Genomic DNA, 100962 nt, shown 5'->3' on the forward strand with positions numbered 1-100962 from the left:
ACGGGCATTAGCGTGGGACACGAGAGCCTCCGGGCGGTGCGGGACGTAGACACTCCTCACCTCACCCGGAGGCTCTCCTCGTCGTCAACGTCTACCTGTCACCAACGTCCAGGCCGAGTACATCTAGAGGCGAAGACCAGACGATCGCCATCCGGTCGCACCACGGACGACGCGGTGCGCAACGTCAGTTCTGGACACCCCAATTGCCAACACGAGGGTTACGAGCTCTGCGTCGCGGAACCACCGAGGTCGGCGACCTTCGTCATCACGGCCGAACGACCTCCCGCTGGCACGAGGCGCCTCACCTCATCCGCGTGCTCGGCCTGCGCCCCAGCCCAACGCTCCACGACCTCAGCGCTGTCCCACCGACGGATGATGACGAAGTGAGTCGGGTCCTGTTCGTCTTGCAGGACCATCCCCTCGCCGGCACCACCGAGTGCCGTGGCCACCCGGGCGAACCGCTGGAACGCCTCCACGAAGGCAGTCGGTTCGACGTCTCCGATCGACCATTCGCTGAAGGTCCAGCTGTCAGCCATCGTGCCCTCCTCGCCGAGTACAGTGCCCTGTCGTCAGGGCTTCTTCACGGTAGTCCTTCGAGGGGTCACGGCGGGTCCGTTCGTGCCCAAGGCGAGCAGGGGGTCGCTCGTGTGGCGGCCGCCCTTACCGGCCCCGGAGTCGACGACCGGGGGCCGTCAGCCAGGCAGCGAGCGCGGCTGGTGGCGCTCGAATCCGACTCGAGTCTCGACTCTGGGAGGACCTTGCCCCGTCAGGTGCTTGGGCCGTCAGCTCGTTCGACGCTCGTAGGGCTCGGGGTCGAAGGTCCCGAACCTCTCGCGGAACTCCGTGGCCCGACCGGGCCAGAGCAGGCTCTGACGACCGGTGCGAGGGTCGAGGTACCAGTTCGAGCAGCCGGAGGTCCACGCCTTGCCGACGCTGCGGGCCGCCATCTCCTGTGCGTAGCCGTCCTCTGCCGACGCGGACACCTCGAGGGCCGTGCCCGCCGGGATGTGGCGCAGCGCTCCCAGGACGTAGTCGATCTGGGTCTCGATCATCACCACGGCGGAGTTGTGGCTGAGGCTCGCGTTGGGCCCGTCGAGGATGAACATGTTCGGGAAGCCTCGGACCGTCGAGGAGGCGTACGCCTGCATCCCGTCCTTCCAGTGCTGCTCGAGCGTGTGGCCCTCGCGGCCGCGGACGATCCCTGCATAGGGCTGGCGGGTGGTGTGGAAGCCGGTGGCCAGGATCACCGCGTCGACCTCGTGACTCCTGTGCTCGGTGAGGACCGCATCCGGTCCGAAACCCGTCAAGGGACCCGTCACCGTGACGTGCGGCAGCGACACGGCACGGTAGTAGTCGTCGGAGAAGAGCACCCGCTTGCAGCCGAACTCGTGGTCCGGGGTGAGCCGTGCTCGCAGGTGGGTGTCCTCGACCTCGGCGGCGAGGTGCCCCAGGGCCCGGGACCTCGCCTCGGCGCGGGCGACGGGGTCGCCGACACGGGCGTCGTAGAGGCGCTCGGCCTCCGCGAACAGCTGAGCCCGCAGCGCGGCCAGCTCCTCCGGGTGCTCGGCGAAGCGGGCGCGCTCTCGCGCCCCGTACGCCACGTCCCCGCGAGGCAGGACGTACGGCGCGCTCCGTTGCAGGACGACGACCGACCGTGCGCGCTCGGCCACCTCGGGCAGCAGCTGGACCGCCGAGGCCCCGGTGCCGACGACGGCGACCCGTGCGCCGTCGAGATCGACCGAGTGGTCCCACGCCGACGAGTGGAAGGCCGGACCGTCGAACCTCCCGGGCACATCCGGCAGCCGCGGCGCCGTGAGGCGCCCGGCAGCCAGCACGAGGACGTCGGCGACGACGGGACCACGGGACGTCGTCAGGTGCCACCCGCTCTCGGACCAGACGGCCGACTCGACGTCCGTGCCGAGTCGGAGGTGCTCGCGGACCGGCTCGGCCGCGCGCTGGAGGTAGTCGCGGATCTCCCTCCCGGGTGCGAAGCGGCTGGAGAACGCAGGGTTCGGCAGGAAGGAGAAGCAGTAGAGGTGCGCCGGCACGTCGCAGGCGATGCCGGGATACGTGTTGTCCCGCCACGTGCCCCCGACGGAGGACGCCCGCTCGAGGACGACGAAGGAGTCCTCGCCCTGCGCCTGGAGCCGCAGCGCCGTGCCCAGCCCGGCGAAGCCGGCTCCGACCACGGCGACGCGCACCCTCATCCGTGCACCCTCATCCGTGCACCCTCATCCGCGCACTCACCGCGCGTCCTCACCGGGCCGACGTGCCGGCATACGTGGTCGTGCGCAGTCTGAGGGTGCGGCCCAGGGTGCGCGCGAGCCGACGGGCCGCCTCGACCGGCAGCTCACGCCCGAACTCGATGCCCGCCTCGGGAAGGACCCGACCGTCGAGCAGCGTGCCGCCGAGGTCGTCCGCGCCCGAGCGGAGGGCGGCCGCGGCGCCCTCGACGCCCAGGCGGGTCCACGGCGCCTGGTGGTGGTTGATACTGCCGTGCAGCACGAGGCGCGCGACCGCGTGGACGGCGCGGGCGTCGTCGAGGTCGGCCGTCGTGCCGGGCAGCGGCATCGGGACGAACTCGGTGAAGCCGCCGGTCTCGTCCTGGAGCGATCGCAGCCGCCGCAGGTGGGCCACGCGCTGGGGGAGCGTCTCGCCGTGGCCGTAGAACATCACCGACGTCGACCGCAGGCCCAGGGAGTGGGCCGTCCTGATCGACGTCAGCCACTGCGCCACCGGGAGGTCGGCGGGGAACGTCCGCGCCCGGTACTCCTCGTCGAGCAGCTTGACCCCGGTGCCGGGCACGGTGTCCACGCCCGACTCGGCGAGGGCACGGAGGTGGTCCTCGAGAGAGCGACCGGTGCGACGGGCACCATCGACCACGTCGGCCGGCCGGAACGCGTGCAGGTGGATGTCCGGAGCACCGCGCTTCACCGCCAAGGCGATTCGCTCGTAGACGTCGTCCGGGGCGTCGGCCGGAGCCGTGCCCTGGATGCAGATCTCGGTCGCGCCGAGATCCCAGGCGTCGGCGGCGACGTGCTCGACGAGGTCGGGGTCGACGCACACGTCCGAGCCGAGGTTGCGGTTGACGACGAGGCTCACCGTGGCGCCGACGGCCGAGCGCCGCAGGTCGTCGGCCAGCGCCGCGAGACGGTCGAGCTCGTCGCCCCGAGCCCCGAGGAGCGCGCTGTAGTCGGCGTCGGAGAGTCCCGTCGGGTCGGCGGCTGCCCGGCTCACCAGGTCCGTGGCGCCGCTGCGCGGGCTCGGCCCGGCAGGCATGGCGGGCCCGGCAGGCACGCCAGGCCCGGTGCGAGGTCGTCGCGGCCCCGTCGTGGCGCTCGCTGCGAGGACGGCCTCATGCAGCCCCGCGTCGATCCACCGGTCGCGGTCGTCGACGTAGGGCTGGTGGACGGTCAGCCGCTGCCGCAGCGTGAATCCCGCGTCGCGAGTGAGCCGGTCGAGGTCGTCGAGCCGCGGCCAGGGCCGTTCCGGGTTGACGTGGTCAGCGGTCAGGGGGCTCACCCCGCCCCAGTCGTCGACGCCGGCGGCGACGAGTGCGACCAGCTTAGCCGGGTCGCTGAGGTTCGGTGGCGCCTGGATGCGCATGTCGGCTCCGAGGACGACCCGCGCCGTCGCCACCGCCGCGAGGTACTCGTCCGTGCCGGCGTCGTCGACGTCCTGCATGGCCGTGGCCGGCTTGGCGCGGAAGTTCTGGATGATCACCTCCTGCAGGTGCCCGTGTCGCTCGTGCACGTCGCGCAGCGCGATCAGCGACTCGGCGCGGTCCTGCACGGACTCGCCGATGCCGACCAGCAGGCCGGTGGTGAAGGGCACGCGAGCCAGCCCGGCGTCCTCGAGCACGGCCAGGCGCACCTCGGGGTCCTTGTCGGGGGAGCCGAAGTGTGCTCCGCCCGGCTGCTCGAAGATCTCGCGCGACGTCGTCTCGAGCATCATCCCCATCGACGGCGCGGTGGGCCGCAGCGCCTGGAGCTCGGCGAGGCTCATCACCCCGGGGTTGAGGTGGGGGAGCAGCCCCGTCTCAGCTGTGATCCGGCGGGCGAGGTGCCCGACGTAGGCGAGCGTGGAGTCGAAGCCGTGCTCCTGCAGCCACTCACGCGCGACGTCCCACCGCTCCTCGGGGCGGTCGCCCAGCGTGAGCAGCGCCTCCTTGCAGCCGAGCGCGGCACCTTGGTGCGCGACCGCGAGGACCTGATCCTCGGAGAGGTAGGGGGACAGCCCCTTACGGGTCAGCTTGGCCGGGGTGTCGACGAAGGTGCAGTAGTGGCAGCGGTCCCGGCAGAGCGTCGTGACCGGGATGAAGACCTTGGGGGAGTAGGTGATGACCCGGTCGCGGCCTGCGCGGCGGAGGCCCTCGTCGCGCAGGTCGGCAGCGCGGGCCATGAGGCCGGTGAGGTCCTCGCCGCGGGCGGACAGCATCGCAACCAGCTCGGTGACCTCTTGGCGCACGGCATCTCCCATCACACTTCTTCACGGAACCGTGACGGTCGGTGTCTGCGGTACGCGGGTCTCCCATTCCACACCATCGTCCCGGGAGTCGTTCACGACCCTGCGGTTCGGGAGCAGGGAGGCCGCGTATGCCGTGTCGCCCGGTCGAGCGCGCCGCCTCCCGGGAGCCCCCGTGCTTGACTGCGTGCGTGCCAGTGCTCGAGGACGTGCAGGCGACCTATCGCCACTTCGCCGTGTACGCCGCGGGCAACTCTCCCTGCTTCGAGCAGTGGGCGCTCGGGGTCGCCGACGACCTCGCGGTCCTGCGGTGGCTGGCGCGGCTCCCGGAGCCGAAACGCCAGCCGAACCTCGTCTTCGCCGCGGCGCGCTGGCACGGCCTCACCGCCCCGGCGCCCTACGCGGAGCTCCGCGCGGCGCTCCTCGGGGACACCGGCCGGATCAGGCGCACGATCCTCGAGCGCGCCACCCAGACGAACGAGGTCGGCAGGCTGGCGACCCTGGTGCCGGCCTTCGCGAGCCTCCCGGGTGACGGCCCGCTGGGGCTGCTCGAGGTGGGGGCGAGCGCAGGGCTCTGCCTCTACCCCGACCGGTGGTCCTACGCGTGGGGCACCGACGACGGGACCCGGACGGCCGGGTCGGAGGCCCGGACCCTTTACGCCGACGTCTCGGGTCCGGCTCCGCTTCCGGACGACGTGCCACTCGTCGCCTGGCGCGGCGGCATCGACCTCAACCCGCTCGACGCCGCCGACCCCGAGACCCGCCGTTGGCTGCTGACCCTCGTCTGGCCCGAGCACGAGGACCGGCGGGCGCGGCTCGAGGAGGCGCTGGGCATCGCGCGCCGCGAACGGCCCGACCTCCGCCGCGGCGACCTGCTGCACGAGCTGCCCGACCTCGCCGCAGAGGCCCTGGCCGAGCTGCCCGGGGACGGCAGGCTCCTCGTCTTCCACTCCGCCGTGATCACCTACCTCGACGTGCCGGGCCGTGAGCGGTTCGCCGCCCTGATGCAGGACCTGCTCACGGACCCGCGAGTGCACTGGGTCAGCAACGAGCGACCCCGCACGCTCCCGGCGGTCACGGGCAGTGGTCCCCCGCCACCGCCGGGGCGCTACGTCCTCGGCGTCGACGGGCGCGCCGTCGGCCACACGCACCAGCACGGGCGGGGTCTGCACTGGTGGGCTCCGTCGTCCGTCGGCTGAGCCCGTCTCGCCGCACCGCCCGACCGCTCACTGACCGTCGCCAGCTCCCCGTCGGCCTCAAGGACTCGTGGTGGCGACCCGCGGAAACGTCTCGGGGAGAGGGGAACTCGACTCGTGCGGTCAGCGTCGAGGCGACCTGCCCTCGACCCGACGCGCAGAGATGCGGCGCTGGGATACCCACCCGAGGGCCGCGAGGACCAGCCACAGCAGCACGTCCACCACCGCGAGGTAGGTCTCGTCCGGTGCCCTGAGCCACGCGAGCCCCTCGACCGACCGTCCGAGGCCGCAGAGGACGAGCCCCGCGCCGCCGAGAGCGGTGAGGACGAGGAGGACCTTGACGCTCCACCGGGCCGCCAGCCAGCCGCCGAGCACGCCGACCGCGGCGACGAAGACGAGCCCGACCACAACGTTCCCGCCACCCGGCTCGAGCATCGCGTAGGCGCGTGCGCCGACGACCGCGCCTGCGAGGGCGCCCACGAAGAACGAGGCCGTCTTGAAGACCAGCCGGACGAGGACCCAGGCCGCGACGGCGCCGGCGGCGGCCACGAGCAGGGTGGTCCCGGTGGAGGCACCGACGGTGTCGACGAGCAGCCAGACGAGACCGAAGGCCGACACGAGGACGGCGGCGTTCAGGGAGGCGATGCCGGCGAAGCAGAGGACGGCGCCGACCGCGGCGACGACCCATCCACTCATGACGCGCCCCCGTCGGGTGTGTCCATCTGACGCAGGCCGCCCCGGCCCGGGCACGCGGGAAGTGACCGCAGGTGGGGGAGGCTCGGCGCGCTCATGCTGGGATCGCACCACGGGAGGCGGGGCAGTGACGTCATCCGTCGGGGGTGAAGCGAGCGGGCACGACGTGCTGGCCCGGAGCGGCGCCTCACCCGTGGCATACGCCCCCGAGGGTCGCGACCGCGCAGCCCCGCAGTCGATCCCTTCGGCGCTCGACCGCAGCACGGGCTCCCGGTTCGCATCACGCGAGTGCCCGCGGGACGGGCACCTGGCTGCGACGATGGCGGTATGCCGAAGCCGACGCCGAGGGACGCGACGGGACGCTCGTCAGGTGACCGGGCCCAGACCTACCGGGTGCTCGGCGAGAGCGCCTGGCGCTGGGTCCTCGAGCACGTCGAGTGGGACGACGACGGGCCCTGGATCCCGGACTCCGCCGATCTCACGGGAGGCCCTGCGGTGCGACCGCAGTTCCCGCAGGGCCTGCACAGCGGGGTCTCCGGCCTCGTCCACGCCCTCGCCGAGATCAGGCTCACGCGCGCGTGGACCGACGCGGAGGTGCGTCTCGTCGACGGCGTCGTCTCGCGCCTGCGCGCCGAGACCCCGACCGCGACGGACGCCTCCTACTTCGACGGGCTCTCGAGCACGGTCGGGACGCTCGTCGCCGCCGGCGCCGGGGGTGGGGCCGGCCGGGACCACGAGGCTCCCGCCACGCACCTCGCCGCCGTGGACACGGCCCTGCACCGGCTGCTCGAGCTGCACACTACGGACGGCTGGCCCACCGAGGCCGCGGGCCCTCCGCGCCACACGCCCGACGCGCGCGTGCACGACGCGACGCTGGGCACCGCCGGCGTCCTGCTCGCCGCGGTCTGGGCCTCGCGTCACGGCGCCGCGGCCGGGCCCGAGCTCGCGAACCGCTGCGTCGACGTGCTCGTCGCCGAGGCCGAGCCGGCGGCCGACGGCCTGAACTGGCCGATGGTCGCGGACCGCCACCGGCTGCGCCCGCGACACGACATGCCGAACTGGTCCCACGGGTTGGCGGGCATCGCGACAGCGCTGGCCGTCGCCGGTGACGCCCTGGACCGTCCGGACGTCGTCGAGACCGCCAGGAGAGGGGCGGAGCACCTCGTGGGCCTCCGGGTCCCGGGCCACCCCGGGCTGGCCCTGCCTCACCTCGTGCCCCCGGCTCCTGAGCTCGGGCTCGAGCCCATTGCCTACGGATGGTGCCACGGCCCGGCCGGGACCTCGCTGCTGTTCCTCGCCCTCGACTCGGCGGGCGTGACGGAGGTCGCGGGGGAGCACCCCCTCACCTGGCACCGGCGGTCCCTGGACGCCCTGCACGCCTCCGGCATACCCGAGCGGCTGCGGCCGGGCTTCTGGGACAACGACGGCCGCTGCTGCGGCTCGGCGGGAGTCGGCGACGCGCTCCTCGACGCGTGGACGAGCCTCGGGGAGCCGGCGGACCTCGAGCTCGCCGTCCGCCTGGGTGACGCGTGCGTCGACCACGCCGTCGTCGAGGGCGATCGCGCCTACTGGCGGTTCGTCGAGCACCGCGACGACGAACCGCTGCTGCCGCCCGGCCTCGGGTGGATGCAGGGGGCGGCGGGCATCGCTGCCTACCTCTTCCGGCTGGCGCGCGTGGTCGACAGCGGCGGTCGTGGCGTGTCCGGGGACAGCGGCCGGCCTGCGGCGGTCGGGCGGATGGACACCTGGTGGGCGTCACAGCCGCGTCAGGGGCAGGGTCCCGCGAGGGGCTGAGTCGTCTGGGTCACCCCGGCAGCCGTGAGCGCCGAGGCTCCCCGCGTCACAGCGGCCGCAGGACTCCGGGCGCCCTGAGTCCGTGTGACATCGGTGGGAGATCGGCCCAGTGGGGTGGGATGAGGAACCGGTCGCGCGGTTGGTGCTCGTAGTAGCCGGCCACCTGCGGCAAGGGGGTCTTGCGGATCTGCCACGAGCGGCCCTGGTCGAGGCTGACGACGAGCTGGTCCTGGTCCAGGGCGACGCCCTGGTAGTACGCGACCTCGCAGCTCGGGCCGCCCTCCGCCATGGTGGTGGAGAGCGGGGCGTCGGGCAGGTCGGCCGTCGCGAACGAGCCGTCGCGTTGCTGGATGACCAGTCGGGTCCTGACGCCGATCCCGGAGAGACCCCACAGGCCACAGCCCGGGCTCGTCGGGAGGGCCCACCGCGTGTCGGGCACGTCGGGGGTCGCGAGTCTCGCCAGCGTGCGCGCTCGCGTGTCGAGGGTGCACACGCCGACCTGGTCGGCGCACTCGATGCCGGGGAGTCCGAAGGGACCGGTGACGGGTCGGTCGAGCACGGTGAGCGCGGTCGGTCGGCTCATCGTCGCCGACAGGAGGTAGGGCCCGGGGTCCTGGTGCGCCCAGTACCAGAGGCCGGGTCCGACCTCACGGAGCAGACCGCCCCCGGCGCGGGACGGCTGATCGAGTGCGTCGGTGACCGCCGCGACCGCCACGAGCCGGTGGCCCGCGCCGTCGACGACGGCGATCGCCTCGCGGCCGAGGCAGTCGTGGTGCGGTCCGGGGTTCGGGCAGCGCTTCCACACCGTCAGCAGGGTCCGGGGATCGGTGCGGGAGGCGAGCTGCTTGACGACGAAGGCGTCCGGCCGGCCGACGATCTCGTCGGCGGTCCAGTCCGGCACGAGCAGCCGCGGTGCCGGACGAGCCGGTACCTCCCGGTGGCGCAGCTGGCTCACACCGGCGATCGCCAGGGTGAGGGCCAGGACGGCGGCGACCGCGGCCGCGACGGCAACGGCGGCGCGGCGCCGGTGGGCGAGGCGCCGGCTGGCCAGCATGGCGTCGAAGGGGGGCTGGTCGACCGACCGCTCGGTGTCTCGGGCGAAGCTGCGCAGGTCAGTCACGGTCAGCCTCCTCTCGCTCGCTGAGGTAGGCGGCCATCTGGGCCCGGGCCCGGGCGAGTCGGGCCTTGACGGTGCCTTCCGGGACGGACAGCTCGTGCGCGATCTGCGCGACGCTCAGGTCGGCGATGTAGTAGAGCACTGCGGTGAGGCGTACCTGCTCAGCGAGCCGGCCGAGGGCGCGTACGACCTCGACGTGGTCCTCGGGCGCCTGCGCCCCGAGGTCGAGGCCCAGACCCGCCCGCAGCTTCGGCAGGACACGAGCCGTGACCCTCGCCCGGCGCCAGCGGTGGCGCACCAGGTTCAGTGCCACCGCCCGCAGCCAGGCCTCCTTGTTGGAGGCCTCGGTGAAGGCGGCGCGATGCGTCCACGCGGTCAGGAACGACTCCTGCACGACGTCCTCCGCCTCGGCCCGGTTGCCGCACAGGGCCACCATCTGGGTCACGAGGCGTCGGTAGGACACGTCGTACACCACGCGCAGCGTGTCGCCGTCGTCGTCCATGTGCTGCCACCTGCCGAATCCACGATGGGGTCCCACTTGAACGATCCTCCAGCGGCGGCTCCGGTTGCCCTGGTTGGCCGATCAGGACCACTGAGACCGTCAGAGCGGACGCAGGGGACCGGGGTGCTCGAGCGGGCCGGTCATCGCGGGCAGGTCCGCCCACCTCGGAGACAGGAGGAACCTGAGGTGTGGGCGCTCCTCGACGAGACCGGTGTCGTGGGGCACCGGTGACCGTCGGCTCTGCCAGGTCCGGCCCTGGTCGAGGCTGACGACGAGCTGGTCCCTCACCGACGTGGTGGGGATGCCCTCGTAGTACGCCACCTCACAATGTCGGCCGCCCTCGGCCATGGTCGTCGCGTCACGGTCCTCGGGCAGGTCGGCGCCGGCGAAGGAGCCGTCTCGTTGCTGGATCACGAGTCGCAGGTTGCCGCCCACCCCTGCCAGGCCCCAGAGCCCGCAGCCCGCCGCGGTCGGAGTCGCCCAGCGGGTGTCGGGGATCTGGGGAACGGCGAGCCGCTCGAGGGTCCGTGCACGAAGGTTGAGGGTGCACAGCCCCACCCGGTCCGCACACTCGATGCTCGGCACGCCGAAGGTGTGGGTGTAACGGTGGTCGAGGACGGTCAGGTCCGCAGCCTGGTGCATGGTCGGCGAGAGGAGGTACGGCCCCGGTGCCACGTGGGCCCAGTACCAGAGCCCGTCGCCGACCTCGCGGAGCAACCCGTCGTCGCCCAGCGAGGGCTGCTGCCGGGACCCGGTCACCGCGCCGAGCGTGACGAGCCGGTGCTCGGAGGCGTCCACCACGGCGATGGCTTCGCGGCCGAAGCAGTCGTGGTCGGCCCGAGGCTCGGTGCAGCGCTTCCACACCGTCAAGGTCGTGCTCGGTTGGGTGCGGGACTGGAGCTGGGTGACGACGAAGGCCTCGGGGTGTCCGACGATCTGGTCGGCCGTCCAACCGGGGACGAGGATCGGCGACTGCGCCCCGGGCGGGAGCTGTCGTGGAGCCAGCCGAGCCAGGCCGGTGACGGCAAGGGCCACTGCCAGGGCTGCGGTGAGAGCGAGGGCCGCAGCGGCGGCCGAGTGACGCCGGCGGGCACGGCGCCGTCGCGAGACCACCTCCTCGAAAGGCAGCAGTACGACCGTCCTGTCGGTCTTTCGGGCGAATTCGACCAAGCCGCAAGGGCTGTCGTCCTCCCGGTCGAAGAGGTCTCGTGCCAGCTGCGCACGGCCTCGAGCCAGGCGTGACCGGGTCGTCCCCTCGGAGATGCCCAGCTCTGTTGAGATCTGCCCCGTGCTGAGGCCCGCGACGTAGTGCAGGACGACGGCGACGCGAACGGGCAGACTCAGCTGGCTCAACGCATATACGACCGTGACCTGGTCGTCGGCTGTCTCGGCGCCGAGGTCGATGTCGGGTTCGGGCCTCGACCGCGTCGCTCCCAGGACCGGGAGCAGCGCCCTGGGTGAGCGCCGGACCCGGCCGAGGGCGACGCTCCGCAGCCACGCGTCCTTGCCGGGTGCCTCGAGGAAGTCGGTGCGATGGGTCCGCGCCTCGAGGAAGGCATCCTGCGCCGCGTCCTCTGCCTCGGAACGGTTGCCGCAGAGTGCCACGAGCTGGGTCACCAGACGTGCGTAGGACCGCTCGTAGACCGACCGGACCACGTCGTCTCCGCGCATCTGGCCCACCTCCCCGGATCTCTGACGCGGCTCCTGAAAGAGCCTGCAGACACACGATCCCCGGGGCCCTGTCTCGGTTGCATCCCGTCAGGCAAAAGGCGCCTCAGGACCGGTTTCGTCCCGAGTTGTAGACGTCGAGGCCGAAGCGGTTGAGGCCGGGGGTCTGGGCGTAGCCGAGGTGGGGCAGCCGGAAGATGTCCTCGATGGAGGCCAGCAGCGAGTAGTGGTTGTAGCTGGTGGTGCTCCACGTGTTCGGCTTGGTGTAGCGCGAGAGGACGAGCGCGCCGATGCGGCCGCCGCCGGGGCCGGTGATGCCGGGCAGGGCGGCGTTGGGGCCGGGGCCCTCGTTGCAGCAGGCGGTGGCGTCGCTGTGGGGTCCGTCGGACTCGTCGGAGGTGATGACGAGCATCCCGTCGGCCTTGTACGCCGGGGAGGCCAGGATCTTGGGCACCCAGACCTTCATCCACTCGTCGACGCTGGTCAGTCCGCCGGGCTGGCCGTCGACGCAGGGGGAGTCGTGGCCGTCGTGGCACAGGTTCGGCGTGATGTAGCTGAGGTTGGGAGTAGTGGTGGCCGAGGCGAGGTCCGCGGTGAGCGCGTCGAGGCCCACGACGTGCTGGGCGCAGCTGGGCGAGTCGGTGATGGAGGAGAAGTACATGAAGGGGTTGTGCCGCACGGCGTACTGGTGGCCGACGGTGGCCTTCTGCGTCGGGTCCACGGTGTCGAGCGCCGGGTGCTCGCAGGGCGTGGCCATGTCCTCCATGTAGCCCTTCCACGTCAGCTTCTGGGCGTTCAGCTGGCCGGTGAGGTTGGGCACCGAGGTCGGGAAGACGCAGCCGGTGCCGACGGCCTGTGCGGGGCTGGCGTTGCCGGTGCCGGTGAACGGGGAGTAGCTCTGGCAGTCGGACTGCATCTGGGTGTTGGGGCCCTGGCCGGAGATCTGGGCGACGTAGTTGGGTTGGGAGTTGTGGGCGGTGCCGTAGTAGGTGTCGAGCAGCACGCCTTGGGAGCGGAGGGTCTGGGAGAGGTAGGGGGCGGCCGAGCCGGGTCCCCAGGTCTTGTCGTAGCCCTTGTTCTCGATGTTGATGACGAAGACGTGCTTGATCGGGGGCACGTATGCCGTGGTGCTCGGCGACGCGTCGCTCGCCGAGGAAGCGCTCGGCGTGGAGTCGCTGGACGTGGTGTCGCTCGACGCGGATCCTCGCAGCCCGAAGCCGACCAGGACGAGTGCCGCGGCGCCCAGCGCCAGCAGCGACCTGCGGGTTCGGCGCGCGGTGGGAACGGTGCGTGTCATGAAGGCTCCCTCCGTCGGCCCCGGCCGTGGTCCTCGGCTGGTTCCATTCTGACTCCTCGGGGCACGCTGCGGCCGCTGGTGCGCCGAACCCCGGCCCGGAGCAGGTGCAGCAGTCGATGGTCGCCACGAGTTGCCTTGCGCGGCAACGGTGCTCGCTGCGGTCAGCCCGCTCCCAGCGCGCGCACAGTGCGTTCGACGGCGGGGCGGACGTCGAGGTCCGGGTCGACGGTGAGCCGGTGCAGGAGCAGCCCGTCAGCCAGGGCCATGAGGGCTCGGGCCGCGGGGACCGGGTCGGCGATGCCCACGGCGTCGAGCAGGTGCTCGGTCCACTCCTCGAACACGCGGCGCTGGCGCCGCAGCGGCTCGCCGAGATCTCGGTCGTGCGCCAGTTCGAGGAAGAGCGCGTACCGCGCGCGGGTTCGTGTGGCCCACGGCCCACTCTGCAGCTCGATCATGGCGCACAGACCGTCGACCAGCCCGTCGGGGCCGATGACGGCGGGCCAAGTGCCGGGAGCGAAGTCGGCGCGTTCGCGCTCGGCGACCCAGTCGACGAGGCCGCCGAGCAGTGCGCGTCTGGTGCGGAACCAGTTCGAGGTCGAGCCCGGCGGGAGGCCGGCCCGCGCGTCGACCCGCGCGTGGCTCAGGGCGCGCACGCCCTCTGCGCCGAGCAGCTCGACGGCCGCCTCGAGAGCACGTTCGCGCGTGGCCGCCGCCATGGACACTCCTTCGTCGAACGCTCTACTATGAACATAGTAGCCATCGTTCGCAGGGGGCCGTCATGACCGCGTCCGAGCCGCAGGACCTCCGTCCCGTCGACGTCTCAGCCTGGTGGCCCCAGCTGCCCCCGGCCCCCGGCTTCGACCACCTCGTCGTCGAGACACATGGGGTGCGCACCCATGTGGCGACCAACGGTGACGGTGACCCGGTGGTCCTGCTCCACGGCTTCCCCGAGCACTGGTGGCAGTGGCACGCCGTCGGCCCGGTCATCGCGGCAGCCGGGCACCGGGTCATCTGTCCCGACCTGCGTGGCGCCGGCTGGACCGTGGCCGAGGACCCGGGAGTGGAGCGCGAGACGCGACTGCGCGACCTGGTCGCCGTGCTCGACGCCCTCGGCGTCGACGAGGCTCACGTCGTCGCCCACGACATGGGCGTCGTCACCGCGATGCAGCTGACCTACGACCACCCCGAGCGGGTCCGGACGGCGGTGCAGCTCTCCGTGCCCCCGGGCTTCATGGCCTTCAGCCCCAGGCTGCTCCGGGGCTTCGAGCACCTGCCGGCGTTCCTGTGGCACCGTCCCGGGGCCTCACTGCGAGGGATCTTCTCCGAGAGGTACTGCGCGGTGCCGATGGCGCAGACGACCGTCGACGCCCATCTCGCGCCCCTGGCCCGGACCGACATCGATGCCTCGGTGCGTCCGCTCTATCGCCGGATGGTCCTGCCCGAGGGCCTCCGGATGATGAGCGGGGTCTACCGCCGGCGCCGGCTCACGGTCCCGACCCTCGTGGTGCTCGGTCGACGCGACCACCCGTGGACCGAGGACCTGATGGGGCGGATCTGTCCGGCTCCCGAGCGGTACGCCGACAGCCTCGAGTTCGCCTACGTCGACGACGCCGCGCACTTCGTCACCGACGACGCCCCGGACGCCGTGGCGCAGCTCGCGCTCGACTGGATCGAGCGGGCTGCCTGACGTCGGTCAGGACGGAGCCGGCGTCAGGCCGTCACTCGGCTGCGTCCTGGTGCCACGTCTCGAGGTGGACGGCCTCGGCGACGTGGCGCAGGGAGGCGAGGGTCTCGGGCGTCACGTGGTCGTCGGTGTCGGTCACGACGTAGCCGAGCTCACCGCGGGTGGCGAGCGACTGGCCGATGACGTTGGCGCCCGCCTCGGCGAGGGTGCGGTTGATCGAGGCCAGCACCCCCGGGACGTTGCGGTGCAGCAGGGCGATCCGGAAGGAGCCCTCGCGGGGCGCCGGGGCGACGTCGGGCAGGTTCACCGACAGGGCGGTGGCACCGTCGAGGATGTACGCGGACAGCTTGCTGGACACGAAGGTGCCGATCTCCTCCTGGGCCTCCTCCGTCGAGCCGCCGACGTGGGGGGTGAGGATGACGTTGTCGAGGCCGCGCAGGGGCGACTCGAAGAGGTCGCCCTGGGCCTTGGGCTCGACCGGGAAGACGTCGATGGCGGCGCCGGACAGGTGTCCGCTGAGGATGTGCTCGCGCAGGGCCAGGTCGTCGACGACCATGCCGCGCGAGGCGTTGATGAAGACCGCGCCGGGCTTCATCCTGGCGAACTGCTCGCCCCCGAAGAGGCCCGCGTTGCCCGGCCGCCCGTCGACGTGGAGGCTGACGACGTCGGACTCCTCGAGCAGCTCCTCGAGCGAGCCCATGCGCTGGGCGTTGCCGTGGGCGAGGCGGTCGGCGGTGTCGAAGAAGGCGACCCTCATGCCGATGGCCTCGGCCATGTTGGACAGCTGGGTGCCGATGTTGCCGTAGCCGACGATGCCCAGCGTGCGGCCGCGGGTCTCGTAGGCGCCCTTGGCGGACTTGTCCCAGACGCCGTCGTGCATGCGCTGGGTCTTCTCGGGCAGCCGTCGGGCCAGGGCGAGGATCTCGCCGATGACGAGCTCGACGACGCTGCGGGTGTTCGAGAACGGGGCGTTGAAGACGCCGATGCCGAGCTCGGTGGCACGGGTCAGGTCGACCTGGTTGGTGCCGATGCAGAAGCACCCGATGGCGCGCAGGTCGGGGCAGGCGTCGAGCACGGCGCGGGTGACCTTGGTGTTGGACCGGATCCCGACGACGGTGACGCCCTTCAGGGCCTCGATCAGCTCCGCCTCACCCAGGGAGCCCGACCGCGCCTCGACCTCTAAGCCGTGGCGGCGGAACGTCTCCTGCGCAACGGCGTGGACGTTCTCCAGCAGCAGCACCTTCACGCGTGTCTTCTCCTCGTCGTCGAGACTGTCGGTCGACCCGCCGGGGTGGCGGGCTGGTGGTCTTCTCGCCCTTCAGGCTGCCTCATCCGGCCACGGCAGCGTGCGGGTGGGCGCTCTGTGAGACGCCGGTGGCCTCGGAAGCGCCCCCGTGCAGGGTCTGCGCCAGGAGGTGGCCTGTGTGCTCGAGGTGTGCACGCATCGCGCGCTCCGCCTCCTCGCCGCGGCGGGCGAGGACGGCGGCGACGATGGGCTCGTGCTCGTCGCGGATCTCCGGGAGGGTGCGCCCGGCCGTCGTCGTGGGGGGTCCGAGCAGGGCGGTCGTGGCGCGCAGCCGCTCGATGATGGCGGCCGCGCGGTGGTTGCCGCCGGCCCGCACCAGCCGGTCGTGCAGCTGCTGGTCGGCGAGCCAGAAGCGCTCCTCGTCACCGACGGCGGCGCCGAGGTCCGCGAAGGCCGCGCGGATGGCCACGTGCTCGTCGTCTGTGGCGTGCTCGGCGGCGCGACGGGCGGCAGCCGGCTCGAGCGCGAGGCGGATGTCGAAGATCTCCTCGATGTCGCGGGCCTGGGGCAGCACGACCCGGAAGCCGCGGTTGCGGTCGATCTGGACGAGCCCGGCCTCGGCGAGGCGGAGCAGGGCCTCGCGCACCGGGCTGCGCGAGACCGCGAGCAGCTCCGCGAGCTGGTAGACCGAGTAGGTCTCGCCCGGGAGCAGCTCACCGGCGGTGACGCCTGCACGGACCGCGCCCACGACCGCGTCGGCGAGCGAGGGTGCGCCGTGGGGGAGCGACAGCCGGACCATGAGTAACATGTTACCCATGGTCGAGGTCGTCTCCGAGGTGGTGCCCGCGCTCGAGCGCGCCGGGCTCGAGGTCCGTGCCGATGCCGGCACCCGCGCCATGTACTCCTCCGACGCCTCGCTCTACCGCATCCCCCCGCTCGCGGTGGTCCGCCCGCGCGACGCCGACGAGGTCGCCGCGACCCTCGCCGTCGCCCGTGAGGCGGGAGTCCCGGTGACGTCCCGCGGCGCCGGCACCTCCGTGGCCGGCAACGCCGTCGGCCGTGGCGTCGTGCTCGACTTCTCCCGCCACATGGGCCGGGTGCTGTCGGTCGACCCCGAGTCGCGCACGGCCGTCGTCGAGCCCGGCACCGTCCACGCGGTGCTGCAGCGGGCCGCCGCGCCACACGGCATACGGTTCGGTCCCGACCCGTCGACCCACCCGCGCTGCACGATCGGCGGGATGATCGGCAACAACGCGTGCGGCTCGCGGTCGCTCGCCTACGGCCGCACCTCCGACAACGTCGCGGGCCTCGAGCTGCTCACGGCGGCCGGCCAGGTGCTCAGCACCGGCTACGACGAGGGGGGTATGCCGTGTGCCGGGGGCGCCGACGACGTGGTCTCGGGCGTCCGTGCCGTCATGGGCCGCCACCTGTCGACGGCGCGCACCGAGTTCGACCGCTTCGGCCGCCAGGTCTCGGGCTACGCCGCGCACCACCTGCTGCCGGAGCGCTTCGACCTCACCCAGGCGCTCGTGGGGTCGGAGGGCACCCTCGGGGTCATCACCCGCGCCACGGTGAAGCTCGTCGTCGACGCCTCCGTGCGCGTCGTCGTCGTCCTCGGGTTCGAGGACATCGTCGCTGCCGGCCGGGCCGCCCCGGCCGTCGTCGTCCACGGGCCGACCTCGTGCGAGGGTCTGGACTCGCGGCTCATCGACGTGCTGCGCGCACGTCGTGGACCCGACGCTATCCCGTCCCTTCCGCGCGGGCGCGCTTGGCTCTTCGTCGAGTTCGCCGGCGAGGACCTCGGCGAGGTCACGGACCGCGCCGAGCGCCTCGCCGCCGAGGGGCTCGCGGACGACGCCGTCGTCGTCCGGGACCCCGTGGTGCAGGCGCGCCTCTGGCGGATCCGCGAGGACGGCGCCGGGCTCGCGGGACGGGCGCCGTCGGGCAAGCCGGCGTGGCCCGGCTGGGAGGACGCGGCCGTGCCGCCCGACCGCCTGGGGGAGTACCTCGCGGCGTTCGACGAGCTCGTCGGCTCCTACGGGATGACCTCCGCGCCGTTCGGCCACTTCGGCGACGGCTGCATGCACGTCCGCCTCGACCTGCCCCTGGACCGGCCCGACGGCACGAGGGTCATGCGCGACTTCCTCACCGAGTCTGCCCGTCTGGTCGGCGGATTCGGTGGATCCCTCTCCGGTGAGCACGGCGACGGTCGGGCCCGGTCCGAGCTGTTGCCCCACATGTACTCCGCCGACGCGCTCGCCCTCTTCGGCGGGATCAAGCACGCCTTCGACCCCGACAACCTGCTCAACCCCGGGGTGCTCGTCGACCCCGACCCGTTCGACGCGGACGTGCGCCCGGCTGCGCGCTTCCCCGTGCTCGAGCTGGCCATGGCCTATCCCCACGACGACGGCAACCTCGCGCAGGCCGTGCACCGCTGCACCGGTGTCGGGAAGTGCCGGGCCGACAACTCGGCGGCGGGCGGGGTCATGTGCCCCTCCTACCTCGCCACCCGCGAGGAGAAGGACTCGACCCGAGGACGTGCCCGGGTGCTCCAGGACGTCGTACGCGGCGACCTCCCGTGGTCGCACCCGTCGGTCCACGACGCCATGGACCTGTGCCTGTCGTGCAAGGGGTGCGCGTCCGACTGCCCGACCGGCATCGACATGGCGACCTACAAGTCCGAGGTGCTCCACCAGACCTACCGCGGCAGGATCCGGCCCCGCTCGCACTACTCCCTCGGGAAGCTCCCGCTGTGGGCGCGGCTCGGCGGCCGCGTGCCCGGCGTGGCGAACCGGATGCTGACGCTGCCGGTCGTCGGCCCGGCTGCCCTCTGGCTCGCCGGGGTCGACCGGCGCCGCTCGATCCCCGCGTTCGCGCGTCGTCCCTTCCGTCGCACGTTCACGCCGGCCAGCTCTGACCTGAAACCCGTTGTCCTCTTTGCCGACTCGTTCACCGACGCCTTCTCGCCGGAGGTCGCCGAGTCGATGGTGCGCGTCCTGCGCGACGCGGGCTACGAGCCCCGTCTGCCGAGCGGCTCGGTCTGCTGCGGTCTCACCTGGATCACGACGGGACAGCTGGACTCCGCGAGGAGCATCCTGCGGCGCACCGTGGCCGCCCTCGCCACCGACGCCCGCGCAGGTGTGCCCATCGTGGGGATCGAGCCGTCCTGCACGGCGGTGCTGCGCTCGGACGTCCACGAGCTCCTGCCCGGCGACGAGGACGCTGCCCTCGTCGCCTCGCGCGTGCGCACCCTGGCGGAGCTGCTGTCCGAGACCCCCGGCTGGTCCGGCCCCGACCTGACAGGCACCACCGTCATCGCCCAGCCGCACTGCCACCACCACGCCGTGCTCGGCTGGAAGGCCGACGCCGACCTGCTCGCCGCTACGGGCGCGACGGTGCAGACCCTGGCCGGCTGCTGCGGGCTCGCCGGCAACTTCGGCGTCGAGATCGGCCACTACGACGTCTCGCTCGCCGTGGCGGGTCAGAACCTGCTGCCCGCCCTCGACGCCGACACCGAGGCGGTCGTGCTCGCCGACGGCTTCTCCTGTCGCACCCAGGTCGCGGACCTCCGCGACCGGCCGAGCCTGCACCTCGCGCAGCTGCTCGACGGGTCGCGCCGAGGCCGGTGACGGAGGCCGGAACTGTCGCGACTCCGCTGGGGCGGGGATGATGGAGGGGTGGTCCAACCTCTCGTCGGTGCCCTCGTCGTGGTGCTGGGCGTCGTGGCGCTCAGCCTGTGGGTCCTGGACGACGCCCGCACCCGGCTGGCGCAGCGCCGCCCCGTCGTGGTGACCCTGGGCCGCCTGACGGTGGACCGTCCGGAGGTGTGGGCGGCGCTCTGCCTGCTCGTCGTGGTGCTGTTCCTGCCGCTCTACCTCGTGGCGCGAGGGGTCGACCAGGGGTGACGCGCACCTCGCGGGGGCACCTCCGCGGCGCTGGCGGACCGCCGGCCGGCGGCTGGCATCGACGCAGCCTGGAACTGCTCGACCGCGACGAGTTGAGTTGGGGCACAACGACCTTCAGGTCTGGGCCGGACGAGTCGGACCGGCGCGCTTGACCTCTTGCATGATCATGTCGGCGGTGCTACAAAAAATCTGTAGCGCATGCCGTGGGTCGCAGACGGCGACCTACGGCCACCGTGGAGCATCACAGACACGATGGAGGTGAAGACGATGCTGATGCGCACCGACCCCTTCCGTGAGTCCTTCCGAGACCTTGACCGCATGGCCCAGCTGGCCTTCGGATCGGCCGGAACCTTGGCCCGCCCGTCCGTCATGCCGATGGACGCCTGGCGCGACGGGGACACCTTCCACGTCGAGCTGGACCTGCCCGGCGTCGACCCGTCGTCGATCGACCTCGACGTCGAACGCAACATCGTCACCGTCAAGGCAGAGCGGGCACCGCGCGCGAGCGACGCCGACCTCATCGCCGCGGAGCGGCCTCGCGGGGTCTTCAGCCGGCAGCTCGTGCTCGGCGACAGCCTCGACACCGACCGCATCCAGGCAGGCTACGACGCGGGCGTCCTCTCGCTCTCGATCCCCGTGGCGGAGAAGGCGAAGCCGCGCAAGATCGAGATCTCGCACCACGACGAACGACAGGCCATCACGAGCTGAGCGGGAGCGGTCATGGCCACTCCGACCCGTGTCGCCGAGCCCCTGCTGGCCGACGACGTCGACGCCCGTTTCGTCGAGATCGTCTGCGGCGACGACGATCTGCTCGCCGCAGAGTTCGAGGCGATCATCGCCGCCTCCTGGCCGCCGCCGGCGACCCCGCCCCCTGGAGGAGCCGAGGGGGACCCGGCCGACGGACGCCCTGCAGCGCGCGGGCAGCCCGCTCCTCGGGCGAGGTGGGTCCCGTCGAGCTCTCCACGACGGGAGCGCTCACCGCCCGAGCCGACCCGAACGCGACCGTGACGGCCACCAGGGGGTGAGGTCCAGGACAGCACGTATCACGCAACACGCACAGCGGTCCCCGGCTGGCACGAGCCCACCCGGGGACCGCTGGTGTCTGCGCCGGTCGGCGCGACCGGTCAGGAGACCACGGCGTCGATCGCCTTCTTCATCGCGCTCGGCTGCTCGGGACGACGGGGGGCGCGCTTGCGCGCCTCGAGCAGCTCCGCGCCGAGCTCCTGCAGCCGCTTGCGTCCGAGCCCGTCACGGACCTTGGGGAACCAGTCCTGCTCCTCCTCCTCCATGTGGTGCTCGACGTTCTCGATGAGCACCGTCGTCTTGGCGTCGAAACGCTCGTCCGTGGCGTCCATCGCGGCGAGCTCCATGCAGAGGAGGTCGGCGACGTGGTGCTCCTCGTACGACTCGAGCACGTCGTCCTCGAGGTCGGGCAGCAGCTCGCGGACGCGGGGGTACATCACCTCGTTCTCGACGTAGGTGTGCACGGTGAGCAGCTCGAGGATCGTGTCGACGATCGCCTGCTTCTGGACGGGCGTCCGATCCTTCGTGCGGAAGGCCCGGAACTGCTTGCGGACCTCCTGGTGGTCCTCCTTGAGCAGGACGATGGCATCGGTGGACATGGGGCTCCTTCACGAGTGGTGGGTCGGCGCCGGGACGCCACGGTTTCGGGCGTGCGGGCACCTGGTGCTCTCGTCGTACCCACGTCGCGCGAGGTCGAACGGGCGGCCACCCACCGTGTGTCGTATGCCGTGTGCCGAGCTGCGTCCGCGGCGCTTCGAGGGTGGGGGCACCGGATTGACCGAGCTGGACAGCGGGTACGGCGACCTCATCGACGAGAGGACATCGTGACGACGACGGATGCCGTGGTCATCGGCAGCGGGCCCAACGGCCTCGTGGCCGCCAACCTGCTCGTGGACGCCGGCTGGTCGGTCGTCGTGCTCGAGGAGCAGGAGACCCCGGGCGGGGCCGTGCGCAGCGACGACTCGGTGGCGCCGGGCTTCGTCCACGACACCTTCAGCTCCTTCTACCCGCTCGCCGCCGCCTCGGCGACCATCCGGGGCCTCCGGCTCGAGGAGCACGGCCTCGAGTGGGTCCAGGCGCCGTCGGTGCTCGGCCACTCCTTCCCGGACGGCCGGTGGGGTGTGCTCCACCGCGACCGGGCTGCGACGGCCGCGGGCCTCGACGAGCAGGCGCCCGGTGACGGGGACAGCTGGCTCGCCCTCTGCGCGACGTGGGACCGCGTCGGCGAGGACCTCGTGCGCTGCCTGCTGAGCCCCTTCCCCCCGCTCCGCGGCGGAGCCGGGTTCGGGCGGCAGGTGCTGCGACCCGGCGGTCTCGAGCTGGTGCGGGAGCTGCTGATGCCGGCGCGGAGCCTGACCGAGAAGCTGTTCCGCGGCGAGGCGGCCCGGATGCTCGTGGCCGGCAACTCGGCCCACGCCGACATCGGGCTCGAGGCGCCCGGGTCGGCGGCCATGGGTCTGCTGCTCGCTCTCCTCGGCCAGACCGTCGGCTTCCCCGTCCCGCGCGGGGGTGCCGGCGAGCTCACGGCGGCACTGGTCCGCCGCCTCCGCTCCCGAGGGGGCGAGCTGTGCCTGGGGGAGCGCGCCGAGAGCGTACGCGTCCATGACGGTCGCGCGGTCGCGGTGCGCACCGCGTCTCGTGAGCTCTCCGCCTCGCGCGCCGTGCTCGCCGACGTGTCGGCGCCCGCGCTGTACGGCGGCCTCGTGCCGTGGGACGAGCTGCCTGCTCGGCTGCGTCGTCGGATGGGTCGCTTCGAGTGGGACCCCTCGACGGTCAAGGTGGACTGGGCGCTCGACGGCCCGGTCCCGTGGGAGGGGGCCCCGTCGCCGGCGCCCGGCACGGTGCACGTCGCCGACTCGCTCGACGCGCTCAGCCTCTACGGGGGTCAGGTGGCGGCCGGCCTCGTCCCGGAGCAACCCTTCCTGCTCGTCGGCCAGATGGGCGTCTCAGACCCCACCCGCGTGCCCCGCGGCCACGAGGCCCTGTGGGCCTACACCCATGTGCCGCAACGAGTTCGGGGTGACGCCGGCGCGGGTCGACCCGGACTCCCCGAGGTGCGGGGAACATGGGACGCCGCGGACCTCGAGGCGATGGCCGAGCGCATCGAGCAGCGCCTCGAGAGCCGCGCCCCAGGCTTCCGGGACCGCATCACCGCTCGCCGGGTGCTCGGTCCGCGCGAGCTCGAGTCCCGGAACGGCAACCTCGTCGGCGGCGCCATCAACGGCGGCACCGCGGGACTCCACCAGCAGCTCGTGTTCCGCCCCGTCGCAGGGTCGGGACGACCGGAGACCCCGGTCAGAGGGCTCTACCTCGCGTCGGCGTCCGCGCACCCCGGCGGCGGGGTCCACGGCGCCTGCGGCGCCAACGCGGCGCGGGCTGCCCTGTGGCACCACAGGACCCAACTCCCCTGGAGGACTCGATGAGCACCACGACCCGGACGATCCATGCCACGCCCGAAGCCGTCTTCGACGTGCTCGCCGACGGCTGGAGCTACAGCCAGTGGGTGGTCGGCGCCTCGCGCGTCCGCGACGTCACCGAGGGCTGGCCGGCGGAGGGCACCCACATCCACCACTCCGTCGGTGCGTGGCCGCTGCTCATCGACGACGCGACGACCGTGCGGTCCTGCGACCGCCCCCACCAGCTCGAGCTCACGGTGCGCGCCTGGCCCTCGGGAGAGGGCATCGTGCGCCTCACGTGCCGCCCCAACGGGACCGGCACCGACGTCACGATGGAGGAGGACGCCACCAGGGGACCCGCCACGTTGGTCCCCAAGGCGGCCCGCGACGTCGTCCTCGACCGGCGCAACCGCGAGTCGCTGCGGCGGCTCGCGATCCTCGCCGAGCGTCCCTCGACGGGTGCAGAGCCTCTGGTTCCCTGACGCGTCCGGGACCGCGGCAGGATGACGGCCGCTGCGCCGAAGGCCGTCACTCCGGGCGTGCCCGGTGGACCGAGGTGCGCGTGAGGACCTCCAGCCGGAAGTCCGCCTCGACGTGGGTTGCCACGACCGGCAGCCCGGACTCCTCGCGCCAGATCTCGTGCACGCGCGCCCCGTCCAGGGGCCACCCCCGCACCGGGTGGCGCCAGTGGCACAGCACGACCACCCCGTCGTCGGACAGCGACGCCTCGGCCCGGGCGACCAGTCGCCGCAGGCGTTCCGGGCTGAGGAAGTAGCCCACCTCCGAGACGACGACGAGGTCGAAGTCTCCGTCCGGCCACTCCTCGGGGACGCTCGCCCGCAGGACGCACACCCCGTCGAGCGAGGCCCGTGCGGCCGCCGTCGCCGCCGCGCTCTCGTCGACGACCACGAGCTCGTCGCATCGCCCGGCCAGGTCGGCTGCGAGCGCTCCGACGGAGCCGCCGACCTCGAGGCCGCGGCCGTAGCGAGGGTGCGGGAGCGCAGCCAGCGTCACGAGGCGCTTGCGCTGCTCGTACCAGCTCGAACGCACGTGCCACGGGTCGGCGTCGGAGTCGTGCAGGCGTTCGAGGCTGTCGTCGCGGACCGGCTCGAGCCCGAGGAGGAAGGCCTCGTCGAGGGCGTCGACGTGCTCCGGCATCCCGTCGCGCAGCACTGCGGAGCCCCCTGCCTCGTCGGAGAGAGACGCAGGCTGTGTGCGGTTGCCCGGGACGGCCGCCCGCTTTGACTCGCGGACGTCCTCCGGCAGCGGCAGGACGTGCAGATGGGGCCAGGGCGCCGTCTCCGGATCGCAACGGTTCCAGAGCCGGACGGGGTACTCCCACAGCGTCGCGTCCGTGCGCCGAGCGGCCACGGCGGCCGCCCGACCGGCGGCGTCGTGGTCGGCGACACCGTCGTCGCGCCACGGGGCCACGAGCAGGGTGTGTCGTCCTTCCTCGCCCACGAGGTCCACGACGGCGGTCACGACGGCCTCCTCGTGGTCGGCGACGGACCCGTCCGCCAGACCCAGCTGCTGGAGGGTGCCTGCCGCCGCGAGGGCGTGGAGGGCGCGCCCCGACTTCTCGGCGCGTCCCGAGCGCTCCTCCTCCGGGTCGACGGTCGGGGAGCCGGGGCGCGACCCGTCCGTGAGCAGCACGACGACCACCTCGAGGCCCGCCCTCGCCGCCACGGCCATGAGGCCCCCAGCCGCCGGCGTCGCCTCGTCGGGGTGGGCGGCGACGACGACGAGTCTCGTGGCTCCGCCGGGCAGCGCGAGCCGACCGGCGCGCAGCCCCTCGCGCGGGTCGCTCCACCGATCCGCGGGAGCGCCGGAGGCGGAGGGCGTGGAGGCCGCGCCCGGTGTCACCACGGCGCCCCCGACGGATGGCCCTCGAGCAGGTGCCGGCCGAGCGCCGCCTCGTCCCGCTCCGCGTGCTCCTGCCGGAGGTAGAGCTGGAGGTCCGCCACCCGGCCGGCATGGTCGTCCTCGAGCGCGAGCGGCGCCGGACCCGTCGCGTGACCCACGTGCTCGAGCACCGTCTCGGCCGCACGGGCCACGACGTGACGGACGCGAAGGGCCAGAGCGGCGCCGGCGTCGCCGGTCGCGCGTCCCCGGTCGACCTGCGTCGCGGCCTCGGAGAGCGTCGCCCGGGCCGCCCAGAGCGAGGCGTCGACGGCGCCGATGTGCATCTGCGCGAGCTGGTCCGGTGCCCGGCCGGTGCGCAGGAGCCGGCGCGCGACCCCCACCGCCCCGCCGTACCAGACCGCCGCCACCCCCATGCCGCCCCAGGCGAAGCCGGGCCGCTCGAGATACCAGCCGGGAGGCCCGACCGGCACGGCCTCGGAGTGCTCGAAGGCCACCGGCCCGCTGGGCACGTCGGCCAGACCACGGGCGTGCCAGGCCGACGGCTGGACCGTCACGCCGTTCGACGGACCCAGCGGGACGGCATACAAACGTCGCGTCGTCTCGCTGTCCCAGGCGGTGACGAGCGCGTGCGAGAGGCTCCCCGCGAGGGAGCACCAGGGCTTCGTGCCGGAAAGCCGGACACCGCCGTGCTCGCCAGCACCGGTGGCGACGAGCCGTACGCCCGGTCCCTCCGCGGCGAACACGCCCCAGGTCGCGTCGTCGCCCGTCACGGGCACCGGGTGCCCCGCCGAACGCGCCTCGGAGAGGATCGCGAGGGCGTCCAGGTGCGGCTCCACGGTGCGGGCCGCGGTGAGGCTGACGGCGGCGACGGACGCCAGCGTCTGCCAGAGCGAGCGGGTTGCGCCGCCACCGGGTAGGGGGAAGGCGTCGGGGTGCCGGCGCACGAGGGCGAGCGCCGCGGTCGGTTCCGCGCCGTCGGTGAGACCGGTCAGGGTCTCGAGGACGGACTCGACCGGGCTGGTCCCGATGGGGTCGTGGGCGAGGAGCACGGCACCCGTCACGGGATCGGCTCCCCAGCCGCAGGGGCGGATCCGGCGACGGGCAAGATCATGCGCGACACATACCCAGGACCGAGCACGACCCCGCCCGGTCTGGGAAACTGGTCTGCAACGGCGCTCCCAGCACAGTTTCAGCGTCCTTTCAGACGCGTCTGTCAGACATGGGGGTCAGACGATCGTTGCTGGAGGGACTGGACGTGTGTGGAATTGCCGGATACTTCGGGCTCGAGTCGGACCACGGTCTGCTCGAGCGGATGGGCACCGCCCAGAGACACCGAGGTCCCGATGACCAGGGGACGTTCGTCGACGGTCCTGTCGGCCTCGCCCACCAGCGCCTGTCCATCATCGACCGCGAGGGCGGGCACCAGCCCATGGCCACCGCGGACGGTCGCTACGTCCTCGCCTACAACGGTGAGGTCTACAACTATCGTGCGCTGCGCACCGAGCTCGAGGCGCTGTCGCACACCTTCATGACGCACAGCGACACCGAGGTCGTCCTGCACGCGTTCGCCGAGTGGGGCGCCGATTCCTTCGACCGCCTCAACGGGATGTTCGCGATCGCCGTCTGGGACCGCGACGAGCAGACGCTGACGCTCGCCCGCGACCAGTTCGGGATCAAGCCGGTCCACCTGGCCCGCGTGTCGGACACCGACGGCGGGGGCGAGGCGTGGCTGTTCTCGAGCGAGATCAAGGCCATCCTCGCGACCGGTCGGCACCAGGCCGCCCCCAACGACCGCGTCATCTACCGCTACCTGCGCCACCGCGTGCACGACGACGGCGTCGAGACCTTCTTCGACGGCATCGAGCGCCTGCTCCCGGGCGAGATGGCCACCATCAGCTCGCGGGGCCTCGAGCGCCGCCAGTACAGCACGCTCCAGCAGGACCTCGCGGCCGCCACCCCGCCGCCGACCGGCGCGGGGCCCGAGACCGTGGCCGCCTTCCGTGAGGGCCTGGCCGAGTCGATCGCGCTGCGACTGCGCTCTGACGTGCCCGTCGGCACCTCGCTGTCGGGTGGCCTCGACAGCTCGGCGATCGCCGTGGGCATCGACCGCATGCTCACCGCGCACGACGCGTCGGCCGAGGCCGTCGGGCACCAGCAGCAGACGTTCTCGGCGGTCTTCACGGGCTACCGCAACGACGAGGAGCGCTGGGTCGACGACGCCGTCGCCGCCTGCCACGGCGCCGTCGAGTCGCACCGGATCCGGCCGACGTCCGCGGAAATGCTCGACGACCTCGCCGACTTCGTGCGCACGCAGGAGGAGCCGACCGTCTCGACCGGCCCCTACGCCCAGTACCGCGTCATGCAGGAGGCCAGCAAGCACGTCACGGTCATGCTCGACGGCCAGGGCGCCGACGAGATGCTCGCCGGCTACGTGCCCCAGACCGTCTCGCACCTGCGCAGCCTCATGGCCCGCGACCGCAAGGCCGGCATCAAGGAGGTCCTGGCCTCCCGTGACGTCCTCAGCACCGTGGTGCGGGCGCGACTGCGCACCCGCCTGCAGGGCGGCGGCTCCTTCGGGGAGCTGCTGAGCCGCGACTTCAAGGCGGCCCACGCCGACGACTCCTACGTCGTGGCAGGCGGCGCCAACCTGCGCCAGCGCCTCGTGCACGACCTCTTCGTGGCGTCCCTGCCCTCGTTGCTGCGCTACGAGGACCGCAACTCGATGCGGTTCTCCGTCGAGGGGCGCGTGCCGTTCCTCGACCCGAACCTCGTGCGTGCCGTCTTCGCCATGCCCGACGACGCGGTCATCAAGGACGGCTGGAACAAGGCCGTGCTGCGCGACGCGGAGGAGGGCATCCTGCCCGCCTCGATCGTGCGTCGCCGCAACAAGATCGGCTTCACGAGCCCGCAGAACGACTGGTTCCGCGAGCAGCGCGAGTACTTCTACCAGGTGTTCCTGTCGGAGTCGTTCGCGAGCCGTCCGTACTTCAACCGGACCGAGGTGCTCAACGCCTTCGAGCTGTGGCTGAGCAACGGGGGGTCGCTGGACTCGATGGCCTTCTGGCGCATCCTCAACGTCGAGCTCTGGATGCGCGAGTTCATCGACCCGAAGCCGGCCGCTGAGTCCGCCGAGTCCGCCGAGTCCGTCACGTCGATCGAGGAGCCGGCGTCCGTCGAGTCCGAGGAGTCGGCCGAGCCGCTCGTCGGGTCGATGACCAACGCCGGCAAGTCGCTCGACCTCGTGCTGCCCGACGGCTCGACAGTCCGACGCCACCCCGTGCGCACGCCGCTCGTCACCACCTCGGACGACCTGACGAAGCTCGTGGTCGACCACGTGGGCCCCCGGCTCGACGTGCTAGGTGACGGACGCGCCGTCTCGGGCTCCTCCTTCGACCGCTGGTACGTCTTCATCTCCGAGAAGGTCGTCGCGACCACGCAACGCCGCTCGTTCTACGTGTGGGACATCCCGGTGAGCCGGTCGGCCCGTCTGCTGAGCCGTCACGTCACGCGCACTCCCGCCGGCATCGGGCTGGGCTCGCCCTTCACGATGCAGCTCGCCATCGACGAGGTCGGCCTGCCGCGGGTGCTCGTCGCTGCGGCGGCAGGCGGCGTCGGTCGCCTCGTCGGCCGGCGTGGCGTCTTCTACACCGTCGCCGGCAGCGACGTCCGAGCCATCGACGGGCCCACCGAGTACTCCGTGGCCCCGGCGAACATGTCGGCCAAGCTCGGGCCGAAGGACCCCTCCACCGTGGCGGCGACGCTCTCGACGGCGATCCGTGCGGCCGTGCCGCCCGCCCTGGCCGCGACGTTCGCCGGCACCGTCGTCGTCGACGCCAACGACCTCGGCTGCAACGTCCTCGGCACCGACGCCACGACCCCGGTCGGGCGCCTCGAGCAGATGTTCGGCGACAACCCGCTCGGCCAGGGATCGCAGCAGACGCCCCTCGCCGTGGTCCTCGACAGCGTCCGGCCACAGCCGGACCCGCAGGACGCCGCCGGCTCCCACGCACGACCCACGACAGGACTGTCCGCATGACCCCATCCCGTCCGGAGGGCCACGTGCCCGACGGTGGCGACGTCGACCCGTCCGGGTCGACCGCCGGCCCCGACCGGGTCCCGTCGGGCACGACCCGTCGCGCCGTCCTCGCTGCGGCCGCCGGTGCCATCGGCTCGATCGGTGTCGCCGCGTGCTCCGCGGCAGGTGACGGGGGCGCCGGAGAGGCGTCCGCGGCACGAAGCTCCGCCGGCGCCACCTCGGCAGCAGGGACCGGCCCGACCGGCTCAGCCACGGCGACCGCCGGAGGCACCAGCAGCACCAGCGCTGCTCCGGCCAAGGGACGTGACGCCGTCCTCGCCGCCGCCGGACCCGACATCAGCTCGGGGCCGCGCGACGTCCCGGCCGTCGCCCTGACCTTCCACGGGGCCGGGGTGCCCGCGCGCACCACCGCCGTCCTCGAGATCGCGCGGGCCCACGACGCGCACCTCACCGTCTTCGCCGTCGGCCAGTGGCTGCAGGCGAACCCGGGTCTGGGCAAGGCGATCCTCGCCGCCGGTCACGACCTGGGCAACCACACCTGGAGCCACCAGCCCATGCGCCACCTCTCCGCATCCGAGGCCGACGCCGAGGTGGGCAAGGGAGCAGCCCAGGTCGCCGCCGTGCGCGGGACCGCCGGGCTCCTCTTCCGCCCCTCCGGCACGCCGACGAGCACGCCGGTCATCCGCGCCGCCGCCCGCACCGCCGGATACCTGCGGTGCATCTCCTACGACGTCGACCCGCAGGACTACCTCGACCCCGGCGCTGCGGCCGTGGAGTCGCGCACGCTCGCCGCGGTCCGCGCCGGCAGCATCGTCAGCCTCCACCTCGGTCACGAGGGCACGGTGGCCGCGCTGCCCGGCATACTCGCCGGCCTGCGGTCCCGCGGGCTGCGCGCGGTCACGGTGACGGAGCTGCTCGCATGATCGGCTCGACCCGGACACCGTCGCGCCCGCGTGCCGCCGCGGCGCTGACGGCCCTCGTCGTCCTCGGGGTGACCTCGGTCGTCTCGGGCTGCTCGGTGGCACAGACGTCCGCGACCGACACCCCTGCCGCCACCGCCGCCGCGACGGCCCGCTCCGGCGTCGCCGCCGGGTCCAGCCCGAGCACCACCGCCGGCGCGACGCCCTCCGCGTCGCCCACGCCGCCGGGGCCCTACGCCCTCACCGGCGCAGGTGACCTGTCGGCCGAGGCGCGCCAGGCGCGACCCCTCGTCTACGTGCCGAACCAGCAGTCAGGCACCGTCCAGATCATCGACCCGAGGACGTATGCCGTCATCTCCACGCGAGCCGTTCCGCGCTCGCCCGAGCACGTGGTCCCGTCGCCCGACCTACGCCGCCTGTGGGTCAACAGCGACGCGGGCAACGCCCTGACGCCGATCGACCCGAGGACCGGCAAGGTCGGCAAGCCCGTCCCGGTGCTCGACCCCTACAACCTCTACTTCACGCCCGACGGCAAGAACGCGCTCGTCATGGCGGAGAGGTTGCGCCGGATCGACGTGCGCGACGCCCACACGATGGCCCTGAAGCGGTCGTTGCCCGTGCCCTGCAAGGGGATCAACCACGCCGACTTCACCGCTGACCTCACCAAGCTGCTCGTCAGCTGCGAGTTCAGCGGCCAGCTCGCCGAGATCGACGCCTCGGCGACCAAGGTCATCCGCATGATCGACCTCAACAAGGTCAAGACCCCGGGCGCCACCGACCCGGCGATGGCGCGCTCGATGGGGGGCCCGGCAGCGACGCTGGCTGCGGGTGCGAGCTCGATGCCGCAGGACGTCCGGCTCTCGCCCGACGGCCGGTCCTTCCTCGCGGCCGACATGCTGCGCAACGGCGTGTGGGTCATCGACGCCACGACCTTCACGATCACCCGCTTCGTGCCCACCGGGCGTGGCGCCCACGGGATCTACCCCTCCCGCGACGCCCGCCGCATCTTCGTCAGCAACCGGGACGAGGGCAGCGTCAGCGTGCTCGACGCCGACACCCTGCGCCGACTGGCCAAGTGGGCGATCCCCGGCGGCTCACCGGACATGGGTGGTGTGACCGCCAATGGTCGCGAGCTGTGGTTCTCCGGACGCTACGACTCCGTTGTCTACGTCATCGACACCGTCACCGGCCGGGTGACCCACACGATCCCGGTACGACCGGGACCGCACGGGCTGCTCGTCTGGCCCCAGCCCGGCCGCTTCTCGCTGGGCCACACGGGCAACATGCGCTGACCGACCCCGCAGCACACGTCGGCGACGGAGGGACCGGGACGTCGTCCCGGTCCCTCCGTCGTCCCGGTCCCTCCGTCGTCCCGGTCCCTCCGTCGTGCCTGGGGTGTCGCCGTCGACCCCTCGACCGGGCGTCAGCCCCCGCCGATGCGGCCGGCGATGATGCTCGTGATGACGACGGACGTGATGGTCACCGTGGAGAAGCCGGCGACGATCATCTTCGGCAGGATCTCGTGCTCGATGGTGGCGACCTCCTCAGGGGTCTCCCCGGCGCCCTTGGCGGCCTCCTGCGACAGGATCATCGTGCCGGGGAAGCCGTAGAGCGAGGTGAGCCCGATGGCCACCGACATGGGGACGCTGTAGCCGAGCAGCTTGCCGACGAGGGCGGAGAAGCCGGCGATCCCGACCACGCCGAAGACGAACGCGATGAGCAGGGGGCCGGCGAGGGCACCCACGTCCGAGGGCTTGACGGTGGCGAGCGGTCCGAAGACGAGGATCATGATGGCGATCATCATGAGGCCGAAGGCATCGATGCCCGAGAGGACCGACGGCTTGAGGATTCGCGTCGTTCGCAGGGTGATGCCCAGGATGAGGGCGACGACGAAGGTGTTGAGGATCCCGTCGGTCAGGTTGTTGACGCCGAGGCTGACGAGGACGACGACGCCGACGACGAAGAGCGTCCCGGCCGTCGTGCGCAGGGGAGCGGGCAGCCGTGACTGCTGCGCCTCGTTCTGGCCCGTCTCGTCGCCGCTGACCTCCACGGGTGTCAGCGTCCCGGCCCGGTACTCCGCCTTGAGCCGAGCGGCCTCCTTGCGCAGGATCACCGAGGTGAGCGGGAAGCCGATGAGGCCCTGGAGCGCGGCGATGAGCACCGGGAAGACGGCGATGCTCGTCAGGCCGACGCCGAGGGCGGCCTCCTGGACGATGAGCACCGAGATCGTGCCCCCGCTCAGGGCGCCGGTGCCGGCGATGACGAAGTCGAGGGCCTGCGCGTAGCCGTCGGCCGCCGAGCCGGAGATGCGCGGTCCGAAGATGAATCCCGCAAGCAGCAGGGCCAGCCCGATGCCGATCACCGTGACGATGCCGACGAGCAGCGTCTTCCACTGCTTCTTGAAGTCGTCGAGGCTGATCATCGTGCCGAGGTGCACGATGACGAAGCCGACGACCACCCCGGCGAGGGCGAGCAGGCTCGAGCTGGCGAGCAGGTCCTCGGGGAAGATCCCGGTGAGGAAGCCGACGAGGAAGATGATCGAGGCGACGAATAGCGACGACAGCAGCGACTGGGTCCTCTTGGCGACGAGGTCGCTGACGGTCCAGACGAGCATGACGATGACGAACGCGTGCACCGGGTTCACGGCGGCCTCAGCTTCCTCGTGGTGTCGGTGGGTCGTGGGGTGGGGGAGTGGGTCGGGTGGGTCGTGGGTGGTGCTCCGAGCGTGCCGGAGCCGGCGGCGCGCGGATTCCCCCTCGGTGGGTGATCCGCACCGTTTCCGGCGCTCAGCCCTGCTGCCAGGCGGGGTCGCAGGACAGCTCGACGTTGATCCACGCGGTGACGGCGGTGCTGCGCAGCCGTTCGGCGAGGGCTTGCCGCAGCCGGTCGATGTCGGCGACGTCCCACTGGCCGGGTGACACGACGTGGTCGACCTCGACGTAGAGGCGTCCGCCGGTCTTCAACATCCGGATCACCGGGTCGGGCAGGTCCATGGCCGCGCACACCTCGGTGACCGCCTTTCTCGCCGGCTCCTCGATGTGTGGGGGAGGCGTCATCTCGAGCAGCTCGCGCAGCATCGTCCGGACGAACCCGACGGGCGCCGGGAGCACCAGGAGCGACACGACGATGACGAGGACGGGGTCCACGAGGGCCGATGCCGTGTCCTTGACGTCTCCGGCGGGCAGCGCTGTCACGAGGAGGAACCCGCACAGGATCGCGGCCGACAGGAGGCTTGCGATCCGCCAGCCGACGACCTCGGCGGCGACGAGCTCGCTCGCTCCGGCCCGCCGCCGGAGCCAGAGCCAGGTCAGCAGGCACAGGGCCGTCGCCACGACCGCGTAGAGCGTCGCCGAGCCCGTCGAGACGTCGTCCCCTCCGACCGCGATGACAAGCACCGCGTCCGTGACGGCGTATGCCGTGAAGCCGAGCCTCGCGACGCCCTGCAGCCCGATCGTGAGGGGGAGCACCGACTGCCGACCGTAGGGGAAGCGGTCGCTCTCACCGCGCTCTGCGGCCTGCGCGGCGCGCAGGGCGAACACGCTCATGACGAGGCCGATCCCCGCAGAGACGCCGTCGAAGAGGATGACGCGCGTGCCCGAGAGCAGGCCCCACACGATGGCGAGGACCCCCGAGACGGCTCCGGCCGCGATCGAGACGCGCAGCGCCCGGTCGGGGTCGGTACCGCCTGCCCGGTCCGATCGGGTCCCGCGCGTCGAGCGCGTTCACCGTGGCGGCCCTCGCGTGCCTGGCGACTCTCGCACGTCCGCTCACCGGGCCATCGGCCCGGCGCACGGACGTGGCTCACGCCCGACGGGAACGGCGCTCCGGTGAGCTCGTGGCGGCCGAACGGATCCCCATCTGCGAGAAGAGGAGTGCCGACGCGGCGACGACCGCGAGGAGCACGAGCCCGACGCCGTACTGGGGGAGCAGCTTCTCGTAGGTGGCGCCGAGCACGAGGGGCGGGAAGTAGCCACCGAGGCCGCCCGCGGCGCCGACGAGTCCGGTGACGCTGCCCACCCGCTCCGCCGGCGCCGCCTTGGCCACCCAGGCGAAGACGCCGCCGGTGCCGAGGCCGAGGAAGAAGGCGATCGCCACGAACGACAGGCCTGCCGGCAGCTCGAGCGGGGGTCGCAGCGCGAGGACGACGGCCATGACGGTGGTGCCGGCCAACGAGATGCCGAGCACGGTGCGTGGGCCGATGCGGTCGCTGAGGATGCCGCCGATCGGACGGGCCAGCACGGCGGCGATGGCGAAGCCGGCCGTGCGGGTGCCGGCCGCCGTGAGGTCGAAGGAGTAGACGTCCTTGAGGTAGGTCGGCAGGTAGGTGGAGAAGGCGACGAAGCCCCCGAAGGCCACGGCATACAGGAACGACATCTGCCAGGTGATCGGCAGCTTCAGGGCGGCGGCCAGCTTGGGCATGACCGGGTCGGTGTTGGGCCGCCATACCGGCGAGTTGCGCATCCACGTCCAGCAGATCGCCGCGGTCGCGGCGAGAGCGACTGCGAGGATGACGTGCGTCGTCGTGTAGCCGAACCACGTGACGAAGCGCGGCGTGAAGAAGGCCGACAGCGCGGTCCCGCCCATGCCGGCACCGAAGACGCCGGTGGCGAACCCGCGCCGGTCGGCGCGGAACCACGCGTTGACGAAGGGGATCCCGATGGCGAAGGTCGTGCCGGCGATCCCGAGGAAGAAGCCGAAGAGGAGCATGAGCGGGAACGAGTGGGCGTTGCCGGCCACGGCGACGAGCAGCACGAACGGGATGCTGGCGACGGTGAGGACGGGGAACATGACGCGCCCGCCGAACCGGTCGGTCAGAGCCCCGACGGGGATGCGGCCAACGGAGCCGACGAGCACCGGGGTGGCGACGAGCAGGGCCTTCTGGCTGCTGCTGAGGCCCATCTGGCCCGTGTAGCGCACGCCGAGCGGTCCGATGATGTTCCAGGCCCAGAACGTGATGGTGAAGGCGAACAGTGCGAGGGCGAGGTTGCGGTTCTGACCGGACAGGTCCGGTGCGGCGTCCGCGGGAGGTGTCGACGGCGTGGCCGCGGTCTGGCTCATGGTGGCTCCTGGGTGAGGGGGATCGCTCAGCGGCGACGGTCGCGGTCCGTGGTGCCGACCCCGCTCCAGCCGGGACGGCTGGCCCGGTTGCCGGAGGTCTGCCGGTCTCGGGACCGGTAGACGATGTAGGGACGGAAGAGGTAGTGCAGCGGTGCGGTGAAGGCGTGCACGAGCCGCGTGAACGGCCACAGCGCGAAGAGGAGCATGCCGACGATCGCGTGCACGTGGAACTGGATCGGGGCGGCCGCCATGGAGGCGACGTCGGGCCGCAGGAGGAAGACCGACCGGAACCACGGCGACACGGTCTCGCGGTAGTTGTGCGCCTCGCTGCCCGCGCCGACGCTGACGAGGGTGGTCCAGAGCCCGAGCACGATGGCGGCGACCAGCAGGACGTACATCAGCTTGTCGTTCCTCGTCGTCGCCATGAAGACGGGGCCGGTCGTGCGGCGGCGGTAGACGAGGATGAGGATGCCGGCCAGCGTGCACACCCCGGCGATCCCGCCGAAGAGCAGGGCGTTGAAGTGGTACAGCCCCTCGCTCACGCCCACCGCGTCGGTCCACGACTCGGGGATGACGAGCCCACCGACGTGCCCGAAGAAGACGAGCAGGATGCCGAAGTGGAAGAGGGGCGAGCCGATGCGCAGCAGCCGCGACTCGTAGAGCTGCGACGAGCGGGTCGTCCAGCCGAACTTGTCGTAGCGGTAGCGCCACACCGTGCCGCCCACGAGGCTGGCGACGCAGAGGTAGGGCAGGACGCCCCAGAGGAAGGTGCTCACGGCCGGCCTCCCGACGTCGCCGCCGACGGGACGGGCTGCAGCGGCAGCAGCCTGGGGTCGTAGGGCTCGAGCCCGACCGTCTCGGTCGGATGGGGCCCGGTCAGCCCGACCATCTCCATGACTGCAGCGCGGTCGTGCGGGGACTCCCCGGGCAGCGTCGCGCACACGGCGACGACGGCACCGGCATACGCACTCTGCTTCTCCTGCAAGGCGATCCGGAGCAGCTCGAGGCTGGCGCGATACTCCTGGAGGAGGGCGCACCCCGCGTCGGCATCCACCCGGGCCGCGAACTCGAGCACCATGGGGAGGTAGTCGGGCAGCTCGCCGTGGGTGTCGACGACGGCTCCACTGCTGCGGTATGCCGTCTTGAACCGACCCAGCACCTCCCCGCGTCGGCGGGTGTCCCCGTCGGTCCAGTACGACAGGTAGAGCGCGTGCTTGCGACTGAGGTCGAAGGTGTCGACGTAGGTGCGCTGCAGGCTCTCGAGGTCGTCGCCCCCGAGGTGCGTCAGCATGGGGAGCAGGTCCTGCGCGCCTGCCGAGTCGCCCTGCTCGTCGAGGGCCGCGCGGAAGGCAGGAAGGCGTGTCAGCAGCTCCGCGCTGGGGTAGTCGAGGCACGCGGCTGCGACGAGGTGCACGACCCGGTGGTCCTCGGGCGTGGGACGGCGACGGCGCAGCCCGATCACGAGGTCCCCCCACGGTTCTCGTCGGGGAAGAGCCCGGGCGGTGCTCCCCGCCCGTCCCAGTTGAGCAGGTTGACCCGCCCGCTCAGCTCACCGGGCGCCGTGGCCGTGACCGCCGAGTCGGTCGTCTGTCGCTGCTTGAGCGCGTTGAACGTCTCGACGGCCACGGGTGTGGGTCGTCCGCTTGCCTCACCGAACGGTCCGGACTCGTACATGCCCGGCCCCTCGTCGAAGTCGAGCGAGCAGCCGATCTCCTCGAGCTCGTGGGCGCGCTCGACGTGGGCAGTGGGGATGACGTAGCGCTCGTCGTACTTGGCGATCGCCATGAGGCGGTACATCTCGTAGAGCGTCTCCTCGTCGAGGCCGACCGCGGCCGGGATCGAGGGGTCCCCGTCGCGCCCGAGCGAGACGTCACGCATGTAGGCGCGCATTGCGGCGAGCTTGCGGAGCACTTCCGTGACGATGTCGGTGCGCCCGGCGGTGAAGAGCTCGGCGAGGTAGTCGACGGGGATGCGCAGGGACTCGATCGCGCCGAAGAGCACGCCTTGGTCCTCGGCGTCATGTCCCTGTGCCGCAAGCAGATCCACGACCGGAGACAGCGGCGGGACGTACCAGACCATCGGCATGGTGCGGTACTCCGGGTGCAGGGGCAGGGCGACGCGGTACTTCTTGGCGAGCGCGTAGACCGGTGACCTCCGCGCGGCGTCCATCCAGTCGTCGGGTATGCCGTCGCGCCGGGCCGCCGCGATGACCTCGGGGTCGCTCGGGTCGAGCAGGAGGTCGAGCTGCGCCTCGTACAGGTCAGACTCGTCGGGGGTCGCTGCCGCAGCCGTCACCCGGTCGACGTCGTAGAGGAAGAGCCCGAGGTAGCGCAGCCGCCCGACGCACGTCTCGGAGCAGACGGTCGGCAGGCCGACCTCGACGCGCGGGTAGCAGAAGGTGCACTTCTCGGCCTTGCCGCTCTTGTGGTTGAAGTAGATCTTCTTGTACGGGCAGCCGGTGATGCACTGGCGCCAGCCGCGGCACCGGTCCTGGTCGACGAGGACGATGCCGTCCTCCTCGCGCTTGTAGATCGCGCCGGACGGGCACGACGCCATGCACGAGGGGTTTAGGCAGTGCTCGCAGATGCGGGGGAGGTAGAACATGAACGTCCGCTCGAGCTCGAAGCGGACCTTCTCCTCGGACTCGCGGCGCACCGACTCGTTGAGCTTGGCGACGATCGGGTCGAGCTGGCCCATCTCGCTCGCGCCGCCGAGGTTGTCGTCCCAGTTGGCCGACCACGTGATCTTCGTGTTCTCGCCGGTGATGAGCGACTTGGGCCGCGCGACCGGGAAGTCGTCGCCGAGCGGTGCCTCGACGAGCGTCTGGTAGTCGTACGTCCACGGCTCGTAGTAGTCGGCGAGCTTCGGCTGCACCGGGCTGGCGAAGATGCCGAGCAGCTTCTGCACGCGGCCGCCGGCCTTGAGCTTCAGGCTTCCCCGGTGCGTCAGCGTCCAGCCGCCCTTCCACGTCTCCTGGTCCTCGTAGCGGCGCGGGTAGCCCTGTCCCGGGCGGGTCTCGACGTTGTTGAACCAGACGTACTCGGTCCCGGCGCGGTTGGTCCACGCCTGCTTGCACGTGACCGAGCACGTGTGGCACCCGATGCACTTGTCGAGGTTCATCACCATGCCCATCTGGGCCATGACACGCATCAGTACGTCACCTCCTGCGAGCGCTTGCGCACCGTCGAGACCATGTCGCGCTGGTTCCCGGTCGGGCCGAGGTAGTTGAAGGTGTAGGACAGCTGGGCGTAGCCGCCGATGAGGTGGGTCGGCTTGACGAGCAGACGCGTCACGGAGTTGTGGATGCCGCCGCGGCGACCGGTGGCCTCGGACTTCGGGACGTCGATGGTGCGCTCCTGGGCGTGGTGGACGTAGACGACGCCCTCCGGCATCCGGTGGCTGACGATGGCGCGTCCGACGAGCACGCCGTTGTCGTTGACGCACTCGACCCAGTCGTTGTCGGCGACGTCGATGGAGCCGGCGTCCTGGGGACTCATCCAGACGGTGGGGCCGCCACGCGAGAGCGAGAGCATCAGCAGGTTGTCCTGGTACTCCGAGTGGATCGACCACTTCGAGTGCGGCGTCAGGTAGCGCACCGTCACCTGCTTGCCGCCGTCGGCACCGAGCCTCGGTTCGCCGAAGAGCCGGTGCATGTCGAGGGGTGGCCGGTAGATCGGCAGGGCCTCGCCGACGTCCTGCATCCAGTCGTGGTCGAGGTAGAAGTGCATGCGACCGGTCAGGGTGTGGAACGGCTTCAGGCGTTCGATGTTGACGGTGAAGGGGGCGTAGCGCCGGCCCCCGGTCTCGGAGCCCGACCACTCCGGCGAGGTGATGACCGGCACCGGCTGGACCTGCGTGTCCGCGAAGGTGATCCGCTTCTCCTCGGAGCCCTCGGCGAGGTCGACGAGCCTCTTGCCGACCCGCTCCTCGAGGGTGCGGAAGCCCTGCACCGCGAGGTGGCCGTTCGTCGTGCCGGAGAAGGTGAGGATCGCCTCGGCGAGCTTGGCGTCGGTGTCGATCGCGGGTCGACCGTCACCGGCGCCGCCGAGCATGACGCCGTTCTTGGCGCCGAGGCGGGCCACCTCCTCGACGACCCGGTAGGTGACGTTCTTGACGGTGAAGCCGAGGGTGTCCGCCAGCGGGCCCACGGTCGCGAGCTTCTCGGCGATCGCGGTGTAGTCCCGCTCGACGACCTGGAAGACGGGCATCGTCCTCCCCGGAGTTCCGGGCTGCCCGGTCGTGCGCCAGTCGATCGCTCGGCCGCCCGGCTGCGCGGTCTCGCCGGTGGTGTCGTGCATGAGCGGCACGCTGACGAGGTCCTTGCGCACGCCCAGATGGGTGCGGGCGAGGTCCGAGAGCTTCTCGGCGAGCAGGTGGAACAGCTCGAAGTCGCTCTTGGCCTCCCACGGCGGGTCGATGGCCGGGGTGAAGGCGTGCACGAACGGGTGCATGTCGGTCGAGCTGAGGTCGTGCTTCTCGTACCACGTCGCCGCCGGCAGCACGATGTCCGACAGCAGCGTCGTCGACGTCATGCGGAAGTCGGCCGACAGGAGCAGGTCGAGCTTGCCCTCGGGTGCCGCGTCGTGCCACTTCACCTCGGACGGCCTCGGCGCGTTGGGGTTCTCGCTGCCCATGACGTTGTGGTGGGTGCCGAGCAGGTTGCGCAGGAAGTACTCGTTGCCCTTGGCCGAGGAGCCCATGAGGTTGCTGCGCCAGAGCACCAGGGTGCGCGGCCAGTTCTCCGGGGCGTCGACGTCCTCGATGGCCGAGGTCAGGGACCCGTCGTGCAGGGCACCGGCCACGTATGCCGCGGGGTTGGGGGCGGCGCCCGCCTCGACGGCGGCCTCGGCGTCCTCGGCCACCTGCAGCGGGTTGGTGCCGAACTGGGGGTAGAACGGCATCCACCCCATCCGGGCGGACTGCGCGATGGTGTCGGCGGTGTGCTTGCCGGCCAGATGTCCTCTGGCGAGAGGCGAGTTCAGCGAGTCAGCGGAGTAGCCGTCGTTGCGCCACTGGTCGGTGTGCATGTACCAGTACGACGTGCCGGTCATGGTCCGTGGCGGCCTGCCCCAGTCGAGAGCGTTGGCGAGCGAGATCCAGCCGGTGATGGGCCGGCACTTCTCCTGGCCGACGTAGTGCGCCCAGCCACCGCCGTTGCGGCCCATGCAGCCGGTGAGCACGAGAAGCGAGAGGATGGCCCGGTAGGTGGCATCGCCGTGGAACCACTGGCAGATGCCGGCGCCCATGATGATCATCGAGCGGCCTTGTGACTGCTCGGAGTTCGTCGCGAACTCGCGGGCGATGCGGATGCACTGCTCGGCGGGGACGCCGGTGATCTCCGCCTGCCACGCGGGCGTGTAGGGCTCGGACACGTCGTCGTAGCCGGTGGGCCAGCTGCCGGGCAGGCCCGGGCGCTCGACGCCGTACTGGGCGAGCATCAGGTCGTAGACGGTCGTCACGAGGTGACCGCCGACCCGACGGGCCGGCACGCCACGACGCAGCACCGACCCGGTGCCGTCCGGTTCGACGAAGGCCGGGAGCAGCACCTCGACCGCCTCTGCGGCGTCGCCGGCCATGGTGAGCGCTGGTGTGACGCCGTCGAGGTCGAGGTTCCACCGGCCCTTGCCGGAGTCGGCGTAGCGGAAGCCCATCGAGCCGTTGGGGACGACCGGCTGACCCGTCGTCGCGTCGAGCAGCACTGTCTTCCAAGCGTCCTCGTCGGCAGAGGCGTTGCTGTCAGCGGCGAGGTCGGCAGCGGTGAGGAACTTGCCGGGCACCAAGGCGCGGGAGCTCGCGTCACCCGGCGTGGCGGCATACTCACCCTCGGCGGCCTCGAGGCGGATGAGGAAGGGAAGGTCGCTGTAGGTGCGCACGTAGCCGGTGAAGAAGTCGACCTCGCGGTCGACGAAGAACTCCTTGAGCAGCACGTGGCCCATCGCCATCGCGAGCGCCGCGTCGGTGCCGGCCTGCGCAGGCATCCACTCGTCGGCGAACTTCGTGTTGTCGGCGTAGTCGGGGCTGACCGTGACGACCTTCGTGCCGCGGTAGCGCACCTCGGCCATCCAGTGCGCGTCGGGCGTGCGCGTCACGGGGACGTTGGAGCCCCACATCATGAGGTAGGTCGCATCCCACCAGTCACCCGACTCGGGGACGTCGGTCTGGTCGCCGAAGACCTGCGGGCTCGCGACGGGCAGGTCGGCGTACCAGTCGTAGAAGCTCGTCATGACGCCGCCGATGAGCTGGATGAAGCGGGTGCCGACGCAGTGCGACACCATCGACATGGCGGGGATCGGGGAGAAGCCGGCGACGCGGTCGGGGCCGTACTCCTTGATCGTGTGCACGTGGGCGGCGGCGGCGATCTCGACGGCCTCACCCCACGACGCGCGCACGAGCCCGCCCTTGCCGCGGGCGCTCTGGTAGCGCCGGCGCTTCTCCGGGTCGGTCGTGATCTCGTGCCAGGCGGCGACGGGGTCGCCGAGACGCGCCTTGGCCTCGCGGTACATCTCGAGGAGGACACCGCGGACGTAGGGGTAGCGCACGCGCGTGGGGGAGTAGGTGTACCAGGAGAAGGCAGCCCCGCGGGGGCAGCCGCGCGGCTCGTACTCAGGCCGGTCGGGGCCCACCGAGGGGTAGTCGGTCTGCTGCGTCTCCCACGTGATGATCCCGTCCTTGACGTAGACCTTCCACGAGCAGGAGCCGGTGCAGTTGACGCCGTGGGTCGAGCGGACGACCTTGTCGTGGCTCCAGCGGTCCCGGTAGAAGACGTCGCCGGCGCGTCCTCCCTCGCGGAACACCGCGCGGCCGTCGTCGGACTCCTCCCACCGCGTGAAGAACCGTCCAGTCCTGAGCAGTGCGGCGGATGCCGGGCCGTCGACACCGCCGCCGGCCTGCGCCTGGCTGGAACGGGAGGCGGCGCTCACGGGCGCTCCCACGGTCGGACGGTGGGGTGGGACAGGGAGCGCACGGATCCTCCAAATCGGCGACGGAGATCGTCCAAACGATCGGTTGCACGGCGCCCGAGGAAGGGCACAGCTCCGTCGTCCGCTCCTCGAACTGGGCCCACGCTACTGGCGCGAGGGCGTTTCGGCGCGGCAAACGCACCGCCAGAACGCCGAATTCGGACCCGGTTTCTCTTGTTTCTTCAATCGTCGCTATCCTCCAAATCAACGAAATGGAGAGTGCGTGCCTGAGAACGACAGTGACGTCATGGCGTCACCGACCCGCCGAGCCGTCCTCGAGCTGCTGCGGCAGGCCGACCCGGACCCGGGAGTCGGCGCGAGCGACGTCGCGGCGGCTCTGGGCCTGCACGTCACGACGGCCCGTTTCCACCTCGAGCGCATGGTGGCCGCCGGTGTGGTCACCACGTCGCAGCGTCGAGGGTCCGTCGGGCGCCCGCGCAAGGTCTACCTGGCGGACCCCGACCCCGCATCGCTCGCGACGCCCGAGGCCCTGCAGGCGTTCACGACCCTGCTGACGGGTGCCTGGTCCGCCGCTGCCGACGGGGTGCCGATCGACCCCGAGCAGGCGGGGCGCCGGTGGGTCGAGGAGCGCAGCGACGCGGTCACGCCTCCGTCTGCCGGCAGTCCCGGGGCCTGGCTCGGCAAGGTGGGCATGGCGGTCGACCTGCTCGAGGAGTGGGGCTACCAGCCCGAGCTGCGCACGGCCGCCGGTGGGCGAACGGTCGAGCTGACGCTGAGCGCCTGCCCCTTCCTGTCGATGGCCAGGGCCCACCCCGACGTCGTGTGCGGCATCCACCGAGGACTGATCCGCGGCACCATGGCTGCCGTGGGGGAGGCAGGCGCGACCGTCGACCTCGAGCCCTTCGTCACCGAACGTTCCTGCGTGGCCCGGCTGACCACGTCGGCGACCTTCCGCCGGACCGCACGCCCCTGACGACTGCTCGCGCCGAGTCCACGTCCGGGTGGGGATGCGCCCCCGCCGCTGGGTATGTCCTCGCCGTGAACGAGCCATCCGCGGACCCGGGTCCGTGTGCCGACCAGCTCCCGAGCGACCGGCCGGCTCCGAACGGCCCGAGTCGTGGCCTCGACCTCGCGGTCGCGCTGGACCTCGTCATGCTCGAGCGTGGGCTGAGTGCCGAGCAGGCCTACGAGCTGATCCGGCTGGGGGCCGAGCGGTCCGGTCGTGACCTGCACGCCGTGGCCACCGACGTCATCGACCTGGGGACCTCGCGCCTGCCACGCTGATCCCGAGCGGGCCCGGGCCGGTTCCGTCGCCGGAGACCGGGGTTTGCCGTGCTGGCGAGTATGCCGGGGAGGGCCCCGCGCCAGGGCGCTGGTGACGGGAGCCCGCCGGGTGCCGGGTCGGAGGGACCGAGGTCTACGGCGTGGACGGTGTCTCGTCGTTGGCGACGGCCTCGACCCAGTCCACCCCCGCGTCGGAGAGGCCCAGACGGCCCGAGTCGTCGAGGTCCGCCCACCACGCATCCCGGTCGACCGGGGAGGCGACGCCGAGGATGTCCTCGGTCACGGCGTCCGGCAGCGGTTCGCCGTTGTGGGCGACGAGCCACTCGCGGGTCTCGGGCGCCACCGCCCACCACCACGTCTCGATCGACATGCCACCACTGTCGCAGCGTGGCCCGACGCCCGTCGAGCGCTCAGGCCACGGGTTCCGCCACCGGGGTCCTGCCCTCGAGCAGCCGCCGCACGGCGAGGCGACTGACGAGCAGGGTGATGATGAGCAGCGTCACCGACACGAAGCCGCCGAGGCTGACGGCATCGCCGAAGACGAGGTCGACGGCCTTGAGCACGACGAACTTGCTGCCGACGAGGACGGCCCAGAGCAGCAGGCCCGCTCCCACCTTGCCCCCGGCGGTCCCGGCCGCCGTGAACCGCGCCCTCGCCCGCTTCTTGACCACCACCACGACCTCGAGGACCGCCTTGAGCAGGACGGCCGTCAGCAGCGACAGGGTGAAGGTCTCGCTGATCACGGCGGGGAGGTACTCGACGAAGAGCCCCAGCACCACGACGTAGACGAAGACGTCCACGACGTCGGCCGCGCGCGAGGCGGGCCCGGACGGCCCGGAGGGGCCGGAGGGGCCGGGTGGCCCGGATGTCTCTGTCGGCCCGACCAGCTCGGCCGGCCGGGCCGGCCCGGTCGGTGGCGACGCGTCCTCGGCAGGCACGAGGCCCACTGTAGGGCGCGCGCGTCGCCGTGACCGTGACATCGCCGAGGCCGGCCTCGTTGGGTCAGGACAATCCGGACACGCCTCGACGGCGAACCACGGACGCACCACCACGAGCGCGACCCGCCCCACCCCCGGCATCCCGGCCGCTCGTGCCCCGTTCCGAGAAGGGACCACTGTCAATGACGACAGCCTCCGGCAAGTCGCACGTCTCCCGCCCCACCCGAGTCCCCGGCTCCCCACCTCAGGGAGTGAGCCGAAGGAGGTTCATCGGTTTCGTCGTGGCCGGTGCCACGCTCACGGTCGCCGCAGAGGTCGGGGGAGCGGCCCCCGCGTCGGCCGCCGTCCCCAGCACTCCGCAGGTGGCCGAGCTCTACGACCTCGGTGACCTCCAGACCCACTCGGCCCTGCCGACGTCCCAGCTGATCACCATCACGGTCGACGACCACGGCCTGGCCCACTTCGCGATCCCCCGCATGGAGGTCGGCCAGGGCATCACGACGGCTGCGGCCATGATCATCGCCGACGAGCTGTCGATGCGTGTCGAGGACGTGCGCGTCACCCTGGCGCCCGCGCGGCCCGAGCTCGTCTTCAACCAGCTCACCGGTGGGTCCAACACGATGGAGTCGATGTTCACGCCGATCCGCGTGGCGGCCGCCGTGGCGCGGGGCGCCCTGCTGCAGGCAGCCGCGACGGCGCTCGGTGCGACCGTGGCCTCGCTCGTGGCCAAGGGTGGCGTCGTGACCGCTCCGGACGGCAGCAGCCGCACGTATGCCGAGCTGTCGGGTCCCGCTGCGAGCTCGACGACGACGGCCGTCGACGTCGAGCTGGCCCCCACCAGCTCGTTCGAGGTCGTCGGCAGGCCGCGCAACCGGGTCGACGCCCTCGAGGCGGTCACGGGCCGCAAGCGCTTCACCATGGACCTCCAGGTGCCCGACGCCCTGCCGACGATGGTGTGCCGCCCGCCGACGCTCAACGGCTCACCCCGCAGCGTCGACAACCTCGCTGCGGTCCGGGCGCTGCCCGGTGTGACGGACGTGGCGGTCGTCGACACCGGCGTCGCGGTGCGGGCCGAGACGTTCGGCCAGTGCATCGACGCCGTCCGGGCGCTCCGGGTGACGTGGGCCGGCGGCCCCGTCGAGGGCGAGTCCGACGACTCCGTGCTGAGCCGGCTCAAGGCCGCCGAGCTGCCCATGGCCGTCCCGAAGGTGCCGCTGCTGACGCAGACCGTCGACATGCGGTTCGAGTTCATGTTCCGCAGCAGCGCGGCGCTGGAGCCCAACTGTGCCATCGCCGACGTGCGCGACGACCGGGCCACTGTGTGGGCCGGTCTCAAGGCGCCGATCGTCGCCCAGCGCAACATCGCCAAGGCCCTCGGCCTGCCGGTCGCAGCGGTCACCGTCAACGTCGTGACCGGCGGAGGGTCCTTCGGGCACAAGCTCTTCGGGGACGCCGCGATCGAGGCCGCCAAGATCTCCCGGGCGATGGGCAAGCCCGTCAAGCTGATGTGGCACCGTGCGGACGAGCCCCGCCAGGGGCGGACGCATCCCATGGCGACCTCGCGCATCCGCGCCACCCTCCTGGCCGGCGAGGTGCTCACCTTCGAGCAGCGGCACACGAGCATCAGGACCGACTTCTCGCACGGCCTCGGGGAGCGCTTCACCGCCATGGCGGCAGAGCTGCCAGCGGGCCTGGGCAACCTCGGGCTCGCCGAGTCGATCTTCACCCTGACCCAGGAGCTGCCCTACGACTTCGGGGTCGTGACGCAGCTGCTCGACGAGGTCGACATGGGCTTCAACACCGGGAGCATGCGCAACATCTACTCGCCCGACGTGGCGTGCGCCAACGAGCTGTTCATCGACCAGATCGCCAAGAGGCTGGGCAAGGACCCCGTCGCGTTCCGGCTGGCCTTCCTGCGCAACGAACGCGTCAAGGCCTGCCTGCGCAAGGTCGCCGAGGTCGGGCAGTGGGGGCGGTCGATGCCCTCCGGCACCGCCCAGGGAATCGCGATCCACTCGGAGTACAAGGGTGCGACGGCGGTGCTCGTCGAGATCGACTGCCGGCCCGACACGGTGAACCGACAGGTTCGCGACGCGGTCACCGGGCCGCGCGTCACCAAGGCGGTCATCGCCATCGACGCCGGGCTCGTCGTCAACCCCCGCGGCCTCGAGGCCCAGATGATGGGGGGCGTCTCCGACGGCATCGCGCTCGCCCTCACGAGCAGCAACCACCTCGTCGACGGCCACTTCCTCGAGGCGAGCTGGGACAACTACTTCTACACGCGACAGTGGAACGTCCCGCCGACCTTCGAGTGCGTCGTCATGCCGTCGGACGCGCAGCTTCCGGGGGGTGCGGGCGAGGCAGGGGTCGCGGCCACCGTCGCGGCCACGGCCTGCGCCTACGCGCGGGCGACGGGCACCGTCCCCACGCGTTTCCCGATCAACCACGGGACGGTCTCGTTCACACCGAAGACCTTCGTCCCGCCCGTGCCGCCGTCGCCCACCGACGGCCTGGCCCACACCTACTGAGGAGCTCCCATGGCACAGCACACCTTCCGGGTGAACGGCGAGGCCGTCACCGTCGACGTCGCCGACGACGTCAGGCTCCTCTGGGTCCTGCGTGACGTCCTCGGCATCACGGGTCCGAAGTACGGCTGCGGGATCAACGTCTGCAAGGCCTGCACGTCCCACATCAACGGCAAGGCCTTCAACCCGTGCTCGGTCCAGGTCCAGGACGTCGGACCCGACGACGAGATCACGACCATCGAGGGCCTGCCCGACACGGTCGGTGCCGACCTGCACCCCATGCAGGAGGCCTGGCTGGAGCGCGACGTCGCCCAGTGCGGCTACTGCCAGCCGGGGCAGATCATGGCTGCGGTCGCACTGGTGCGCAAGGTGCGGGCCGAGGGTCGTCAGATCACCGACGACGACCTGGACGGCATACGCAACGTCTGTCGGTGCGGCACGTACAACCGGATCAGGGAGGCCGTGCGCGACGGAGCCGCGCGGATGTAGTCCTCTTGCGGGCCGCCGACCGCCCCGGTCGGCGGCCCGCGGCACGGTGACGGGTGCTCGGCACCCGCTCCACTTGTCGTCCCTTGCACCTTTCTTGAGACTTTCTTGCAGAAATCGGGCATTGCGGATGAATCGAGCGAATGGGGCTGGTAGACCTGTCCTCGGGACACCGGCCACAGGGACGAGGCCGGTGCTGCGACCAGGGAGAGACCTCGATGAGCACAACCACGCCGGGCGACGACGAGACCACGGCGACCGTCATGACGGCCACCGAGCGAGCCGCCATGCTCGACCGGCTCGTGCAGGCCTGCACGACGAGCGTGGTCGCTCCGGTCGGCGCCTCGCGGAACCGCGCAGGGCACTCCACGCGTTCACTCGTCATGTGGCGTTGCCCCTGACGGTCCGACCGTCAGGGTGAGCCGCACCACGAGCACCCCGCCGACCGCGGCGCCCCGCCCAGATGATCTGAGGGCACGGCCACCCGAACGCGGTCGGCGGGGCCTCTGTTGGGGCTCGGTTGGGGCTTGCCGCCGGCTCAGAGCTGGCGGCTGCTGAGCACCGACGACCGGTCGATCTTGAGGATGCCGCCGTCCCGGACGAGCGTGTAGGACGTCCGCTCCTCGAAGCGGCGCCCGTCGGCGAACGCGTAGCGCAGCGTCGCGACGACCGATCCGGGAGCCGAGCCCGTGGCCTGGCGCACCTGGACGGAGTCGACCGACGTCCAGAACTTCTCGTACGTCGACCGGCTGCCTGCGGTGGTCGAGCGGTAGCGGTCGGTCAGGCGGGCCCACCCTGCGTCGGTGTTGCCGGGCAGCAGCGCGTAGTAGTCGCGTACGGCCGAGGCCAGCTCGGCAGCCGTGGCTCCGGCCGGCGGCGCGGCCGTCGTCGCCGGCGTGGTCGAGGGCGTCCTGGAGGGCGTCGACGGGGTCGGCTTCGGCGTGGTCGCCGAGGGCGACGGGGCCGCGGTCGTCGACGGGCCGGCCTTCGGGGTGGTCGCCCGGGGCGCGGTGCTCGACGTCGCGGGCGGGGGTGCCGCCTGCTGGCTCGGGGCGTCGCCGGACTGGAGCGCCCAGGCGAGCAGCCCGGCGCCGACGAGCACGACGAGTCCGGCCAGCAGCACGAGCCCGCGCCGTCGCCGCCGGCCTGCGTCGTCGCCGACGACGGGGGTGCCGTGCGGGGGTGTGGTGTCCACCGGGTCGGGGTATGCCGGACGGCCCGACCCGCTGTCGTGCGCGGTCGCGTGGGTGGCGGCGTCCGGAGGCTCCGGCGCGACAGGCGGGTCGGCCGGCAGGTCGGAGGGCAGGTCCGAGGGCAGGGCCGCGAGCCCCGCGAGCGCTGCGGCTGCGAGGGGAGTCGTCGCCGGCGTCAGGTCGGTCGACGACGAGGACGACGCCGTCCCGGCGGCAGCGGTCGGCAGCACGCGGGTGCGATCGGGTCTCGGCTCGTCGGGCTCTCGGGCGGCCGCTCCGGGCGCGCGCCCCGAGGCGATCTCGGAGAGCCGCGCCGACACCTCGCGCATGGTCGGACGGTCCTCGGGTGAGGCGGCGAGCATCGCGAGGAGCACGTCGGCCAGGGGACCGTCCGACGGCGGCGTGATCGAGCCGGACGCGACGCGGTGCAGCAGTGCCATGGCGTTGTCGCCGGTGCCGAACGGGGGCGTGCCCTCGACGGCCGTGTAGAGCGTGGCGCCGAGGGAGAAGACGTCGGAGGCGGCGCTCGACGACGTGCCGCGGGCGACCTCGGGCGCGAGGTAGGCCGGCGTGCCGGTCACCATCCCCGTCGAGGTGAGCGAGGCGTCTCCCAGGGCGTGCGAGATGCCGAAGTCGGTGATGCGGGCCGTTCCGTCGTCGGCGACGAGGACGTTGCCCGGCTTGACGTCCCGGTGCACGATGTCCGCCCGGTGCGCGGCCGCGAGCGCCGAGGCGAGCTCGGCGCCGACGCGCGCGACCTCACGCGCCGGGAGCGGGCCGCGCTCGGTCAGCACGGCCTGCAGGCTCCGGGACGGGAGGTACTGCATGACGAGGCACGGCGCACCCTCGTGGTCGACGACGTCGAAGACGGGGACGGCGTTGGGGTGGTGCAGGCGGGCGGTGATGCGGGCCTCGCGCATGGCGCGGTCGTGGGCGACCCGGGCCTCGGCGTCCGGCAGGCCGACGGGGGAGTGCAGCTGCTTGACCGCGACCGCGCGGTTGAGCCGCTCGTCCCAGGCGAGCCACACGTGTCCCATGCCGCCGGCGCCGATCCGGTTCATCAGCCGGTAGCGCGCGGCGATGAGGACCGGCTGCTCGTCCACCATCCTCGTCTCCCTCCGGAGCGTGCTCGGGACCCCTGGGCAGAAGGCCACTGCCCGGGTGGGTCGTACCCAGACCAGCGCCCCATGCTGCCACTGCCGTCGTGGGCCGACGGACCCGCCCCCGTCCGGTGCGCCGGTCCGAGCCACTGGGTACGCGTGGGGCATGGCACCAGCAGACAACCCCTCGCGCGGCCCGGTCCGGCACCCCCTCGAGACACAGGATGACGCAGGCAGCGAGCCCATCGACACCCGAGGTGACACCCGAGGTGACACCCGAGGTGACACCCGCGGAGATACCTCCGGCCCCCGGTCCGGCGGCTCCGAGCCCGACAGCCCCACCGACCTGCCCCGCGCCTCTCTCGTCGCCGTGCTGAAGCGCGCCCGCGTCGAGTTCAAGCGGGACAACCTCACCGACCTCGCGGCCTCGCTCACCTACTACGGCCTGCTCTCCATCGCCCCGGCCCTCGTCGTGCTGGTCGCGGCGCTCGGCCTGCTCGGCCGTGACGCGACCTCGCAGGTGGTGAGCCAGGTCCAGGCGATCGCGCCCGGCTCGAGCGCGGACTTCGTGCGGACCCTCATCGCCCAGGCGCAGGCCAACCGGACCGGCGCCGGCCTGGGCGCGGTGTTCGGTCTGCTCGTGGCGCTGTGGTCGGCCTCCGGCTACGTGTCGGCCTTCATGCGCGCCTCCAACGTCATCTACGACATCCCCGAGGGTCGACCGATCTGGAAGACCGTGCCGATCCGGGTCGGGGTCACCCTCTTCGCGGTCGTCGTCATGATCGTCAGCGCCGTCATCGTCGTGGTGAGCGGTCCGGTCGCCCAGCAGGTGGGTGGCCTCGTCGGAGCCGGCGACACGGCCCTGCTCGTCTGGGGCGTGCTCAAGTGGCCCGTCCTGCTCGTGCTCGTGTCGGTGCTCTTCGCGGTGCTCTTCTGGGCCAGCCCCAACGCCAAGCAGGGCGGCGTCAAGTGGGTCAGCCCCGGAGGCATCATCGCCGTGGTGATCTGGCTCGTCGTCTCGGGCCTCTTCGCCGTCTACGTCGCCTTCTTCTCGTCGTACAACAAGACCTACGGCTCGCTGGCCGGGGTGGTCGTGTTCCTCGTCTGGCTGTGGCTGACCAACATCGCGATCCTGCTCGGCGCCGAGATCAACGCCGAGCTCGACCGCAGTCGGGCCATCGCCCAGGGCGTGCCCGAGGATCTCGAGCCCTTCGCGGAGCCCCGTGACACGCGGGCCATGGACGACATCGACAAGCGCGCCGTCGCCGAAGCCTCCGAGCGCAGGTCGCTCTGAGCGCCCCGGCCCTAGGGTGGGCACGTGGGAGACGCAGCACGCGCCCTGCTCGTCGGGTCGGCATCGTGCGGGGGCGACGGCTCATGAGCCAGTGGCAGGACGACACGAGGCAGCGCGTGCACGCCCTGGGCCGGGCGCTGCACCGCGCCGGCCCGGAGCGTGACGCGCTCCTCCTGCTGGTCAAGGCCGCCATCGCCACGGTGCTGGCCTGGCAGTTCGCGGTCCGGGTGCTGCACAGCCCGGTGCCCTTCTACGCCCCGATGGCGGCCCTGCTCGTCGTCGACCGCACCATGCTGCGCAGCCTCTCGGCGAGCGCCCAGCGCATCGCCGCCGTGGTCCTCGGGCTCAGCGTCGCCTGGGTCGTCGCCACCGTCTTCGGCGTCTACTGGTGGACGATGTTCGGGGTCATCCTCGTCGCCCTCGTCATCGGTCGGTGGTCGCGGCTCGGCGACCACGGCATCCAGGTCCCGGCCATGGTGCTGCTCTCGCTCATCACCGCCAAGGGGACCAACGAGGAGTTCACCTACCTCACGATCGTCGAGACGATCGCGGGCGGCGTCATCGGGGTGGCCACCAACGCGATCGTCTTCGCGCCGCTGCACCTGACGAAGCCGCGCCAGCGGGTCTCGGCCCTGGCCCGCCAGGTCCGCGAGCTGCTCGACGAGATGGCCGAGGGCCTGCGCGGCGACCTGGACGTCGAGGCGGCCAACCGGTGGTACCGCCGTGGCAGCGAGATCGCCGACCGCGCCCCGTTCGTGCTCGAGGACATCCGCACCGGCCGCGAGAGCATGAGGTTCAACCTGCGCGACAACCTGAGACCTGCCGACGTGGACTGGGAGGGCTACGAGCACACGGTGACGACCCTGCGCCGGACGCTCTGGCAGGTCACCGGGATCGCGCGCACGCTCGTCGACGCCGCCGACGACAGCCGTCACCAGCCGATGCCGTCGGAGTCCTTCCTGAACGAGTACGCCGACGCCCTGTCGGGCCTGGCGCGGGCCGTCTCGCAGTTCGGCCGTCACGACGACCGCGCCACGGCCGCCTTCGACAGCGGCGTCTCCCAGGCGTACGACGTCCTGACGAAGCTGAGGGAGGAGGTGCGCACGACCCCGCTGGAGGACCCGGACGAGTGGCCGGTCTACGGCTCGCTCATCAGCGACTCGCAGCGGGCGCTGGCCGAGCTCGAGGCCGCCCGGGAGGCGGCCGTCGTGCCGACCGACACCGCAGCGCTGCGCCTGCCTCCTGCCGAGTCGCCGGTCTGGGCCCGCCTGCGTCGGCAAGGCCGCGACCGTGGCGAGGATCACGGCGATCGCCGAGACGGCCCCGGGGACACCGCGTAACGCTCGCCCCGGCGGCCTCGTTCCCAGTGCACGCGTCCGAGAGGCGCGTGCCCAGCGCGGTCGTCCCGTGTCTGGTGAGAGCGGGTCAGGGACCTCACCACGCCGCCGTCCGCCGACGAGAGGAGTCCTCCCGTGCCGGAACCGACGCGCTTCCCGGGTCCCTCCGTCACCCCGCCGGGGGAGCCGTTCCGGTGCTGGACCTGGCCCGCGGCCCAGCACCGCTCGACGCCCGGGGCGCTCGGGGTCGGCCGGCGGCGCCGGCGCCTGCTGCGCGCCGCCGTGTGCCCGAGGCAGGTCGGCGGCCGTGAGCACGACAGCCCGCCCCCCGCTTGACTTCGAGTGTGCTCCAAGGCTGACCATGGGTGGGTGACTGTCACTGCACCGGTCGAGGGAATGACCATCGCCGAGGCCGCCGAGCGGACCGGCCTGACCCCGCACACCCTGCGCTACTACGAGCGCGACGGACTCATGCTGCGCGGGGTCGGCCGGACGAGCTCGGGCCATCGGGTCTACACCGACACCGACCTGACGTGGGTCACGATGCTGACGCGCCTGCGCGCGACCGGGATGTCGATCCGCGAGGTCAAGGCGTATGCCGCGCTGTGTCGGCAGGGCGACGGCAACGAGACCGAGCGCCTCGCCCTGCTGCAGACCCACCGTGCCCGGGTGCTCGCGCAGGTGGCCGAGGTCCACGACCACCTCGCGGCCATCGACGTCAAGATCGACATGTACGCCTCCCGCCTCGCCCGGGTCGAGGCCTGAGGGCGGGTCCGACCGTCCGGGGGCGCGGGCCTGCCTACCGGCGCAGGGCGTCCCGCACGTTGACGACGAGCACGACGACGGCGACGACGACCAGGGTCCAGTAGGTGACGACCTGCCAGTGGCCTGCGAACTCGCCCGCGAGCACCAGGGCGCCGATGACGACGACGACGCGGACGGCATACCCGAGGAAGAAGCCGCGGGTGAAGGCCTCGACGCCGAGGACCAGCGCGAGGAGGACGACGATCCCGAGCGGCCGGTCGGTGACCTCGGGCTTGAAGAGGCCCGCCACGAGGTAGATGACGATCGGCGTGCTGACGACCGCCCACGCCGCGAGCAGGCGGTCACGCGAGCGTTCGCTGGGCGTGATGGGAGTCCGGCGGTGGGACAGGTGGGCGTGCGGCGAGGGTGTGGGGAGCCCCTCGACGAGGGCGCGTTCCATCCGGGCTCGCTCGTCACGCAGGCGCACGGCGTCCAGCCGCATCGTCGTGAGCTCCTGCTCGTCCGGAGCCAGCCGCCGGACGTCCGGGCTGTCCGGTCCCAGTCCGGCTGCCCGGGTCGTCAGCGAGTGGGCCCGGGACTCCGAGTCCGCTTCGAGCTCGGCCAGCCTGCGGTCGATCTCCCCGATGCGCTCGGCCACGAGCGCCGCCTCGGCCGCGGCGCTGGGGGCGACCTTGGCCAGCGAGGCCCAGCCCACAGGGTCGCCCCACGAGTGCCGCACGGTCGCGTTGCGCTCGTAGCGAGGACCTGCCGGACCGCGTTCGCCGCCGAGCCGGTCCTTGGTGTCGTGGCCCCATAGCCCGCGGTAGTCCCGGACCCAGGGCGTCTCGTCGTCGATGACGACGGGGTGCCAGCCGAGCTCGCCGGACGGTCCGACCGAGATGCCGTCGCCACGGGCGTAGTCGATGTACGGGATGCCGAGCCCACTGCCCTGGGCGGCGCGGGCCCACGGGGCGAAGAGCTTGGCGACGCGCCGCGCCGCAGGGATGATGCCGCCCCACGACGGCGGGGCGACGGTGATGAGGTAGTCACCGGGAAGGTAGGCGCCCGAATGGGATCCGGCGCCCGCGTGGACGACAGGATGTCGGCCGTCGACGGTCGTGAAGTCGGGGTCGTCCCAGCGCCGGCGCAGGTCGTCGCCGGTCTCGTCATGGGCGCTGAAGACGACCCAGCGGGGCGGAGGCAGACCGTCGTCCGCGACGGTGCCCGTGCCGTCGAGGAAGATCGTGACCTGCTCCCAGTCGGCCTCGTGCTCGTTGACACCCGAGAAGCCGGAGCGCCAGTTGTTGAACGAGTAGAAGAACCAGTACTGGCACACGACCCACCCGTCGCTGCGGACGACGCGCCCGTAGTAGGTGGGGCGTTCGGGGCACAGGTGCTCCTGCTGCACGGCATACGCCGATGCCGCACTCCCGCCGGGCACCGAGCCCCGGAGCAGCAGGGAGAGCCGGCTCAGGGTGTCGATGCTCCGGCCCAGCAGGCCCACCTGCGCGAGGCGACTGCCCGCCCGGAAGGCGGGTCGCGCGGCGGGGCGTACCCGCCGGAGGCGATCGAGCCACGACCTCGGCTCCGTGATCCCCGACAGCGAGAGGCCCGGCCCGTCGTGCGCCGCCCCGAAGCCGGCGAGGCGGTCGAGGTCGAGTGTTCCGGGCGCCGCGACCACCGACGTCGTGCCGGCCTCGTCACGGACCAGGCTCGCGTGGGCGACGTAGCCGTCGACGGCGACGGGCAGGAAGTACTCGCCCCGGGTGAGCCGGACGACCGGTTCGTGGGCACGCAGCAGGCCGAGATCGTCGATCTGCGGCTGCGGGTCCACGTCGCCACCCCCGTTCGGTCCTGCGGCGAGTCTGTCACCCGGTCGTGCCGGACGCAGTGGCTTGGGGGCAGGCGTGGGCTGTGTCTCGCCCGTCGGTCGAGCCGGAGCGTGGTTAGGTGGGTCCATGCGCGTGACTCACCTCGGCCATGCCTGCCTCCTCGTCGAGGCCGCTGACCGCCGCATCCTCATCGACCCGGGCAGCTTCTCGTCGGGGTTCGACGAGCTGACCGGTCTCGACGCGGTCCTCGTGACCCACAACCATGCCGACCACTTCGACCCCGAGCGGGTCAGCGCCCTGCTGCGCGCCAACCCCGCAGCCACGGTCCACACCGACCCGCTCACGGCCGAGAAGCTCCGCGAAAAGGGGCTGGCCGCGGTGCCGTCGCGCCAGGGCGAGGACTTCGCCGTGGGTGATGTCGTCGTGACGCCGGTGGGCGAGCTGCACGCCTTCAACCACCCGGCGATGCCGCGCATCCCCAACGTCGGTGTGGTGCTGCGCGCCGACGGCGAGCCGTCCCTCTTCCACCCCGGCGACGCCTACGACGGCGAGCCCGGCCAGGTCGACGTCCTCGCCCACCCGCTCAGCGCACCGTGGGCGGCGAGCCGTGACTCCATCGCCTTCGTCGGCCGCATCGCGCCGCGCAGCTTCATCCCGATCCACGACGCGCTGCTGAGCGAGGTCGGGCACCGGATGTACTCCGGCCACATCGAGCAGTTCTCCGGCGTCGAGGGCCTGCGCTACGTCCCGCTGCGCGACGCCGAGTCGGCGACGTTCTGACGCTCGAGCTCGGGGGAGTGTGATGAGCGACATCGCGGATCTGCCTGCGCCGCAACAGGGTCCGAAGGACGGCCCGGCCATCGCCCTGCGCGGTCTGGGTAAGCGCTTCGGAGACGTCATCGCCGTCAAGGGCATCGACCTCGACGTCCCGCGGGGCTCGTTCTTCGGGCTCGTCGGGCCCAACGGTGCGGGCAAGACGACGACCCTGTCGATGGTCACGGGTCTGCTGCGTCCCGACGCGGGCCAGGTGTTCGTCCTGGGGCGCGACGTCTGGGCGGACCCCCTGGCCACCAAACGGCTCGTCGGCGTGCTGCCCGACGGGCTTAAGCTCTTCGACCGGCTCACCGGCCTGCAGCTGATCACGTATGCCGGCCTGCTCCGCGGGCTGTCCCGCGACCTCGCGTCCGAGCGGGCTGCCGAGCTCGTGACCGCCCTCGGCCTGACGGAGGCCCAGGGCAAGCTCGTCGTCGACTACTCGGCGGGCATGACGAAGAAGGTGACGCTCGCGTCCGCGCTCGTCCACGGCCCTCGCGTGCTCGTGCTCGACGAGCCCTTCGAGGCGGTCGACCCGATCTCGGCCGCCACCATCCGACGCATCCTCGCCGGCTTCGTCGAGTCCGGGGGCACGGTCGTGCTCTCGAGCCACGTCATGGACCTCGTCGAGCGCATCTGCTCGCACGTCGCCGTCATCTCCGACGGCCTGGTCCTCGCCGCCGGAGAGCTCGACGCGGTCAGGGCGGGACTGTCGCTCGAGGAGCGGTTCGTCGACCTGGTGGGCGGGTCGACCGAGGTGGTGGGTCTGTCGTGGTTGCGCACCTCGTCCGACTGAAGCTCACCCTCCTCCGGAACATCTTCCGGCGCAGCCGCGCCCAGGCGGTCGGTGCGGTCGTCGGCATCGTCTACTTCGCCGTGCTCGTCGCGGGTCTCGCGGTCATCCTCGCGGCGTTCCGGGGGTCCCTCGACGCCGCGCGCGTCGTCATCCCCCTCGCTGGCGCCGCCGGAATCGTCCTGTGGTCAGTGGTGCCGCTCTTCTCGTTCGGCTCCGACCCGACGCTCGACCCGGGGCGGTTCGCCACCTTCGCGGTCCCGCACCGCCAGCTGGCCCTTGGTCTGGTGGCGGCCGCCCTCGTTGGCCTGCCCGCCATCGCCTCGATGGTCCTCTGTGCCGGTGTCGTCGTCGCGTGGTCGCACACCCCGGCGTCGACGCTCGTGGCCCTCGTCGCGACGTCGATCGGCCTGCTGACAGCGATCACGACGAGCCGTTGGGTCTCCGCCGCGATGACCAACGCGATCTCGAGCCGGCGCGGTCGTGACGTCATCGCGGTGGTCGGTCTGCTGCTGATCGTCGTCATCGGGCCGGCCGTGTCCGTCGTGGCCAACCTCGGCAGCGACGTCAGAGGGCTCGCCACGCGTGCGGCGCAGGTCGTCGCGTGGTCGCCGCTCGGGTGGGCCTGGGCCGCGCCCGGTGACGTGGCGGCCGGGGAGGCCGCGACCGGGCTGGTGCGGCTCACGCTGGCCGCAGCACTGCTCGTCGTCGTCTTCGCCCTCTGGTCGCGCGTGCTGCGCGGCGAGGTCGACAACCCGCGCGCGGTGTCGCGCACCGACTCCGGGGCCTCGATGGGAGACGACCTGGGACTGCTGGCCCGCCTGCCCGGCACGCCCTCAGGGGCCGTGGCCGCGCGGGTCCTGACGTACTGGCGACGCGACCCGCGCTTCCAGATCAGCATGGTGATGACGCCGCTCGTCCCGCTCGCGCTGCTCATCCCCTTCTACACCGGGCACGTCGTCTGGACGCCCCTGCTCATGGGCCCGCTCGTCTCGTTCCTGCTGGGCTGGAGCGAGCACAACGCGGTCTCCTACGAGTCCGACGCCCTGTGGCTGCACATCGTCTCGGGCACGTCGGGTCGCGACGACCGGCGTGGTCGCCTCGTGCCGGCCGTCCTGCTCGCGTGCGTCCTCGTGCCGGCGCACCTCCTGGTCGGCGTCGCCGTCGCGGACCGCTGGGACCTGCTGCCCGCCGCCCTCGGCCTGTCCGTCAGCCTGCTCGGGGCCGGGTATGCCGTGTCGAGCGTCATGAGCATCGTGCTGCCCTATCCCGTGCCGGAGTCGGGCGAGAGCCCCTTCAACGCGCCTCCCGGCGCGGCCGGCATCACGATGGCGGCCCAGTCGCTGGCGAGCATCGCCACCGTGGCGCTGGCCTCGCCGACGCTGCTGCTCGCGTGGCTCGCCTGGCAGGGGTCGACGTGGGCTGTCTGGACGGCGGCGACCGCCGGGGTGGCCCTCGGGGTGGCCGTCGCCGTCACGGGCGTGCGTGCGGGTGCGCGTCTGTTCGACCGGCGCGCACCCGAGCTGCTCTCGACCCTGCAACGTGTCTGAGCAGCCTCCGATCCGCGTCCCGGTCGCGCTCGAGCGCACCTGAGCCGTTCGGGGGCATCCAGGGACCGGGGGACGAAGATCTCATTCCGCTGCGGCCGTGGGAGTCGCCCCCTACTCTTACGTTGTGTAGTAGATCTGCACCGGGCAGGAGGACTCACAGCTTCGCTCTCCCGGAGGCCAGAGATGATCACCCAGTTCCTCGCCGCGTCACAGCCGGCGCCTGCAGGTCCAGTCGTCCAGTGGGGGTGGCTGACGATCACGGTCGCCAACCTCCTCGTCATCCTCGCGATGATCGTCGTCTTCGTGCTGGCACTCGTGCTGCCGTTCCCCTCCTCGCGTGAGGACGAGGATCGATGAGCCGGGCCCCGGTCACCGTGCGCTCGAGCTCGACGGAGCAGTCCGCGCCCCGGGAGAGCAACACCTGGACCGCGGCCCTGACCCGGTGGGTCGAGGGGCTCGTGCCCAAGGGGCAGTGGCTGCCGGACCGGCAGCCCGCCTACGTCGCCTCCTGGATCTACGTCTTCGGGGTCGCCTGTCTCGCGAGCCTCGTCGTCATCATCGTCTCGGGGCTCGTGCTGACCCTGGGCGGCGTGACGTGGTGGCACTCGAGCTCGCTCGGGCACTTCGTCAACTCCGTCCACCTCTGGAGCGTCGAGCTCTTCTTCGCCACGATGGTGATCCACCTCTGGGGCAAGTTCTTCATGGCCTCCTGGCGTGGCAATCGCGGACTCACCTGGGCGACAGGCGCGCTCGCCTTCTTCGGATCGCTCGGGACGGCGTTCACCGGCTACCTCATCCAGACCAACTTCGACTCGCAGTGGATCTCGACCCAGGCCAAGGACGGTCTCAACGCCGCTGGGGTCGGGGCGTACTTCAACGTCATGAACCTCGGCCAGATGGTGCTGTGGCACGTCTCGCTGCTGCCACTGGTCGTCGGCGGCATCGTCGTCGTGCACATCGTCCTCGTGCGACGTCGGGGTGTCGCGCCGCCCATCGGCGCGGTTGACCCCGCTGGCGAGGCCGCCGTCGACACCCCTGTCGACGCCGCTTCCGAGACCCCTGTCGTGACCCCCGTCGAGACCGCTGCCGACCTCGTCGGCGGTACGGCTCGGCCGGTGGGTCCCGCCGCGCCCGTGCGTCAGGGGTCGGAGTCATGAGCACGAGGACCGGAGGGTGGGGCCCGACGCCCGACGCGCATGCCTTCCCGACCCGGCGCTACGACCTCGTCAAGGAGTTCGTCATCGCGCTCGCGGTGGTCACCGTGCTCAGCGTCGTCGCCGCCCTCGTGTTCTCCTCGCCGGACGACCCGGCGGTCTCGTTGCAGCAGTGGGCCCGTCAGTCTCCGGCCGATGTCGTGGCCACCGCGGCCGGCGAGCTGGCCGGGACCACGACGAGCGCGGGCTACGGCGCGCCCTACAACACCGCGGGCACGGGCCAGACCCTCGGCCCGCTCAACCTCCAGACCCTGCCCGGCGTGACCCAGCCGGTCGACTCGGCCAAGGACCTCGTCCTCGACCCCGTGCGAACCCTCACCTCCGACCCGGCCGCGACGGCTGCGGTGCGGGCGTGGGAGTCGGCTTCCGCCGACCGGCAGCAGGCTTGGTCAAACGCCTACGTCGACGCCCTCGGGAAGGCTCCGGACGGCGACCCGGCAAAGGTCGCGAGCGGCGACTACGGGCCGGTCCCGGCCATCGCGGCGGCCGAGCTGCACCTGGCCGACAGTGGAGCTCTCGAGGGGCTGCTCACCTCACGCACGAGCTTCTTCGGGGTCGACAGCACCAAGGCGCTGCTGCTCCTGGCCGACGGGACCCACCTCGAGGACCTGGCGCGGGCCCAGAACCTCGGCGGCAACCAGTGGGGCATCATGAACGAGACGGGCAACTACCCCGGCCAGCCGTGGCTGTGGCTCTACTCGCTGTGGTACCAGGTGCCGCCCTTCGCGACGTCCGACAATGCGGACATCCAGGTCTGGGCGCTCATGATCGTGCTCAGCATCGGCTTCATCTGCATCCCGTGGATCCCGGGCCTGCGCACGTTGCCGCGGCACCTGGGTGTGCACCGGCTCGTCTGGCGCAACCGTCGCTGAACCCTGAGATGCCTTGGGGCGCCAACCGTCCCGGAGCCGGCCGATGCACTCACCGAGCGCATCGGCCGACTCGTGCCGACTCATGCCGCCCGGAGACGGCTCGAGTTGGATCAGGCCAGGTCGACGGCCAGGTGCGCGGCGCCGATGATGCCCGCCTGGTTGCGCAGCTGTGCCGGGACGATCGGGCAGCGCAGCTTGAGCTTGGGCAGGAAGTCGTCGCTGTCCTTGGAGATGCCGCCGCCGACGATGATGAGGTCGGGGGAGAAGAGCTTCTCGATGGTGTCGTAGTAGGTCTGGAGCCGCTCGACGTACTCGTCCCAGGACAGGCCCTCGGCGTCCTTGACCGACGAGGCGGCGCGGTCCTCCGCGTCGTAGCCGTCGATCTCGAGGTGGCCGAGCTCTGAGTTCGGCACGAGCCGGCCGTCGTGGATGATGGCGCTGCCGATCCCGGTGCCCAGCGTCGTCAGGATCACCAGGCCCTGCACGCCCTTGGCGGCGCCGTAGTACATCTCGGCGAGGCCGGCGGCGTCGGCGTCGTTGAGCACCGTCACCGCGCGGCCGGTGTGCTCCTTGATGAGGGCCTCGGCGTCGGTGTCGATCCACGAGGGGTCGATGTTGGCCGCCGACAGGACGGTGCCCCGGATGACGACGGCCGGCACGGTGACACCGATGGGGGAGTCTCCGGTCACGTCGGCGAAGTGGTCGACGATCTGGTCGACGACCTCGGCGACGGCGTCGGGAGTGGCCGGCTTGGGCGTCAGGATCTTGAGCCGCTTGCCGGCGAGCTCTCCTGCCTTGAGGTCGACCGGGGCACCCTTGATGCCGCTGCCGCCGATGTCGATGCCGAGGGGCTTGCCGTGCTTGGCCATGGTCCGTGCTTCCTTGTCGAGGACGTGGTCGTGGTCGGTCGTGGAGCGGTCGAGCTCGCTCGAGGTGGGTCGAGCGGGTGGTGCAGGTGCTGCCGGGGTGCTGCCGGGGTGCCCGTTGCGACGTCGCGCGTCGACGGCTCAGGCGGTCGTGCCCGGATCGCCCTCCGGGAGGGTGAGGATCTCGTTGCCGTCGTCGGTGATGACGATGGTGTGCTCGAACTGGGCCGAGCGCTTGCGGTCGCGGGTGACGACGGTCCAGCGGTCGTCCCACATGTCCCACTCGTGGGTGCCGAGGTTGAGCATCGGCTCGATGGTGAAGGTCATGCCCGGCTCGATGACCGTCTCGTAGTGGGGCGCCGCGTCGTAGTGCGGGACGATGAGGCCCGAGTGGAACTCGAGCCCGATGCCGTGCCCGGTGAAGTCGCGCACGACGCCGTAGCCGAAGCGCTTCGCGTAGCTCTCGATGACGCGGCCGATGACGTTGATCTCGCGGCCCGGCCGGGCGGCCCGGATGCCGCGCATCATGGCCTCGTGGGTGCGCTCGACGAGCAGGCGTGACTCCTCGTCGACGTCGCCGACGAGGTAGGTCGCGTCGGTGTCGCCGTGCACGCCGTGGATGTAGGCCGTGACGTCGATGTTGACGATGTCGCCGTCCTCGAGGGGACGCGCGTCCGGGATGCCGTGGCAGATGACCTCGTTGACGCTCGTGCACACCGACTTCGGGAACCCCTTGTAGCCGAGCGGGGAGGGGTAGGCCCCGTGGTCGAGCATGTACTCGTGGGCGACGGCGTCGAGCGCGTCGGTGGTCACGCCGGGCGCGATGGCCCTGGAGGCCTCGACCATGGCCGTCGCGGCGATCCGCGAGGCGATCCGCATCTTCTCGATGGTCTCGGCGTCCTTGATCCGCACGTCGCCGTCCTCGCGCGGGTTGGACACGTCGACGTAGTGCGGCCGTTCGATCGAGGCGGGCACCGGTCGGCGCGGACTGAGGGGGTGTGCGGACACCCGCGGCTGGAGCAACGGCATACGGTGGAGTCTAGGTCGTCGGTCCGTGCCGTCCACGCGTGGCGTTCACGACGCGGACCCGCCCGGGCCGGCGGTGAAGTGGCAAGAGTCCGAGAAGAGAAGGAGTGCGCACGTGAGCTTCTGGTACAACGTCGACACGGGTCAGGTCGAGACCGATGACAACCGCAGCCGCGGCGAGCAGGTGCTCGGCCCGTACGCCACCGAGGCGGAGGCGCGGGCGGCGCTCGACACCGCCCACAAGAAGACCGAGCAGTGGGACTCGCAGGACCGCGACTGGAACGAGCGCGGGGCCGCGGGCGCGGGCGACGACGACGCCTGAGCAGGCCTTCCCAGCACCTGCCTGAGCCCGTCCGGTCACGACCGGACGGGCTCACGCACGTGCGCTCGGGCTGGCCCGTGGCTCAGGAGTCGAAGGAGTGCTCCGCGTCCGGGAACGCGCCCGACTCGACGTCGGCGGCATACTCCCGGGCGGCCTCGAGCAGGGTCCCGCGCAGGTCGGCGTACTTCTTGACGAACCGGGGCGCCTTGCCGGAGCGCAGCCCGGCGAAGTCGCTCCACACGAGCACCTGCGCGTCGGTCCCGTTGCCGGCGCCGATGCCGATCGTCGGGATGCTCAGCACCTCGGTGACGCGGGCGGCCACCGGTGCGGGGACCATCTCGAGCACGACGGCGAAGGCCCCGGCGTCCTGGAGGGCGCGTGCCTCGTCGACGAGCGAGTCGGCCGCGTCCCCGCGACCCTGCACCCGGTAGCCACCGAGCTGGTGCTCGCTCTGCGGGGTGAAGCCGACGTGCGCCATGACGGGGATGCCGGCATCGGTCAGGGCCTTGACGAGGGGGACCATCGCGGTGCCGCCCTCGAGCTTGACCCCGTGGGCCAGCCCCTCCTTCATCAGGCGCACGGCGCTCGCGAAGCCCTGCTCGACGGAGGCGCCGTAGGACCCGAACGGCAGGTCGGCCACGACGAGGGCGCGGCGTGCGGCCGAGGAGACGGCGCGGACGAGGGGGATCATCTCTTCGAGCGTGACGGGGACCGTGGTCTCGTAGCCGTAGACGTTGTTGCCGGCGGAGTCGCCGACGAGCAGGACCGGGATGCCCGCCTCGTCGAAGATCTGGGCGGCATACATGTCGTATGCCGTGAGCATCGCCCACTTGCGACCCTCGGCCTTCATGGCGTGCAGGTGGGGGATGCGCACCTTGCGGGGGGACGGGGCACCGGCCGCCGCCGAGGTGGGCGCCTGACCGCGACTGCCGGCACCGTAGGGACTCTGCTCCTCAGGGGCGTCTGTGCTCATCGGGGGAGCATATCGGTGGCGTCGTCGCCCGTCGGGGGCCTGCGCCGCGCGGCTCGGGGGGACGGTTGGGGCGGGTGTGACCCGTATCCGATGAGCCGGGGAAAGCCAAGACCGGAGCATCACTCCTTTACGAAGATTTTACGTTCTTTGCGCCGAACTGCCTTGATGCACAAGTTTTTTCGAATTCCCTGTGACCGGGCGCCACATTGTCTGTGATCTGTGTTCTTATACCGCGAGGTGCCCGATTTGAGGCGCCTTGTATCCAGGAGGACAGATCGTGAACAAGCGCCATTGGAGTGCTGTCTCGGGATTGGCCGTGGGGGCGCTCGTCGTCACCGGGTTCGCCGCGCCGATGCAGGCTCAGGCCACCCCGCTTGCGAAGGCCCCGGTGAGCGGAGACCCCGCCGCCGCGCAGGCCTCCCGCCCGGACAACCTGCCCAACCCCCTTGCCGAGGCGCAGGCCGCCGAGCGCAAGGACGCCGTCGCCAAGCTCCTCAAGGGCGAGGCCACGACCACGACCATCAACGGCAACCGCGTCATCGAGGTCAAGGGCAAGGGCAAGGACCAGAACGGCAAGCCGAAGAAGTCCAAGTACGTCAACTACCCGGTGAACCGTGAGGAGGACATCTTCACGATCCTCACCGACTTCGGCGACAAGACGTATGGCGGACAGTCGACGGCTCCCGGCCCGGTGCACAACCAGATCGCCGAGCCCGACCGCAACTGGGACGGCAACAGCACCGACGACAACTCGACGTACTGGCTCAAGGACTTCAACCGCCAGCACTACATGGACATGATGTTCGGCGACGGTGAGTCGTTCAAGGACTTCTACCAGAAGCAGTCCAACGGCCGCTTCCTCGCCAAGGGTGACGTCTCCGACTGGGTCAAGGTCCCCTACAACGAGGCGCGCTACGGCTCCAACACGGTCCCGCAGTCCAACGGCTACTGGGCCTACATCAACGACACCGCCCAGGCCTGGTACGCCGACCAGAAGGCCCAGGGCAAGACGACGGAGCAGATCCGCGCCTACCTCCAGCAGTTCGACAAGGTCGACCGCTACGACTCGCAGGGCGACGGCGTCTACAACCGCCCCGACGGCTACATCGACCACTTCCAGGCGATCCACGCCGGCGAGGGCGAGGAGGCCGGTGGCGGTACCCAGGGCACCGACGCCATCTGGTCGCACCGCTGGTACGTCAACTCCACCGGCGCCGGCAAGGTCGGCCCGGAGGGCAACAAGCTCGGCGGCATCCAGATCGGTGACACCGGCATCTGGATCGGCGACTACACGACCGAGCCCGAGAACGGCGGCCTCGGCGTCTTCGCGCACGAGTTCGGCCACGACCTCGGCCTGCCCGACCTCTACGACACCGCCGGTGGCGACAACGGCACCGCGTTCTGGACGCTGATGAGCGGTGGCTCGTGGCTCAACCACGGCACCGACTCCATCGGCACGACGCCCGGCTACATGGGCCCGTGGGAGAAGCTCCAGCTCGGCTGGCTCGACCACAAGACCGTCCAGTTCGGCGAGAACACCTCGGTGAAGCTGAGCCAGGCCGACCTCGCCACGAAGAGTGGCTCGGTCCAGGCCCTCGTCGTCCCGCTCCCGGAGCGCACCGTCACCGCCGACCGCAACAAGCCCCACTCGGGCAAGGCGGAGTGGTGGAGCGGCTTCGGTGACAACCTCAGCTCGACCCTGTCGCGCCCGGTCGACCTGACCGGCGCCAAGACCTCGGCGTCGATCAGCGCCTTCGTGCAGGGCAACCTGGAGAAGGACTACGACTACATGTACGGCGAGGTGTCGACCGACAACGGCGCCACGTGGACCCAGGTCGGCACGCCGGTCAACGGCGTCTTCGCCTGGACCCAGAAGTCGTGGGACCTCTCGGCCTACAAGGGCCAGAACATCCAGTTCCGCTTCCGGGTCGCCACCGACGGCGGCGTCTCCAGCGAGGCGTTCGTCGACGACGTCGCCGTCACCACCGACGGTGTGACCGGTCCGGTCGACGACGTCGAGTCCGGTGCCGGGGCGTGGGTCGCCAAGGGTGGCTTCGCCATCATCGACGGCACCACCTCCAAGAAGGTCCAGGACTTCTACTTCGCCGAGAACCGCACCTACAGCGGCTACGACAAGACGCTGAAGACCGGCCCGTACAACTTCGGCTGGGGCAACAGCAAGCCCGACTGGGTGGAGCGCTTCCCCTACCAGAACGGCATGCTCGTCTGGTTCGCCAACGGTGAGTACGGCGACAACAACACCTCCGCCCACCCCGGCGGCGGCGAGGTCCTGCCGGTCGACGCCCGCCCGGCGCCGATCATGCTCAACAACGCCAACGGCACGCAGACGATGATGGGCAACCGTCGTCAGCCGTTCGACGCGACCTTCGGCCAGGAGAGCACCGACGCGGTGTCCTTCCACCGCAACGGCGTCGAGACCAAGGTCCCGTCGCAGCCGGCGATGCCGACGTTCGACGACTCGAACCCGGACCGCTACTGGTCGGCGAAGAACCCGTGGGGCTCCACCAAGGTGGCCGGCTCGGGCACGACCATGACCGTCACGCACACCCGTGACGGCGGCAACGAGCTCCAGGTCATGGTCAAGTTCGAGTGACCCGCTGACACGGTGCGACCGTGACACCGGCATGACCTCCGGGTCGTGACCGCGAGGGCCCCCGGGACACGTCCCGGGGGCCCTCCGCGTCGCCCCTCCGCGGTTCGCCGGCAGACGCACCCGAAGGGCGCGCTCAGGCGGCCCACGAGGGCGCGCGACACGGCATACGACAGGGCTCTCGTCCCGAAGGTCGTGTGTCGCAACATCCGTGTAACACCCATGCGGCAGGATCGACACATGAACCGTCAGGAAGAGTTCGTGCTTCGCACGATCGAAGAGCGCGACATCCGCTTCGTCCGTCTGTGGTTCACGGACGTCCTCGGCACCCTGAAGTCGGTGGCGGTCGCCCCCGCCGAGCTCGAGGGAGCCTTCGCCGAGGGCATCGGCTTCGACGGTTCGGCCATCGAGGGCTTCGCGCGCGTCTACGAGGCCGACATGCTGGCCAAGCCCGACCCCTCGACCTTCCAGATCCTGCCGTGGCGCGGCGACCCGCCCGGCACGGCACGAATGTTCTGCGACCTGCAGCTGCCCGACGGCACCCCGAGCTTCGCCGACCCCCGCCACGTCCTGCAGCGGGCGCTCGGCAAGGCGGCCGACCTCGGCTTCACCTTCTACACCCACCCCGAGATCGAGTTCTTCCTCCTCGAGCAGGGCCGTGACGCGAGCGGCCGCCCGATCCCCGTCGACGACGCCGGCTACTTCGACCACGTGCCGCACGGCACCGGGCACGACTTCCGCCGCGCCGCGATCACGATGCTCGAGAACATGGGCATCTCCGTCGAGTTCAGCCACCACGAGGGCGCGCCCGGCCAGAACGAGATCGACCTGCGCTACGCCGACGCCCTCAGCACGGCCGACAACATCCAGACCTTCCGCACGGTCGTCAAGGAGGTCGCGCTGTCCCAGGGCATCTACGCGACCTTCATGCCCAAGCCGTTCTCCGAGCACCCGGGCTCGGGCATGCACACCCACCTCTCGCTCTTCGAGGGCGACTCGAACGCGTTCTTCGAGGCGGGGGCGCCCTACCAGCTGAGCAAGGTCGGCCGTCAGTTCATCGCCGGGCTGCTGCGCCACGGGGCCGAGATCGCGGCCGTCACCAACCAGTGGGTCAACTCCTACAAGCGGCTCTGGGGCGGCGGGGAGGCGCCGGCGCACCTCACCTGGGGGCACAACAACCGCTCGGCCCTGGTCCGTGTGCCCATGCACAAGCCCAACAAGGGCCAGTCGACCCGCGTCGAGGTGCGCTCGCTCGACGCGGCCTGCAACCCCTACCTCGCCTTCGCGGTCCTGCTCGGTGCGGGCCTCAAGGGCATCGAGGAGGGGTACGAGCTGCCCCCGGAGACCGAGGACGACGTCTGGAGCCTCACCGACTCCGAGCGTCGCGCCATGGGCATCAAGCCGCTGCCCTCCTCCCTCGGGCGGGCGCTCGAGGTGATGGAGGAGAGCGAGCTCGTCGCCGACATCCTCGGCGAGCACGTCTTCGACTTCTTCCTGCGCAACAAGCGGCAGGAGTGGCTCGACTACCGTCACGAGGTCACCCGCTTCGAGCTCGAGCGCTACCTGCCCCGGCTCTGACGGAGCACGACCCTCACCCACCTCTGGCGATTCGACGTCCATGTCATCACGAACCAGCACGACCGAGGGCGCCCTGGCCCGGCTCGGCTTCGCCGACCCCGACCGCGCGGTCGGCCTCGTGGACGACCGCGCGCTGCTGCCGATCCGGGCCGCCGTCGACGGTGGACAGCTCGACGACCTCGCGGCGGTCATGGGTGACACCGCCGACCCGGACCAGTGCCTGCTCGGACTGGTGCGCGTCATGGAGGCTCTCGGACGCCTGGACGACGAGCCCGGCTGGGGGACCTCGGCCCTGTCGGCCGAGCTCGCGGCACCCGGGCCCGGTCGTGAGCGGGTCCTCGGCGTCCTGGGCGCCTCGACCGCCCTCGTCGACGAGCTGGTGCGCCACCCGGAGCACTGGGTCGACGCCGCCCGCGCGGAGCGCCGCCCGGGGGAGCAGGTGCGCGCCGACCTCGTCGAGGCCGTGACCGTCCGGCCGGACGGCCTCTCGGCCCACGACGCCCTGCGCATCGCCTACCGCCGGGGACTGCTCCGCATCGCCGCGCTCGACGTCACCGCGGCCGACCCGCTCGGCGAGATGCCGGCTGTCGGGGAGGCCCTCGCCGAGCTCGCCGAGGCGGCCCTCGAGGCGGCGCTCGTCATCGCCCGCGAGGAGCACGGCGACGGCCACGAGGCCTGTCGTCTGGCCATCATCGGGATGGGCAAGACGGGGGGCGGGGAGCTCAACTACGTCAGCGACGTCGACGTCATCTTCGTCGCCGAGCCGGCCGAGGGCGTCGACGAGGAGACGGCACTGCGCGTCGGCACCGCCCTGGCCACGGCGACGATGCGGGCCTGCTCGGCCCCGACGCCCGAGGGCAGCCTCTGGCCGGTCGACGCGGCGCTGCGCCCCGAGGGCAAGCACGGGCCCCTGGTGCGCACCATCAGCAGCCACAAGGCGTACTACGAGCGCTGGGCCAAGACGTGGGAGTTCCAGGCGCTGCTCAAGGCGTGGGTCTCCGCGGGGGACAAGGAGATCGGGCTGCGCTACAAGGCAGAGATCTCGCCGATGGTGTGGGAGGCCGCCGGACGCGACAACTTCGTCGAGGACGTCCAGGCCATGCGCCGCCGGGTCGAGCAGCACGTGCCGGCCAACGAGGCGGCCCGACAGCTCAAGCTCGGTCCGGGCGGCCTGCGCGACGTCGAGTTCAGCGTGCAGCTGCTCCAGCTCGTGCACGGTCGCACCGACCCCAGCCTCCGCTCGGCGACGACGCTCGAGGCGCTCTCGGCCCTCGCCCGCGGCGGCTACGTCGGACGCGAGGACGCCGCGGTCCTCGACCGCGCCTACCGTCACCTGCGCTGCCTCGAGCACCGCATCCAGCTGCACCGGCTGCGGCGGACCCACCTCATGCCGGTGACGGAGCCCGACCTCCGTCGCCTCGGCCGCGCCATGGGTCACCGCACCCACCCCGAACGCGCCGTCGTCGCCGACCGCCAGGCCGCGGCGCGCGAGGTGCGCCGCCTGCACGAGCGGCTCTTCTACCGTCCGCTGCTCGCGGCGGCCGCGAAGCTCAGCCCCACCGAGGCGCGCCTCAGCCCCGAGGCGGCACGGCAGCGCCTGGCGGCCCTCGGCTTCCGGGACCCGGCGGGCGCGCTGCGCCACATCGAGGCCCTGACGACCGGGGTCAGCCGGCGGGCCGCCATCCAGCGCACCTTGCTGCCGGTGATGCTCGGGTGGTTCGCCGACGAGGCCGACCCCGACGCAGGGCTGCTGTCGTTCCGGCGCGTGTCCGACGAGCTCGGCACGACGCACTGGTACCTCAAGATGCTCCGGGACGAGGGCCGCGCCGCCGACCGCCTCGCGCACTGCCTGGCGCGGAGCCGGTATGCCGCCGACCTGCTCGTGCGGTCGCCGGAGAGCGTGTCGATCCTGGGTGACGACAACGGGCTGACCCCTCGCACCCGCGAGGCCATCACCGCCACCATGCAGGCGGCTGCCGGGCGCCGCGACTCGGCCACCGACGCCGTGGCGGCGGTCCGCGCCATCCGGCGCCACGAGCTGCTCCGCATCGTCATGAGCGACCTCGTGGGGGTCATCGACCTCGCCGAGGTGGGCGCGGCCCTGACCGACCTCACCGGCGCCACGATCCAGGTCGCCCTCGAGGCGGCCACGCTGGAGGTCGAGCGGCGCGAGGGGGCGCCCGTCGGCGGCGACATCCTCGTCGTCGCCATGGGCAGCCTCGGCGGTCGCGAGCTCGGCTACGCCTCGGACGCCGACGTCATGTTCGTCCACCAGCCGCACCCCGGGTCCTCGGACCAGGAGGTGCAGGCACGGGCGACGCTCGTCGTGCAGGAGCTGCGCAAGCTCCTGTCGGGCTCTGGCCCCGACCCGGGGCTGGGCCTCGACGCCGACCTGCGCCCGGAGGGCAAGGCGGGCCCGCTCGTGCGCAGCGTCGACTCGTTCCGCACCTACTACGAGCGCTGGGCCCTCACGTGGGAGTTCCAGGCGCTGCTGCGCGCCACGCCCATCGCCGGGCCGCCGGCGCTGGCCGAGGCCTTCCTCGCCCTCATCGACCCGCTTCGGTGGCCCGAGGGCGGCATCACCGAGAGCCAGGTGCGCGACATCCGCACCCTCAAGGCGCGGGTGGAGAGCGAGCGGCTGCCACGGGGCGCCGACCCGCGGACGCACCTGAAGCTCGGGCGCGGGGGCCTCACCGACGTCGAGTGGGTCGTGCAGCTGCACCAGCTGCGCCACGCCCACGCGCGGCCCGCTCTTCGCGTGACCGGGACGATGGCCGGGCTCGCCGCGCTCGGCGTGGAGGGCCTCGTCTCCGTCGAGGACGCCGCTGCGCTCCGGGAGGCCTGGCAGCTCGGCGCGCTCATGCGCAACGCCGGCGTGCTCTGGCGCGGTCGCCCCATCGACAGCGTGCCGTCGGACCTTCGCGACCTCGACGGCGTCGGTCGCATCATGGGTCGCTCGGCCGGTGAGGGCGCCGCGCTGGCCGAGCTCTGGCGTCGCGTGGCGAGGCGCTCGCGGCACGCCACTGATTTCAACTTTTACGACTCCCCACCTCGGGGTAGCGTCGTCCCGTGACTCGGAGCGAGGGCCAGGGGGGCAGTGTGCCGACGTACGGCGCCGTCCTCCGGGTGCCCCGCTACCTGCCGATCTTCCTCGCCAACGCGCTGTCGATGTGGGGCGACTACATCGCGCGCGTGACGATCGCGGCCGTGGTCTACGAGCGCACGAGGTCTCCGCTCGCGACGGCGACGACGCTCGCGGTCAGCCTCGTGCCCACCTTCTTCGGGCGCAGCCTCGTCGGCCCCGTCGTCGACCGGTTCCCCTACAAGTGGGTGCTCATCTGGTCCCACCTCGTGCGCGCCTCCTGCGTGCTGGGGCTGATGTGGCTCGTGTTCACCGGTTCCAACCTCTGGCTGATGTTCCTCGTCCTCTTCGCGCTCGAGCTCGTCGGTGGTGCGTCGACCGCGTCCAACATGGTGCTGCTCACCGACCTCTTCGAGGACCGACACCTCTACGCCCGCGCCGTCGGTCTCGGCGCGATGTCCGAGCAGTTCAACCAGGCCATCGGTCTCGCGGTCGGTGGTGGCATCATCGCCCTCGTCGGCCCGGAGACGGGTCTGCTGCTCGACCTGCTGACCTTCGTCGCGGCCGCGCTCGTCATCCTCTTCGTCGTGCCGCTGCGCCCCGTGCGCGGCGACCGTGGCCGTGGCCTGCGTGGCTTCGTCAACGACCTCTCGACCGCAGCCGGTGACCTGGCCCGTCACCCGGTCCTCGCCCGGCTCGTGACGCTGAGTGCCGTGGCCAGCCTCGGCATCGCGGCCCCGGAGGCGCTGGCCATCCCGATCGCGGGTCGCAACGGCTGGGGCGGCATGCTCATGGCGGCCCCCATCGTCGGGGCGATCGCCGGCATCCTTGTCATCGGGCGACGGGACGTGCACCAGCAGAACCAGTCCATCGTCCCGCTGGCTCTGCTCATGCCGGTGCCGTTGCTGCTGACCTTCCTGCAGCCGCCGATCTGGGTCGTCGCCGCCCTCTTCTTCCTCTCGGGCACGTTGCAGGCGTTCATGGTGCCGCTGCAGGCCACTTTCGCGCTCGTCACCGAACCGGCCCTGCGCGGTCGCATCTTCAGCCTGGCGGGCAGCGTGTCGATCGCGGCTGCCGGCCTCTCGTTCCTGGCCGCCGGATGGGTCGGCCAGCACACGAGTGCTGCGGCCGGGGTCTCGATCTGCGCGGCCGTCTGCCTGGCCCTGATCGCGGTCGTCGCGGCCACCTGGCCCCACCGTCGGGTGCGGACGGCCGTCGACCACGCGTACGCCGCGACGTCGTCCCGGGCCGCCTGACACCTCCGGGCCCGCACGACCTCAGCTCGATGGCGGTCGCGCGTCTTCGGTCCGCCGCAAGCCGTTGCCGCGCGGTCGGCGTCAGGCCTCCGGCTCAGCGGTGCATGCCGTTGGCGTTGAGCAGGGCCCGCCACGTCGCAGCGTCCGCGATGCCGCTGGCCGCCACCGCGTGCTTGGCCTGCCACGTCTTGAGCCGGCTCGTCGTCACCGAGGCGAAGGTGCCGGTGGCGGGGGAGACGCCGACGGCCTTCTGGAGGCTCGTCACCGCGGGACCGGACATGCCGGGGCGAAGGACCATGCCCGAGCGGGGCACGAGCTCCTTCAGCAGTGCGCTGGCCCCGGTCGGGGCCTTGACGGTCGCGTAGCGCGGGCAGGGCGTGGCGTTGGGTGCGGCGTTGCCAGTCGACCAGTTGAGGTCGGCCGGGCGACAGGGCCCCAAGTCGACCGGGGCGACCGCCTTGGTCCAGAAGGAGGTCCGACCGTTGGCGCCCTCCCACGACAGGCTGAGGTGGATGTGGTTGCGGTGGCAGGCCGTGTCGTAGGCGGAGGACGGCGTCGTGGCGCACGTGCTGTAGGGACGCCAGCCCTCGCCGGAGCGGTACGAGCTCCACATCTTGTTGTTCCAGATGATGTACATGACGCCGAGCCGCCGGGCGTTCGCGTAGGGGTTGCCTGCCTTGTCGGTGCTCAGCAGCCAGGTGATCAGGGCGTTCGCCTGGGCACGCTGCGTCGCGTTGCGCACGTTGAAGAACGTGTCGACGGCCCGTCCGTCGAAGTGCTCCGAGGACGGCGTGGTCGCCGAGGTGCAGCTGCGGGAGAGACCGTAGGTGTTGGCATACGTCGCCTGGACGAGCTTGGCGAGCTTGAGCGAGCCGGTGCGGGTTCGCAGGTCGCACCCCGTGGGCGGCACGTAGGGCGAGAGGCCCTCGATGGCGGCCGGCAGGCCGGACGGCGTGGCCGGGACCGGGACGCCGCCGGCGGTGGCGCTCGGCGCGGCAGCCGGCAGGAGTACCAGGGCGGCGAGGACGGACAGCACGAGGCCGACGCGCCCGAGACCCCGGAGGCCTGTACGGCCGCTGGAGCCTCCGGGAGGGGGAGTCGCTGAGGTGGGCTTCATCGGAACGTCCAGACACGGTCGTGAGGCGAGGTCACCGGCCGGGGCGCCAGGCGACGCGTCGATTCAAACCTTTTGTCCGTTTCTGCGCAGGCGTTTGGCGAAACTGGCGTCCTGCGGTCGGCGTGTCGTGCTGGACGTATGCCGTCAGACCGCTCGTGCGCGCCTGCGCCGACCTCGGAGATCGAGGGCGCTGGCGAAGAGCGCGACGGCGACGAGCACCGCCGCGACCCGCAGTGCTGCCGAGGCCTGGAGTCCCTGGCCGGAGGTGGCCCCGGAGTAGAAGACGGCTCCCACGAGTGCGATGCCGGCCGCCGTGCCGATGCGCTGGCCAGTCTGGAGCAGGCCGCCCGCCGTGCCGGCGCGTTCGACGGGGACCCGGTCGACCGTCAGGGTGATGTTGGGGGAGATGACGAGGCCGCTGCCGACGCCGGCGACGAGCAGGGGACCGGCGAGCCACCAGCCGAGGGAGGAGCCGTTGACGCTGCCCAGGACGACGTCGACGGCGATGATGCCGACCAGGACGATGCTGAGCCCGACGGTCACGAGCGACCGCTGGAACCGGCTGACCAGGCGCCCTCCGATCGCCGACGTCACGGCCGAGCCTGCCGCGAACGGGGTCACCGCGAGACCGGCGAGCAACGGCGTGTAGCCGAGCTGCAGCTGGAAGAAGATCGTCAGCACGAAGAAGATGCCGGTGAAGCCGGCGAAGTAGATCGTGCCCACCGCCGCCCCGGACGCGTAGCCCGGCACCGCGAAGAGCGCGAGGTCCACGAGCGGGCTGCGGCCGCGGCGGGTGTAGGCGCGCTCCCAGGCGAGGAACCCGGCGAGGAAGGCCACCCCGACGACGGCCACCCACCGCGGGACGCTCGCGCCGCCGCGCCCGCTCTCGACGACGGGCAGCAGGATGCCGAGCACGCCGGCACCGAGCAGCACCACGCCGACGGGGTCGCCGTCGATCCGCCGGGTGCGGTCGCGCGCCGGGGGATCGGGCAGCCAACGCATCGCCAGGACGACGGCTGCCACGGCGATCGGGAGGTTGACGAAGAAGATCCACCGCCAGCCGGTCTGCTCGCCGAGACCGTCGAGGATGACGCCTCCGACGACGGGCCCCACGGCTGTCGAGATCCCGATCGTGGCGCCGAGCAGGCCGAACGCCCGGCCGCGCTCGGCGCCCCGGAAGAGCTGCTGGATCAGGCCGGAGACCTGGGGGTTGAGGATGCCGCCCGCGGCTCCCTGCACGAGCCGAGCCACGACGAGCAGGGCGCTTCCCGGCGCGAGGCCGCAGGCGAGGCTGGCGAGCCCGAAGAGGATGACACCGACGACGAAGACGGTGCGGCGACCGAGGACGTCGCCGATGCGGCCGGAGGGCACGAGGGTCAGGCCGAAGGCGAGGGCGTAGCCGGACACGACCCACTGCAGGTCGCTCGGGGTGGCCTCGACTCCCTTCTGGATGGACGGCAGCGCGACGTTGACGATGCTGACGTCGAGCAGGGTCATGAAGCCTGCGACGAGGCAGACCCACAACGCCTTCCAGCGGCGGGGGTCATCGCCCTCCTGCGCCTCCGCGTCGGAGTCGGCAGAAGAGCCTTCGAGGGCGCGGCCCGTCATGCCACCGCCCTCACCGCTGTCGTCGCCGTGGTTCAGGCCCGGCTTCTCGACGGGGGCCTCGTCCGTGCGGACGCCCTCCTCGCTCACGATCCGAGGATCCCGGTCGTCGCGTCGTCGCGCCGGCCACCGAAGAAGTGGTCGAGCACGCCCACGAAGGGGGCCGCCTCCGCGGCGTCGCTCGCTGCGAGCTCGAAGAGCGTCATCGACGAGCGCAGCTTGGCTGCGTCCACGGCGCCGAGCACCTCGACGGGGTCCGTCGTCGCCAGTCCCGTCAGGGCGTCCGCGCACTCGCGCAGGCGAGGCCCGAGCACCGGGTGGCTCAGGTAGGCGCGTGCCTCGGGAAGGCCCGACACGGCATACGCCCTCGCCGTCTCACTGCGTCCGAGGCCAGCCACCTGGGGGAACACGAACCACATCCAGTGGCTACGCTTGGACCCGGCCCGAAGCTCGGCCAGCGCGGACGCGTACGTGCCACCGGCGTCCTGCGCGCGGACGAAGCGCTCGAGGTCGGGGGAGTTCTCGGTCATGACACTGTCGTACCCGACCCGGGAGAGGGCCCGACGCAAGGGTGGACAAGGCAGCGGTTGCGTCGCCCTCGGGGTACGGTCGCGTCGCGTTCGAGGCGGCGGAAAAGCCCCGGCACGGTCCGTTCCCGGTGGCACCATGACGCTCATGGGGAGCTCACCACCCGCGGGGCCGCCACCCGGAGGGCTGGCGGTCGCGTCGCGCGTCGTTCGGCGGCGCCGGCGCCTTCAGGTCGCGCTCGCAGCGGTGGTGACCGCGGCCGGCGTCTGCTTGCCGCTCCTGACGAGCCTGGACGGCCCTCCTCGCGAGTGGGGCTTCGTCGTCCTGCTGGGCCACACCCTGCTGGCTGCCCTGGTCGTGCTCGTCGTCGGGATGCTGCTCCTCGCGCTCGGCCGCATCCGTCCCACGGCAGCCGCGCTCGGCCAGGGGGCGGTACTGGGCACGCTGCTCGGGGGTCTGCTCTGGGCCGTCCTCGTGATCGTGCTGCCGGGCCCACCGCCGGAGCCGCTCCCGCACACGCCCACGCAACCCTCACTGCCGACGTCCCAGGGGTCGCCGCGGGCCGTCGCCGCGCCGCCCACCGGCTCCGGTCAGGGCTGAGCGCTCGTCGACGTCCTCAGGAAGGCCGGCCGTGCGTCGCGCCACCGGCGGCCGAGCGCGGGCACGTGCGGGCATTTGCGGGTGGGCGCACACGGGGGCACGCACACGGGGGCACGCACGCGGGGGCCCGCACGACAGCACGACGCCCACGCCAGCGGGATCCCGTGGCGTGGGCGTCGTGTCGCTGCGGTCAGGGCCGGTGTCGGCCCGGACGGTCAGATGTCGAAGTACATCTCGAACTCGTGCGGGTGCGGGCGGAAGCGGATCGGGTCCACCTCGTTCTTGCGCTTGTACTCGATCCAGGCCTCGATGAGGTCCTGCGTGAACACGTCGCCCTCGAGGAGGTAGTCGTGGTCGGCCTCGAGCGCGTTGAGCACCTCGGGCAGCGAGCCCGGGACCTGCTCGATCGCGGCGTGCTCCTCGGGCGGCAGCTCGTAGAGGTCCTTGTCGACCGGCTCCGGGGGCTCGATGCGGTTCTTGATGCCGTCGAGGCCGGCCATGAGCTGCGCCGCGAAGCACAGGTACGGGTTGGCCGACGGGTCGGGCACGCGGAACTCGATGCGCTTGGCCTTGGCCGACGTGCCCGTGATCGGGATGCGGACGCAGGCCGAGCGGTTGCGGGCGGAGTAGACGAGGTTGACCGGGGCCTCGTAGCCCGGGACCAGGCGGTGGTAGGAGTTCACCGTCGGGTTCGTGAAGGCCAGCAGCGACGGGGCGTGCTTGAGCAGGCCACCGATGTACCAGCGGGCGAGGTCCGACAGGCCGCCGTAGCCGCGCTCGTCGTAGAAGAGCGGCTCGCCGTCCTTCCAGAGGGACTGGTGCGTGTGCATGCCCGAGCCGTTGTCGCCGAAGAGCGGCTTCGGCATGAAGGTCGCGGTGTGGCCCTGCTTCCACGCGGAGTTCTTGACGACGTACTTGAACTTCATCAGGTCGTCGCCGGAGTGGAGCAGCGTGTTGAAGCGGTAGTTGATCTCCATCTGGCCCGCGGTGCCGACCTCGTGGTGGCTGCGCTCGACGTTGAGACCGACCTCCTTGAGCTCGAGGCAGATCTTGTCGCGGAAGTCCGCGAAGTGGTCGACGGGGGAGACGGGGAAGTAGCCACCCTTGTAGCGGGTCTTGTAGCCCTTGTTGCCACCCTCCTCCTCGCGGCCGGTGTTCCAGGCTGCCTCGACGGAGTCGATGAAGTAGTAGCCGGCGTTCTGCTTCGTCTCGAAGCGCACGTCGTCGAAGATGTAGAACTCGGCCTCGGCGCCGAAGTAGGCGGTGTCGGCGATCCCGGTGGACTTGAGGTACTCCTCGGCCTTGCTCGCGATGTTGCGCGGGTCGCGGCTGTAGCGCTCGTCCGTGAAGGGGTCGAGGATCGAGAAGTTCATGACCAGCGTCTTCTCGACGCGGTACGGGTCGATGAACGCGGTGGCGGGGTCGGGCACGAGCTTCATGTCGGACTCGTGGATGGCCTGGAAGCCGCGGATCGAGGACCCGTCGAACATCTGACCAACGGTGAAGAAGTCCTCGTCGACCGACTCAGCCGGCACGTTGAAGTGCTGCATGACACCGGGCAGATCGCAGAACCGAATGTCGACGAACTTGACGTCCTCGTCCTTGATGAACGCGAGGACCTCGTCAGCTGAGCTGAACATCCAACCTCCTGATGTGGGGCGAGGTCGCCCGGACCTGGGCTCGTGGGAGCGTCAGGGACCACGGGGCGGCCTCGTGCTGTCGGTGTCGACCCTACCGAGTGCCGATTTCTCTGCCATGACCCTCATGTTTCGCGGGTGTTACGGATGGACAGGCCCGGGCAAAGCGCAGGACCGCGGTCTCGTTACGCTGGTCCCGTGGTGGACCGCAAGGATTTCGGGTCATGGCTCCAGGGCCCCCGTGAGCGCACGAGCGCCGACGAGCAGTACCGGGGCCGCGACCTCGGCCTGCCCCCGCGCGGCCCGGGGTCGGTGGCCGGCTTCGGCATCCGTCTCGTCGGGGTGCTCATCGACTGGGGGATCGCCTCGGTCATCGCGCGTGGCCTCTTCGGCGTGCCGCTGCCGTTCGCGCAGCCGCCGGCATCGGGCGGCCAGGGGTTCGTGGTGCTCGCCGTGTTCGGGGTCATGCACCTTCTGCTCGTCGGCACGGTCGGCTACACCATCGGTCACCGGATCGTCGGTCTCCAGGTGCGCTCGCTCGGGGGGACCGGCCGGGTCATGCCGGTGCAGGCCCTGGCCCGCACAGTGCTGCTCTGCATGTTCATCCCCGCGGTCGTGTGGGACCGCGACGGCCGTGGCCTGCACGACAAGGCTCCCGGAACCGTCATCGTCCGCACCCGCTGAGCCTGCGCCGACCACGCGCGCACGCCGTGCCGACGACGCTGCACGCGAAGACTGCCTGCGTATGCCGGAAGGCCGGCTCCCACGGGGAGCCGGCCTTCCGGCATACGTCATGGTGGCGCCGCTCACGCGGCCCGGGATCACTTGCCGCGCAAGGCCTTCCGGTCCATGCGGGCCCGCATCGGGTCGACGCCGGGCGGCAGGGGAGCGCGCAGGCCACCGAGCGCCTTGAGGCGCTTGTTGACCAGGGCCATCTCGTCCTTGGTGATCTGCGGCTTGAGGCGCTGCACCTTGCTCGCGAGCTTCGGCAGGCGGATCTCGTTCTCGCCCGACCCGACGCGCATCGTCGTCACCGGCACGCCGGGGGCGACACGCTCGACGCGCTTCTTCTCGGCGGCGAGCAGCTTCTGGACGCGGGCCGTGGGGCCCTCGCCGACGAGGACGACGCCGGGCCGGCCCAGCGCGCGGTAGACCATCGCGGCGGAGTTGATGTCGCCGGGGCGGGCGACGTCGGCGGCGACCGGCTCGCGGTCGGTGTACCAGCCGCGCCGGATCGAGGTGAGGGCCGCACCGGCGGCGCCGGCCTGGCCCTCGATCTGGCTGTAGGCGGCACGCTCGGCACGCCGGCTCATGATGATCGTGGCAGCGAGGATGCCGAAGAGGACACCGAAGATGCCGAAGATCCACGGCAGCTTGACGATGAAGCCGACGACGAGGAGCACCCCGAAGACGACGAGGAACGACAGCAGCATGTACCAGCCGATGACCGGGTCAGCCTGCTTGGAGACCCGGTAGACGTCACGGATCTGGGACAGCCGTCCCTGCTTCTTCTCCTGGGGCGCGCTGCTCGCGTCGCCGTACTTGTTGCGTGCCATGGTGCTCAGGATACGGCGCTCTGGGAGCGGGCCACCAACGACGCCGCCTCCTGGCGGGCGGGGGACTCGGCGGCCTCGGCGAGGTGCGACAGGTGCGCCGGGATCTCGCGGCCCCACTTGCGCATGGCGGTCGCCCAGAGGCGTCCGGCGCGGTAGGAGGAGCGGACGAGGGGACCGGCCATCACGCCCTTGAAGCCCATCGCGTCGGCGACCTCGGACCAGTGCACGAACTCCTCGGGCTTGACCCACCTGTCGATCGGGTGGTGCAGCTTGGAGGGGCGGAGGTACTGGGTGATCGTCAGGATGTCGCAGCCGGCGTCGTGGAGGTCGCGGATGGCCTCCTCGATCTCGGTGTCGGTCTCGCCCATGCCGAGGATGAGGTTGCTCTTGGTGACGAGCTGGGCCTCCCGGGCCATGGTCAGGACCTTGAGCGACTTCTCGTAGGTGAAGGCGGGACGGATGCGCTTGAAGATGCGCGGCACCGTCTCGAGGTTGTGCGCGAAGACCTCGGGCCGAGCGTCGAAGACCTGTCCGACGAGCTCGGGCTTGGCGCCGAAGTCGGGCGGCAGGATCTCGACGCCGGTGTTGGGGTTGAGCAGATGGATCTGGCGGATGGTCTCGGCGTAGAGCCCTGCGGCGCCGTCGGGCTGGTCGTCGCGGGCGACGCCGGTGACGGTCGAGTAGCGCAGGCCCATCCGAGCGACCGACTCGGCGACGCGGCGTGGCTCGTCGAGGTCGAGGGAGGTCGGGCGGCCCGTGGCGATGTCGCAGAAGTCGCAGCGGCGGGTGCAGACGTCACCCCCGATGAGGAAGGTCGCCTCCTTGTCCTCCCAGCACTCGAAGATGTTGGGGCACGCCGCCTCCTGGCACACCGTGTGCAGGCCCTCGGACTTCACCATGCCGTGCAGGGCGGTGTACTCGGGCCCCATCTTGGCGGTCGTCCGGATCCAGGACGGCTTGCGCTCGATGGGGGTCTCGGCGTTGCGCGCCTCGACGCGCAGCAGACGACGGCCGTCGGGAACGACAGACACACGGGCTCCTTGGTCGGGATTTGCTGCTTCGCACAGGTTACGCCCGATCGGGGACACACCCGACCAGGGTGGTGCGGCGTCGGTGTGGGACCCGCCCTCAGCGCGGGAGGTGCGAGCGCACCTCGGCGAGCCGCGTCGCGAGGAAGGCCCGCTCGACGTCGTTGCCGGCGAGCGCCACCGCCTCCTCGTAGGCCACCTCGGCGTCGCCCCAGTCCTCGAGGCGGCGCAGCAGGTCGGCGCGGGTGGCGCTCACGTAGGGGTAGGTCGCCACCGTCGGGTCGCCCAGCAGGGGCTCGAGCGCCCGCAGACCCGCCTCGGCGCCGTCGCGGAAGCCCACCGCCACGGCACGGCCGAGAGCGACGACCGGCGAGGGCCAGAGCCCCAGGAGCACGTCGTAGAGGCCGACCAGCTCGGTCCAGTCCGTCGCCTCCCACGTCGGGGACTCTGCGTGGACGGCGGCGATGGCGGCCTCGACGGCGAACCGGTCCGGGGGAGCCGTCGCCAGGGCGACCGCGACGAGCGACGAGGCCTCCTCGATGAGCGCGCGGTCCCAGCGGCCGCGGTCCTGGTCGGCGAGCAGCACGAGCGTGCCGTCGTCGTCGACGCGCGTGCTGCTGCGGGCCTGGCCGAACAGCATGAGCGCGAGCAGCCCGGTGACCCGTGGCTCGTCCGGCAGCAGCCCGTGCAGCATGCGGCCCATCGACACCGCGACCTCGACGAGGTCCTGGCGCACGTGCGCGGCACCGCTCGGCGCCGCGTGTCCCGTCGTGAAGACGAGGTGCACCACCTGCGTCACGAGGGGCAGTCGCTCGGGCAGCTCCTCACGCGTCGGCACGCGGTACGGGATGCGGGCAGTCGCGATCTTCTTCTTGGCCCGCGTGATCCGCGCCGCCATCGTCGACTCCTGCACGAGGAAGGCTCGCGCGACCTCCGCGGTCGTCAGGCCGCAGACGAGGCGCAGCGTGAGCGCGACCTGAGCCTCGGGCGACAGGGCGGGGTGGCAGCACGTGAACACGAGCCTCAGCCGGTCGTCGGGAAGGACCGACCCGGCATACGACCCCTCGTGGGCCGGGGCCGCCCTCTCATCGTCGTCGATGACGAGGAGCGGAAGGAGCCGACGGGCGTGCGCCTCGCGTCGCACGACGTCGCGGGCGCGGTTGCCGGCGACGGTGGTCAGCCAGCCACCCGGCCGATCCGGTATGCCGTCCGCCGGCCACCGCGCCAGGGCGCGCTCGAACGCGTCCTGCGTGCACTCCTCGGCGAGGTCGAGGTCGCGCGTGACACGCACGCTCGAGGCGAGCACCCGCGCCCACTCGTCGCGGTGGGCGCGGGCGACGGCGTCCGCCACGTCGGACGGCGGCCGGCTCTGCACGTCGGGGTCAGCCGTGGTCCACGATGGGACGCACCTCGACCGCGCCGTGCCGCTCACGCAGCTCCGGGAGCATCCGGGCCAGGGCGACGGCGGCGTCGAGGTCCGGCACGTCGACGATGTAGAAGCCGCCGAGGGCCTCCTTGGTCTCCATGAAGGGCCCGTCGGTGACGATGGGGGTGTCACCGCCCGAGGCGCGCAGGGTCGTGGCCGTCGTCGACGACTCGAGCTCCTCTCCGCTGAGGCGCCCGGCACCGGCCGCGGCCGAGAAGGCGATGTGGCCGGACTCCTTGGCCTTCAGCTCCTCGGGTGTCTGGGCGTCCCACTCCTGCTCGCTGCCGTAGATGAGGACGAGGTACTTCGCCATGTCGGTGCTCCTTCGTGTGCTCGGCCGGTCCGTCCGGCCTGCAGGTACGACGAACGGGGATCGGGCGGATCGACAGGTGTCGTGGACGCCGTCGACGTCGGGGGTCAGCTGACGTCGCGACGCCGGAAGGTCAGCACGCCGGCGAGCGCCAGGGCCACGACGACGCAGAGCAGGAAGACCCACCCGTGCGTGAAGGTGATGATGTGCTCGGCGTACTCGCAGCCTGCGTCCGTGCAGGTGTTGGCGTAGTAGGTCGCCCCCTTGGAGAGGAAGGCCTCGAGGTTGTGCAGTACCGACCACTGCTGGAGCCGGCCACCGAGGAATGTCTGGACCACGATGCCCTCGACGACGACGGCATAGCCCAGCACGACGCCGATGATGGCCGCGGTGTGCCGCAGCACCAGACCGAGCGAGGCACCGACGAGCCCGGCTCCCAGGGCGAGCGCCACGACACGCAGGCCGAGCACGGCGACGGGCTCGTCGAGGGCCGGCGGGTCGGGCAGGACGAGGTCGTCACCTGGGCGGTTGACGACGGCGACCATGCGCGCACCGAGGTTGCCCAGGGTGAGCCCGACGACGGCGAGGGCGGCGCCACCGAGGCCGGCGGCGCCGAGCTTGCTCGTGGCCACGCGCAGGCGGCGCGGTTGGAAGGTCAGCCAGGTGCCCATCGCGCCCGTGGTGAACTCCGCACCGACGAAGCTCGCCCCGAGCAGCAGCGCGAGGAAGGCGATCACGAGTGCTCCCGTCCTGGCGAGGCCCTCGGTGATGCTGTCGGCGACCGGGAGCGCCAGGCCCATCTGCTCGAGGGTCGGAGGGGTCTGCTGGCTGCAGCCGAAGTCGATGGACGGGTCGCCGGCCCGGTCCCGCTCCATCGCCTCCTGCTTCTTGCAGTCGGCGACCATCTGAGGGGCCTGCGCGACCATCAGCTTGTAGTCGTCCAGCTGCTGGGCGAGCCGCTCGGGGGCGCTGGCGTTGTAGGCGTTGTAGACCATGGCGCCGGTGAAGACGACGACGGCCACGATCGCGGCCTGCGTCAGCCGTCGCCACCACAGCCGCCTCACCTCGACGCCGACGAGCCCGACGAACGAGGTGCCCCGCGGCCGCCGCTCCGTGCGCGGGCGCGAGTCCGGCGCGGTGAGGAGGCCGCTCATGACGCACCGTCCCTGCCGCCGGCACCCGCGGCCCGGTCGGCCTCACTGCCCAGGCCCTCGTCGGCCGTCAGGGCCAGGAAGGCCGACTCGAGGTCGGGCCGCACGGCCACGAGCTCGTCGACGTAGAGGCCCTGCCCGGCCAGCGCGCGCGTCACCGCGGCAGGATCCTCCGCGGCGACGAGGAGGTGCTGCCCCTCGCGCGCAGGGTCGAAGCCGGCATCGCGCAGCACCTGCTCCGCCCGGTCGGGCGAGGCGACGCCGACCCGCACCCGGGCCACCCCGTTGCCGCCGAGGATGTCCTCGACCCGGCCCTCGGCGAGCATCGTGCCGTGGCCGATGATCGAGACGGTGTCGGCGACCTGCTCGACCTCGGCCAGGATGTGCGAGCTGACGAGCACCGTCTTGCCCTGCGACCCCAGCGACCGCATCGTGTCGCGCACCTCGCGGATCCCGGCGGGGTCGAGGCCGTTGGTCGGCTCGTCGAAGATGAGCAGGTCCGGGTCCTTGAGCAGCGTGGCGGCGATGGCGAGCCGTTGCTTCATGCCGAGCGAGAAGCCGGCGTAGCGGTCACCCCCTCGGTCGCGCAGGTGGGTCGCCTCGAGCACCTCGTCGACGCGCGCCCGCGGCGCGCCGATCGCTCCGGCGAGCAGGCCGAGGTTGCGGCGGGCGGTGAAGGCGGGGAAGAACTTCGGCGACTCGACGATGGCGCCGACCCGGTCGACCACCTGCGGCAGCCGCGCAGGGACCTCGTGCCCGAACACCTCGGCAGAGCCGGAGTCGGCACGGGCCAGGCCGAGGAGCATGCGGATCGTCGTCGTCTTGCCGGAGCCGTTGGGCCCCAGGAAGCCGTGCACCCCACCGAGCGGCACCGACATCGACAGCCCCTGCACGGCGACGCGGCGCGACCCGCGGCTCAGGTACGTCTTGCGCAAGTTGACGGTGCGGACGGCGACGTCCATCGATCCCCCTGAGAGTCGGCTGTGAGCACACCCTAGGGGAGGTGGGGCGACTCAGGTCAGGACGCGCCCGTTGGGTCGCAGGGTCGGCAGGATGTCCGCGAGGTGCTTCTCCACGTGCGGGAGCACCTCGGTGACCGGCACGTCGCGCCCGAGCTCGAACGACAGCGACGTCACGCCCGCGCCGACGATCCCGCACGGGATGATGACCTCGCCCCAGGACAGGTCCGGGTTGCAGTTGAAGGCGAAGCCGTGCATCGCGACCTGGCGGCTCACGCGGATGCCGATGGCGCCGATCTTGCGGCGCGGGCCGCGGTCGTCGGCGGCGATCCACGTGCCGCTCTCTCCCTCGACCCGGCCTGCCTCGACCCCGAAGTCGGCGCAGACCCGGATCATCATCTCCTCGATGTGCCGGACGTAGCCGACGACGTCGATGGGGGCCGGCAGCCGGACGATGGGGTAGCCGGTGATCTGGCCGGGACCGTGCCAGGTGATCTTGCCGCCGCGGTCGACGTCGATGACGGGAGTGCCGTCGTTCGGACGCTCCTGAGGCTCGGTGCGCTTGCCCGCCGTGTAGACCGCCCGGTGCTCGAGCAGGTAGACGGTGTCGGGCTCCTCGCCGCTCACGACCTTCGCGTGGGTGTCGCGCTGGACCTGCCAGGCCTGCTCGTAGTCGACGAAGTCGGGGTCGAGGCCGAGGTGGACGAAGCGCATGCGGTCACCCTACGCCGGGCGGCATACGATGCCGGAATGCCTGCCACCGACCCGTCCCCGTCCACTCCGCTGCGCGTCGGGCTTGTCGGCTACGGCTCCGCCGGGCGCGGCATCCACGCACCGCTCATCGGACGGGCCGGCCTGACCGTCGCTGCCGTGTCCACCTCGAACGCGACCCGGGCCGACGAGGTCCGCGCCGACCTGCCCGGGGCGCAGGTCGTGCCCGACCTCGAGACGCTCCTCGGCGTGGAGGGGCTCGACCTCGTGGTCCTCGCGTCACCCAGCGGGGTGCACGCCGAGCAGGCGGAGCGCGTCATCGAGGCGGGCCTGCCGCTCGTCGTCGACAAGCCGCTGGCGGTCGACGCCAGCCGGGCCCTCGACGTCGTGGACCAGGCGACGCACCGTGGGGTGCCGCTGACCGTCTTCAACAACCGGCGCTTCGACCCTGAGCTGGCTGCGCTGCGGATCGTCCGCGACCAGGAGCTGGTCGGCGAGATCTGGCGAGCCGAATACCGTTGGGACCGTTGGCGACCCGTGCCCAAGCAGCGCTGGCGCGAGCAGGTGCCGGCCGAGGAGGGCGGCGGCCTGCTGCTCGACCTGCAGACCCATCTCGTCGACCAGGCCGTGCTGCTGCACGGAGAGGTCGAGTCGGTCTACGCGGAGGTCGACTCGCGCACCACGGTCGCCGAGGACGACACCTTCCTCGCGTGCCGGCACACCTCGGGCGTCGTCAGCCACGTCATGTCGAGCTCGGTCAACGGGGCACCCGGGCCGCGCGCACGGGTCAACGGCTCGGCGGGGTCGTACGTCATCGGCCGCCAGTTCGACGACGTCAGCTCGTTCACGGAGTTCGAGAACGACGGCGACGCCATCGGCTGGGTCGTGCGCGGTGACGAGCGCGAGCGCGGTCCCGTCGTGACCGACGCCGACCAGGCCAACTTCTACCGCGCCGTGGCGGCGGCCCTCGTCTCGTCGGATCCCCAGGCGACGATGCCGGTCGACCCCCGCGACGCCGTCCACGTGCTCGCCGTCGTCGACGCGGCGCGGATCAGTGCCCGCGACCGGCGCGTGGTCGAGGTCGTGACGCCCGGGCAGACCCCCTGACGGATTTTCCCTCGCGGTCAGGAGCGCATATGCCGTGTGGCGCGTCGCCCGTCGCCCGTGGGAGGTCGCGGACGGCCGGGCCATCGACGGCTCCCACGGCTGGTCCACAGCACGTCCCTCCACGGCAAGTCCTCCTGACAGCTTGTCCTCCTGACGGCGCCCTCCCGCAGCGCCTGCCGTCCGGCGGCTGCCGGGCCTGTGGATGACCCGCACGTGCGCCAGTGCCGGGCTGCTTGCATGAACGGGTGACCGACACCGCCGAGCTCTCTTCGCCACCCTCGAGGCCCGAGGTCCCCGGGCACCGCCTCGAGGCCGTGCTCGGGACCGGCGCCTCCGCCGTCGTCTGGGCGGGCACCGACGCGACCGGCCGCAGGGTCGCCGTCAAGGTGCCGCACCGTGGCCGCGACGAGCTCGACCGCCACCAGTCCGTCGCCGAGCAGGAGGTCCTGCTCGCCGTCCAGCACGAGCACCTCGTGCCGCTGCGGTCGGTGGTGCCCCTCGCCGACGGCCGCGAGGCCCTCGTCTTCGACCTCGTCCGGGGCGCGCAGCTCGCCGGCATGGTGCGCAGCCGAGGCCACCTGCGCCCGGGGGAGGTCGTCACCGTCCTCACCCCGGTGTGCGAGGCCGTGGCGCACCTGCACTCGGCGGGCGGGCTGCACGCCGACATCTCGGCGGGCAACATCACGCTGACCCACGACGGCCGTCCCGTCCTGCTCGACCTCGGGGCCGCCCGGGTCGCCGGTCGCGAGCCCGGTGCCGTGCACGGGACACCGGGATTCGTCGCCCCGGAAGTGCGGCTCGGCACGGAGCCCGACGAGTCCGCCGACGTCTACGCCCTCGGCGCCGTCGCCTGGTTCTGCCTCACCGGCAACGGCGCACCCGACACGATGATGCGCCTCGACCGCGAGACCGTCGTCAGCCACGTCGGCCCCGAGCTCGCCGACGTCGTCGCGGCCGCCATCGACCCCGACCCGCACCGACGCCCTGGGGCCGCCGAGCTCGCGAGGCTCTTCTACGACGCGGTCGAGCCCGAGGCCGTCGAGGTCGTCGTCGGCGCCGACGAGGCCTCGGCGCTGACCCACCGACTGCGTGCCGATGCCGGGCGCGAGCCGGTCGTCGCCGAGCCGTCACCGCGGCGCTGGCCGAGGCGGGCGCTCGCCTCGGGCGTGATCGCGCTGCCGCTGCTGGCCGCCGCCGGCTGGGCACTGGCGGCGCGTGGGCCGGACACCGCGCGACAGCACCCCACCGATGCCGTCGCCACGCGCGAGCTCGCACCGACGGCGGCCGCAAGGGTGACGGGCCGGCCCGCTGTGCCGCCCGTGCCGCCCGCGACGACGACGGCCACGACGACGGCCATGACGGCAAAGACGGCGACGACCCCGCCCACCGCCGCGCGCACGGCCTCGGCGGTTCCGGCAACCCGACCGGCATCGGGCGCACCGGCGACCGGCGGCGCACCCGCGACCGCAGACGTGCTCGTCGACCCGACGAGCCCGTCGGCGCGGGCCCAGGACCTGCTCCAGGCCCTCAGCGACCGTCGGGCTGAGGCTCTTGTCGCACGCGACACGACCAGGCTGACCCTGGTGCACGCGCCCGGATCACCGAGCCTCGCCAACGACCAGGCCCTCGTGACGGAGCTCGTCGATGCGAGCACTCGCTGGGAGGGGCTGCGGCTCGAGGTGGCGCAGGCAGTGTTCGTCTCGGGGACGGCGTCGGAGGCCGTCGTGCGCGCCCGGGTGGACTGGACGGCATACGCCGTCGTGACCGCGTCGGGTCAGCGGACCGAGCGTCCGGCCGACGCCGGGGCCCTGCTCGACTTCCGCCTCGTGCGAGGTGCGCAGGGCTGGCGGATCAGCGCCATCAGCGCTGCACCAGCCACCTGACTGCGCCCTCGAGGTCGGGGTGCTCGAAGGCGAAACCGGAGGCGAGCAGCGCCTCGGGCTCGACGCGCTGGCTCGCGACGACGTAGTCGGCGAACTCGCCGATGACGGCTCGCAGGGCGAAGTGGGGTGCCGGCACGAACGCGGGTCGCGACAGGGCGGAGCCGATGGCTGACGCGATCTCGCGCTGGCGTGCGGAGCCGGGGGCGGTGAGGTTGAACGCGCCCGTCAGCTCGGGGTGGTCCACGAGGTGCAGGAGGGCACGGACCTCGTCGACCAAGGTGATCCACGGCCACCACTCGCGGCCCGAGGCCATGGGTCCGCCGAGACCGAGGCGACCGAGCAGCACGACCTGCTCGAACGCGCCGCCGTCGCGCGCCATGACGAGGCCGGTGCGGGCGAAGGCCACAGGGATCCCTGCATTGACGGCAGGGGCAGCAGCTCCCTCCCACCGGACGACGACGCCGGCGAGGAAGTCCTGGCCGGGCGGGCTCGTCTCGGTCAGGTGCTCATCGCCGCGGTCGCCGTAGTAGCCCACCGCCGAGGCGTTGACCAGCCGGATGGCCTGACCGGTGCGCTCGTGGTGTGCAACGAGAGCCTGCGCGACCGTGCCGGTGGCGTCGGTGCGGGAGCGCTCGACCTCGCGCTTGTGCTCGGCGTTCCAGCGACGGTCACCGATGCCGACCCCGGCGAGGTTGACCACTGCGTCGACGCCGTCGAGGGCCGAGGCGTCGAGCCGGCCCCTGGTGGGGTCCCACTGGACCTCCTCGGGGGCCGAGGGGGAGTGGCGCACGAGACGGACGACCTCGTCGCCGCGCTCCGCGAGCGCACGACGAAGCGCGCCGCCGATCAGGCCGGACGAGCCGGTGACGGCGACGCGCTTCGTCATGGGGTGCTCCTCATGGTGGGGGACCTCAGGCCTCGAACTGGCCCTCTTCGAGCCGGGCCTTCATCGTGCCGAGGAACCGAGCGGCGTCGGCACCGTCGACGATGCGGTGGTCGTAGGACAGCGCGAGGTACATCATCGAGCGGATCGCGATGGTCTCGCCGCCGTCGGCATCGGTGACGACGACGGGCCGCTTGACGATCGCGCCGGTGCCGAGGATGGCCACCTGCGGCTGGTTGATGATCGGCGTGTCGAAGAGCGCGCCGCGGCTGCCGGTGTTGGTGATCGTGAAGGTGCCACCGGCGAGGTCGTCGGGCGTGATCTTGTTGCTACGCGTGCGCGCGGCGACGTCGGCGATCGCGCGGGCGAGCCCGGCGATGTTGAGGTCACCGGCGTTCTTCACGACCGGGACGATGAGCCCCTTCTCGGTGTCGACGGCGATCGAGAGGTTCTCGCTGCCGTGGTAGACGACCTCGTCGCCGTCGATGCTGGCGTTGACCATGGGGTGGGCCTTGAGAGCCTCGGTCGCGGCGAGCGCGAGGAACGGCAGGAAACTGAGCTTCGTGCCCTCGCGGGCCTCGAAGTCACCCTTCACCTTGGCCCGCAGGCGCGCCACCTTGGTGAGGTCGACCTCGACGACGGTCGTCAGCTGGGCCGACACCTGGAGCGACTCGACCATGCGTGTCGCGATGACCTTGCGCAGGCGGGTCATCTTCTCCCGCGTGCCGCGCTTGGGCGAGACCGAGGCGGCGGCGCTGGGTGCGGACGACGCCGGGGCGGCGGCCGCAGCCGGTGCGGCTGGGGCGGCGGGCTGGGCGGCCGGTGCCTTGGCGGCCTTCGCGGCCTCGGCGGCGTCGAGCACGTCCTGCTTGCGGATGCGCCCACCGACACCGGTGCCGGTGACCGAGCCGAGGTCGACGTCGTGCTGGTTGGCGAGCTTGCGCACGAGCGGCGTCACGTAGGCGGCGGCGTCGTCGCGCGAGGGCGTCGCGGCGGCGGGCGCTGCGGCCTCGGGGGACTGCTGCGCGGGGGCGCGCTCGGCGTCGGCAGGCTTGCCGGCTGCCTCCTGGGCGGCCTCCTCCGGCTGCTCCTGGGCCGGGGCCTGCGGCGCCTCGGCGACAGGCTCGGGTGCCTTCTCGGGCTGCGGCTCCGGGGCTGCCGGCTCGGGTGCCTTCTCGGGCTCGGGTGCCGGCGCCGGGGCGGACGCCGCGGCGGGCGCGCCGCCGATGACGGCGAGGTCGGCGCCCACGGGGACGGTGTCGTCCTCCTGGACGAGGATCTTGGTCAGCGTGCCGGCGACGGGCGACGGGATCTCGGTGTCGACCTTGTCGGTCGAGACCTCGAGGAGCGGCTCGTCGACGGCGACCTCGTCGCCCTCGGCCTTGAGCCAGCGCGTCACGGTGCCCTCGGTGACGGACTCTCCGAGAGCCGGCATCGTCACCGTCTGGCCCTCGCCACCGGACGAGGAGGAGGCCGCCGCCTGCGGCTGCTCGGCCTGCTGCGCCTCGGGCTCGCTCGTCGCGGCCTGCGGTTCCTGCTCGGTGCTCGGCGCCTCGGGGGCGGGCGCAGACCGCTGCGGCTCGGGCTGCGGCTCGGGCTGGGACTCGGCAGCCGGGGCGTCGCCGCCGGAGGCCGGGGCGCTGCCGTCGCCGATGACGGCCAGGTCGGCGCCCACAGGGACGGTGTCGTCCTCCTGGGCGAGGATCTCCTGGAGGGTGCCCGCGACGGGCGAGGGGATCTCGGTGTCGACCTTGTCGGTCGAGACCTCGAGCAGGGGCTCGTCGACCTCGATGCGGTCACCGACGTTCTTCAGCCAGCGGGTGACGGTCCCCTCGGTGACTGACTCACCCAGGGCCGGCATGGTCACGCGTTCTGACATGACGTGTTCTCTCCTCTTCCCAGTTTCTGGCTCAAGCGTGTGCGTGCAGGGGCTTACCCGCCAAGGCCAAGTGTGCCTCGCCGAGAGCCTCGTTCTGTGTGGGGTGCGCGTGGATGAGACCGGAGACGTCCTCGGGGTGCGCCTCCCAGTTGACGATGAGCTGTGCCTCACCGATCTGCTCACCCATCCGGGCCCCGATCATGTGGACGCCGACGACGGGCCCGTCGACCTGGCGCACGAGCTTGACGAAGCCCTGCGTGCCGAGGATCTGGGACTTGCCGTTGCCTCCGAGGTTGTACTCGTAGGTCGCGACGTCGCCGTGCTTCTCGCGGGCCTGCGCCTCGGTCAGGCCGACGCTCGCGATCTCGGGGTCGCAGTAGGTGACGCGCGGGATGCCGCTCTCCTCGAGGGGCGCGGGCGCCAGGCCCGCGATCTCCTCGGCGACGAAGATGCCGTGGGCGAAGCCGCGGTGCGCGAGCTGCAGGCCGGGCACGATGTCGCCGACGGCGTAGACGCCGGGGACGGTCGTGCGCAGGCGCTCGTCGGTGGTGACGAAGCCGCGGTCGACGGCGACGCCGGCTGACTCGTAGCCCAGGCCGTCGGTGACCGGTCCCCGGCCGACCGCCACGAGCAGCAGGTCGGCCTCGATGGTCTCGCCAGACTCGAGCGACACAGAGACGACGTCACCGTGCTGCGTGGCCCCGGCGAAGCGCACCCCGGTCTTGAACGAGATCTTGCGCTTGCGGAAGGACCGCTCGAGCTGCTTGCTGATGGCCTCGTCCTCGGCTGCCACGAGCCGGGGGAGTGCCTCGACGATGGTGACCTCGGAGCCGAAGCTCTTGAAGACGGAGGCGAACTCGACGCCGATGACTCCGCCGCCGAGCACGACCACCCGGGCGGGCACGTGGTCGATGGACAGGGCCTGCTCGCTCGTCATGATGCGGCCGCCGATCTCGAGACCGGGGAGCGACTTCGCGTAGCTGCCCGTGGCGAGCACGACGTTGCGGCCCGTGACCCGACGGTCGCCGACGACGACGGTGTGAGGGCCGTCGAGGACACCCGCTCCCTCGACGTAGTCGATCTTCGCGGCCTTGACAAGTCCCTGGAGGCCCTTGTGCAGGCGGCTGACGACGCCGTCCTTGTAGGCGTTGACGCCCGACATGTCGACCGACTCGAACGTCGTCTTGACCCCGAACGAGGCACCTTCGCGGGCGACGTCGGCCACCTCGGCGGCGTGGAGCAGCGCCTTGGTGGGGATGCATCCCTGGTGCAGGCACGTGCCGCCGAGCTTGCCCTTCTCGACCAGCGCCACCGACAGCCCGAGCTCTGCCGACCGGAGGGCACAGGCGTAGCCGCCCGACCCTCCACCGAGAATGACGACGTCGTAGTCGCTGGCGGCATCAGCCGGCATGTGGATGTTCTCCTTCGGGGCGGATCGTCCACTCCGGCCGTGGTGCAGCGGGAGAGGGGGACGTGCGGGAGTACGCGGTGGTGGGCGTACGGGGGGTCGTGCAAGAGCATCTTGTCATTGATCCTGTGCGAGGGCACAGGCAGGTCTCGGCGCCGCGTGTACTGCCCTCTGGGGCACGGCTGCACCACGTACAGTGCCGCCATGGGCTGGTTCTCACGACGCGGCAGCCACAAGGGTGTTGCCCGCCTCGGCCGTTCCGACGGGCCGAAGATGGAGATCGACCGCAAGGCGGTCGAGGAGCACCTGCGCGCGTTCGTCGAGTCGCGGCTCGGTGTCGAGGCCTATGTCGAGCCGGCAACCAGCATGACGCCCACGACGATCGTGCTCATCGCCTGGGACGGCGAGTGGACCCGGCGCGCGGTGGGCTCTCCCAAGGACGGTTTCGAGATGAGCCAGAAGCTCGGCGTCCCGGTCTACGACGTCAACCAGACCGGCTACCCCAACCGCATGCGTGAGTGGAGCAGGCGCCGACGGCAGGGCGACGCCTGACCGGGAGACCCGGCCACCCGGCATACGCCAGCAGGTGAGCGCGTGGAACGCGGGCGACCCTCCGGTCGGGAACGAAAGCGAGTGGACCGGGCCCCGGTTCGCTGACAGGGTGAAGACAGTCCGTCCCGTGCCGGGTTCGGAGCCAGCGCACACAGGAGGTTTCGGAATGTCGAAGCAGGATGGCGAGACCAGCGGTCCCAGCGAGGAGATGAAGGCCAAGTTCCGGGCCGCCCTCGACAAGAAGCACGCGCACGGTGGCAAGGACGTCTCCGACGACCACGACCACTCCAAGGTGCACGGGGCGCACGGCCCCGCCAAGGCCCAGCAGATGTTCCGTCGCAAGTCCGGCGGCTGACCAGCCCCTGACAGCCGAAGAGGCCACGTTCCCCTCGGGACGTGGCCTCTTCGCGCGATACCGGCGGGCGACGCTCAGACGTAGGACTCGGCGAGACCGACGAGCGTGCGCACGCCGAAGCCCGTGCCGCCCTTGGGCCAGTAGCCCGTCGGCGCCTTGTCGTTGAAGGCCGGTCCGGCGATGTCGAGGTGGCTCCACGGGATCCCCTCGCCGACGAACTCGGACAGGAAGATGCCGGCCGTCAGCATGCCGCCCTCCACACCGCCCTTGTGGGCCAGGTCGGCGTTGATGGACTCGAGGGCGGGACGCAGCTCCTGGGGCAGGGGCATCGGCCACATGGCCTCGCCGACCGTCGACGCGGCCTCCAGCACGCGGGTCCGGAAGGCGTCGTCGTTGCCCATGACGGCGCCGGTGTTGGCGAGGGCGACGACCTGCGCGCCCGTCAGGGTCGCGATGTCGACGATGGCGTCCGGCTTGCTCTCGGAGGCCAGGGCGATGCAGTCACCGAGGACCATGCGGCCCTCCGCGTCGGTGTTGAGCACCTCGACGGTCTTGCCGCCACGCATCGTCACGACGTCGCTCGGGCGCTGGGCGGTGGCGCTCGGCATGTTCTCGGCCAGGCCGAGGTAGCCGGTGACGGCGATGGGCAGACCGAGCTCGGCGATCGCGAGCACCGCGCCCGCCACCGCCGCGGCACCCGCCATGTCGCACTTCATCGTCAGCATGCCGTTCGCGGGCTTGATGCACAGGCCGCCCGAGTCGAACGTGATGCCCTTGCCGACGAACGCGATCGAGGCCTTGGGCCGAGCGGGGGCGTAGGTGAGGACGGCGATGCGCGGGTCGTTGGCCGACCCCTGGCCGACCCCCACGGTGCCGCCGAAGCCGCCGGCGCGGAGCGCCTTCATGTCGTAGGACTTGAGCTTGACCTTCGTGCCCTTGACGCGGTCGGCCAGCGAGTCGACGAAGGTCTCGGGGTAGAGAAGGTTCGGCGGCAGGTTGACGAGGTCGCGGGTGTAGGCGACGGCGTCGCCGAGCGCCGCGGCGCGCTTGACGGCCTTGCGGGAGGCTGCGTCCGCCGGGCCGACGAGCGCCACCGCGTCGACGGCGTCGGTGCTCGTCGTGCCGGCCTTGGACACCGCGTAGGCGCCGAGGGCGACGCCCTCGGCCACGGCGGAGACGACCTCGACCGAGGTGCCCGGGACGACGACCGCGACCTTCTTCTTCTTGCTCAGCGAGCGGATCGCGCCGCCGACCGCCTTGCGCAGGTCCTCGAGGGCGCCGGCACCGCTCGTCAGGGCGCCGACCCCGACGAGCACGACGAGCTTCGCGGCGACCTCGGGCACCGCGGCGAGTGTCGTCACCTCGCCGACCTTGCCGGCGAGCTCGAGGTCGGCGGCGACGGACTTGAGGTGCGAGACCGTCTTGCGCGGCAGGCCGTGGCCGGGCGCCAGGGTGGCGCCTCCGTCGGCGGGCACCAGCGCCACGACGAGGGCGTCGCCGGGGGTGTCGGCGGCCGAACGGTTGGAGATGGTCAGGTTGGCCACGAGGGGACTCCTTGGTCGGGGTGCTTCCGGGGCGCACGCGGTCCCGGGGCCGGGGGTGCGGTGAGAGCGGGTCTGGTGGTGCCGTCGTCGGTGCGGGGTCGGGTGCACTCACGGTGCCACGTCGCCCCGCGGGTGGGCGGCGTTCGATGATAACGAGCGGGGGAGGCGCTCCCGCCGAGCGGTAGGTTGGCGCCCATGACGACAGAGACGTCGGGGACCTCCCCGCTCACCTCACCCCTGCACGACCGCCACGTCGCCCTCGGCGCGAAGATGGCCGACTTCGGCGGCTGGGACATGCCGATCGAGTACCCCGGCGGCGGCGTCGTCGCCGAGCACACCGCGGTGAGAGAGCGTGTCGGCGTCTTCGACGTGAGCCACCTCGGCAAGGCCTCGGTGACGGGCCCGGGAGCGGGCGACTTCGTCAACTCCTGCCTCACCAACGACGTGCGCCGCATCCAGCCGGGCTCGGCGCAGTACACCCTCTGCTGCGACGACGCGGGCGGCGTCGTCGACGACCTCATCGTCTACCTCAAGTCCGACGACGACGTCTTCCTCATCCCCAACGCCGCGAACACGGCGGAGGTGGTGCGCCGCCTGCAGGCCGCCGCGCCGGAGGGCATCACCGTGACGAACCTGCACCGTGACTACGGCGTGCTCGCCGTCCAGGGCACGAAGAGCGACGAGGTGCTCGAGGCGCTCGGGCTGCCGACCGGCCACGACTACATGTCCTTCGTCGAGGCCGACTGGCGGGGCGTCCCCGTCATCGTCTGCCGCACCGGCTACACGGGCGAGCGCGGCTACGAGCTCGTGCCGCGCTGGGACGACGCCCCGGCGCTCTGGGACGCGCTCGTCGAGGCGATCGCGCCCTTCGAGGGCAAGCCGTGCGGTCTCGGCGCCCGCGACACCCTGCGCACCGAGATGGGCTACCCGCTGCACGGCCAGGACCTGTCGCTGCAGATCTCGCCGGTGCAGGCGCGGGCCGGCTGGGCGGTCGGCTGGAAGAAGGACACGTTCTGGGGCAAGGCCGCCCTCGAGGCGGAGAAGGCCAACCCGACGCGGCTCATGCGCGGCCTGCTCGTGACGGGCCGCGGCATCCCGCGCGCCCACTGCACGGTGTCGTTCCAGGGCGCGGCGGCCGGCGAGGTCACCTCGGGCACCTTCTCGCCCACGCTCAAGCAGGGCATCGCGCTCGCGCTGCTCAACCCGGAGATCGCCGACGGCGAGACCGTGTCGATCGACGTGCGCGGTCGCGCCCTCGAGGCGACGGTCGTGAAGCCGCCGTTCGTGCAGGTGCAGGTCCGCGAGGGCTGACCTTCCTCCGAGCACGTATGCCGGGTGGCGCGCCCCGCGGGCCACCCGGCATACGCTGCCCACCGTCGAGTGGCCACGATCGGCCCACTGCCAGTCGTCGAGTGGCCACCATCGCCCCCCTGCCAGTCGTGGAGTGGCCACGAACGGCCCTCGCCGGTGGTGGCCCGTTCGGCCGTGAGCGTTGACTCCGGGACAGAAGCGCCGGTTTCCATGGTCTCGATCTGTTGGTCGGCCATGGAGGGCCGCCTCTACGTCATGCGTGGCGAGACGGAGCGCTCGTCCGAGTGCCGACGAGTCCGTGCCTCCCGTGCGGTGCGCGCTACCCCCAAGAGTGCTTCACCTGACGTCCCAACGCAGTGTGAACCTTCGCGGGTCCGCGACGATCTTCTCAATCGTTTCCCGACCCTGCAGGACCGCGGCGCATCTCGCGTACAAGAAGCCGTCGGAACTGATCCCGGGTACCCGTGGGAGCCACCACGGCTCGGAGACGTCGCGCCAGCCCTGACGGGCGATCGGTCGCAGATCCATACGCTGCAGGACCTCGGCCAGACGATCCTCGAAAGCCAAGATGGTGTCGGGGGCGCCGGAGCAACGGCACTGAGGCCCGCGGAGGACAGGCCTTCATCGACACCTCGACACGGGCGGGGGTACGTGATCTACGTCGACTGCTGCTCTAGGGTTCATCGGCGACCCTGTGTCGGCGACCACGCCGAGGGGTCATGCGCTGTCCGGGGGTGAACCGCACCCGACCTGCTCGAGAGGCGGCAAGGGTTTCCCATGGTCGATGTCCTGCTGGCCGGTGCTCTGTCAATGGCGGTAGCGCTGTTGTGCACGAAGCCCTTCATCGCTTTCCTGGTCCGGCACCGTTACGGCCAGTTCGTGCGTGACGACCTCGTGCACCACCATGTCAAGCGCGGCAAGCCGACGATGGGTGGGGCCGTGATCATCGCAGCGGCGCTCGTGGGCTACTTCGGCTCGCATGGGCTCCTTGCGGCGCTCGGCGCCATGGGTGTGCTCAGGGAGGTACACAGCTCTGTCTCGCTCAGTGCTCTGCTGGTGCTCTTCCTGCTCACCGGTCTCGGCCTGGTCGGGTTCCTGGACGACTGGATCAAGATCCGCAAGGAGCGCAGTCTCGGCCTCAGGTCGAGGCAGAAGCTCCTGGGACAGACGCTTGTCACCGTCGCTTTCGCCCTGGCGGCCCTGCTGGTCAAGGACGAACGGGGGCTGGCTCCCGCGTCGACAGCGATCTCCGTCATCCGAGACACCAACGTCGACTTCGCCGTCGCGGGGCCTGTGGTGGGCGTCCTGCTGTTCATCGCGTGGTCGAACGTCCTCATCGCCGGAGCCTCCAACGGAGTGAACATCACCGATGGCCTGGACGGCTTGGCAACGGGGGCCTCAGTCATGGTGTTCGGCGCTTACACGATGATTGCCTTGTCCCAGTTCAGGCAGGGCTGTCAACTGCTTCCGGGGCCGGCGTGTTACGACGTGCCGGCCGCACTGGATCTGGCCGTCGTCTCGTGCGCGATCGCCGGTGCCTGCTTCGGGTTCTTGTGGTGGAACACCGCGCCGGCCGAGATCATCATGGGAGACACCGGCTCCCTGTCGCTCGGCGCGGCGTTGGCAGGGCTCGCGATCCTCACGCACACCCAGCTGCTTCTGGTGGTGCTGGGTGGCCTCTTCGTGATCGTCACCACGTCGGTCATCATCCAGGTGATCAGCTTCAAGCTGACGGGCAGGAGAGTGTTTCGGATAGCGCCGCTGCATCACCATTTCGAGATGGTCGGGTGGTCCGAGGTCACCATCGTGGCGCGCTTCTGGATCATCGCCGCCATCTGCGTTGCGGCGGGCCTGGCGCTCTTCTACAGCGGTTGAGTCGTCGCTTCCCGAACGACAGACGCCTCTTTGCTGGCCGTCGTCCCTAGAGTCGCTGGCCTGTACCGGGCAGCGGTCACCCAGATCGCGGCTACTTGTTTCATTGACGGAAGGACCGGTGCCTGCGCCCGCGAGGCGCACCGCGTAGGTGGCCGTGCCAGCCCGGGTCCGGCTGCAGGCCGCGTGCGCCTGCGACGCCCTCTTGGTGCTCGGCCTGGAGCTGGGGTCCGTCCTCCTGCCGCGTCTCGCCTGTTGCGGTCTCAGCCGACCGGCATGACCCGCAGTGTGGTCTCGGGTACGTCGCTGCAGTGACGGCGCCGACGGGTTCCGGGCCGTACCGGTCGTACTTCGCGTGGTAGGCGGCCGTCACCTGGTCGGCGGTTGCCGGTGGCGCGGGTTCGAAGGTGACGTCACGCTCGACGCCGCCCGAGCGGATGTGCCCCGCGCCGGTGGCCCGGGCCCGACGGAACCAGCCGTTCTGCGGGCCGTGCGCGGAACGGATGTAGATGGCGTCTCTGACCCGCACCTGCCAGATCGGGATGCCGGGTCGTAGGGACCCGTCCCGGCGCTGGCTTGAGACGTACAGCTCGTACGCGCCGCCGATACGGCTGAGCTCTTGCTCGGTCCATGACGTCATGGCGGTCTCCTGTGTGGTGCTCGTGCGGGTGGTCACCGGGTGCTGGCGATGGTGTACGCGGACAACCACTGCCCGGTGTCGTGGGTGAAGTGGATCTCGAGCTGCAACGGCCAGGTGCCGCGGCCGCCCCAGATGGTGGCGTCCGTCCGGGTCCGGGCCGTGAGCACCGGGTCTGTCGCGTCACCGCCGACCGTGACAGCCACGTCCGTGATGCGGTGGTAGGCCATCTCCCCGGAGGGGACCTGGGTCAGCCAATCGCGGCGGGGCTGCTCGTAGCCGGTCATATGCGTCAGCGTGAAGTTCTCGGTGAGCTGCTCCGCGAGGGCTGGGGCGTCGCCGGCGACCATGCTGTCGCGCTGCGCGGCGTAGTTGCCGCGCACAGCGGCATCGACGTCGTCGTTCGGTCCGGTCACGGGTGAGGTTCTCCTCCGCTGTCTGCCGTCAGGCTTCCGGGATCTCGCGGCCGTAGCTCTCGAGCGTGATGTCGGCCGGCTCCGGGCCGCCGCGCTGGCCGGTGTCCAGGGCGTCGATCGCGGCGAGTTGCTCGGTGCTGAGGTCGAAGTCGAAGACGTCGAAGTTCTCGGCGATGCGGTGGGCCTTGGTGGACTTGGGGATCACCGAGCGCCCCTGCTGCAGGTGCCAGCGCAGCATCACCTGGGCGGGGGTCTTGCCGTGTGCCTCGGCGATGCCGCCGATCACGGGGTCCTTCAGGGTGCTGCCCTTCGAGCCGTCGCGGTAGAAGGTGATGCCGCCGATAGGTGACCAGGCCTGAGTGAGGATGCCGTGCTGGGCGCCGAACGCCTGGACGTCGCGCTGCTGGAAGTAGGGGTGGTTCTCGATCTGGTTGACGGCGGGCACGACCTTCGCCTTCTCGAGCAGCGCGGTGAGGTGCTCGACCATGAAGTTGCTGACGCCGATGGCCCGGACCTTGCCGTCCGCGAGAAGGGTCTCCAGCGCCCGGTACGCCTCGAGGGTCTTGTCGAAGTCGGTCGGGAGGGCCTGGTGCAGGATGAGCAGGTCGATCTGCTCGACGCCGAGCTTGCCGGCGCTCTTGTCGAACCCGTGCAGGGTCTGGTCGTAGCCGTAGTCGCTGATCCAGATCTTCGTCTCGAGGAAGACCTCGCCGCGGGCGACCCCGGAGCTGTGGACGGCCTCGCCGACCTCGCGCTCGTTGCCGTAGGCGGCGGCGGTGTCGATGTGGCGGTAGCCGGTCGCCAGGGCCGCCTCGACGGCTGCGCGGGTCTCGTCCGGAGGGGTCTGGAACACGCCCAGCCCGAGTGCTGGCATCTCGATGCCGTTGTTGAGTGTAACTGTAGGAGTGGTCATGTCGGTCACGCTAGGCGGGGCGCCGGTGCCTGGGGAGTCCCTGCCGGTGGTGGTACCGGCAGTACCTGCCAGCGGGCAGACCTGGTCACTGAAGTGCCCTCGCCGGTCCCGTCTTCACGGGTGTCCGGCGGTGGACGCGGCCTTACTGCAGGTCGTCCGCGCCGTCACGGCCGTGCGCGCCGGAGACGGGGAGCGCCGCCGCGGGCGGAGCGGTGGCCCAGCTCGCGAGCAGGGCCACCGCGTCAGCGGCGGGGCTGTCGGCGGCGGCGGTGTAGACGTTGAGGCGTTGTCCTTCGTCGCCGGGGAGCGCGAACGCCTCGAAGTCGAGGGTGATCTCGCCGACGAGCGGGTGGTGGAAGGTCTTGGTGCCGGAGCGGTGGTAGCGCACATCGTGGGCGGCCCAGAGCTGACGGAACCGGTCGCTGCGAGTGGACAGCTCGCCAATGAGGTCCTGCAGGTCCTTGTCGTACGGGTCGCGGCCGGCCTCGGCGCGCAGGTAGGCGACGGCGTCGGTCTGGATCCGGTCGAAGTGGGTGAAGAACTCCGGCGCGTCCGGGTTGAGGAACACGAACCGGGCCGTGTTGGGACGGTCGGACTCCTCGAAGATCGGGCTGTAGAGGGCCCGGCCGAGGTCGTTGGCGGCGAGGATGTCGAAGCGGCCGTTGCGCAGGTAGGCCGGGGTCGGCAACAGGTCGAGCATCCGCTGGATCGTGGGCCGCACCCGCCGCCTGGAGGGCGCCTTGCGGGCGGGCTTGCGGGTCGACGCGGCGGGGACGAGACGGTAGAGGTGGTCGCGTTCGGCCTCGTCGAGCTGCAGGGCGTGCACGACACCGTCGAGGAGGCTCTCGGAGACCGAGCCGACGTTGCCGCGTTCGAGCTTGGTGAAGTACTCGACGCTGATGCCGGCGAGCATCGCTGCTTCCTCGCGGCGCAGGCCGGCGACGCGGCGGTTGGCCCCGTAGACGGGCAGGCCGGCCTGCTGCGGGGTCAGCCGCGCGCGGCGGGTCACCAGGAAGTCTCGCAGCTCGTCCTTCGGGTTCACGGTCTCCACGGTAGGTAGTCGCAGCCGTTGTCTGCGAGTCCCTGACGGTACCCCTCTCCACAGGGGCTCCCACACTCTGCGCCGGCCCGGTTGTCTTGAGGCCGTGACCACACCCACCCACGCTCCAACCCACACGACGAACAGGCGCGCCGCCTCATGGCCCCAAGAGGGTGCTCCTGCGTCGGCGGGGCCTCCCGGGCACACCCGGGCGATCCTGGCGATCATCCTGGTCAGCTACTTCCTGATCCTGCTCGACAACTCCGTCGTCTTCACCGGCGTCCCCTCCATCCGGGCCGACCTGAACCTGCCGCAGACGCAGCTGTCCTGGGTCCAGGACGCGTACACCCTCGTCTTCGGCGGCCTGCTCCTGCTCGGCGCGCGCCTTGGTGACCTGCTCGGGCGCCGCCGCGTGTTCATCGCCGGCCTGCTCGTGTTCGTCCTCGCGTCCGCCCTCGTCGGGTCGGCACCGAACGGCACGTGGCTGGTGGTGGCCCGCGCGATCCAGGGCATCGGCGCCGCGATCGTCGCCCCGTCCTCGCTGTCGCTGCTGACCGCGAGCTTCCCTGAGGGCCCGGCACGCGCGCGAGCGGTGGCGATGTACGGTGCGACCGCCGGCATCGGCGCCAGTCTCGGACTGGTGGTCGGCGGCGCCGCCGCGGACCTGGTCTCGTGGCGGGCCGGGTTCTTCATCAACCTGCCGATCGTCATCGCCATGGTCCTGCTCGCGCCGAAGTACCTCCCCGAGACCGAGACCCGCACCGGCGCGTTCGACCTGCCCGGCGCGATCCTCGCAACGCTCGGCACCGGGGCCCTCGCGTTCTCCGTCATCGACTCCGCCGACCACGGCTGGACCACCCCCACCGTCCTGCTCTCCTTGGCCGCTGGTGTGGTGCTGCTCGCGCTGCTCGTGCTCCGGGAACGCGGCGCGCCCCAGCCGATCATCAGCGTGAGGTGTTTAGCGTCAAGGGCTGGGCGGGTGCCGGTGTCTCGTCGTCGGTCCCTGCATAGCTAATCGAGGTCGTGCTCGGCAGCGTGTGATCGGGTTGTGTCGACGACGGGAC

89 protein-coding genes are annotated in these 100962 nt (G+C 71.8%); 41 read left to right on the plus strand and 48 right to left on the minus strand.

All coding sequences use genetic code 11. From position 1 onward, the window contains the following. Nucleotides 1-218: 218 nt before the first annotated feature. From ABD297_RS17955 to cofG, 3 genes are all read right to left on the minus strand, one after another. Complete coding sequence (locus ABD297_RS17955) at nt 219-536, minus strand: antibiotic biosynthesis monooxygenase (RefSeq protein WP_344256436.1); 318 nt, start codon at nt 534-536, stop codon at nt 219-221. Between the two features lie 246 nt (nt 537-782). Beyond that, complete coding sequence (locus ABD297_RS17960; RefSeq protein WP_344256437.1) at nt 783-2207, minus strand: flavin-containing monooxygenase; 1425 nt, start codon at nt 2205-2207, stop codon at nt 783-785. Between the two features lie 49 nt (nt 2208-2256). Beyond that, nucleotides 2257-4479 carry a 7,8-didemethyl-8-hydroxy-5-deazariboflavin synthase CofG gene (gene cofG, locus ABD297_RS17965; protein ID WP_344256438.1) on the minus strand — a complete coding sequence of 741 codons (2223 nt, stop codon included), beginning with the start codon at nt 4477-4479 and terminating at the stop codon, nt 2257-2259. Between the two features lie 176 nt (nt 4480-4655). Between cofG and ABD297_RS17970 the strand changes: the two genes are divergently transcribed. After that, nucleotides 4656-5663: a DUF2332 domain-containing protein gene (locus ABD297_RS17970; protein ID WP_344256439.1), complete on the plus strand. Its 1008-nt coding sequence runs from the start codon at nt 4656-4658 to the stop codon at nt 5661-5663. 120 nt (nt 5664-5783) lie between these two features. Here ABD297_RS17970 and ABD297_RS17975 read toward each other — a convergent pair whose 3' ends face one another. After that, on the minus strand, nt 5784-6356 hold the full coding sequence (locus tag ABD297_RS17975) for a DUF4203 domain-containing protein (RefSeq protein WP_344256440.1): 573 nt from the start codon (nt 6354-6356) through the stop codon (nt 5784-5786). A gap of 324 nt (nt 6357-6680) precedes the next feature. Here ABD297_RS17975 and ABD297_RS17980 point away from each other — a divergent pair, with 324 nt between their 5' ends. After that, on the plus strand, nt 6681-8147 hold the full coding sequence (locus tag ABD297_RS17980) for a lanthionine synthetase LanC family protein (protein WP_344256441.1): 1467 nt from the start codon (nt 6681-6683) through the stop codon (nt 8145-8147). Between the two features lie 46 nt (nt 8148-8193). On the opposite strand, the gene ABD297_RS17985 is transcribed toward ABD297_RS17980, so the two are convergent. The 5 genes from ABD297_RS17985 to ABD297_RS18005 all read right to left on the minus strand — a co-directional run bounded on the left by ABD297_RS17985 (nt 8194) and on the right by ABD297_RS18005 (nt 13447). After that, nucleotides 8194-9267, minus strand: coding sequence for a hypothetical protein (locus ABD297_RS17985; RefSeq protein ID WP_344256442.1), 1074 nt, complete (start codon nt 9265-9267; stop codon nt 8194-8196). Then, a complete protein-coding gene (locus ABD297_RS17990) occupies nt 9260-9766 on the minus strand; it encodes an RNA polymerase sigma factor (protein WP_344256443.1) in 507 nt (168 codons plus the stop codon). Before ABD297_RS17990 ends, ABD297_RS17985 begins: the two co-directional genes overlap by 8 nt. A gap of 99 nt (nt 9767-9865) precedes the next feature. Then, the gene (locus tag ABD297_RS17995) at nt 9866-11437 is read right to left on the minus strand and encodes an RNA polymerase sigma factor (RefSeq protein ID WP_344256444.1); all 1572 of its coding nucleotides are present in this window, start codon (nt 11435-11437) and stop codon (nt 9866-9868) included. 103 nt (nt 11438-11540) lie between these two features. Then, nucleotides 11541-12731: an alkaline phosphatase family protein gene (locus ABD297_RS18000; protein ID WP_344256446.1), complete on the minus strand. Its 1191-nt coding sequence runs from the start codon at nt 12729-12731 to the stop codon at nt 11541-11543. A 161-nt stretch (nt 12732-12892) separates the two neighbouring features. Continuing rightward, nucleotides 12893-13447, minus strand: a complete 555-nt coding sequence (locus tag ABD297_RS18005) for a TetR/AcrR family transcriptional regulator (protein WP_344256447.1) — start codon at nt 13445-13447, stop codon at nt 12893-12895. Between the two features lie 62 nt (nt 13448-13509). On the opposite strand from ABD297_RS18005, the gene ABD297_RS18010 reads away from it, so the two are divergent. Further along, nucleotides 13510-14418, plus strand: coding sequence for an alpha/beta fold hydrolase (locus ABD297_RS18010; RefSeq protein WP_344256448.1), 909 nt, complete (start codon nt 13510-13512; stop codon nt 14416-14418). Between the two features lie 31 nt (nt 14419-14449). Here ABD297_RS18010 and serA read toward each other — a convergent pair whose 3' ends face one another. Continuing rightward, nucleotides 14450-15661: a phosphoglycerate dehydrogenase gene (gene serA, locus ABD297_RS18015; protein ID WP_344256449.1), complete on the minus strand. Its 1212-nt coding sequence runs from the start codon at nt 15659-15661 to the stop codon at nt 14450-14452. Between the two features lie 82 nt (nt 15662-15743). Continuing rightward, complete coding sequence (locus tag ABD297_RS18020; RefSeq protein ID WP_344256450.1) at nt 15744-16469, minus strand: GntR family transcriptional regulator; 726 nt, start codon at nt 16467-16469, stop codon at nt 15744-15746. A 7-nt stretch (nt 16470-16476) separates the two neighbouring features. Here ABD297_RS18020 and ABD297_RS18025 point away from each other — a divergent pair, with 7 nt between their 5' ends. The 4 genes from ABD297_RS18025 to ABD297_RS18040 all read left to right on the plus strand — a co-directional run bounded on the left by ABD297_RS18025 (nt 16477) and on the right by ABD297_RS18040 (nt 20574). Continuing rightward, nucleotides 16477-19290, plus strand: coding sequence for an FAD-binding and (Fe-S)-binding domain-containing protein (locus tag ABD297_RS18025; RefSeq protein ID WP_344256451.1), 2814 nt, complete (start codon nt 16477-16479; stop codon nt 19288-19290). 48 nt (nt 19291-19338) lie between these two features. Further along, the gene (locus tag ABD297_RS18030) at nt 19339-19566 is read left to right on the plus strand and encodes a hypothetical protein (RefSeq protein ID WP_344256452.1); all 228 of its coding nucleotides are present in this window, start codon (nt 19339-19341) and stop codon (nt 19564-19566) included. 267 nt (nt 19567-19833) lie between these two features. Further along, entirely contained in the window at nt 19834-20274 is a 441-nt protein-coding gene (locus tag ABD297_RS18035) for an Hsp20/alpha crystallin family protein (protein ID WP_344256525.1), read from the plus strand. Between the two features lie 12 nt (nt 20275-20286). Continuing rightward, complete coding sequence (locus ABD297_RS18040) at nt 20287-20574, plus strand: hypothetical protein (protein WP_344256453.1); 288 nt, start codon at nt 20287-20289, stop codon at nt 20572-20574. A gap of 116 nt (nt 20575-20690) precedes the next feature. On the opposite strand, the gene ABD297_RS18045 is transcribed toward ABD297_RS18040, so the two are convergent. Then, entirely contained in the window at nt 20691-21188 is a 498-nt protein-coding gene (locus ABD297_RS18045; protein WP_344256454.1) for a hemerythrin domain-containing protein, read from the minus strand. 225 nt (nt 21189-21413) lie between these two features. Here ABD297_RS18045 and ABD297_RS18050 point away from each other — a divergent pair, with 225 nt between their 5' ends. Both ABD297_RS18050 and ABD297_RS18055 read left to right on the plus strand, forming a co-directional pair. Next, nucleotides 21414-23012, plus strand: coding sequence for a phytoene desaturase family protein (locus ABD297_RS18050; RefSeq protein WP_344256455.1), 1599 nt, complete (start codon nt 21414-21416; stop codon nt 23010-23012). Further along, nucleotides 23009-23467 carry an SRPBCC family protein gene (locus tag ABD297_RS18055; RefSeq protein ID WP_344256456.1) on the plus strand — a complete coding sequence of 153 codons (459 nt, stop codon included), beginning with the start codon at nt 23009-23011 and terminating at the stop codon, nt 23465-23467. Before ABD297_RS18050 ends, ABD297_RS18055 begins: the two co-directional genes overlap by 4 nt. A 46-nt stretch (nt 23468-23513) precedes the next feature. Here ABD297_RS18055 and ABD297_RS18060 read toward each other — a convergent pair whose 3' ends face one another. Further along, nucleotides 23514-24851, minus strand: coding sequence for a PIG-L family deacetylase (locus ABD297_RS18060; protein ID WP_344256457.1), 1338 nt, complete (start codon nt 24849-24851; stop codon nt 23514-23516). After that, nucleotides 24845-25909 carry an acyl-CoA dehydrogenase family protein gene (locus ABD297_RS18065; RefSeq protein WP_344256458.1) on the minus strand — a complete coding sequence of 355 codons (1065 nt, stop codon included), beginning with the start codon at nt 25907-25909 and terminating at the stop codon, nt 24845-24847. Before ABD297_RS18065 ends, ABD297_RS18060 begins: the two co-directional genes overlap by 7 nt. Before the next feature lie 194 nt (nt 25910-26103). On the opposite strand from ABD297_RS18065, the gene asnB reads away from it, so the two are divergent. The 3 genes from asnB to ABD297_RS18080 are packed head-to-tail and all read left to right on the plus strand — an operon-like array spanning nt 26104 to nt 31096. Beyond that, the gene (gene asnB / locus ABD297_RS18070; protein WP_344256459.1) at nt 26104-28884 is read left to right on the plus strand and encodes an asparagine synthase (glutamine-hydrolyzing); all 2781 of its coding nucleotides are present in this window, start codon (nt 26104-26106) and stop codon (nt 28882-28884) included. Further along, complete coding sequence (locus tag ABD297_RS18075) at nt 28881-29807, plus strand: polysaccharide deacetylase family protein (protein ID WP_344256460.1); 927 nt, start codon at nt 28881-28883, stop codon at nt 29805-29807. Before asnB ends, ABD297_RS18075 begins: the two co-directional genes overlap by 4 nt. After that, on the plus strand, nt 29804-31096 hold the full coding sequence (locus tag ABD297_RS18080; RefSeq protein WP_344256461.1) for a YncE family protein: 1293 nt from the start codon (nt 29804-29806) through the stop codon (nt 31094-31096). The genes ABD297_RS18075 and ABD297_RS18080 overlap by 4 nt, the downstream gene beginning before the upstream one ends. A 131-nt stretch (nt 31097-31227) precedes the next feature. On the opposite strand, the gene ABD297_RS18085 is transcribed toward ABD297_RS18080, so the two are convergent. The 7 genes from ABD297_RS18085 to ABD297_RS18115 all read right to left on the minus strand — a co-directional run bounded on the left by ABD297_RS18085 (nt 31228) and on the right by ABD297_RS18115 (nt 41794). Then, nucleotides 31228-32448 carry a hypothetical protein gene (locus tag ABD297_RS18085; protein WP_344256462.1) on the minus strand — a complete coding sequence of 407 codons (1221 nt, stop codon included), beginning with the start codon at nt 32446-32448 and terminating at the stop codon, nt 31228-31230. A gap of 142 nt (nt 32449-32590) precedes the next feature. Continuing rightward, on the minus strand, nt 32591-33466 hold the full coding sequence (locus tag ABD297_RS18090; RefSeq protein ID WP_344256526.1) for a cation efflux transmembrane domain-containing protein: 876 nt from the start codon (nt 33464-33466) through the stop codon (nt 32591-32593). 139 nt (nt 33467-33605) lie between these two features. After that, nucleotides 33606-34862: an MFS transporter gene (locus ABD297_RS18095; protein ID WP_344256463.1), complete on the minus strand. Its 1257-nt coding sequence runs from the start codon at nt 34860-34862 to the stop codon at nt 33606-33608. Nucleotides 34863-34888: 26 nt separating this feature from the next. After that, nucleotides 34889-35638 carry a respiratory nitrate reductase subunit gamma gene (narI, locus tag ABD297_RS18100; protein ID WP_344256464.1) on the minus strand — a complete coding sequence of 250 codons (750 nt, stop codon included), beginning with the start codon at nt 35636-35638 and terminating at the stop codon, nt 34889-34891. Beyond that, on the minus strand, nt 35635-36324 hold the full coding sequence (gene narJ, locus ABD297_RS18105; protein ID WP_344256465.1) for a nitrate reductase molybdenum cofactor assembly chaperone: 690 nt from the start codon (nt 36322-36324) through the stop codon (nt 35635-35637). The genes narI and narJ overlap by 4 nt, the downstream gene beginning before the upstream one ends. Further along, complete coding sequence (gene narH / locus ABD297_RS18110; RefSeq protein WP_344256466.1) at nt 36321-38012, minus strand: nitrate reductase subunit beta; 1692 nt, start codon at nt 38010-38012, stop codon at nt 36321-36323. Before narH ends, narJ begins: the two co-directional genes overlap by 4 nt. Next, nucleotides 38012-41794, minus strand: a complete 3783-nt coding sequence (locus ABD297_RS18115) for a nitrate reductase subunit alpha (protein ID WP_344256467.1) — start codon at nt 41792-41794, stop codon at nt 38012-38014. The genes narH and ABD297_RS18115 overlap by 1 nt, the downstream gene beginning before the upstream one ends. A 274-nt stretch (nt 41795-42068) precedes the next feature. Here ABD297_RS18115 and ABD297_RS18120 point away from each other — a divergent pair, with 274 nt between their 5' ends. Together ABD297_RS18120 and ABD297_RS18125 are read left to right on the plus strand one after the other, a co-directional pair. After that, nucleotides 42069-42755 carry a helix-turn-helix transcriptional regulator gene (locus tag ABD297_RS18120; RefSeq protein ID WP_344256468.1) on the plus strand — a complete coding sequence of 229 codons (687 nt, stop codon included), beginning with the start codon at nt 42069-42071 and terminating at the stop codon, nt 42753-42755. Nucleotides 42756-42820: 65 nt separating this feature from the next. Next, complete coding sequence (locus ABD297_RS18125) at nt 42821-43066, plus strand: ANTAR domain-containing protein (RefSeq protein ID WP_344256469.1); 246 nt, start codon at nt 42821-42823, stop codon at nt 43064-43066. Nucleotides 43067-43199: 133 nt separating this feature from the next. On the opposite strand, the gene ABD297_RS18130 is transcribed toward ABD297_RS18125, so the two are convergent. Both ABD297_RS18130 and ABD297_RS18135 read right to left on the minus strand, forming a co-directional pair. Continuing rightward, nucleotides 43200-43436, minus strand: coding sequence for a hypothetical protein (locus ABD297_RS18130; protein WP_344256470.1), 237 nt, complete (start codon nt 43434-43436; stop codon nt 43200-43202). Nucleotides 43437-43476: 40 nt separating this feature from the next. Continuing rightward, entirely contained in the window at nt 43477-44004 is a 528-nt protein-coding gene (locus ABD297_RS18135) for a hypothetical protein (RefSeq protein ID WP_344256471.1), read from the minus strand. A 251-nt stretch (nt 44005-44255) separates the two neighbouring features. Here ABD297_RS18135 and ABD297_RS18140 point away from each other — a divergent pair, with 251 nt between their 5' ends. From ABD297_RS18140 to ABD297_RS18150, 3 genes are all read left to right on the plus strand, one after another. Continuing rightward, nucleotides 44256-46532: a molybdopterin cofactor-binding domain-containing protein gene (locus tag ABD297_RS18140; protein ID WP_344256472.1), complete on the plus strand. Its 2277-nt coding sequence runs from the start codon at nt 44256-44258 to the stop codon at nt 46530-46532. A 9-nt stretch (nt 46533-46541) separates the two neighbouring features. Further along, nucleotides 46542-47018 carry a (2Fe-2S)-binding protein gene (locus ABD297_RS18145; RefSeq protein WP_344256473.1) on the plus strand — a complete coding sequence of 159 codons (477 nt, stop codon included), beginning with the start codon at nt 46542-46544 and terminating at the stop codon, nt 47016-47018. Between the two features lie 215 nt (nt 47019-47233). Next, a complete protein-coding gene (locus tag ABD297_RS18150; RefSeq protein ID WP_344256474.1) occupies nt 47234-47416 on the plus strand; it encodes a hypothetical protein in 183 nt (60 codons plus the stop codon). A gap of 137 nt (nt 47417-47553) precedes the next feature. Here ABD297_RS18150 and ABD297_RS18155 read toward each other — a convergent pair whose 3' ends face one another. Continuing rightward, entirely contained in the window at nt 47554-49314 is a 1761-nt protein-coding gene (locus ABD297_RS18155) for a serine/threonine-protein kinase (RefSeq protein WP_344256475.1), read from the minus strand. 160 nt (nt 49315-49474) lie between these two features. Here ABD297_RS18155 and ABD297_RS18160 point away from each other — a divergent pair, with 160 nt between their 5' ends. The 4 genes from ABD297_RS18160 to ABD297_RS18175 all read left to right on the plus strand — a co-directional run bounded on the left by ABD297_RS18160 (nt 49475) and on the right by ABD297_RS18175 (nt 52704). Continuing rightward, complete coding sequence (locus ABD297_RS18160; protein WP_344256476.1) at nt 49475-50602, plus strand: YihY/virulence factor BrkB family protein; 1128 nt, start codon at nt 49475-49477, stop codon at nt 50600-50602. 83 nt (nt 50603-50685) lie between these two features. Then, on the plus strand, nt 50686-51942 hold the full coding sequence (locus ABD297_RS18165) for an FUSC family protein (protein ID WP_344256477.1): 1257 nt from the start codon (nt 50686-50688) through the stop codon (nt 51940-51942). 132 nt (nt 51943-52074) lie between these two features. After that, entirely contained in the window at nt 52075-52275 is a 201-nt protein-coding gene (locus tag ABD297_RS18170) for a hypothetical protein (RefSeq protein WP_344256478.1), read from the plus strand. A gap of 33 nt (nt 52276-52308) precedes the next feature. After that, nucleotides 52309-52704 carry a MerR family transcriptional regulator gene (locus ABD297_RS18175; protein ID WP_344256479.1) on the plus strand — a complete coding sequence of 132 codons (396 nt, stop codon included), beginning with the start codon at nt 52309-52311 and terminating at the stop codon, nt 52702-52704. Between the two features lie 34 nt (nt 52705-52738). Here the strand turns inward: ABD297_RS18175 and ABD297_RS18180 are convergent, their stop codons facing one another. Further along, a complete protein-coding gene (locus ABD297_RS18180) occupies nt 52739-54517 on the minus strand; it encodes a hypothetical protein (RefSeq protein WP_344256480.1) in 1779 nt (592 codons plus the stop codon). A 124-nt stretch (nt 54518-54641) separates the two neighbouring features. Between ABD297_RS18180 and ABD297_RS18185 the strand changes: the two genes are divergently transcribed. The 6 genes from ABD297_RS18185 to ABD297_RS18210 all read left to right on the plus strand — a co-directional run bounded on the left by ABD297_RS18185 (nt 54642) and on the right by ABD297_RS18210 (nt 59757). Continuing rightward, a complete protein-coding gene (locus ABD297_RS18185) occupies nt 54642-55295 on the plus strand; it encodes an MBL fold metallo-hydrolase (RefSeq protein ID WP_344256481.1) in 654 nt (217 codons plus the stop codon). A 22-nt stretch (nt 55296-55317) separates the two neighbouring features. After that, complete coding sequence (locus ABD297_RS18190; protein WP_344256482.1) at nt 55318-56124, plus strand: ABC transporter ATP-binding protein; 807 nt, start codon at nt 55318-55320, stop codon at nt 56122-56124. Then, the gene (locus tag ABD297_RS18195) at nt 56100-57671 is read left to right on the plus strand and encodes a hypothetical protein (protein ID WP_344256483.1); all 1572 of its coding nucleotides are present in this window, start codon (nt 56100-56102) and stop codon (nt 57669-57671) included. The genes ABD297_RS18190 and ABD297_RS18195 overlap by 25 nt, the downstream gene beginning before the upstream one ends. Nucleotides 57672-57854: 183 nt before the next feature. Continuing rightward, nucleotides 57855-58028, plus strand: coding sequence for a hypothetical protein (locus tag ABD297_RS18200; protein ID WP_344256484.1), 174 nt, complete (start codon nt 57855-57857; stop codon nt 58026-58028). Next, on the plus strand, nt 58025-58828 hold the full coding sequence (locus ABD297_RS18205) for a cytochrome b N-terminal domain-containing protein (protein WP_344256485.1): 804 nt from the start codon (nt 58025-58027) through the stop codon (nt 58826-58828). Before ABD297_RS18200 ends, ABD297_RS18205 begins: the two co-directional genes overlap by 4 nt. Continuing rightward, nucleotides 58825-59757 carry a serine/threonine-protein kinase gene (locus ABD297_RS18210; protein WP_344256486.1) on the plus strand — a complete coding sequence of 311 codons (933 nt, stop codon included), beginning with the start codon at nt 58825-58827 and terminating at the stop codon, nt 59755-59757. The genes ABD297_RS18205 and ABD297_RS18210 overlap by 4 nt, the downstream gene beginning before the upstream one ends. Nucleotides 59758-59867: 110 nt before the next feature. Here the strand turns inward: ABD297_RS18210 and ppgK are convergent, their stop codons facing one another. Both ppgK and map read right to left on the minus strand, forming a co-directional pair. Next, nucleotides 59868-60626, minus strand: coding sequence for a polyphosphate--glucose phosphotransferase (ppgK, locus tag ABD297_RS18215; protein WP_344256487.1), 759 nt, complete (start codon nt 60624-60626; stop codon nt 59868-59870). A gap of 138 nt (nt 60627-60764) precedes the next feature. After that, the gene (gene map, locus ABD297_RS18220; protein ID WP_344256488.1) at nt 60765-61652 is read right to left on the minus strand and encodes a type I methionyl aminopeptidase; all 888 of its coding nucleotides are present in this window, start codon (nt 61650-61652) and stop codon (nt 60765-60767) included. 112 nt (nt 61653-61764) lie between these two features. On the opposite strand from map, the gene ABD297_RS18225 reads away from it, so the two are divergent. Continuing rightward, on the plus strand, nt 61765-61971 hold the full coding sequence (locus ABD297_RS18225; RefSeq protein ID WP_344256489.1) for a methionine aminopeptidase: 207 nt from the start codon (nt 61765-61767) through the stop codon (nt 61969-61971). 82 nt (nt 61972-62053) lie between these two features. Here the strand turns inward: ABD297_RS18225 and panB are convergent, their stop codons facing one another. After that, entirely contained in the window at nt 62054-62944 is an 891-nt protein-coding gene (gene panB, locus ABD297_RS18230) for a 3-methyl-2-oxobutanoate hydroxymethyltransferase (protein WP_344256490.1), read from the minus strand. Nucleotides 62945-63221: 277 nt separating this feature from the next. Here panB and ABD297_RS18235 point away from each other — a divergent pair, with 277 nt between their 5' ends. From ABD297_RS18235 to ABD297_RS18250, 4 genes are all read left to right on the plus strand, one after another. Then, the gene (locus tag ABD297_RS18235) at nt 63222-65558 is read left to right on the plus strand and encodes an immune inhibitor A domain-containing protein (RefSeq protein ID WP_344256491.1); all 2337 of its coding nucleotides are present in this window, start codon (nt 63222-63224) and stop codon (nt 65556-65558) included. Between the two features lie 237 nt (nt 65559-65795). Then, nucleotides 65796-67133, plus strand: coding sequence for a type I glutamate--ammonia ligase (glnA, locus tag ABD297_RS18240; protein ID WP_344256492.1), 1338 nt, complete (start codon nt 65796-65798; stop codon nt 67131-67133). A 40-nt stretch (nt 67134-67173) separates the two neighbouring features. Continuing rightward, the gene (locus ABD297_RS18245; protein ID WP_344256493.1) at nt 67174-70206 is read left to right on the plus strand and encodes a bifunctional [glutamine synthetase] adenylyltransferase/[glutamine synthetase]-adenylyl-L-tyrosine phosphorylase; all 3033 of its coding nucleotides are present in this window, start codon (nt 67174-67176) and stop codon (nt 70204-70206) included. After that, nucleotides 70203-71471 carry an MFS transporter gene (locus ABD297_RS18250; protein WP_344256494.1) on the plus strand — a complete coding sequence of 423 codons (1269 nt, stop codon included), beginning with the start codon at nt 70203-70205 and terminating at the stop codon, nt 71469-71471. Before ABD297_RS18245 ends, ABD297_RS18250 begins: the two co-directional genes overlap by 4 nt. A 94-nt stretch (nt 71472-71565) precedes the next feature. Here the strand turns inward: ABD297_RS18250 and ABD297_RS18255 are convergent, their stop codons facing one another. The 3 genes from ABD297_RS18255 to ABD297_RS18265 form a co-directional block, all read right to left on the minus strand. Beyond that, a complete protein-coding gene (locus tag ABD297_RS18255) occupies nt 71566-72588 on the minus strand; it encodes a peptidoglycan-binding domain-containing protein (RefSeq protein ID WP_344256495.1) in 1023 nt (340 codons plus the stop codon). Nucleotides 72589-72732: 144 nt separating this feature from the next. Continuing rightward, nucleotides 72733-74283 (minus strand): MFS transporter, encoded by a 1551-nt coding sequence (locus ABD297_RS18260; protein WP_344256496.1) that lies wholly within the window; start codon nt 74281-74283, stop codon nt 72733-72735. Further along, nucleotides 74280-74723: a DUF1810 domain-containing protein gene (locus ABD297_RS18265; protein ID WP_344256497.1), complete on the minus strand. Its 444-nt coding sequence runs from the start codon at nt 74721-74723 to the stop codon at nt 74280-74282. Before ABD297_RS18265 ends, ABD297_RS18260 begins: the two co-directional genes overlap by 4 nt. Nucleotides 74724-74868: 145 nt before the next feature. On the opposite strand from ABD297_RS18265, the gene ABD297_RS18270 reads away from it, so the two are divergent. Further along, entirely contained in the window at nt 74869-75321 is a 453-nt protein-coding gene (locus ABD297_RS18270; protein WP_344256498.1) for a hypothetical protein, read from the plus strand. A gap of 215 nt (nt 75322-75536) precedes the next feature. Here ABD297_RS18270 and glnA (ABD297_RS18275) read toward each other — a convergent pair whose 3' ends face one another. Next, the gene (glnA, locus tag ABD297_RS18275) at nt 75537-76961 is read right to left on the minus strand and encodes a type I glutamate--ammonia ligase (protein WP_344256499.1); all 1425 of its coding nucleotides are present in this window, start codon (nt 76959-76961) and stop codon (nt 75537-75539) included. Between the two features lie 195 nt (nt 76962-77156). Between glnA (ABD297_RS18275) and ABD297_RS18280 the strand changes: the two genes are divergently transcribed. Beyond that, the gene (locus ABD297_RS18280; RefSeq protein WP_344256500.1) at nt 77157-77642 is read left to right on the plus strand and encodes an RDD family protein; all 486 of its coding nucleotides are present in this window, start codon (nt 77157-77159) and stop codon (nt 77640-77642) included. 137 nt (nt 77643-77779) lie between these two features. On the opposite strand, the gene ABD297_RS18285 is transcribed toward ABD297_RS18280, so the two are convergent. The 7 genes from ABD297_RS18285 to lipB form a co-directional block, all read right to left on the minus strand. Continuing rightward, nucleotides 77780-78514 carry a DUF4191 domain-containing protein gene (locus ABD297_RS18285; RefSeq protein ID WP_344256501.1) on the minus strand — a complete coding sequence of 245 codons (735 nt, stop codon included), beginning with the start codon at nt 78512-78514 and terminating at the stop codon, nt 77780-77782. Nucleotides 78515-78519: 5 nt separating this feature from the next. Further along, entirely contained in the window at nt 78520-79545 is a 1026-nt protein-coding gene (gene lipA, locus ABD297_RS18290) for a lipoyl synthase (RefSeq protein ID WP_344256502.1), read from the minus strand. A 97-nt stretch (nt 79546-79642) separates the two neighbouring features. Further along, a complete protein-coding gene (locus tag ABD297_RS18295; protein WP_344256503.1) occupies nt 79643-80917 on the minus strand; it encodes an RNA polymerase sigma factor in 1275 nt (424 codons plus the stop codon). 7 nt (nt 80918-80924) lie between these two features. Next, nucleotides 80925-81281, minus strand: a complete 357-nt coding sequence (locus tag ABD297_RS18300; RefSeq protein ID WP_344256504.1) for a YciI family protein — start codon at nt 81279-81281, stop codon at nt 80925-80927. A gap of 104 nt (nt 81282-81385) precedes the next feature. Further along, the gene (locus ABD297_RS18305; protein WP_344256505.1) at nt 81386-82432 is read right to left on the minus strand and encodes a hypothetical protein; all 1047 of its coding nucleotides are present in this window, start codon (nt 82430-82432) and stop codon (nt 81386-81388) included. Further along, complete coding sequence (locus ABD297_RS18310; RefSeq protein WP_344256506.1) at nt 82429-83391, minus strand: ABC transporter ATP-binding protein; 963 nt, start codon at nt 83389-83391, stop codon at nt 82429-82431. Before ABD297_RS18310 ends, ABD297_RS18305 begins: the two co-directional genes overlap by 4 nt. A 51-nt stretch (nt 83392-83442) precedes the next feature. Then, nucleotides 83443-84102: a lipoyl(octanoyl) transferase LipB gene (lipB, locus tag ABD297_RS18315; protein WP_344256507.1), complete on the minus strand. Its 660-nt coding sequence runs from the start codon at nt 84100-84102 to the stop codon at nt 83443-83445. Nucleotides 84103-84138: 36 nt separating this feature from the next. Here lipB and ABD297_RS18320 point away from each other — a divergent pair, with 36 nt between their 5' ends. Then, a complete protein-coding gene (locus ABD297_RS18320) occupies nt 84139-85206 on the plus strand; it encodes a Gfo/Idh/MocA family protein (protein ID WP_344256508.1) in 1068 nt (355 codons plus the stop codon). A 245-nt stretch (nt 85207-85451) separates the two neighbouring features. Continuing rightward, nucleotides 85452-87089 (plus strand): serine/threonine-protein kinase, encoded by a 1638-nt coding sequence (locus ABD297_RS18325; protein ID WP_344256509.1) that lies wholly within the window; start codon nt 85452-85454, stop codon nt 87087-87089. Here ABD297_RS18325 and ABD297_RS18330 read toward each other — a convergent pair. The 3 genes from ABD297_RS18330 to lpdA are packed head-to-tail and all read right to left on the minus strand — an operon-like array spanning nt 87067 to nt 91262. Further along, nucleotides 87067-87975 (minus strand): TIGR01777 family oxidoreductase, encoded by a 909-nt coding sequence (locus ABD297_RS18330; RefSeq protein ID WP_344256510.1) that lies wholly within the window; start codon nt 87973-87975, stop codon nt 87067-87069. The genes ABD297_RS18325 and ABD297_RS18330 overlap by 23 nt on opposite strands. Nucleotides 87976-88000: 25 nt before the next feature. Then, entirely contained in the window at nt 88001-89851 is a 1851-nt protein-coding gene (sucB, locus tag ABD297_RS18335; RefSeq protein WP_344256512.1) for a 2-oxoglutarate dehydrogenase, E2 component, dihydrolipoamide succinyltransferase, read from the minus strand. Between the two features lie 31 nt (nt 89852-89882). Next, entirely contained in the window at nt 89883-91262 is a 1380-nt protein-coding gene (gene lpdA / locus ABD297_RS18340; RefSeq protein WP_344256513.1) for a dihydrolipoyl dehydrogenase, read from the minus strand. Between the two features lie 201 nt (nt 91263-91463). Between lpdA and ABD297_RS18345 the strand changes: the two genes are divergently transcribed. Both ABD297_RS18345 and ABD297_RS18350 read left to right on the plus strand, forming a co-directional pair. Continuing rightward, nucleotides 91464-91811 carry a hypothetical protein gene (locus tag ABD297_RS18345; protein ID WP_344256514.1) on the plus strand — a complete coding sequence of 116 codons (348 nt, stop codon included), beginning with the start codon at nt 91464-91466 and terminating at the stop codon, nt 91809-91811. Between the two features lie 166 nt (nt 91812-91977). Then, complete coding sequence (locus ABD297_RS18350) at nt 91978-92166, plus strand: DUF5302 domain-containing protein (RefSeq protein WP_344256515.1); 189 nt, start codon at nt 91978-91980, stop codon at nt 92164-92166. 74 nt (nt 92167-92240) lie between these two features. On the opposite strand, the gene ABD297_RS18355 is transcribed toward ABD297_RS18350, so the two are convergent. Further along, nucleotides 92241-93710 carry a leucyl aminopeptidase gene (locus tag ABD297_RS18355; protein ID WP_344256516.1) on the minus strand — a complete coding sequence of 490 codons (1470 nt, stop codon included), beginning with the start codon at nt 93708-93710 and terminating at the stop codon, nt 92241-92243. A 195-nt stretch (nt 93711-93905) separates the two neighbouring features. Here ABD297_RS18355 and gcvT point away from each other — a divergent pair, with 195 nt between their 5' ends. Further along, complete coding sequence (gene gcvT, locus ABD297_RS18360; protein WP_344256517.1) at nt 93906-95021, plus strand: glycine cleavage system aminomethyltransferase GcvT; 1116 nt, start codon at nt 93906-93908, stop codon at nt 95019-95021. Nucleotides 95022-95357: 336 nt separating this feature from the next. Here the strand turns inward: gcvT and ABD297_RS23745 are convergent, their stop codons facing one another. Next, nucleotides 95358-95588 (minus strand): DUF4240 domain-containing protein, encoded by a 231-nt coding sequence (locus ABD297_RS23745; protein ID WP_425581195.1) that lies wholly within the window; start codon nt 95586-95588, stop codon nt 95358-95360. Between the two features lie 210 nt (nt 95589-95798). Here ABD297_RS23745 and mraY point away from each other — a divergent pair, with 210 nt between their 5' ends. Beyond that, nucleotides 95799-96896 carry a phospho-N-acetylmuramoyl-pentapeptide-transferase gene (gene mraY, locus ABD297_RS18365; RefSeq protein WP_344256518.1) on the plus strand — a complete coding sequence of 366 codons (1098 nt, stop codon included), beginning with the start codon at nt 95799-95801 and terminating at the stop codon, nt 96894-96896. A 100-nt stretch (nt 96897-96996) separates the two neighbouring features. On the opposite strand, the gene ABD297_RS18370 is transcribed toward mraY, so the two are convergent. From ABD297_RS18370 to ABD297_RS18385, 4 genes are all read right to left on the minus strand, one after another. After that, nucleotides 96997-97533, minus strand: coding sequence for a DUF2255 family protein (locus ABD297_RS18370; protein ID WP_344256520.1), 537 nt, complete (start codon nt 97531-97533; stop codon nt 96997-96999). A gap of 32 nt (nt 97534-97565) precedes the next feature. Then, the gene (locus tag ABD297_RS18375) at nt 97566-97946 is read right to left on the minus strand and encodes a nuclear transport factor 2 family protein (protein WP_344256521.1); all 381 of its coding nucleotides are present in this window, start codon (nt 97944-97946) and stop codon (nt 97566-97568) included. Nucleotides 97947-97974: 28 nt separating this feature from the next. Then, nucleotides 97975-98859 (minus strand): aldo/keto reductase, encoded by an 885-nt coding sequence (locus ABD297_RS18380; RefSeq protein ID WP_344256522.1) that lies wholly within the window; start codon nt 98857-98859, stop codon nt 97975-97977. 142 nt (nt 98860-99001) lie between these two features. Continuing rightward, a complete protein-coding gene (locus ABD297_RS18385; RefSeq protein ID WP_344256523.1) occupies nt 99002-99901 on the minus strand; it encodes a helix-turn-helix transcriptional regulator in 900 nt (299 codons plus the stop codon). A 103-nt stretch (nt 99902-100004) separates the two neighbouring features. Between ABD297_RS18385 and ABD297_RS18390 the strand changes: the two genes are divergently transcribed. Then, nucleotides 100005-100913 (plus strand): MFS transporter, encoded by a 909-nt coding sequence (locus ABD297_RS18390; RefSeq protein WP_344256524.1) that lies wholly within the window; start codon nt 100005-100007, stop codon nt 100911-100913. Nucleotides 100914-100962 lie beyond the last annotated feature (49 nt).

It is taken from the genome of Terrabacter carboxydivorans, from assembly GCF_039532035.1.
Taxonomy (GTDB): domain Bacteria; phylum Actinomycetota; class Actinomycetes; order Actinomycetales; family Dermatophilaceae; genus Terrabacter; species Terrabacter carboxydivorans.

Coding starts and splice junctions, on each gene's coding strand:
- ABD297_RS17955 (WP_344256436.1), bottom strand. CDS start 536: ATGGCTGACAGCTGGACCTTCAGCGAATGGTCGATCGGAGACGTCGAA.
- ABD297_RS17960 (WP_344256437.1), bottom strand. CDS start 2,207: ATGAGGGTGCGCGTCGCCGTGGTCGGAGCCGGCTTCGCCGGGCTGGGC.
- cofG (WP_344256438.1), bottom strand. CDS start 4,479: ATGGGAGATGCCGTGCGCCAAGAGGTCACCGAGCTGGTTGCGATGCTG.
- ABD297_RS17975 (WP_344256440.1), bottom strand. CDS start 6,356: ATGAGTGGATGGGTCGTCGCCGCGGTCGGCGCCGTCCTCTGCTTCGCC.
- ABD297_RS17980 (WP_344256441.1), top strand. CDS start 6,681: ATGCCGAAGCCGACGCCGAGGGACGCGACGGGACGCTCGTCAGGTGAC.
- ABD297_RS17990 (WP_344256443.1), bottom strand. CDS start 9,766: ATGGACGACGACGGCGACACGCTGCGCGTGGTGTACGACGTGTCCTAC.
- ABD297_RS17995 (WP_344256444.1), bottom strand. CDS start 11,437: ATGCGCGGAGACGACGTGGTCCGGTCGGTCTACGAGCGGTCCTACGCA.
- ABD297_RS18000 (WP_344256446.1), bottom strand. CDS start 12,731: ATGACACGCACCGTTCCCACCGCGCGCCGAACCCGCAGGTCGCTGCTG.
- ABD297_RS18005 (WP_344256447.1), bottom strand. CDS start 13,447: ATGGCGGCGGCCACGCGCGAACGTGCTCTCGAGGCGGCCGTCGAGCTG.
- ABD297_RS18010 (WP_344256448.1), top strand. CDS start 13,510: ATGACCGCGTCCGAGCCGCAGGACCTCCGTCCCGTCGACGTCTCAGCC.
- ABD297_RS18020 (WP_344256450.1), bottom strand. CDS start 16,469: ATGTTACTCATGGTCCGGCTGTCGCTCCCCCACGGCGCACCCTCGCTC.
- ABD297_RS18025 (WP_344256451.1), top strand. CDS start 16,477: ATGGTCGAGGTCGTCTCCGAGGTGGTGCCCGCGCTCGAGCGCGCCGGG.
- ABD297_RS18035 (WP_344256525.1), top strand. CDS start 19,834: ATGCTGATGCGCACCGACCCCTTCCGTGAGTCCTTCCGAGACCTTGAC.
- ABD297_RS18040 (WP_344256453.1), top strand. CDS start 20,287: ATGGCCACTCCGACCCGTGTCGCCGAGCCCCTGCTGGCCGACGACGTC.
- ABD297_RS18045 (WP_344256454.1), bottom strand. CDS start 21,188: ATGTCCACCGATGCCATCGTCCTGCTCAAGGAGGACCACCAGGAGGTC.
- ABD297_RS18055 (WP_344256456.1), top strand. CDS start 23,009: ATGAGCACCACGACCCGGACGATCCATGCCACGCCCGAAGCCGTCTTC.
- ABD297_RS18075 (WP_344256460.1), top strand. CDS start 28,881: ATGACCCCATCCCGTCCGGAGGGCCACGTGCCCGACGGTGGCGACGTC.
- ABD297_RS18080 (WP_344256461.1), top strand. CDS start 29,804: ATGATCGGCTCGACCCGGACACCGTCGCGCCCGCGTGCCGCCGCGGCG.
- ABD297_RS18095 (WP_344256463.1), bottom strand. CDS start 34,862: ATGAGCCAGACCGCGGCCACGCCGTCGACACCTCCCGCGGACGCCGCA.
- narH (WP_344256466.1), bottom strand. CDS start 38,012: ATGCGTGTCATGGCCCAGATGGGCATGGTGATGAACCTCGACAAGTGC.
- ABD297_RS18120 (WP_344256468.1), top strand. CDS start 42,069: ATGGCGTCACCGACCCGCCGAGCCGTCCTCGAGCTGCTGCGGCAGGCC.
- ABD297_RS18130 (WP_344256470.1), bottom strand. CDS start 43,436: ATGTCGATCGAGACGTGGTGGTGGGCGGTGGCGCCCGAGACCCGCGAG.
- ABD297_RS18145 (WP_344256473.1), top strand. CDS start 46,542: ATGGCACAGCACACCTTCCGGGTGAACGGCGAGGCCGTCACCGTCGAC.
- ABD297_RS18150 (WP_344256474.1), top strand. CDS start 47,234: ATGAGCACAACCACGCCGGGCGACGACGAGACCACGGCGACCGTCATG.
- ABD297_RS18155 (WP_344256475.1), bottom strand. CDS start 49,314: ATGGTGGACGAGCAGCCGGTCCTCATCGCCGCGCGCTACCGGCTGATG.
- ABD297_RS18160 (WP_344256476.1), top strand. CDS start 49,475: ATGGCACCAGCAGACAACCCCTCGCGCGGCCCGGTCCGGCACCCCCTC.
- ABD297_RS18165 (WP_344256477.1), top strand. CDS start 50,686: ATGAGCCAGTGGCAGGACGACACGAGGCAGCGCGTGCACGCCCTGGGC.
- ABD297_RS18185 (WP_344256481.1), top strand. CDS start 54,642: ATGCGCGTGACTCACCTCGGCCATGCCTGCCTCCTCGTCGAGGCCGCT.
- ABD297_RS18190 (WP_344256482.1), top strand. CDS start 55,318: ATGAGCGACATCGCGGATCTGCCTGCGCCGCAACAGGGTCCGAAGGAC.
- ABD297_RS18200 (WP_344256484.1), top strand. CDS start 57,855: ATGATCACCCAGTTCCTCGCCGCGTCACAGCCGGCGCCTGCAGGTCCA.
- ABD297_RS18205 (WP_344256485.1), top strand. CDS start 58,025: ATGAGCCGGGCCCCGGTCACCGTGCGCTCGAGCTCGACGGAGCAGTCC.
- ABD297_RS18210 (WP_344256486.1), top strand. CDS start 58,825: ATGAGCACGAGGACCGGAGGGTGGGGCCCGACGCCCGACGCGCATGCC.
- ppgK (WP_344256487.1), bottom strand. CDS start 60,626: ATGGCCAAGCACGGCAAGCCCCTCGGCATCGACATCGGCGGCAGCGGC.
- map (WP_344256488.1), bottom strand. CDS start 61,652: ATGCCGTTGCTCCAGCCGCGGGTGTCCGCACACCCCCTCAGTCCGCGC.
- panB (WP_344256490.1), bottom strand. CDS start 62,944: ATGAGCACAGACGCCCCTGAGGAGCAGAGTCCCTACGGTGCCGGCAGT.
- glnA (WP_344256492.1), top strand. CDS start 65,796: ATGAACCGTCAGGAAGAGTTCGTGCTTCGCACGATCGAAGAGCGCGAC.
- ABD297_RS18245 (WP_344256493.1), top strand. CDS start 67,174: ATGTCATCACGAACCAGCACGACCGAGGGCGCCCTGGCCCGGCTCGGC.
- ABD297_RS18255 (WP_344256495.1), bottom strand. CDS start 72,588: ATGAAGCCCACCTCAGCGACTCCCCCTCCCGGAGGCTCCAGCGGCCGT.
- ABD297_RS18265 (WP_344256497.1), bottom strand. CDS start 74,723: ATGACCGAGAACTCCCCCGACCTCGAGCGCTTCGTCCGCGCGCAGGAC.
- ABD297_RS18270 (WP_344256498.1), top strand. CDS start 74,869: ATGGGGAGCTCACCACCCGCGGGGCCGCCACCCGGAGGGCTGGCGGTC.
- glnA (WP_344256499.1), bottom strand. CDS start 76,961: ATGTTCAGCTCAGCTGACGAGGTCCTCGCGTTCATCAAGGACGAGGAC.
- ABD297_RS18285 (WP_344256501.1), bottom strand. CDS start 78,514: ATGGCACGCAACAAGTACGGCGACGCGAGCAGCGCGCCCCAGGAGAAG.
- ABD297_RS18300 (WP_344256504.1), bottom strand. CDS start 81,281: ATGGCGAAGTACCTCGTCCTCATCTACGGCAGCGAGCAGGAGTGGGAC.
- ABD297_RS18305 (WP_344256505.1), bottom strand. CDS start 82,432: ATGAGCGGCCTCCTCACCGCGCCGGACTCGCGCCCGCGCACGGAGCGG.
- ABD297_RS18310 (WP_344256506.1), bottom strand. CDS start 83,391: ATGGACGTCGCCGTCCGCACCGTCAACTTGCGCAAGACGTACCTGAGC.
- lipB (WP_344256507.1), bottom strand. CDS start 84,102: ATGCGCTTCGTCCACCTCGGCCTCGACCCCGACTTCGTCGACTACGAG.
- ABD297_RS18320 (WP_344256508.1), top strand. CDS start 84,139: ATGCCTGCCACCGACCCGTCCCCGTCCACTCCGCTGCGCGTCGGGCTT.
- ABD297_RS18330 (WP_344256510.1), bottom strand. CDS start 87,975: ATGACGAAGCGCGTCGCCGTCACCGGCTCGTCCGGCCTGATCGGCGGC.
- sucB (WP_344256512.1), bottom strand. CDS start 89,851: ATGTCAGAACGCGTGACCATGCCGGCCCTGGGTGAGTCAGTCACCGAG.
- lpdA (WP_344256513.1), bottom strand. CDS start 91,262: ATGCCGGCTGATGCCGCCAGCGACTACGACGTCGTCATTCTCGGTGGA.
- ABD297_RS18345 (WP_344256514.1), top strand. CDS start 91,464: ATGGGCTGGTTCTCACGACGCGGCAGCCACAAGGGTGTTGCCCGCCTC.
- ABD297_RS18350 (WP_344256515.1), top strand. CDS start 91,978: ATGTCGAAGCAGGATGGCGAGACCAGCGGTCCCAGCGAGGAGATGAAG.
- gcvT (WP_344256517.1), top strand. CDS start 93,906: ATGACGACAGAGACGTCGGGGACCTCCCCGCTCACCTCACCCCTGCAC.
- mraY (WP_344256518.1), top strand. CDS start 95,799: ATGGTCGATGTCCTGCTGGCCGGTGCTCTGTCAATGGCGGTAGCGCTG.
- ABD297_RS18370 (WP_344256520.1), bottom strand. CDS start 97,533: ATGACGTCATGGACCGAGCAAGAGCTCAGCCGTATCGGCGGCGCGTAC.
- ABD297_RS18380 (WP_344256522.1), bottom strand. CDS start 98,859: ATGACCACTCCTACAGTTACACTCAACAACGGCATCGAGATGCCAGCA.